A 111,827-nucleotide genomic window follows, 5' to 3' on the forward strand; every position below is an offset into this window, starting at 1 on the left:
CCGGGCGGCCCGATCCAGGCCCTGCTGCCGCCGGCCACGCTGTCCGGCGCGGCCGCCGCGATGGGCGCCGTGCCGGCCCTGGGCCAGCACACCGCCGCCATCCTGGCGGAGCTCGGGCTGGGCGACGGCGAGTCCGCGGGCTGAAGTCTGCATTATCATCCCGGCTTTCCGTATTCATGGTGCGCAAAGCATGGGCTTGCCGCGTGCGCGACCCGGGCGTGGTCCGCTGTCTACCTCCCTCATCGCCTGCCTGTTGCTCGCGCCGCTGCCTTCGGCCCAGGCCCAGACGGCCCGCAAGCCCTCGCCCTACGAGAACCCGCAGCAGCTGCGGATAGAGGGCGCGCCCGCGCCGGCCGCCCCGGCGCCCCGGGCCGGGCCGCCGTCGCTCGCCAGAATCGGCGACCAGGCCGAATTCGCCGGCCTGGCCCGCGTCTACAACCCCGGCACGCCGCTGGAAATCCCCCACGTGCTGTTCGTGATCGACCGCGAACGCGCCAACCGCCTCTACTTCATCGACACGCCGCGCTACGCGCTGCACGAGAATTTCGTGCGCCAGCGCGGCCTGATGCCGGGTATGGACAGGGCGACCCTGATCGCGCAATACAAGGACCCGAAGCGGCGTTTCCTTTTCGGCACGCTGAGCTGGCAGCGCGACCTGCCCGGCTACACCTACGAATTCTGGGAAGGCGACCGGCTCACGCCCGAGCTGCTGGCCCTGGCCGACGCCACGCTGCGCCCGGCCTTCTACGAGGCGCTGCGCTTCAAGACCAATTCCACGCTGCACGAGGACACGGCCCGGCGCGCCGGCCTGGACTACGTCACGCAGGAAACGCTGCTGCGCGAACAGACCTTCCTGCCCTTGAACACCGGCCGCGCGCAGGGCCGGCTGCGCATCGTCGCCTCGGTGGACCGGGCCACGGACCTCTCGCCCACCGACATCGTGGTGCTGGACGAGGTGCCCGTGGCGCTGCCGCCGGTGGCCGGACTGGTCACGCAACGGCCCTCCACCCTGCTCTCGCACGTCAACCTGCTGGCCAAGGGCTGGCGCATCCCCAACGCCTACGTGCGCGACGCCGTCGCGGCGCTGCGCAAGCACGACGGCCAGTGGGTCGAACTGACGGTGGCGGGCAACGGCTACCAGGTCACGCCCATCGAGGCGCCGGCCGCGGTCGAGCGCCCGCGGGCGGCCCGCGCCCTGCCCAGGCCCGACCTGACGGTGCGCGCGCCGCAGCCGCTGGACGCGCTGGCCGCGCGCGACAGCCGTTATTGCGGCGTCAAGGCGGCCAACCTCGGCGCCCTGAAGAAAGACCTGCCGCCCCTGGCCGGCGTGCCCGACGGCTATTGCATTCCCTTTGCCCAGTACGCCGCCTTCATGGCACAGCTGGACGTCCCCGGCCGCGTCGCCGCGCTGGAACGGCGCGCCGATTTCGCCGGCGACGCCCAGGTCCGGCGCAATGAACTGGCCGCGCTGCGGCAATACATCGAGCAGGCCCGGCCCGACGCCGCGCAGGCCGAAGCCTGGCGCAAGCTCTGGCAGACCCGCCTGCAAGGCCGCGGCGTGTTCGTGCGCAGCTCGTCCAATTCCGAAGACCTGCCCGGCTTCAGCGGCGCGGGCCTGTACACCACCGTGCCCAACGTGACGCAGGCCGATGCGCTCACGCGCGCGGTGCTGGCGGTCTGGGCCTCGGTCTACAACTTCGAGGCCTACGAGGCGCGCCGCGCCGCCGGCATCGGCGACGACGCGGTGACGATGGCGGTGCTGGTGCAATTGGCCGCGCCCTCGGACAGCTCGGGCGTGATGATCACGCGCGACCCGTTCGACGCCGGCAGGCGCCACGTGACCTATATCTCCGCCAAGCGCGGGCTGGGCATCAAGGTGGTCGAAGGCAGGCGCCAGGCCGAACAGGTGATGTATTCGAGCTGGTCCAAGGCGGTGCAGGTGCTGACGCGTTCGGCCGAAGACACCAAGCTGGTGGCCGACGCCGCCGGCGGCGTGCGCGAAGTGCCGGTGGCCGGCGACCGCCAGGTGCTGGACGACGCGCTGGTCGCGCGCCTGGCGGCCGTGGGCCGGCGGGTCAAGCAGGCGCTGGGCGGCCGCGCCGACCAGGACATCGAATGGGCCGTGGTGGGCGACGACATCCTGGTCCTGCAGGCGCGGCCGTATATCGACGGCGGCCGCTAGCCGCCGCGCCTTCCCGCTAAATGTGCAGCGCGTGCCCCAGGGCCTTGAGCGCCGCCTCCTGGACCGCTTCGCCCAGGGTGGGATGGGCGTGGATGGTGCCGGCCACGTCTTCCAGCGTCGCGCCCATTTCCAGCGACTGCGAGAACGCCGCCGCCAGTTCGGATACGCCGCGCCCCACGGCCTGCCAGCCCACCACCAGGTGGTTGTCGCGCCGCGCCACCACGCGCACGAAACCGTCGGTGGATTCCAGCGTCATGGCCCGGCCGTTGGCGGCGAACGGGAACGACGCCGACAGGCAGTCCAGCCCCGCGCGCTCGGCCTCGGCCGGCGACAGCCCCGACACCACCACCTCGGGATCGGTGAAGCACACGGCCGGGATCGAGGCCGGCGTGAAGTGGCGGCGCTTGCCCGCGATCACTTCCGCGACCATCTCGCCCTGCGCCATGGCGCGGTGCGCCAGCATCGGCTCGCCGGCGATGTCGCCGATGGCCCAGACGTCGCGCATGGAAGTGCGGCACTGGTCGTCGATGCGCAGCGCATTGCCCTTGCGGTCGAGCTGCAGGCTTTCCAGCCCCCAGCCTTGCGTGCGCGGACGCCGTCCCACCGCGATCAGCACGCGGTCGGCCGGCAGCTGGGTTTCGGCGCCGGCGGCGTCCTGCACCCGCACGGCGTTGCCCGCGCCGTTCAGGCCCAGCACCTTCCGGCCCAGGTGCAGTTCGACGCCCATCTTCGCCAGCGCGGCGGCCACGGGCTTGGTGAGCTCCGCGTCGTAGGTGGGCAGGATGCGGTCCTGCGCCTCGACCACGGCCACTTCCGCGCCCAGCTTGCGGTACACGGTGCCCAGTTCCAGCCCGATATAGCCGCCGCCGACCACCACCAGCTTCTTGGGGATGTCGGCGGGCGACAACGCCTCGGTGGACGAGACCACCATGCCGCCGAACGGCACGGAAGGCAGCGGCGTGGGCTCGGAGCCGGCCGCCAGCAGCAGGTGTTCGCACTGGATGCGCACGCTGCCCGCGGCGGTCTCGACCTGGGCGGTCTTGCCGTCCACCAGGTGCGCCCAGCCCTGCACCACGTCCACGCCGTTTTTCTTCAGGAGCGCGGCCACGCCGCCGGTCAGCCTGCCGACGATGCCGTCCTTCCACGCCACGGTGCGCGCCACGTCGATGGATGGATTGGAGACCGAGATGCCCAGCGCCGAGCCGTCGGCGTAATGGCGCGCTTTTTCGTATTCCTCGGCCGCGTGGATCAGCGCCTTGGACGGAATGCAGCCGATGTTCAGGCAGGTGCCGCCCAGGCGCTCGCCCTCCACCAGGATGGTGGGCACGCCGAGCTGGCCGGCGCGGATCGCGGCCACGTAGCCGCCCGGGCCGCCGCCGATCACGAGCAGGGTTGTCGTCTTGGTTGTCTGGCTCATGCTTACTCCACGAAAAGCATAGCGGGCTGCTCGAGCAGCGCGCGCACGGCCTGGATGAAACGCGCGGCGTCCATGCCGTCGACCACGCGGTGGTCGAAGGACGACGACAGGTTCATCAGCTTGCGCGCCACCACTGCGCCGTTGCGGATGGCCGGGCGTTCGACGATGCGGTTCACGCCCACGATGCCGACCTCGGGATGGTTGATGACCGGCGTGGTCACGATGCCGCCCAGCGGCCCCAGGCTGGTGATGGTGATGGTCGAGCCCAACAGTTCGTCGCGCCCGGCGCTGCCGTCGCGCACGGCCTGCGCCAGCCGCGCGATCTCGGCCGCCATCGACCACAGGTCGCGCGCCTCGGCGTGGCGCATGACCGGCACCATCAGCCCGCCGTCGCTTTGCGTGGCGATGCCGATGTGCACGGCGCCGTAGCGGGTCACCACGCCGGCCTCGTCGTCGTAGCGCGCATTGATCTGCGGGAAGTCGCGCAGCGCCACCACCATGGCGCGCGCCAGTAGCGGCAGCAGCGTGAGCTTGCCGCGCGACTCGCCCCATTTCTGGTTGAGCTGCGCGCGCAGGTCTTCGAGTTCGGTCACGTCGATTTCCTCGACGTAGCTGAAATGCGGAATGCGGCGCTTGGACTCCGCCATCTTCTGCGCGATCTTGCGGCGCAGGCCGATGACCGGCACGTTCTCTTCGTCGTTGCGCTCGGCGTACGCCGCGCCCCCGCGGGCCAGGGTCGCGCCGCCCTGCCCTTGCAGGTACGCGTCCAGGTCTTCGTGCAGGATGCGGCCGGCCGGGCCGCTGCCCGGCACGTAGCGCAGTTCTATGCCGAGATCCCAGGCACGCTTGCGCACCGCGGGCGAAGCCAGGGGCTTCTCGCCGGGCTGGCGCGCGACGGCGGCGCCGGCCTGGCGCGCCGGCCGGGATGCGGCCGGCTGAGCGGCCGGCGGCTTGGGCGCGGCCGGCGCCGTTTCAACCGCCGGTTTGGCCGTTTCGCGGGGCGCCTCGGCGGCAGCCGCCTGCGGCGCCGCGGCGGGCTTGGCCGGCGGCGCTTCCGCGCCTGGCTTGACGTTGCCTTCGCCTTCCACTTCCAGGCGGATCAGTTCGCCGCCCACGGCCATGACCTGGCCGACTTCGCCGCCCAGCGACACCACGCGGCCGACCACCGGAGACGGGATCTCCACCGTGGCCTTGTCGGTCATCACGTCGGCCAGCGGCTGGTCCTCTGCGACGCTGTCGCCGACCTTGACGTGCCAGCCCACCAGTTCGACTTCCGCGATGCCTTCGCCGATGTCGGGCATCTTGATGATATGAATACCCATCGCTCAACCCTCCATCGCGCGCTTGAATGCTTCCCCTACGCGGCGCGGGCCGGGGAAGTAGGCCCATTCCTGGGCGTGCGGATACGGCGTGTCCCAGCCGGTCACGCGCTCGACGGGCGCCTCCAGGTGATGGAAGCAGTGCTCCTGCACCAGCGAAATCAGTTCGGCGCCAAAGCCGCAGGTGCGCGTGGCCTCGTGCACCACCACGCAACGGCCGGTCTTTTTCACCGAATTGACGATGGCGTCCAGGTCCAGCGGCCACAGGCTGCGCAGGTCTATCACTTCGGCGTCGATGCCGGTCTCCTCGGCCGCGGCCACCGACACGTGCACCGTGGTGCCGTAGGTCAGCACCGTCAGTTCGGCGCCCGGGCGCACCACCGCGGCGCTGTCCAGCGGCACGGTGTAGTAGCCGGTGGGCACCACGCTGCCGGGACGCCCGGTCCAGGGCGTGACGGGACGGTCGTGGTGGCCGTCGAACGGGCCGTTGTACAGGCGCTTGGGCTCCAGGAAGATCACCGGATCGTCGTTCTCGATGGCCGCGATCAGCAGGCCCTTGGCGTCGTAGGGATTGGAGGGCATCACGGTGCGCAGGCCGCAGACCTGCGTGAACATGGCCTCGGGGCTCTGGCTGTGCGTCTGGCCGCCGTAGATCCCGCCGCCGCAGGGCATGCGGATGGTCATGGGCGCGATGAACTCGCCCACCGAGCGGTAGCGCAGGCGCGCGGCCTCGGACACGATCTGGTCCGAAGCCGGATAGAAGTAGTCGGCGAACTGGATCTCGCAGACCGGACGCAGGCCGTAGGCGCCCATGCCCACGGCCACGCCGACGATGCCGCCTTCGGAGATCGGCGTGTCGAACACGCGCGAACTGCCGTACTTGGCCTGCAGGCCTTCGGTGCAGCGGAACACGCCGCCGAAATAGCCCACGTCCTGGCCGAACACCACCACGTTGTTGTCGCGCTCCAGCATGACGTCCATGGCCGAGCGCAAAGCCTGGATCATGGTCATCGACGCGGACGCCGGACCGATTTTGTTATCGATTGCCATGGTCAGACTCCGAGCTGCTGGCGCTGCCGGCGCAGGTGCTCCGGCATGTCCTTGTACACGTCTTCGAAAATGCTGGCGGCGCTGGGGACGTGGCCGTCGACCAGCGTGCCGTAGCTTTCGGCTTCCTTCTGGGCGGCCAGGATCTCGGCGTCGAGTTCGGCGCGCACGGCGTCGTGCTCGGCGTCGGACCAGATGCCGCGCAGAATCAGGTGCTTCTTGAAGCGCTCGATCGGATCGCCCAGCGGGAAGTGGCTCCAGTCGTCGCCGGGGCGGTACTTGGAAGGATCGTCGGAAGTCGAGTGCGGACCGGCCCGGTAGGTGACCCATTCGATCAGGGTCGGGCCCAGGTTGCGGCGGGCGCGTTCGGCGGCCCAGCGCGAGGCCGAATACACGGCCAGGAAATCGTTGCCGTCCACCCGCAGCGAAGCGATGCCGCAGCCCACGCCGCGGCCGGCGAAGGTGGCGCCTTCGCCGCCGGCGATCGCCTGGAAGGTGGAAATGGCCCACTGGTTGTTGACCACGTTCAGGATCACCGGCGCGCGGTACACATGGGCGAAGGTCAGCGCGGTGTGGAAGTCGGCCTCGGCCGTGGCGCCGTCGCCGATCCAGCCGGAGGCGATGCGCGTGTCGCCCTTGATGGCCGAGGCCATGCCCCAGCCCACCGCCTGGATGAACTGCGTGGCCAGGTTGCCCGAGATGCTGAAGAAGCCGCGTTCGCGGTCCGAGTACATCACCGGCAGCTGGCGGCCCTTGAGCGGATCGCGCTCGTTGGACATGAGCTGGCACATCATGGTGACCAGCGAGACGTCGCGCGCCAGCAGGATGCTCTGCTGGCGGTACGTCGGAAAGCACATGTCGCCCTGTTCCAGCGCCAGCGCATGCGCCGAGCCTATGGCCTCCTCGCCCAGGCTCTGCATGTAGAACGAGATCTTCTTCTTGCGCTGCGCGGTCAGCATGCGCCCGTCGAAGATGCGCGTCTTCAGCATGGTCCGCATGCCGGCGCGCAGCAGATCGTCGCTGACCTCCGGCGCCCACGGACCGACGGCGCGGCCTTCGTCGTCGATGACCCGTATCAGGCTGTAGGCCAGCCCGCCGGTGTCGACCGCGGCAACGTCAATGGGGGGTTTGGGCACGTCGCCGGCCGGCGACAGGCGTAGATAGGAAAAGTCGGTCTTGCAACCCGGCCGCCCCGTGGGCTCCGGGACGTGCAACTTCAATGGCCCGTACTGGCTCATGTAATGTCTCCACGCTTGATCGTGTCATGCGTTTATTTTTGCCACGGACGCCGCCCAAGGAGGTAGCCTCGGACCGCGTCATCGCCGGCTTGGCCGCGCAGTGATGATCGCAGCCAGCCGGTTAAAGACAATAGCACAGCCGCCCGCGCCATAGACAGACCCGCATGAAGACTGGCGTTGCAGGCCGTTTTTGCCCCGCAACCCAATGGCGGCGGCGGGCGGCGCTCCGCTAGCCGGCGAGCAGGCGCTCCAGCCTTGCGGCCACGCCCAGCAGCCGGGTGTCTTCGTGCCAGCGGCCGCAAAGCTGCAGGCCTATCGGCAAGCCGCCCGGCGAACGGCCGCAAGGCATGGACAGCGCCGGATGGCCCGTGAGGTTCATGGGATAGGTGTACGGATACCAGGCCCCGCGGATGGTGCCGGCCGGCTTGCCGGCGATCTCGACGATGCCGTTGGGGTCCTGCTCCACCGGCAGCGGCGGCGCGGACACCGTGGGCGACACCAGCACGTCGTGCCGCTCGAACACGGCCTGCAGCGCGCCGAAGGCCTGGGTGCGCGCCGCCACCGCTTCCAGCAGCGCGGCCGCGCCATGCCGCCGGCCGCGCTCCACCGTCGCCACCAGGGAGGGGTCGAGGCGGTCGCGGAAGGCCTCCAGCCAGTCGCCCACGCGCGACGCCGTCACCGCCTCCAGGATGACCAGGAAGTGTTTTTCCAGCGACACGAAATCCAGCGACACCGGCTCCACGTGCGCGCCGTCTTCCTGCATCAGGCGCACGGCCGCGTCGGTGGCCGCCAGCACTTCCGGGGCCACCGGATTGCCGCAGGAAGGCAGATAGGCGACCCGCAGGCCGGCCAGCGTGGCGCGCGCCGGGGCGGCTGCCGGCAGGTCGAGCTGGCCATAGGGATCGCGCCGGTCCGCGCCCTGCAGCACGCCGTACAGCAAGGCGGTATCGGCGACGTTGCGCGCCATCGGCCCCACGTAGGAATTCGCGCCAAACAGGTCGGCCGGCTGCAGATTGGGAATGGCGCCCAGCGTGGCCTTCATGCCCACGATGCCGCAGCACGAGGCCGGAATCCGGATCGAGCCGCCGCCGTCGGTGCCCAGCGCCAGCGGCCCCATGCCGGCCGCCACGGCCACCGCCGCGCCGCCGCTGGAAGCGCCGCAGGTGTAGCGCGGGTCGATGGGGTTGAGCGTGCGCCCGAACAGCGGCGCGTCCGTGCTCTGCTTGTGGCCGAACTCCGGCGTGGTGGTCTTGCCGATCAGGATCGCGCCCGCCGCCTTCACGCGCGCCACGGCCACGGCGTCCTCGCGCGGCACGAAGTCCTCGTACAGGGCCGAGCCCATCGTGGTGCGCACGCCGGCGGTCAGGGTCAGGTCCTTGACCGAGTACGGCACGCCGTGCAGCGGCCCCAGCGCGTCGCCGCGGCGCACCGCCGCCTCGGCCGCGCGGGCGGCGGCCAGCGCCGATTCGGCGGTCACGGTGATGAAGGCGTTCAGGTCGGCGCGCGCCGCGATGCAGTCCAGCGCCGCCGTCACGGCCTCCACCGGGGATACCTGCCCGCCGCGGATCGCCGCGGCCAGGGCTACCGCGTCCATGCCAGTCAATTCGTCCATCGCCTTTTCTCCTCTAGGGCCTGTTCACACTAAAAGGATCCACGCACAGGCCCTAGACCATCCAGCGGCCGCCGTCGATCAGCAAGGTCTATCCCGTGATGAAGCGCGCCTCGTCAGAGGCCAGGAAGGCCACGGCCGCCGCCACGTCGTCCGGCTCGCCGACGAAGCCCGCCGGCGTCTGCGCCACGATGCGCGCCAGGATGGCCGGCGACAGGCGCTCGTGCGCGCGCGTGCGCACCGCCCCGGGACACACGGCGTTGACCGTGACGCCGGCGGGCGCCAGTTCGCGCGCCAGCGAGCGCGTGAATCCGACCACGCCCATCTTGGCGGCCGCGTAGTCGGCCAGGCCGGCGTCGCCGGCGAACGCGGCGTCGCTGCTCATGTTCACGATGCGCCCGTAGCCGCGCGCCCGCATGCCCGGGGCGACCAGCCGCGAGGCGCGCATCGCCGTCAGCAGCGACACCTCCAGCACGAAGCGCCAGGTCGCTTCCTCCGATTGCGCGAACGGCCCGGAGCGCTCGCGCGCGCTTTGCCCCACGTTATTGAACAGCACGTCCGGCGGACCCAGCCCGGCCTCGACGCGGGCGAAGAAGTCCTCCATCACCGCGCCCGAGGTGCAGTCGCCCTCGACGGCGAGGCTGGCGCGCCCTTCCCGCCTGGCCTCTTCCACATCGAGATCGAGCACCGCGACCCGCGCGCCCAGCGCCGCGAAACGCCGGACCGCGGCCGCGCCTATGCCCTGCCCGCCGCCGGTCACGACGACCGTCCTGCCTTCGAACTGCGCGCCGGGCATCAATGGAAGCTCCGGCCGCCGTCCACCGCCAGGGTCGCCCCGGTGATGTAGCTTGCGCCGGCTCCGCTGAGAAACAGGATGGCCTCGGCCAGCTCTTCCGGCTGCGCGATGCGCCCCAGCGCGTAGCGCGCCCGGATGGCGGCCAGGCCGGCCTGCGGATCGGGCTGGTCCTCGTAGCTGGAACGGAACAGCGGCGTGTCCACCGCGCCCGGGCAGACGGTGGCGACCCGGATGCCGTAGGCGGCCAGCTCCATCGCCAGCACCTTGCCGAACATATTGACCCCGGCCTTGGCGGCGCAATAGGCGCTGCGCCCGGACAAGGGGCTGAGGCCGGCCGCCGAAGACACGTTGACGATGCTGCCGCCGCCCGCCTGCTTCAGGTAGGGCACGCTGGCGCGGCACACGTGCATGGGGCCGCTGAGGTTCACGGAAAGCACCCGGTTCCAGTCCGCGTCCTGCATGGATTCCAGGTCCGCGCGCAGGTCTATGCCGGCGCAGTTGACCACGCCGTCGATGCCGTCCAGCGCGCCGGCCGCCTCGCGCACGGCCTGCTCGACGGCCGCGCTGTCGGTCACGTCGCAGGCCAGCGCGGCGGCCAGGGGCAGTTCGCGGCCGGCCTCGGCCAGCGCCGCGGCATCGCGGTCCAGGATCGCCACCGCCGCGCCCTGGTCCGCGGCCAGGCGCGCGAACGCCAGCCCGATGCCGCTGGCCCCGCCCGCCACCAGGTAGCGCCGCCGCGCGCTCATGCCGCGCTCCGCAGCCGCGGCCGGATGTCGTCGGTGATCACGTCGCAGCGGTCTATCCAGACCCGCTCGTGCGCCTTGGCGTAGCGGATCATCTCGTCCAGCACGTACAGGCGCGAGGGCTGGCCGATGATCTCGGGATGCATGCCCAGCATCATCATGCGGTCCTCGGCGTACAGCAGGTCGAACTCGCGCTTCCAGGCCTCCAGCACCGCCGAAGGCGACTGCATCGTGCGCCCCGGCAGCACGATCGAATACTGGAAGAACGGCGCATCGTCCAGCACCCAGCGAAACGGCAGCTCCACGATATCCGTGGACTGCCCGCCGATCTCCAGCAGGTAGGGAGAATCGTCGTCAAAGAAGTTCGACGAATAATCGAAACCGTACTCGCGGATCAGGTCCAGCGTGATTTCGCTGAACTCGGCCGCCGGCGAGCGCCAGCCGCGCGGCCGGTAGCCGGCGGTGCGCACCAGCGCGTCCATGCCCCGCTCCATTTCCTCGCGCTCTTCCTGCGGCGTCAGGTTGACGATCCAGCGGTGCGTATGGCTGTGGTGGGCCACCTCGTGGCCCTGGTCGACGATGGCGCGGACCATGTCCGGATGCGCCAGCGCCACCACGCCCGGCACGAAGAACGTGGCGCGGACCTCGTGGCGCGCCAGCAGCGCCAGCACGCGCGGCACGCCGACCTTCCAGCCGTACGCCCCCTGCGACATCAGGATGGGGCGTTTGGCGTAGGCGGCGTCGCGCGCCGTCCACATGGTCTCGGCGTCCACGTCGAACGTCAGGAACAAAGGGAAACCCTTACTCGTCACGGACATTGCCGCTCCTTACACATGCTTGTGAAAACCCGTCCAGCGCTCGGCGAGAACCAGGGCGACGCCCGTCACCAGGATGAGCAGCGCGGAGACCGCCGCCACCGACGGGTCCACGCCCTGCTCCACCGACGTGAAAATCTTGACCGGCAGCGTGTTCTGGCTGGCCGACAGCAGGAATACCGACACCGGCACGTTGTCCAGCGAGGTGATGAAGGCGAACAGGCCGCCGGCCACCAGGCCCGGCTTGAGCAGCGGCAGCGTGACCAGCCGGAACGCCTCCAGGCGCCCCGCGCCGAGCACGCAGGCCGCGTCCTCCAGGGCCTCGTCGGCCGACGCCAGGCTGGCGAGGCTGGCGCGCACCACGTAGGGCGCGGTGATGACCACGTGGGCCAGCCACAGGCCGACGCCGCTGCCGCGCAGACCCACGGCCGCGTAGTACTGCAGCAGCGCCACGCCCAGCACCACCGACGGAAGCACCAGCGGGGCCATGAACAGCGAATTCAGCCAGGCCGCGCCCGGCACCATGCGGCGCTGGATGGCGCAGGCGCCGGCCAGGCCCAGCGCCAGCGACGCGGCGGTCGAGCCGGCCGCCAGCCACAGGCTGGTCCAGGCCGCCTCCAGGTAGTCGGGATCGCTCAGGGCGGCATCGAACCATTTCAAGGTCAGCCCTTTCGGCGGCAGGGTCAGGTAGGCCGTGTCGCTGAAGGCGGCCAGCACCACCACCAGCACCGGCACCTGCAAAAACAGCACGACCAGGAAGGCGACGCCGGTCAGCACCGGCCCGCTGGCGCGGCGTTCGTTCATGATTCGCCTCCCCAGCGCTTGAGCATCCGGCTGGACACGGCTATCACCGCCAGCGTCAGCGCCGTCAGCGTGAACGCCATCGCCGCGCCGGACGGCCAGTCCAGCGTCAGCAGGAAATCGTCGTAGATCATGGTGGCCATGACCTTGTAGGTCGGCCCGCCCAGCATGCGGGGCGTGACCAGGGCGCTGATGGTCAGCACGAACACCATGATGGAGCCGGCCAGGATGCCGTGCGCCGTCAGCGGCAGCGTCACCGACACGAAGGTGCGCAGCCGGCCGGCCTGCAGGGTGTAGGCCGCGTCGCGCAGGTCGCGCGGCACGGCCTGGATCACGGGCACCAGCATCAGCACCATGAAGGGCAGGAAGATATGGGTCATGCCCACCAGCACGCCGGTCAGGTTGAACATCAGCTTGAGCGGACGCTCGATCAGCCCCAGGTCGATCAGCGCGTTGTTCAGCAGGCCGCGGTTCGACAGCAGCGCGATCCAGCCGAACGAGCGCACCACCAGGTTCAGCAGCATGGGAAAGATGACCAGCAGGGTCAGGGCCAGCTTCAGGCGCGGCCGCGCATGCGCGATGACCCAGGCCAGCGGATAGCCCAGCAGCAGGCACAGCGCCGTCACGCCCAGGCCCAGCCCCAGGCTGCGCAGGATGACTTCGCGGTAGAACGGGTCGGTGACCAGCCGGGTGTAGTTGCCCAGCGTGTAGCCCTCGCCGATGCCCGAACCCGGGACGTATTCGCGCAGGCTGAGCGGCAGCATGAACAGCGCGGGCCCGACGAAGGCCAGCAGCAGCACCAGCAGCAAGGGCGACGCGAGCAGCGCGCCCGCCGAACGCCGGCTGATCGCCGCGCCTTCGCGCCGCGCTTGCGGGTATCCGCCCTCCAGGCGGCCGGACAGGTTCATGCCGCGGCCTCCGCGCCGGCGCGGCGCGTGGCGTACACGTGCTGCGGCCGCACGCCCAGCCATACCTCCACGCCGGCCTCCAGGCCGGACTGCGGGCCGTTGGTCGGCGTGTCGGCGATGATTTCGCCGCCGCCGCGCAGCGCCACCACGTACTGGACCCGCGCCCCCACGAACGAGCGCAGCGCGATGGTGCCCGGCAGGCCGGCGCCGGCGGCGTTTTTCAAGGGCTGTATGGAAATGTCCTCCTGGCGCAGCACCACGTCCAGTGCATCGCCGGCCGCCAGGCCCTCGGCGCGTTCCACCGGCAGGCGGTGCCCGCCGGGCAGCTCGGCCTGCGGGCCGCCGCCGTCCATCGCCAGGCGGCCCTGCAACCGGTTGGGCCGGCCGATGAAGCCGGCCACGAAGCCGGTGGCGGGCCGGTGGTAAATGGCCTCGGGGGTGTCGAACTGCTGCACCACGCCGCCGGCCAGCACACAGACCCGGTCGGACATGCTCATGGCCTCGGTCTGGTCGTGCGTGACGAACAGCGTCGTGATGCCGACTTCGCGCTGCAGGCGCTTGAGCTCGATCTGCATCTCGTCGCGCAGCACGGCGTCCAGGTTGGACAGCGGCTCGTCGAATAGCAGGATGCTGGGACGCGGCGCGATCGAGCGCGCCACCGCCACGCGCTGCTGCTGGCCGCCCGAGAGCTGCCGCGGCATGCGCTCGCCCAGGCCCGACAGGCGCACGCTGGCCAGGGCCTGTTCGACGCGGGCGCGCAGGCCGGCTCCGTCGATGCCCTGGCGGCGCAGGCCGAAGGCCACGTTCTCGAACACGGTCATGTGCGGAAACAGCGCGTACGACTGGAACACCAGCCCCACCTGGCGCCGGTTGGGCGGCAGCCGCGTGATGTCGCGGTCGTCGACCAGGATGCGGCCGCTGGTCGGCGCGATCAGGCCCGCCACCATGCGCAGCACGGTGGTCTTGCCGCAGCCCGACGGGCCCAGCAGAGAGACGAACTCGCCGTCCTTGACCGACAGCGATATGCCGGCGGCGGCCGTGTGGCCCTCATAGCGCTTTTCCAGGCGCTCCAGTGTCAATGCAGGCATGATTGAACTCCCGTGTAGCGGCGCTTCAGCGCGCGACCTCGCGCTGCCAGCGGCCGACCCAGGCCGGCATGCCGCGCGCCACCGCCGCCGGATCGGGCAGCCACAGTTGGTCGAAATGCTTGCCCACCGCGACGATACGCGAGGCCTTCTCCGACAACCGCACCTCGGTGTTGACCGGCCCCGCGTACTTTTTCTCGGCAAAGCAGGTCTGCACCTCTTTGGACAGCAGCGCGTCGATGTACTGCGTGGCCAGTTCAGTCTGCTTGCTGCCCTTGGGAATCGCAACCGACGGCAGGATGCCCACCGCGCCCTCTTCGGGATAGACCACGGCCAACGGCAGGCCGCTGTCTATGGCGGAACCGGCGCGGTCCGAATACCAGACCGCCACCGCGATTTCCTTGCGCTCGAAGAGCGACACGATCTGGTCGGCCTGGGTATAGAGCAGCGCCGAGGCCCGCGCCAGCGGCGCGATGGCCGCGAAACCGGGGTCCAGATTGTCCAGCGTGCCGCCGCGCATCCGGTTCAGCGCCAGCAGGAACTGCGAGCCGGCCGTGCCGCTGATGTCGCCTATCGCGAGCTTGCCTTCGTAGGCCGGATCGGCCAGGTCGTTCCAGGACTTGGGCGGCGTCTTGACCTGGGTGGTGTCGTAGACGATGACGGTCGAGCCCGTCATGAAGCTCACGTAGTAAGGGGATTCGCCGTCGAAGGCGGACGGCGCGACCGACTTGGCGTTGGCGAGGCGGGCGCGGTCGATGGGTTCGAGCAGCTTCTCGTTCCTGAGCTGGGTGGCCAGCGAATTGTCCAGGTACACCACGTCGAAGTCCGACTTGCCGCCGGTGGCGCGGACCGCGGCGGCGAACTGCGCCGAGCTGCCCAGCTTGGTGCGCACCCGGGCGCCGGTTTTCTTCTCGAAGGCCTTGATCTGGCATTCGCGCGAGGCGTCCAGGAACGAACCGCCGAAAAGCCCCACCACCAGATCGGCCGCGTGCGTCTGCCCTGCCCAAGCGAACATGCCCACCACGGCGGCGCATGCAAGCGCCTTGGAAATCCTGACGTCCATGAAACCTCCTCGCGGGAAGATGGCCGGGGCCTCGTCGTGACAAAATTGCCAAGCGCAGCCCTCGGTATTTGGTGCTTACGAGGACTTTATCTTTTTGAAAAGATATCATCAATGAGGGTTTTCACGCTGCTTGCAAAGGCTGGCGGGAATGCGTTAAATGCTTCTCCAGACAGGACAGACCCGGCGATCCCGGACGCATCCATGAAGCATCGCGACACCCCTACGCAGACCGCGGCCGACACCGCCGCGCCCTATTCCCATCTCGACCCCGACGACGACCTCATCGGCCGCGGCATTGCCCAATGGCGGCGCGAACGGCCGGACATCGACAGCTCGGGCAAGGAAGTCGTGGGCCGGCTGATCCGGCTGGAAGAAGTGGTGCTGCGCGCCATCAACGCGTCGCAGGAGCCTTACGGCCTGAAGTACATCGAGTACGCCGTGCTGACCACCTTGCGGGTGGACGGCGCGCCCTACTGTCTGGCGCCCTCGCAATTGCAGGCGCGGCTGCTGTGTAGTTCGGGCGGGCTGTCCAATATTCTCAAGCGGCTGGAAGGCCAGGGCCTGGTGCGCCGCGAGGTGGACAAGGCCGACCGCCGCGGCGTGCTGGTCACGCTGACCACCAAGGGCAGGCACCTGGCCGACAAGGCCATGCCTGCGCACGCGCGCGCCGAACAGGAACTGCTGGCCATGTTCACGCCGCAGGAGCGCGAGGTGCTGGCGCGCCTGCTCAGCCGGATGCTGGTGGTCAACGCCCCCGAGCTGGGCCGCGCGCCCGAGGCCGAGGCCCAGTCCTGAGGCTTGCCCGCGGGCATGAAAAAACCGGCCCAGCGGGCCGGTTCGTGGCGGGCTGGCCGATCAGGCCGGGCCGTTCCATTCCGTGACGAACTCGCGGAAATCCGGGCGGTTGGCCGGCGGCACCGCGCAAGCCGGCGTGCCGATGGCCAGGAAACCCAGGAAACGGTAATCCAGCGCGTCCAGGCCCAGCGCGTTCTGCACGTCTTCCACGTAAGTGCCGATGCCGGTGCTCCAGAACGCGGCGTAGCCCAGCATGTGCACGGCGTTCAGCATGTTCATGGTGGCCGCGCCGGTGGCCAGCAGCTGCTCCTGTTCGGGAATCTTGGTGTTGTCGTGCGCGATCTTCTGCGCCACGGCAACGAACAGCGGCACGCCGGCCATCCATTCGCGCACCGACTTTTCCTTTTCGGGCGTCATGCGGGGATCGCCGCTGCGCTTGACGGCGTCGAGCGCCAGGTCGGCCAGCTTGCCGATGGCCTCGCCGCGGATCACCACGAAGCGCCACGGACGCAGCGCGCCGTGGTCGGGCGCCGACATGGCGGCCTGCAGGATCTGTTCGAGTTCCTCGGGTTTGGGCGCCGGGGCGCGCAGAAACTTGAAGGAACGGCGGGAGGTCAGGGCGTGCAGCGGCGTGGCGGTCTGGGTAAGGGTCATGGGTTCCTGCGCAAATAGGAAAGAAACATATTCTCATAGTACGCGATGGGCGCGGCGCGCGCGCCGATCCCCCGCCGCGCGGCAAGGGTATGGCGGGAGGGTTCGGCCCGGATTTCAGCCCAGGTGCGTATGCCGTTCCTGGCGCTCTTCGACCTGCATTTCGCTGAGACCGTGCAGGATGCCGCAGTCCTCCGCGTCGGGCCGGGCCGACAGGCAGCGCTGGCGCAGTTCGGCCAGCTGGGACTTGAGCTGGGTGAGCTCGGCGATGCGCGCGTCCACGTGGGCGATGTGCTCGTCGAACAGCTCATTAATGGGGCCGCAGCCAGTCTGGTGATTGTCCGCCAGCGACAGGATGGCGCGGATCTCGTCCTGCGTCATGTCCAGCGCCCGGCAGTTGCGGATCAGCCGCAGCCGTTCCAGATGGGGCTGGCCGTAGCTGCGGTAGTTGTTCAGGCCCCGTTCCGGGGCCGGCAACAGCCCTTCGCGCTCGTAGTACCTGATGGTTTCGACCGTGGTGCCGGTGGCCGTGGCCAGTTCGCCTATGCGCATGGTTGCCTCCTGGATCATGTCCGTTTCGTAATGAGGGGTTGACCCTATAGTAACTCCAAGGTGTGCAATAGCGTCACCAAGCATATTTCAAGGCAGAAGGCGATGTCTTTACCTATGGTCAAGCAACACGAACATGCACATGGCCACGCGCACGACCATGCGGGCCATGACCATGCCGGACACGATCACTCGCACCACGATCACGCCGGACATGACCACTGCGGTCACGATCACCCGCGCCACGATCATTCGGGGCATGACCACGCCGGGCACGACCATCCGGCGCACGACCATGCCGCCGGCGCCTGCTGCGGCCACGACCACGCGGCGCAGCCCTTCACGCTGTCTGGCGGCGGCGCGGCCACGCTCGTCGCCGGCCCCGGCCAGGCGCTAGCGCGCCTGCGCATCGGGCAGATGGACTGCCCCACCGAGGAAACGCTGATCCGCAAGAAGCTGGGCGGCATGGACGGCGTGCACGCGCTGGATTTCAACCTGATGCAGCGCGTCCTGACGGTGGTGCACGCCGAAGGCGCGCTGGACCGCATCATGGCCGCCATCCGTTCGCTGGACATGACCCCCGAGCCGCTGGCCGCGGACGCGCCGCAGCAAGCCGCGCCCGCGGCCAAGCCGGTCAACTGGTGGCAGATCGGCGGCGCCGGCCTGCTGGCGGCGATGTCCGAGATTTCGCATTTCGCCAGCTGGCCGCTGGCCGTCACCGCCGGCCTGGCCGTGGCCGCCATCATCGCCTGCGGCATCGGCACCTACCGCAAGGGCTGGATCGCCGTGCGCAACGGCAACCTCAACATCAACGCGCTGATGAGCCTGGCCGTGACCGGCGCCGTGCTCATCGGCCAGTGGCCCGAGGCGGCCATGGTGATGTTCCTGTTCAACGTGGCCGAACTGATCGAAGCCCGCTCGCTGGACCGGGCGCGCAACGCCATCCGCGGACTGCTGGACCTGGCGCCGGAAACGGCGACGGTGCGCCAGGCCGACGGCAGCTGGGCCGTGATGCCCGCCGCCGGCCTGCAACCGGGCGACATCGTGCGGGTCCGGCCGGGCGAGCGCATCGCCGCCGACGGCATCATCGTCAGCGGCAGCTCGGCGGTGGACCAGTCGCCCATCACCGGCGAAAGCCTGCCCGTGGAAAAAGCGCAGGACGACCCGGTCTACGCGGCCACCGTCAACGCCTCGGGCTCGTTCGAATACCGCGTCACGGCGGCGGCCGGCAACACCACGCTGGCGCGCATCATCCACGCGGTGGAACAGGCCCAGAGCGCCCGCGCGCCCACCCAGCGCTTCATCGACCGCTTCTCGCGCATCTACACGCCCACCGTGGTGGTGGTGGCGCTGCTGGTGGCCGTGGTGCCGCCCCTGCTGTGGAGCCAGCCCTGGTTCGACGCGATCTACCGCGCGCTGGCGCTGCTCATCATCGCCTGCCCCTGCGCGCTGGTCATCTCCACGCCGGTCAGCATCGTCAGCGGCCTGACCGCGGCGTCGCGGCGCGGCATCCTGGTCAAGGGCGGCGTCTATCTCGAAGAAGGCCGCAACCTCAAATGGCTGGCGCTGGACAAGACCGGCACCCTGACCCACGGCAAGCCGGTGCAGACCGACCTGCTGGACTGGGAACCCGCCGGCGCCGGCCGCCAGCCCGCCGCGCTGGTCGCCGCCAGCCTGGCCGCGCGGTCGGACCACCCGGTCTCGCTGGCCGTGGCCAACGCGGCGCGCGAGGCCGGCAAGACCCTGCTCGACGTCGACGGCTTCACGGCGCTGGCCGGGCGCGGCGTGTCCGGCGTGGTCGACGGCGTGACCTACCAGCTGGGCAACCTGCGCCTGATGCGCGAAGCCGGCGTTTCCAGCGACGCGCTGGAAACCCGCATGGGCGAGCTGGAACGCCAGGGTAAGAGCGTGATCGCGCTGACCGACGGCAGCCGCGTGCTGGCGCTGGCCGCCGTGGCCGACACCGTCAAGCCCACCAGCGCCGCGGCCGTCGCCGACCTGCATGCCCTGGGCGTGCGCACGCTGATGCTGACCGGCGACAACACTCACACGGCCCAGGCCATCGCGCGCCAGGTCGGCATCGACGAGGCGCGCGGCGACCAGCTGCCCGAGGACAAGCTGAGCGCCATCGAAAGCAAGCTGGCCGCCGGCGGTCGCGTCGGCATGGTGGGCGACGGCATCAACGACGCCCCCGCACTGGCCCGCGCCGACATCGGCTTCGCCATGGGCGCGGCCGGCACCGGCACCGCCATCGAGACCGCCGACGTGGCGCTGATGGACGACGACCTGCGCAAGATCGGCACCTTCCTGCGCCTGTCGCGCGCCACGCACAGCGTGCTGGTGCAGAACATCGTGCTGGCGCTGGGCATCAAGGCGGTATTCCTGGCGCTGGCCATGACCGGCAACGCCACGCTGTGGATGGCGGTGTTCGCCGACGTGGGCGCCAGCCTGCTGGTGGTGTTCAACGGGCTGCGGCTGTTGCGGGCGGCGCCTGTCGGAGCGCGGTAGGGAGGCGGTGGGGCGATGCGATCGGCAAACGTAGGATGGGTGCAGCGCGAGATGCTTTGAACAAGAACCCGAGTATCGAGCGCGCGAAACCCATCACTTCGCAACAACGCTAACCCGCCTGCTCTTCCTGCGGCCAGTCGCGCAACACCGGCGCGTCCGGCGCACCCGGTCCGTTCTCGCGCAGATGGTCTTTCTGCAACAACGCCATGCGATAGGCGTCCCGATAGGAGCCGTTGGAGAAGAACTCTTCCTTCAGCAGGCCTTCGATGGTGAAGCCGCAGCGCTCGTAGATATGGACGGCGGCGCGATTGTCCTTGTCGACCACCAGATAGACCTTGTGCAGGTTCAGCACGCGGAAGGCATAGCCCACCGCGATGCGGGTCGCGGCCTTGGCGTAGCCCCGGCCCTGGTACGAGGGCGCGATGATGATCTGGAATTCCGCGCGCCGGTGGATGTAGTCGATTTCCACCAGTTCGACCAGGCCGGCCGGCTGGCCGGTGTCGTGCTCGATGATGAATCGCCGCTCGTTCTGGGCGTGCAGGTGGCGGTCGTACAGTGCGACGAGTTCGTCGTAGGCCTCGTAGGGCTCTTCGAACCAGTAACGCATGATGACGTCGTTATTGTTGATTTTGTGCACAAAGTGCAGATCGCCGCGCTCCAGGGGGCGAATTCGGATATCGGATGTGACCGACATGTTTACCTCCGCAAGTCGATCCATTGTATGCCGCGCGCCCTGCCGTCACGGCAGCGCGAAGGCCGGCAGCCGCAGCGCGATGCGCCGCATGACCTCGTTGGCGGCCGACGACAGCGGGCGTCCCAGGCGCAGCAGCGCCTGGCATTCGGGCGCGCTCAGGATCGGATGCTCGATGGGAATGGCGACCAGCTCGCCGCTGGCCAGTTCATGGTGCACGCCGAGATTGGGCATCAGCGTCACGCCCGCGCCGGTCATGGCGTACTGCTTGAGCACGCGCAGCGAATTGGTGGTCAGGCTGGGCGTCAGGTGCACGCGCTCGGTGAATTCCAGCAGGTCCACCGCCTGGCGCAGCCCGTAGGGCGAAGCCATCAGCGCGAACGGATACGGCAGGATGTCGTTGATGGTGAGCGGCGCCCGCCGCGCGGCCAGCGCGTGGCCGCGCCCGGCGACCAGGCATACCGGGTGCTTGCGGCTGGCGCGGCAGCGCAGCCGCGGGTCCACCGGCGGGTTGTAGGCCAGGCCGATGTGCGCGGCGTCGCTGGCCACCGCCTCGACCACCTCGTTGACCGAGCCCACGTCCACGCTGAGCTTGATGCGCGGATGCTCGATGCAGAACGGGCCGACCACGTGCTCCATCAGGCTGTCGATGAAACCCTCGCTGATCATCAGCTGCACGCTGCCGCTCTGCATGCCGCGCCATTCCTGCAGGCGCGCGTTCAGGTGTTCCTGCTGCGCGCGGCAGCCGCGGTAGTACTCCAGCAGCATGTCGGCGGCCTCGGTGGGCGCCAGCCCGCGCGGGCGCCGCTCGAAAAGCTGCACGCCCAGCTCCTTTTCCAGCAGCTGGATCTGGCGGCTGATGACGGAAGCGGCCGTGTCCAGCTTGTCGGCCGCTCCGCGTATCGAACCGCAGGCCACGACCTCGTGGAAGTACTTCAGGCGGACCTGGTTGATTTCCTGCATATCCCCTTGTTCCCCTGCGCTGGCGATGCGCCGCAATGTCCGGGCTTGTGTTGCCCAATAGGCAACGATAATTCATCTTTCCGGTTATTGTCTGCAACGCGTGATCTTCCAATAATGGCGGCGCCGGTGTTCCGGCGCCATCCCCATCCATCGCGGGCGCAGACCCGCGCGAGGAGACATGCAATGCCAAATCCGACCACGCCGGGCGCGGACCCGCGCCTGGCCCCGCTGTACCGCAAGATCACCTGGCGCCTGCTGCCCTTTCTGCTGCTGTGCTACGTGTTCGCCTACCTGGACCGCATCAACATCGGCTTCGCCAAGCTGCAGATGCAGCAGGACGTGGGCATTTCCGACGCGGTCTACGGCCTGGGCGCGGGGATCTTCTTCCTGGGCTACGTACTGTTCGAGGTGCCCAGCAACCTGCTGCTCACGCGCATCGGCGCGCGCCGCACCATCAGCCGCATCATGGTGCTGTGGGGGCTGACCTCGGCCTCGATGCTGTTCGTGCAGGGCGAATGGAGCTTCTATGTCCTGCGCTTCATGCTGGGCGTGTTCGAAGCCGGCTTCGCGCCCGGCATGATCTTCTACCTGACCTACTGGTACTCGCAGTCGCGCATGGCCGGCGTCATGGCGGTGGTCATGCTGGCCGGCCCCATCGGCGGCATCGTGGGCGGGCCGGTGTCGGCCTGGATCATGACCGCCTTCTCGGGCGCGCACGGCCTGGACGGATGGCAATGGATGTTCCTGCTCGAAGGCCTGCCCTGTGTGGCGCTCGGGGCGGTGGCTTTCTATTTCCTGGACGACCGGCCGGCCGAGGCCCGCTGGCTCAGCGCCGAGGAAAAGGCCCTGCTCGCCGCCGACCTGGACACGCGCGGCGCGCAGCAGAAGCACGCCTTCTCGCAGGTGCTGCGCGACCCCGCCATCTACGGCATGGCGCTGACCTACTTCTGCCTGATCTGCGGCATCTACGCCGTGAGTTTCTGGCTGCCCACCCTGCTGAAGTTGGCGGGCGTGCAGGACACGATGGAGATCGGCCTGTACTCGGCCATTCCGTACGTGGCCGCGGCCGTGTTCATGCTGTGGTTCGCGCGCAGCTCGGACCGCATGCAGGAACGGCGCTGGCACACCCTTGCGCCCGCCCTGATGGCCGGGCTGTCGCTGTGCGTGGCCACCGCCGCGCCGACGCAATTCGCGCTTTCCCTGACCGCGATCACGCTGGCCACCGGCTTCATGTGGGCCGCATACACGGTATTCTGGGCCATCCCGTCGCAGTACCTGAAGGGCCAGGCGGCCGCCGGCGGCATCGCCCTCATCAACAGCATCGGCCTCTTGGGCGGCTTCCTCAGCCCCTCGATCATCGGCTGGTCCAAGCAGGTCACCGGCTCGCTGGCGGGCGGCCTCTACGTCATCTCCGCCCTGCTGGTGGCCGGCGCCCTGCTGCTGCTGGTGAACCGCCCGCCCCGTCCCGCGCCCGCAGGCGCCTGAGCTCCAACCCACAGGAAACCCATCATGCACATACTGGTTGCCGGTTTTCAGCACGAGACCAACACCTTCGCGCCGTCGCTGGCCGGGTACGAGAACTTCGTCCGCGGCGAAGGCTTCCCCGCCATGGTGCGCGGCGAGGACATGCTGGCCCTGCGCGAGGTCAATATCCCCGCCGGCGGCTTCATCAACGCGGTCCTGGCCCAGGGCCATACCGTGCAGACCGTGATCTGGGCGGGCGCCAGCCCCTCGGCCCACGTGACCCGCGACGCCTACGAGCGCATCGCCGGCGAGATCCTGGACGCGGCGCGCGCCGGCGGCTACGACGCGGTCTACCTGGACCTGCACGGCGCCATGGTCGCGCAGCACCTGGACGACGGCGAAGGCGAGCTGCTGGCCCGCATGCGCGCCATCGTCGGGCCGGACGTGCCGGTGATCGCCAGCCTGGACCTGCATGCCAACGTCACCGCGCAGATGCTGCAGGCCGCCGACGGCCTGGCCGCGTTCCGTACCTATCCGCACGTGGACATGGCCGACACCGGCGCGCACGCGGCGCGGCTGCTGCAGGCCCGCAACACCGCCGGCCCCGCCTGGTGCCGCAGCGAGCGCCGCCTGCCCTTCCTGATCCCGATCAACGGCATGTGCACGCTGCTGGAGCCGTCCCGCGGCGTCTACGACCTGCTGGCGCAGCTGGAACAGACGCCGGGCGTGGCCTCGATCTCGTTCGCGCCGGGCTTTCCGGCCGCGGACTTCCCGGAATGCGGCCCGGTGGTGTGGGCCTACGGCACCGACCCCGCCGCGGTCGAGCGCGTGACCGAAATGCTCTACCGGCGCGTGCTGGAGCTGGAGCCCGAATGGTCGCCCGACTTCCTGGAGCCGGCCGAGGCCGTGCGCCGCGCGCAGGCGCTGGCGGCCGGCGCCTCGCGTCCGGTGGTCATCGCCGACACGCAGGACAATCCCGGCGCTGGCGGCGACGCCAACACCACCGGCATGCTGCGCGCGCTGGTCGAGGCCGACGCGCAGAACGCCGCGCTGGGCCTGTTCTACGACCCCGAGGCCGTGCGCCTGGCCACCGAGGCCGGGCTGGGCAACCGGGTCCGGCTGAAGCTGGGCGGACAGTCCGGCGTGGCCGGCGACGCCGCATTCGAAGGGGAATTCACGGTCGAGACCTTGTCGGCCGGCAAGCTGCGCTTCGACGGCCCGATGATGAACGGCATGGACGTGGACCTGGAAGGCGTGGCCGGCCTGCGCATCGGCGGCGTGCGCGTGGTGGTCAGCGCCACCAAGTCGCAGATGCTGGACCGCAACCTGTTCCGCGTCGGCGGCGTGCAGCCCGAGGAAATGGGCATCCTGGTGGTCAAGAGTTCGGTGCACTTCCGCGCCGACTTCCAGCCCATCGCGCACGAGGTGCTGGTGGCCAAGGCCCCCGGCCCCATGCAGGCCGACCCCGCCGACCTGCCCTGGACCCGGTTGCAGCCGGGCATGCGCATCCGGCCGCTGGGCCCCGCCTTCTCGTACTGAAGGCCGGCGCCCGCCGGATTGGCGTACGCGCCCGGCGATGGCAGACTGGCGGCATGAAGAAGATCCTCACGCTCGCCTATCCCCGCCTGTCCGGGCCGGACGCCGAATTCATCGAAGCGTTCCGCCAACAGCACGACGGCCAGCACCGGCTGGCCAAGGCGCACTTCACGATGGCGTTCGGCAGCGCCGGCATCGACGAACATGCCTACCTGAAGCACGTGGAAGAAACCGCCCGCGCGGCGCGACCCATCGCCTTCGCGTGCCGCTACGCCATGCTGGCCGGCGACGCGGCGCAGGCCTATGCCTACCTGGTTCCCGACGAAGGCTACAGCCAGCTGTCGCGCCTGCATGACGCCCTGTACCGCCAACTGCTGGCGCCTACGCTGCGGCTGGACCTTCCCTATGTGCCGCACATCGCGGTCGCTTCATCGAGCAACCGCGCCCTGATGAAATCCCTGTGCGACGACCTGAACCAGGGCGACCTGGAAATCCGCGGCTCGGTCGAACGGCTGACCGTGGCGGCGCTGGAGAACAGCGTGCTGACCGACCTGGTCTCGTATCCGCTGGGCGGCTGAAGCGGCCCGGGCTATTTCAGCCGGGCCTGCGGGCTGACGAAATCCTCCAGCGTCAGGCCTTTTTCCTTCAGGATGGCTTCCAGCAGCGGCTGCAGCTTGCCCAGGCTTTCCTGCACGGTTTCGCGCACCGTGTCGACCACCACCTGGGTGCTGCGCTCGATCTCGATATTGACGAAGTCGCCGGCCTGCTTGTCCTCGAACACCGTCATGCGGCGGGTTTCGGGAATCAGCCAGACCTCGAACCAGCCTTCGACGCGATTGACCTCGGATACCGTCAGGCTGGCGCCGTTGATGGCGATATAGCCCTTGGCGAAAACATACTTGCGGAAATCGGCGGGGATGCTGAAGCGCATCAGGCGGTTGGTGTCCGAGGACTGCACCGTCAGCACCTCGGAGGTGAAGTCCACGTGGCCCGACAGCGGATGGCCGCCGATCTCGGCGCCGTCCTTGGCCGCGCGCTCGACGTTGGCGCGGTCGCCCGTGCGCAGGCCGCCCAGCGTGGTGATGGCCAGGCTTTGCTGCATGACGTCGAAGCGGGCCCGGTTCTCGCCCAGCAGCTCGGTGACCGTCAGGCAGACGCCGTCGGTCGAGACGCTGGCGCCCACCGCCAGGTCCACGCAGAACCCGGGCGGAAAATCGAGCGTAAACGTGCGCAGGCCCTCGCGGTCGAAGATCTCGGCGATCTTCGCGGTGCCTTGGACTATTCCTGTGAACATGTGAATCCTGAAGCGGGCGCGGCGGCCCCTGGCAAAACATCAACGTTAACCGATATTTTGCCAGGGACCGCCGCGGCGGCCCTGCGGATTACAGGCTCAGTGCTTGATGGCGATGGTCTTCAGCGTGGTGAAGCCATACAGGGCCTCGAAGCCCTTTTCGCGGCCGTAGCCGGACTGGCGCGAACCGCCGAACGGCAGCTCCACGCCGCCGCCGGCGCCGTAGTTGTTGATGAACACCTGGCCGGCGCGCAGCTTGCGGGCCAGGCGCAGCTGGCGGCCGCCGTCGCGGGTCCAGACGCCGGCCACCAGGCCGTAGAGCGTACCGTTGGCGATGGCCAGCGCTTCTTCCTCGGTGTCGAACGGCATGGCCGCCAGCACCGGGCCGAACACTTCCTCCTGCGCCAGGCGGCTGTCGGACGGCACGTCGCGGAACAGCACCGGCGGCTGGTAGAAGCCTGCCTCGGGCGAGCCTTCCTTGAGCTTGCCGCGCGCGGCGACCTTCATGCCGGCGGCTTCGGCCTCGCTCACGAAGCCGCGCACGCGATCCTGCTGGCGGGCGTTGATCAGCGGGCCCACGTCGAGGTCGGCCGCGGCCGGGCCGGTGACCGTGGCCGCAAAGGCCTCGGACAGGCGCTTGAGCACGGTTTCGTACACGCCGCGCTGGATCAGCACGCGGCTGCCGGCCGAGCAGGTCTGGCCCGCGTTCTGGATGATGGCGCCCAGCAGCACCGGCAGCGCGGCGTCCAGGTCGGCGTCGTCGAACACGATCTGGGGCGACTTGCCGCCCAGTTCCAGCGTGACCGGCACGTGGTTCTCGGCGGCGGCGTGCGCCACCATCTTGCCGGTCTGCGGCGAGCCGGTGAAGGAAATATGGTCGATGCCCGGATGCGCCGACAGCGCCGCGCCGGCCTCGTGGCCGTAACCCGTGACGATGTTCAGCGCGCCGGCGGGCAGGCCCGCCTCGGCGGCGATCTCCGCCAGCTTCAGCAGCGACAGGCAGGCGTCTTCGGCCGGCTTGACCACGCAGGCGTTGCCGGCGGCCAGCGCCGCGCCCACGCTGCGGCCGAAGATCTGCAGCGGGTAGTTCCAGGGCACGATGTGGCCGGTGACGCCGTGCGGTTCGCGCACCGTCAGCACGGTGAAGCCCGGGTTGTAGGGAATGGTCTCGCCGTGCAGCTTGTCGACCGCGCCGGCATAGAACTCGAAGTACCGGGCCACCGCGGCGGCGTCGGCGCGCGCCTGCTTGATGGGCTTGCCGGTGTCGGCCGATTCCAGCTGCGCCAGTTCTTCCTGGCGATCCAGCAGCGCGAACGCGATGCGCATGAGCAGGCGGCTGCGCGCGGCGGGCGCCATCTGGCCCCACTCGCCTTCGTAAGCCTCGCGCGCCACCTTCACGGCGCGGTCCACGTCGGCTTGGCCCGAGCGCGCAATCGCCTCGAACGGCTTGCCATCGGACGGGTTCAGGACATCTATGGTTTCGCCGGTAGCGGCCGCCACCCATTGGTTGGCGATAAAGTTCTTCTGAGTCACGATGTGCGGAGTAAAGTAGCGGCCGGACGGCCGGTTGCGAAATGGTGAGCGATCGGATCGAGCGATCAGATCCCATTATGAGAGCCGCCAAAAACTTGTCAATTGAATTGACAGCCTTTGTCCCAAGAGTCAGGATATTTTTCCGTCATCTCGGGTTATCCCTAACATTCCAACGGCTTAGCACCGCCTCAAACTTGTTATGGCCACTGACAAACCCGATCCGGCGCGCACCCGCGGCGTGCCGATAAGCAACGTGCGCGACCCGCAGCTGGCCTCGCTGCTGGAAGCCGCCAACCGCCCCCGTCCCGAACTGGACGTGCTGGCCGAAGTGGCGTCCGGCCTGGGCTACGTGCGCGCCGAACGCTTCGCCGAGCGCGTCTACGAAAGCCTGTTCTACGCAATCGCCACCGGCAAGATCGCGCCCGGCAGCAAACTGCCCACCGAACTGGAACTGGCCGCCCTCTTCGAGGTCTCGCGCCCCGTGGTGCGCCAGGCCCTGGACCGGCTGCGCGAAGACCAGCTGGTGGACTCCATCCGGGGCTCGGGCTCCTACGTGCGCGCCAAGCCCGACCTGATGGGCGGCATGCCCGCGGTCGACCCGGCCCGCCGGGTCGGCCACATCCTCGAAGGCCTGGAGCTGCGCATGGTGATCGAGCCCGAATGCGCCTACCTGGCCGCGCTGCGCCGCACTTCCGACGACCTGGGCGAAATGGACCGCATGCTGACCGGCTACGAAGAAGCCGACGCCTCCGGCGCCATCGCCCACCACCACGACTACGGATTCCACCGCGCCATCGCCGCGGCCACCGGCAACCAGCGCTTCGTGCAGGTGCTGAAATCGCTGGAATACGACGTCAGCCACGCGGTCAACGTCATGCGCCACCTGGTCCACAGCGAGCCCTGGAAACGCACCCGCGCCGCCATCGACGAACACCGCCACATCTACCGGCTGATCCAGGAACAGGACGCCGAAGGCGCGCGCAACGTCATGCGCGCCCATATCGAAAAAGCCCGCAGCCGCATGCTCAACAGCGGCCCGGAACACTGAGCAGGAAGCCTCACCCATGTCATCGCAACGCACGCCCCTGAACCTCGACCAGCAACTCGTCATCGTCACCGGCGCCAGCCGCGGCCTGGGAGCCGCCATCGCCCAGGCCTTCCTGCGCGAAGGCGCCAGGGTCGTCATCAACTACCTGAACAGCGCCGACCGCGCCCAGGCCCTGGCCGCCGCAGTCCCCGACCGCGCGCTGGCGCTGCAGGCCGACGTGCGCGACCCGGCCGCCGTCGCCGCCCTGGTCGCCCAGGCCAGCGAACATTTCGGCATGCCCGTCAGCACCGTGGTCAACAACGCCCTGCCCGCCTTCCAGTTCGACGGCGACCTGCGCCCGCATGCCGACACGCTGGACTGGAGCCGCATGAACGCGCAGCTCGAAGGCAGCGTGCGCGCCGCGCTCAACACCACCCAGGCCGTCCTGCCCGCCATGCGCGCCGCCGGCGGCGGACGCATCATCAACGTCGGCACCAACCTGGTCCAGAATCCGGTCGTGCCCTATCACGACTACACCGCCGCCAAGGCGGCGCTGCTGGCCTTCACCCGCACCCTGTCGCACGAACTGGGCGCCGACGGCATCACGGTCAACATGGTTTCGGGCGGCCTGCTGCGCACCACCGACGCCTCGGCCGCCACGCCGGACGCGGTGTTCGACATGATCGCCGCCGGCACGCCGCTGCGCGAAGTCACCACGCCGGCGCAGTTCGCCGACGCGGTGCTGTTCTTCGCCAGCCCGTGGTCGCGCGCCGTCACCGGCCAGAACCTGATCGTCGACGGCGGCCTGGTGAAGGGATAAAACGGAACCGGCCGCGTGAAACCGGCTTGTGGACGCTATGCCTGCAGCCGGCGGGCGCTGATCTCGCCGGCGGCGTAGCGGATGCCCTTGAGCGCGGCGTCCTCGCTAATGAAGGCCGAATCGCCCACGCCGATACGCGTCCATTGATGATGCGGCGCGGTCCGTACCCACGCCTCGAAACCCTGGCGCGCCGCCAGCGGCCGCAGCTCGTATTCGAGGCGATAGCCGTTGAGCCTGATCACACCTGTAGTCATAGCCGACTCCTCCGCCTCTCAGCTCCGGCCCGCGATGCCGCAGGCGCGCATGATGGAAGTTCCCGAAGCAGCCATGGCCCCCTGTGGATCATTCTCCGCCCGCACCACCTCCGTGACGCGTTGACCGTCGACCATCCATCGCCGCGCGATGCTGATCACGTCGGTGAACTCGGGCCGCGGCCCATCCAGCAGCCAGCCGACTATCGGAACACCGGGAGAAACCGTTTCCAAATCAAGGCATTTCATGCCGCTCTCCGTTCAGGGAACCCTAGCAGCGTAGCCATTGATTGAATCTTTAAGTATTAGGAATGCGCAAAAATTTGAACATTTTGTATGTTCATTGCATTTTTGCCGCCCATGACAGCGGGCGGAGGGGGCGACATACCTGCTCACATATCGGGACCGCACCACCCCGCGCAAGCCGGCACGGTATCATCCGACGTGATCCGGGAGCCGCAATTCCCGCCGATGGCCAAAGCGCCGCAACAACAAACGGTCTACGCGAAAAATGAAATTAGCCACCTGGAACGTGAACTCCCTGAACGTCCGCCTGCAGCAGGTGCTCGACTGGCTCGCCGCCAATCCGGTCGACGTGCTGTGCATCCAGGAACTCAAGCTCACGGACGACAAGTTTCCCGAAGCCGCCTTCACCGAAGCCGGCTATCACGCCGTCTGGGCCGGGCAGAAGACCTACAACGGCGTGGCCATTATTTCGCGCGTGCCCGGCACCTCCATGGAGCGCAACATCCCCGGCTACGAAGACCCGCAGCAGCGCGTGCTGGCGCTGACCTTTCCCGGCCCCGAAGGCGACGTGCGGGTGGTCTGCGCCTACTGCCCCAACGGCCAGTCCGTGGGCTCGGACAAATACGCCTACAAGCTGGAATGGTTCGAGGCCATGCGCAAATGGCTGGCCGAGGAAATCAAGCAATACCCCAGGCTGGCGGTGCTGGGCGACTACAACGTGGCGCCCGCCGACGAGGACGTGCACAACCCCGAGAAATGGGAAGGCCAGGTGCTGGTCTCGGAACCCGAGCGCGCCGCCTTCCGCGCCCTGCTCGACCTGGGCCTGAACGATTCCTTCCGCCTGTTCGAGCAACCCGAGAAATCCTTCAGCTGGTGGGACTACCGCCAATTCGCCTTCCGCCGCAACGCCGGCCTGCGGATCGACCACGTCCTGCTGTCGGCCCCGCTGGTCAAGCGCTGCGTCGCCTGCGCCATCGACAAGGAACCGCGCCGCAACGAACAACCCTCCGACCACGCCCCGGTCGTGGCCACTTTGGAATTCGTCTGAACTTGATATCGCCATCCCGCTTGCACGCGGGCTTGGCTTTATGTATAGTTGCGGTCTTGCTTTTGGGGCGGTAGCTCAGCTGGGAGAGCGTCGCGTTCGCAATGCGAAGGTCGGGAGTTCGATCCTCCTCCGCTCCACCAAATTCCAGACGAAAAGCCTTGGACACACGCTAAGTGGTCCAAGGCTTTTTTGTTTGCGCTGTCGGGCCTTGGCGCCTGCGCGCTATGCAAACGGGTTTCGCAAGGAAAGGCGGCTTTCGTAGACCTGGCCGTGGTTCATGTCTTCGGTATAAAGCGTCTGGCATCCGGCTCCGATGGCCGCCGAAGAAGCAGGCCTTCCGCCCGATCGGCTTTGGCGGTATCGGCCGACAGCAAGCACAGCACGACATTGCTGTCCAGAAAGTCCCTGCCCTTAGCCGCGCTCGTTGGCTTCATTTCGGTCGAACCTGAAGTCGGCGGGCAACTTGCCGCGAAAGGCGCGCAGCCGCTCGAGCAGCGCTTCGGCGCCGGGCTTCTTGCGGATCCCGAAGGTCCGGGGCGCGTCCACGGCGATCTCGATTTCGATATCGTCTCCCTCGCGCAACTCCAACGCCTCAACGATGCTGGCGGGGAGACGAACCGCCAGACTCCTTTCTTAGATATACAAAAAATTGTATATCCAGACAGCAGGCCGGCAACATGATCACATAAAAGATCAAGCCGCTCTAACTTCGTTAAGCAGATCAGGGTGCTGATCCAGCAGCTTGAGCAACTTGACCAAAGCCAGCGGCGGTTTGGTCTTACCGTTCTCATAGCGTGAGAAGGCATTAACGCCACCGCCAAAGATTTCAGCAGCCTCACGCTGGTCAAGGTGCAATTTCTTGCGCACACGAGCAATGAAGTTGGGATCAACGATGGAAGCATTCACCTGCTTATTGAATTGCAACATCAATTCGCTGGTGCGTGCCGATTCGTCCATTCCCAAAACCGCCTCGCCGCATACCGGGCAAAAGTCGCCCGTGATCGCTGAAATAACGGTGGTTTCACCCTTGTAGGTATAGGGTAGGTCGCGGGTGTCGTGGATCAGTTCTGCCGCGCCGCAAGCAGGACATTTCATAGTCATAGCTCCTTGAAGGACACGATCAGCACGTCATCAATGACCGTCAGCTTCAGGTACACGTCGCCCGCCTGCGTGCTCGGCCGGTAGACGTCCTGCCATACTTTGTAATCGGCATGGGTGGTCATGCTCTTGTAGAAGTCCGCTGACGTGAGTGCCATCACCACGTCCAGCATTTCTGGGATTCCAAACCCCACTTGCGCCGCACCGCTCACTGCCGAATACGTGGTGCGAACCTTGCCAGCAGCCACCAGAGCTTTAACGACCGGCAGCTTGCAATGTGGGGTTCCTTTCTCCATAGACCAATCCTAACCTAGTAGGTTTATTTTAGCAAGTTGGTTAATGAGCTGAGCAACGGCGTCACCATCGGCGCCCATCCGTCCCAGTAACCGAATCAGGCCAGCAGATCGGCGCGAGCCTATGCGGTCCACTGAGGCCTGGCACGGCGCCTCCGATCGATCAGCGCCTGCGCTCCGCAACATCCCCGAAGAGGTGCACCGCGCCCTCCGTGCTCGCGCGACCACGCATGGCCGCAGCACCGAGGCCGAGGTTCGTAGCATTCTGGAGCAAGCGGCCCGGCCCGAAGGACGCGTAAAGCTCGGTTCTCTGTTGGCGTCAATCGCGCGCGAAGCCGGCGGCTTGAACGATGTCGAGGCGGAGGCCATCAATCGCGTCCGCGACAAGACGCCCGCCGACCCGCTGCGCTTTGAATGATTGTTCTCGATACCAACATGATTTCGGAATTGTGGAAGGCCAGCCCCGCTGCGCAGGTGTTGGCCTGGATGGACGCCCAGGCGATCGAAACGCTCCATCTTTCTGCCATCACGGTCGCTGAACTGCGGTTCGGCCTCCGCGTCATGCCGGATAGCAAACGGCGAACAATATTTCTAGAGCGCCTGGAACACGCGCTGCTGCCGCTTTTCGCCGGCCGCATCGTCCCGTTCGATCTGGACGCATCGCGCGCCTATGCCGAACTTATGGTGCGTGCACGCAAGGCCGGCAAGACTATCGGCTTGTCGGATGGCCGCATCGCCGCGTCGGCGATGGCGTGCAGCCTGATCGTGGCCATGCGCGATGTCGCGCCGTTCGAGACCGCCGGTCTTGCCGCCATCAATCCGTGGAACGAACCTCACAGCCCAGGCCAACCGTAAACGCCGCAGCGCGCCGAGTCCCAGCCCGCTCAAGCCTTGAGCGTATGCAGATCCAGCAGCGTGAACTTCCCTTCCGCCCGCCAGCCGCCTGTATCGATGTAATGCACGTTGCCGAGCTGCGCCGGCTTGCGCAGCGCCATGTGCCCGTGAACCACCGCCCGTATGTTGCGCACGGGCTGGGCGTACCGCATGCGGTAGCGCTCGATGGACCACAGGCAGTCCTCTTCGTCTTCCGGACTGAAACGGTCTTCGTGTATGGCTTGCCAGTCGTCATACGGAAAATCCGCATGAACCAGGCCGACCAGGCCGTCCGGCGTTTCGACTTCGATGGCCAGCGGCAAGGCCTGCAGGCAAGTCGCGATGCGCGCCTGCGTGTCGCGATCGCAGGCGTCCAGCCAGGCGCCGCCATGCGCGAGATGATCGACGTCGGGCAGCGGATGCTTCACCGCCCGCCGCCAGGTCATCAGCTCATGATTGCCGCAGATGGCGTGAAACCAAGGGCGTTCCAGCCAGGCCAGCACCTCGGCGGATTCCGGCCCGCGGTCCACCAGATCTCCGACTGCGAACAACCGGTCGCGCTCGGGCGCGAACCCGATGGCGGCAAGTGCGGATTCGAGCCGGCTGAAATGGCCATGAACGTCGCCCACGGCGAAATCGCGGCCGGCGGTGTTGAGGGAAAAGCGTTGGACTCGGGGATTAACGGGCATTGCAAGATTCGCTGAAGTTGTGCGCGAGCGCAGTCGCGCTTGAACGACGCAGATCAGCGATTGTCGTCGGAGATGTAGTCGACGATCGCCAGCAGATCGGCGCGAGCCAATGCCGTCCACTCAAGCCTTGGCACGGCGCTTCCGATCGATCAGCGCCTGCGCTTCGTCCATTACCTGCCGGTGCGGGACATCTGCCTGAGTGCTTGCCAGCGCCTCACGAACCTTGGCGGTAAACCACGCATCGTGCGCTTCCGAATCGAGCGTCAAGCCGGCCGGCAAACCACCTTCTTTCACCACACGGGTCAACAGGATGCGCACGGCATCCGATACGGACAAGCCGAACTGGGCTAGCTTCTGCGCCGCATCGGCTTTGAGTTTGTCGTCTACGCGCACGTGCAACATGGAAGTCTGGGCGGCCATCGTGGTTTCTCCGGGAAAGCATCGACTCTATTTTGTATCTCAATTGAGATTCACGCAAGAGCGGTCTCCGGGCGCGCGAGCCCCTCCTCCGGGATGCAATGGATGTCAGGGCACACTCAGGCAAGTTAGAGTAATTTTGCTTCGTTCTCAATCCACCCGAAGGGACATTTCATGACCACAAGAGAACTGCATCGCGGCCGCCTGATCGACCACATCGGGATGGTGGTGCGGGACCTGCCCGCCAGCAAGGCTTTTTATTTCGCCGTGTTCGAGGCCTTGCAGATTCCGTTGGGGGGCTCCGACGAGCGCAATTTCTGGGCGGACGAGCTGTACGTTTCGACGGCCGACAGCGAGGAGGTGCAGGGGCCGTTGACTGGGCGCCATCATCTGGCGTTCCAGGCCCGGGACCGGGCCATGGTGGACGCCTTCTATCGCGCCGCCCTGGCCCACGGCGGACGGGACAACGGCGCGCCCGGCGAGCGCGGCTACCATCCGGGCTATTACGCGGCCTTCGTGCTGGACCCGGACGGCAACAACATCGAGGCCGTGTTCCACGGCGTATCCGTGCGCAGCGCGGCTTCGGTGCGCATCGTCCGCTAAACCGGCCAGGGTTTCAGACGACGTCCTGGTCCAGCCGGCGCACGGCGGCGCTCAGGGTCGAGAGGTCGAATTCCTTGCGCCCGCGCAGCAGGCAGCGCATCAGCGCCGTGGCCGCGACCGGCACCAGCGCGGCCAGCAGGAATGACTCCAGCAGGAAGGTCGGCTTGTCGCCCGGCGCCGGGAAGTAGTAGAGGCCGGCGATCAGGCCGCTGACCGTGGCCACGGTGGCCGTGAGGCCGTCGTGCTTGCGGCTGAACAGGCCGTAGAACACCGGGAAGGCGGCCGCCGAGCACAGCAGGTCGGCCAGCAGGAACAGATACAGCACGCTGTAGCCCTGCGAGGCCACCACCATCACCGGGATGGCCATGAGCAGCACCAGCCAGCGCGCCAGGCGTTTCATGGTGAGCGAGCTGGCGTTGGGCATGAGGCGGCGCAGGTCGACCGCGATGATGCTGGACACGGCGCTGATGGCGGTGTCGGCGGTGCTCATGACCAGCGACAGGCCCAGCGGGATCAGCGCGATCACGAACCACGCGGGCGCGTGCGGCATGATGACGCTGAAGAGCGCGATGGAGCTGTCGCCTTGCGGGGCCAGCCCGACGAAGGCCAGCCCGAACAGGCCCATCAGGAAGATGAACGGCGCGACCAGCAGGCCGCCCAGCAGAAAGCCGTTGCGCATGGAGCGGGCGTCGCGCGCGGCGTAGATGCGCTGCCAGTTGCCCTGGTGGAACACGCCGGTCAGCAGGATGGCGACGAAGAACGTCAGCCCGGCCTTCACGCCCATCGGGTCGGTCAGGTCCAGCAGCTGGGGCGCCTTGGCCTGCAGCGCCTCGATGGTGGGCAGCGCCCCGCCCGCGGCCTGCCAGCCGACCACGCACAGCACCACCAGCAGCGGCACGATCACCATCATCTGCACCTGGTCGGTGAAGATGGACGAGCGCAGGCCGCCGTAGCTGGTGTAGAGCAAGGTGGTGCCCATCACGATGGCGGCCGTCGTCCACAGCGGCACGGGCGCCAGCATCGCGACCAGCTTGGCGATGGCGGTGACTTCGGCCGACAGCGCGATGAAGAGGTAGAACAGCATGATGAAGAGCGCCAGCCCGTACATCGGACGGCCGTAGCGGGCCATCAGGAATTCGGTGAGGGTGTGGCCGTGCGGGATCAGTTCGCGCATGCGTCGTCCCAGCGGAATCATCACCAGCCGCGGCGACATCGAGCCCAGCGCATAGCCGACCACCGCGGCCAGTCCGCCCCAGGTCGCCGCCTGCGCGGGCGAAAACAGAATCCATGCGCCCAGCGTCGACGCCATCAGCGTCAGAATGGTGCCGACCGGCCCCTGGCTGTTGCGGGCGACGATGTAGTCTTCCAGCGTGCCGCGCTTGCGCCGGGCGTACAGAATGCTCGCCACGGCGAAGCCGCCCGCAAACAGCAGCAGCCACATCAGGGCGATCGGTTGGGTAAGCATGGGGGTCGTTCCTCTCGCGCCGCTACATAGGGAAAATCCGGGGAGGGGCGCGCGAGTCTTGCGATGTCCTTCCCTTCGCCGGCATTACCCGGATCAGGTTCAAAGGGTTACCGCGGTGGCGCGGAATCTCAGCCCGTCAGGGCTCCCCCAGGAAGTGCCGCAAGATTAGGAGAGCGGCGCGGCGATGTCAACGCGGCGGACTATGTGCTAAGTTCGGCCGCTTGCGGAGCGCGCCCGCTCCTTCCACCGCCTTTCCTGCCTTCCGGTCCGCCGGAAACGACCGCCATGTTGCACCTGAATCTGTTCATTTTTGGTTGCGGCCACCATCGCGCCGCCTGGCGCCACCCCGGCTCCCCGGTCGAACGCCTGGGCGACATCCGCTATTACGAGGAGCTTGCCCGCACCGCCGAGCGCGGCAAGCTCGACGCCGTGTTCTTCGCCGACGGCCAGTCGGTCGACAACATCGGCGACGGGCCGCGCTGGTACCTGGAGCCGCTCACCACCATGGCCGCGCTGGCGCGCGCCACCGAGCGCATCGGCCTGATCAGCACGGTCTCGAGCACCTTCTTCACGCCGTTTCATGCGGCCCGCATGGTGGCCTCGCTGGACCATATCTCGGGCGGGCGCATGGGCTGGAACGTGGTGACCTCGATGTTCGACGCCGAAGCGCGCAACCACGGCTACGAATCCATGCCCGGGCACGACTGGCGCTACGCGCGCGCCGAAGAGTTCGTCGACGTGGCGCTGCGGCTGTTCGAATCCTGGGACGAGGACGCCCTGGCCATCGATCGCGGGGGCTTCTATGGCGTGCCGCAGCGGGTCCACAAGATCGGGCACCACGGCGAGCATTTCCTGGTCGACGGGCCGCTGACGGTGCCGCGCCCGCCGCAGGGCCACCCGGTACTGTTCCAGGCAGGCGCCTCCGACCAGGGCCGCGATCTGGCCGCCAGGCGGGCCGAGGCCATCTACGCCGTGGCCTACGACCTGCCCGCCGCGCAGGCCTATTACCGCGACATCAAGCAACGCGTGCTGGCGGCCGGCCGCAAGGCCTTCGTGCCCATCATGCCGGGCCTGGTCACCTACGTGGGTTCGACCGAGGCCGAGGCCCGGGCCAAGCAGCGCGAACTGGACGAGCTGCTGCCCAGCGACGCCTCGCTGCGCCAGCTGGGCACCTTCGTGCTGCAGGACTGCTCGGCCTGGGAGCTGGACGCGCCGGTGCCGCCGCTGCCCCCGCTGTCCGAATTCACCGGCCCCAAGGGGCGCTATGCGACCATACTGCGCATCATCGAAACCGAACGGCCCACCGTGCGCCAGTTGCTGGGGCGGCTGGCCGCCGGCGGCGGCCACTGCACCATGGTCGGCACGCCCGAACAGATCGCCGACCGGATGGAGCACTGGTGGCGCAACGAAGGGGCCGACGGCTTCAACCTGATGCCGCCCTCCCTGCCCGGCGGCATCGAAGACTTCGTCGAGCACGTGATTCCGGTACTGCAGCGCCGCGGAGTGTTCCGCCGCGATTATGAACACAGCACCTTGCGCGGCCACCTGGGCCTGGAAAAGCCGCGAGGCTGACGCCGGGGCGCGGACGCGCAGCCATAATTTATCAATATGTGTGCAAAGTTCGGACCGAAGTATCTCTTTATGTATCTAGGACTTATTCGGTCAAAACCCACGTATCGGCGCCCGATATTCCTGAACTGTTGTTCATATGCAATAAACCGTAGGTATTTCAATGTGTAGGAAGTAACTAAATCTACACATTTAAGGGGACAGTCAGGGAGGATTAACCCTAATTCGGCCCTATTTAGCACATTCTGAACGATTACGTAATATCCGGTTTCATTGAATCCCGCCGGCTTGCCTAAGGTTAGGGCTGGTCTGTCTTCACCGCATTGGAGGCAGGTGACTCAAGCCATAGAACGGGATGTGATATGAAACTAACAAGAACTTTGCTCGCTGGCGCCATTCTGGCCGGCATGGCAGGCGCCGCACACGCCGAAACCTCGGTCACGCTGTACGGCGTCGTCGACTTGGGCCTGACCTACCAACGCGGCAAAGTCGGCACCACCGACTCCAACCGGGGCCTGTACGGCGGCGACTATCGTTCCCGCATCGGCATGTCCGACGGCATCCAGAACAATGGCTCGCGCTGGGGCCTGCGCGGCGTCGAAGACCTGGGCGACGGCCTGTCGGCGGTCTTCACGCTGGAAAGCGGCTTTACCGCCAACAACGGCAACCGTTCGCAAGGCGGCCGCATGTTCGGCCGTCAGGCCACCATCGGCCTGAGCCACACCGAATGGGGTCTGCTCGAACTGGGCCGCCAGACCAACATCGCGTCCAAGTACTTCCGCGGCATCGATCCGTTCTCGCTGGACTACCTGAACGCCAACATGGGCATGGCGTTCAGCGCAGCCAACACGGTCCGCTACGACAACATGGTCATGTACCAGACCCCGAGCTGGGGCGGCTTCCAGGCTGGCGTGGGCTACTCGTTCTCGACCGATGACGTCGAAGGCCCCACCGGCTTCAAGACCAAGGAAAACAACCGCGCCTGGACCGCTGGCGTGCGCTACGACAACGGCCCGCTGAACGTGGCGCTGACGTATGACGTGCAGTACCGCAAGCCCAACCAGCCGCAGCCGCAGCAGTTCATCATCGGCGGCGCGTACGACTTCGAAGTGGTCAAGCTGGCGCTGGCCTACGGCCGTTCCGAAGACGGCGTCTTCGCCGGCCAGGACTTCGCGCTGATGGGCGGCCGCCAGCAGTCCGGCGGCATCGCCCGCGGCATCGGCTATACCAACGACCGCTTCACCTGGGACGGCCTGCGCATCAACTCGTACATGGTCGGCCTGAGCGCGCCGATCGGCGGCGCCAGCAAGGTGTTCGCGTCGTGGCAACGCGCCGATCCGAACAAGAACCTGTACGCCATGGACGTGTACAGCCTGGGCTACACGTACGACCTGTCCAAGCGGACCGATCTGTACGCCCTGGCCTCCTACGCCGACGGCGCAGCCTTCATCAAGGGCGACAAGATGACCACGGTCGGCGTCGGCATCCGCCATCGCTTCTAAGCAGGTCATGGACAGCCCCAACTGAGCAGAGTCGGGGCGTCTCCTCTTTGGGCCATCCGTTCGTCGGATGGCTTTTTTTATTGCCGCGCGGTCCCCAGTACGGTCTGGCCGGCCTGTGAGACCGGCTTGCGGTGCTCGACGGACTCGCGCAGCCGGGCCGGCCGGGCTTGCCGCAGGGGCTTGTTCGCGCGCGTCGCGATCCAGTCGTACAGCACCACACCGGGATGGCGCAGCAATACCGCCAGCGCAGCGCCGACGACGAGGCCCACGGCCGCGATGATCGTCCAGGCCATCATCCGGCGCTCCCGCCGGCGCGGCATGCGGCCCGGCTAGTTCTCGCCATATGGCCGCAACGTACTGCTATCGTCGGAAAAAAACACCAGATCATCGCTTATCAAGGCTGCCTTGCAAAAACAGGCGCAGCCTGGCCCCGGCAGCCGCGCGTAAACTTTTGAATGTAATGTACTATACATTACAAAAATTGACCCTGACCGTGGACGGCTTGCCGGCCCGCCGCGGCGATTCTCCGGGGAGAGGACACAGTGAGCCCGGTTACCCGCGTCAGCGCGCCCCGCCCGCCGACCAGCAAAGGCGAAGCGCGCCGCGTGCGGCTGCTCGAGGCCGCCAAGCAATCGCTGCTCGAGCACGGTTACTCCCGGACCTCCATCCAGCAGGTGGTGAAACAGGCCGGCGGCTCCGCGGCCACCGCCTATCAACTGTTCGGCAGCAAAGAGGGCTTGCTGGCAGCGGTGCTGCAGCATGAACTGGATGGCGTGCGCGAGGCGGTGTTTCCGCCCGCCCTGCTCCGGCAATCCGTCGCCACGGCGCTGCATGAACTGTCCGTGCGCCTGCTGGCCTACGCCCTGCAGCCCGAATCGGCGGCGCTCTACCGCCTGCTGGTCTCGGAATGCCATCGCCTGCCGCAACTGGCCGAATCGCTGCAGACCGCCGTGGACACGCAGATCCACGCCCCGCTTGAAGCATGCCTGCGCCAGGCCTGCGAGCGCGGCGAACTCTGCATCGACGATCCGCGCCGCGCGGCGGCGATGCTGGGCAATCAGATCAACGGCATCGCCTTCCAGGCCCGTTTGTCCGGCGGCAGGGCCGAGGGCCCCGACGCCGAACACCTGGCCGCCTGCCGCTACGCGGTCGATACGTTGCTGCGCGCCTTCCGGCCATAGCGCCCCGCCCGCGCCAGCATGGCCAGCGGCGCCAGCATGCAGGCCGCGGCCAGCCACAGGTTGGCCCGCAGCCCCAGCACGTCCACGCTGGGCGCGCCCAGCAGCGCGCCGGCGGCGATGCCCAGGTTGAAGACGGCCACGAACAGCGAGGTCGCCGCTTCGACCGCCTCGGGCGCGGCCTGCATCATCCAGGTCTGCAGCGCGACGGAGACGCCGCCGTACGCCAGCCCCCACGCCAGCAGCAACACCGCCGCGGCCGGACGGAACTGCCCCAGGCCGCTGAACAGCAACAGGATGAGCAGCAGCGCGGTTGCGATGGCGCACAGCGTCGCGCCCGCGCGCCGCGCCGCGGCGCTGCCGGCCACGAAATTGCCGGCCACGCCCGCCGCGCCGTAGGCGAAAAGCAGCGGTCCTATCCAGCCCGCTTCGAATCCCGCGTAGGACTGCAACAGCGGCCGCACGAAGGTATAGGCCATGAAGTGCCCGGCGACCAGGCACAGCGTGACCAGCAGCCCCAGCCTGACGCCCGGATCGGCCAGTTGCGACAGCATCCGGCGCGGCCCCGGCGCCGGCCCGGCGGGCAGGCGCGGCAGGCTCAGCGCGTTCAGGCACAGCACGCCGAAACACAGTCCGGCCATGAGGCCGAACGCCGTGCGCCACCCTGCCAGGCCGCCGATGAACGCGCCCAGCGGAACCCCCAGCACCGACGCCACCGCGACGCCGCCGAATATGACGGAGGTGGCCAGCCCTACCGCGGCCGGCGCAACCAGCCTGCCCGCCAGTCCGCCGGCCACCGCCCATATTCCGCCGATACAGATGCCGACGAGCACGCGCGCCGCCAGGAACCAGGCCATGCCGCAGGCCAGCGCGCCAGCGGCGTTGGCCGCGGCCAGCAGCGCCATCAGGCCGCAAAGAATGCGGCGGCGGTCCGCGCCCTTCGCCCCCATCACGATCAGCGGCGCGCATAGCGCCGCGACGATCGCGGGGACGAACAACATGAAACCGCCCATGCCGGTGGACACGCCCAGCTCGGCCGTGATGGGAACGAACAACCCCACGGGGAGCATTTCGCTGGTCACCACGCAGAAGGTCGCCATGCCGACGGCCGCGACGGCCAGCCAGGGCCGGCGCGCCACAGCGTTTCGATGGGGAGGAGTGCCTGAAGTCATAACGGTATGTCCATGAATGCCCTGACCGGGCCGACTCCTCTGCACTCTACTGTTTCCAGCAAACTGATAAAGTAGGCTTGCAGACCAACACTAGGGACGAATCGTGCGCAATTCCGCTGCCCGGCTGGACCACATCGGCGACCTGCTGGCCTTCGTGCGCGTGGCCGATATGCAGAGCTTCACCGCCGCGGCCGAAAAACTGGCGCTGTCGCGCTCGGCCATCGGCAAATGCATCGCCCGCCTGGAGCAAGGCCTGGGCTCGCGGCTGCTCCATCGCAGCACCCGCAGCGTCAGCCTAAGCGACGAGGGCCGCGTGTTCTACGAGCACGCGCAGCGCATCCTGGCCGAAGTGGACAACGCGGCCGACGCGATGGACCGCCGCAAGCGGGCGCCGCGCGGACGCCTGCGCCTGGACCTGCCGGTGTCGCTGGGCCGGCTGCACGTCATGCCGCTGCTGCGCGACTACCTGCGGCTATGGCCCGAAGTGGAGGCCGACGTCAGTTTTTCCGACGACTACACCGACCTGGTGCGCGACGGCGTGGACCTCGCGATCCGCATCGGCGGCGATACCGACAGCCGGCTGGTGCGCCGCGTGCTGGCGCCGCACCGCCTGATCACCTGCGCCGCCCCCGGCTACCTGGACCGGCACGGCGCGCCCGCCACACCGGACAACCTGGCCCGCCATCAGACCCTGGCGTTCACGCACGCCGGGGCGCCGGTGCCCTGGCGCTATGCGGTCCATGGGCAGGAACGCCAGGTGCAGCCCGCGGGACGCCTGCGCCTGGGCAACACCGAAGCCTTGCGCGACGCCGTCCTGGCCGGCGCCGGCATCGCCCAGCTGGGGGCGTTTCTGGTCGGCGAGGACCTGCGCGCCGGACGGCTGGTGGCCGTGCTCGAAGCCCATGCGCCGCCAGGCGCCCCGGTATGCGCGGTGTATCCGCACCGCCGCCACCTGGCGCCCAAGGTCCGCGCGCTGATCGACGCCATGGCGCGCCGCTGGAGCGCCGCTCCGCCCTGGGGCGCCTGAACCCGGCCCGCGCATCCTTTATCATCATCGGCATGGCGCCACGCCATGTCATGCCGCTTTCCCCGGAGTTTTTCTTGAGCGATATCTATCAATTCAGCCGCGGCAGCGCCCCGCTGCTGATCTCCATTCCCCACCTGGGCAGCCAGATTCCCGACGCGCAGCGCGCGCAGATGACGCCGACGGGCCTGCAGTCCGGCGACACCGACTGGCATCTGGACACGCTGTACCGTTTCGCCGAATCGCTGGGCGCCTCGGTCCTGGGCGCGCGCTACTCGCGCTACGTGGTGGACCTGAACCGCCCGCCCAACGACGAAAGCCTGTATCCCGGCCAGACCAAGACCGGCCTGTGCCCGACCCAGACCTTCCGCGGCGACGCCCTCTACCTGGACGACGGCGTCCTGACCGACGCCGAACGCGCGCGCCGCCTGCAAGCCTATTGGCAGCCCTATCACGCCAAGCTGCGCGAAGAGCTCGACCGCATCAAGGCCGAGCACGGCACGGTGCTGCTGTGGGAAGCCCATTCGATCGCCAGCGTGCTGCCGCGCCTGTTCGAAGGCAAGCTGCCCGACCTGAACATCGGCACCGCCGACGGCGCCGCCTGTGCGCCGGACGTGCTGGCCGCGGTCGAAGCGCGCCTGCGCGCCGACAGCGCGCCGTACACCTGGGCCGTCAACGGACGCTTCAAGGGCGGCTACATCACCCGCCACTACGGCAGGCCGGCGGACAACGTCCACGCCATCCAGCTCGAGATGTGCCAGTCCACCTACATGGACGAAACCTATCCCTACGCCTATCGCCCCGAACTGGCCGACAAAGTGATTCCGCTGGTCGAGTCCATGGTGCAGGCCGCGCTGCGCCAGACCGTGGCGCGCAAGGGCTAGGCGGCTCGATCCCGCGCCGGCGCCACCCGTATCTTGAAGTCCAGCATCAGCACCTTGTGGCCCTGCGCGTTGCTGCAATAGCCCTGGTAGCGGCCGGCGACGAACGGCGTGCCGGCCGCCGCTTCGCTGTCCAGCCGCTCCAGCGCCAGCTCGAACGACTCGCCCGGATAGGCCGGGCGCAGGAACTTGCTTTCCACCTTGAGCAGCTGCACCGGGTTGGCGGCGAACTGCGCGGTGAACGCGGCCATGGCCGCGCCCAGCACGTGGATGCCGGCCAGCGGCACCTCGGCAAAGCCGGCCCGCAGCGCCAGTTCGCGCGAGCTGTGCACCGGGTGGCCGCCACCCACCGACTGCAGATAGGCGGCGTGGCGCGCATCGGGCAGCGTGAAGCCGCCATGAAACTGCAAGGGCAACGATAGACCGGTCATGGACGGCTCCTAAATGACGCCGCGCGAGCGCAGCGCGGCCTGCTGCGCCGCCGACAGGCCCAGTTCGCGGCCATAGACCTCTTCGTTGTGCTGGCCGACGCCGGGTCCGGCCCGCCAGATGCGGCCGGGCGTCGCGGAGAACCGCGGCACCACGTTCTGCATGCTCACCTCGCCCAGTTCCTCGTCCTCGATCCGCACCAGCACTTCGCGCGCGATGAAATGCGGATCGGCGGCGATGTCGGCCATGTCGTAGATGGGACTGAAGCTGACCTCGTGGCGCATCAGGATGTCGGACGCCCCGGCCAGCGTATGCGCGCCGAACCAGTCCTCCATGATGCCCTCGATCCCGGCGCGGTTCCGGATGCGCGCGGTGTTGCTGCTGTACAGCGGGTCTTCCAGCAGGTCGGCGCGGCCGATGGCGATGGCCAGCCGCCGGAACACCGTGGGCGCGCTGACCGCCAGCACCACCCACTTGTCGTCGCGGGTCTTGTACACGCTGCTGGGCGCCGAGTATGCATTGAGATTGCCCTGGCGGGTTCGCACCACCCCGAGCTGGTCGTACTCGATGGGCATGAAATCCAGCACGCGCAGCATGGCCTCGGTGGCCGACAGGTCGATCTCCTGCCCCTCGCCGTGCTTTTCCCGGTGCAGCAGCGCGGCCGCGACGGCGTAGGCGCCGAACACGCCCGTCAGCGCATCGGACACCGGAAAACCGGGATACAGGGGCGGTCCGTCCTTCTCGCCGCACAGGTTGACGAAGCCCGACATGGCCTCGAAAATCCGCGCGAAGCCCGGCCGCGAACGGTACGGCCCGGTCTGGCCGAAGCCCGTCACCCGCAGCACGATCAAGTCCGGCCGCAACGCGCGCAGCCGCGCCAGGTCCAGGCCCCAGCGGTCCAGCGTGCCGGGCCGGAAGTTCTCCACCAGCACGTCATATTGCGGCAGCAGCCGCTCCAGGATCTCGATGCCTTCGGGCTGGCGCAGGTCCAGGGTGACGCCGCGCTTGTTGCGGTTGGCCACCTTCGACCACAGCGCCACGCCGTTCTTGTGCGGCGGCAGTTGCCGTATGTGGTCGCCTTCGCCCGGCACCTCGACCTTCAGCACCTCCGCGCCCAGGTCCGCCATCAGCGTGCACGAGAACGGCCCCGCCACCACGGTGGAAATATCCAGCACACGCACACCGCTCAGCGGTCCCGCCCCGCGGGCCGGGCCGGTCTGCGCATCCATAACCTGCTCGACGCTCATGATTTTCCCTCAATCCAGCGACACATTGGCCTTGCGCGCGACCTCGCCCCAGGACCCGATCTCCGCCTTGATGAAGCGCGAGAAATCGCCGGGCGTCCCGCCCACCGGAATCGACCCTTCCGACTGCAGGCGCTGATTGATCTGGGGGTCCCGCAGCGCCTGGTTCACGGCGGCGTTGATCCTGTCGATCACCGGCGCCGGCGTGCCGCGCGGCGCGAACAGGCCGTTCCAGCCCGCGGCCACGAAGCCGTCGACCCCGGCCTCGGCCATGGTCGGCACCCGCGGCAGCGTCTGCGAGCGCTGCGCGCTGGTCACCGCCAGCGGCACCAGCTTGCCCGCCGCGATGTACGGGGCCGTGGTCAGGATCACGTCGAACGCCAGATCCACCTGGCCGCCCAGCAGGTCCGCCATGGCCGGCCCCGCTCCCTTGTAGGGCACGCCCAGCAACGACGAACCGGTGTCGGCCTGGAACTTGCGCAACAGCATGTCGGCCGCCGTGCCGACGCCGGCCGAAGCCACCGAAATCTGCCCCGGCCGCGCCTGCGCCTGCTTGCGCAGCTCGGCCACCGACGAGATCTTCGTCGACGGGTGCGCCACCAGCACATAAGGCTGGTCCACCACGTGCACCACCGGCTCGAAATCGGCCACCGCGTCATACGACAGCTTCTTGTAGATATTCGGCCCGATGCCGTGCGTGGCCACCGTGCCCCACAGCAGCGTATAGCCGTCGTTGCGCGCGCGGGCCACCTGCTGGGTTCCGATGGTGCCGCCGGCGCCCGATTTGTTCTCGACCACCACCGGCCGGCCGATGGCCGCCTCGATGCGCGGCGCGAACAGGCGGGCCATCACGTCGGTGGCCCCGCCCGGCGGGAACGGCACGATGATGGTGATGGGCTGCGCCGGCCAGTCGGCCGCGGCCTGCGCGCCGCCGCAAAGCGCGCCCAGCATCAGTAGCGCGGCCAGGCGCGTGAACAGGTTCCTGGATTGCATGGTCTCCTCCGGTGTTTTTGCCGTTTTTGCTTTGACTGCCAGCCATAGAATACGGACCACGCCATTAACTGATAACTGAAATAAAATCACCTGGTGATAACTTTTGGATAAGCCATGCCCTTAGCTCCGGCCCCGGCAGGCAGCGGCAAACTCCTCAACCGCCTGCGCCTCAAGCAGTTCGAACTGATCAAGGGCGTCTCCGAAGGGCTGTCGTTTCGCCAGCTGGCCGACAGCATGGCGCTGTCCCAGCCCGCCATCAGCAAAATGGCCCGCGAAATGGAAGACACGCTGGGCGCGGCCGTTTTCGAGCGCCGCCGCGACGGGGTTTCCCTGACCGAATTCGGCCGCTCGCTGGTGCACGACGCCCGCCTCATCGTCAACAAGCTGGCGCGCCTCGAATCCGAACTGGCCGAGCTGCAGCGCAGCCCCATCCGCACGCTGCGCGCCGGCGCCCCCTCGTATACCGGCATGTCCCTGCTATCGCGCCCGGTCGCGCGGATCGCGGCCCGCCACCAGCAGGCCCACGTGGAAATCATCGACGGCATCGCCAGCCGCCTGTTCGACATGCTGATGGCCGGCGAACTGGACTTCGTCATCGGCAGCCTGCCCAGCCGCAACCTGAGCGACGAGGAAGCCGCCCTGCTCCACGTCGAAGTGCTGTATCCGGACGAGGTGCGCTTCGTCGCGCACCGCGACATGGGCCTGGCCGGCCGGCCCGTGCCTATCGCGGAGCTATTGCCCCACTCCTGGGTGATGCCGTCCAGGGACTCCCTGGTGCGCAGCGCGCTGCGCGCGGCCCTGCTGAAGAAGAAGCTGCCCGTCCCGCCCGCCACCGTCGAATCCAGCCCGCCCTTCATCGGCGCCGTGGTCGCCGAACAGCCCGGCTTCATCGGCCTGTTGCGATCGGACTCGGCGGCCTATCTGGCGCAGCGCCTGAACCTGGCGCTGCTGGACGTGCGGCCGCGGATTCCCTTGCCGCCGGTGGCCATTTTCCGGCTGCGCGACGCCGATCCGTCGGCGCTGGCGGTGGAGTTGTTCGGGCTGGTCCGGGAGAGCGTGGAGAGCTTGTTCGGGGAGTGAAGCGATCCCGTCCGCGCCTGCCGCCGGGGTGCAAGGCCGCATCCGCTAGGCGGCCCCGCCAGCCTGCCACGCCCCCCTGCTTTTCCCCTCCTCCAGCAAAAACTCCACCAGCGCAGGCAGTGAAGCGTCCATCGGCCGGTTCGGCTGAATCCGCATCACGTACCCCCACGATCCGGCCATGCTCAGCCGCGGCACCAGCGGCACCAGGCGGCCGCTGGCCAGTTCCTCGTCGATCAGCGGCGCGCGTCCCAGCGCGATGCCGACGCCGGCGGCAGCCGCCGCGGCGATCGTGCTCATGCCGCTCAGCACCATGGGCTCCTGCCAGTCGGATTCGCCCAGGCCCAGACGCGGGCGCCAGATGCGCCAGTCGGTTTCGGGACTGTCGACGTGCTTTTCCTCCAGCCAGCGGTGGCGCGTGAACACCCTGGGGTCGTCGCGCTCGGCCGCGGGCACCAGGGCCGGGCTGCACACCGGCACCACGGTTTCGGTCATGAGCGGGATGTCGCCGGGCTCGGGGTTGTGCGGTCCGAGCGCGCGCACGTGCAGGAAGGCCAGGTCGATGTCCTGGCTTTTCCAGGCGGGGTCCTGGCTGGCGTGCAGATAGACCTGGATGTCGATGTCGGGGTGCAGTTCGATGAAACGGCCGATGCGCGGGGCCAGCCACAGCGAGGCCAGCGAAGGGTTGGCGGACACGTTCAGGGTATAGCGCCGCCTGCCGCGCGCGGCCATGCGGACGTTGCGGCACGCGGTCTCCAGCAGGGTCAAGGCCTGTTGCACCGATGCCAGCAGGTCGGCGCCTTCGGCCGTGGTTTCGGCGCGGCGCACCGTGCCGCCGCGGCGCAGCAGCGTGACGCCCAGGTCGGCTTCCAGCGCGCGCAGCTGGTGGCTGACGGCGCTCTTGGTGACGCTGAGTTCGGCGGCGGCGCGGCTGAGGCTGCCCAGGCGCGCCACGGCCTCGAAGGCCCGCAGGGCGGCCAATGGCGGAGTGCGGTTGGGAAGATCGGGCATGGGTTGAGTTTATCTCGACCCTTGATTGAAAAACTATCGCTTTCGCCCGGGCCGGCGATCGGGGACCATGCAGGCTCAGGGAAGGAGAGTGCAATGTACTTCGATTCACGATTGTGGCGGCTGACCGAAGGACTGCGCGCCGGCATGGCGGGCGGCATTCTGCTGGGGCTGCTGGCCCTGGCCGCGGGCATCGCGCGCTATGTGTTCCTGGGCCAGCTGCTGGCCCGGGTGTTCGAGGCCGCGCCGTGGCGGCAATGGGCCGAACCGGCGCTGTACGCGGCCGCCATGGTGCTGCTGCGCGCCGGCCTGGACCACTGGCGCACGGTGCAGGCCAACCGCTGCTCGGCCGAGGTGCAGCAGGCGCTGCGCGGCCGGCTGTACGACCGCATCGTGGCGCTGGGTCCGGCCTGGTTCGCCAACCGGCGCACCGGCGGCGTGATGCTGACCGTGGTCGACGGCGTGGAACAGTTGCAGACTTTCTTCGGCCAATACCTGCCGCAGGTGGCCATTGCGGCCGCGGCGCCCTTCGCCATTTTCGCGGTGATCGCCTTCTGGGACGTGCCGACCGCGCTGGTGTTCCTGGTGGCGGCGCTGTTCGCGCTGTTCGGGCCGATGGCCGTGCACATGCTGGACCGCCGCGCCAGCCTGGCGCGCACCAACGCCCTGAACGAGTTCGGGGAAGACTTCCTGGACGCGGTGCAAGGCCTGCCCACCCTGAAATCGTATGGCCAGGGCAAGGCCTGGGGCCGGCGCCTGGCCACCCGCGCCCGCAGCCTGTCGGACAATACTTTCTGGGTGCTGTCGGTGAGCCTGCTGACGCGCGGCATCAGCGACCTGGGCGTGGCGCTGGGCGCGGCGCTGGCCCTGACGCTGGGCGCCTGGCGCGTGGCCGCCGGCGACATGAGCGTGGAAGCCCTGCTGATCGTGCTGATGGCCGGCACCGAAATTTTCCGGCCGCTGCGCGACCTGCGCTCGGTGCTGCACCGGGGCATGCTGGGCCAATCGGCCGCGGTCAGCATCCACGCCCTGATGGACGCGCGGCCGCTCACGCCGGCGCCCGCCCTGCCCCAGGCCGGCGGCGCGCCGGCGCGGCTGGAACCCACCATCGAATTCGAGGACGTGGCGTTCTCGTACACGCTCGAGCGCCGCGCGCACCAGGGCCTGAGCTTCCGTATCGCGGCCGGCGAACGGGTCGGCGTGGTCGGGCCCAGCGGCGCGGGCAAGTCCACCATCGTGCGCCTGCTGCTGCGCGAATGCGTGCCGCAGGCCGGCCGCATCCGGGTCGGCGGGCGCGACGTGAACGAACTGGACACCCAGGCGCTGCTGTCGCACATCGCGCTGGTCAGCCAGGACATCACGCTGTTCCATGGCAGCATCGACGAAAACCTGCGGCTGGGGCGCCCGGACGCCACGCAGGAACAGGTGCGCGCCGCGGCCCGCGCGGCCAATATCGACGATTTCATCATGGCGCTGCCCGACGGCTACGACACCCGCATCGGCGAACGCGGCCTGCAATTGTCGGGCGGCCAGCGCCAGCGCGTGGCGATCGCGCGCGCGCTGCTGCGCGACGCGCCCATCCTGATCCTGGACGAAGCGCTGTCCTCAGTGGACACCGAGAACGAGGCGCTCATCCAGCAGGCGCTCGACCGGCTGATGGCCGGGCGCACCACGCTGATACTGGCGCACCGCCTGGCCAGCGTCATCGGCGCGGACCGCTGCCTGGTGCTGGACCGGGGCCGCGTGGTCGAGGCCGGCGCCCATGCCGCGCTGATGGCCCAAGGCGGGCTGTATTACCGGCTGATGTGCGAGCAGGCCGAGGCGCACCGGCAGCCGGCCGCGGCGTCCCCTCTGCCCGCCGCCGAACGCGGCGCGCCCGGCGAAACCTCCGGCAAGGAGCCGGACACGACAAGCCCGGCGATGCGCACGCTGGACGCGGACGCCGCGCGCGTGGGCTGGCGCGACACGCTGGGCACGCTGCTGTCGGTGGTGCAGCCCTGGCGCGGCACGCTGATCGCCACCATCCTGCTGGGCGTGGCGCGGGTGGCCGCCTTCATCGGCGTGGGCGTGCTGAGCGCGCTGATCGTCGCCGCCATCCGCGACGGCCGCGAGGTGTCGGGGCTGATCGTCGCGCTGCTGGTCGTCGCGCCGCTGGCCGCGCTGTTCCACTGGCTGGAGTCGTGGCTGGCGCACGCCATGGCCTATCAGCTGCTGGCCGACATGCGGATCAAGCTTTACGACAAGCTGGAACGGCTGGCGCCGGCCTATCTGCTGCAGCGCCGCTCCGGCGACCTGGTCGCGCTGGCGACGCAGGACGTGGAGATGGTGGAGTACTTCTATGCCCACACCATCGCGCCGGCCATCGTGTCGGTGCTGGTGCCGCTGTCGGTGCTGGGATTCCTGGCGGTCTACAGCTGGCCGGTGGCGCTGGCGCTGCTGCCCTTCCTGGCCTATGCGCTGGTGTCGCCGGTGCGCGGACGGCGCAAGGTCGACGCGCTGGGCGACAAGGCGCGCCATGCCTTGGGAGAAATGAGCGCGCACGCCACCGACACCATCCAGGGTCTGGCCGACCTGACCGCGTTCCAGGCCACGGAACGCCGCCGCGCGCAGTTCCTGCAGGTGGCCGACCGCTACCGCATCCGCCGCCTGGAGATCCTGGACGACCTGTCGCGCCAGACCGCCTGGTTCGAGGTCGCGATGGGGCTGGGCGGCCTGGCCGTGGCCGTCGTGGGCGCGCTGCAGGTGGCCGCCGGCGCGCTGTCGGCCGGCATGCTGCCGCTGCTGGTGCTGATCGCGCTGGCCACTTTCCTGCCGGTCTCGGAAATCTCGCAGGTCAGCCGGCAGCTGGCCGACACCATCGCCGCCACCCGCCGCCTGCACGTGGTGGCCAACGAACCCGAACCGGTCACCGACGGCCCGCTGCCCGCGCCGGCGGCGGCCCACGGCCTGTCGCTGGCGTTCGAGCACGTCAGCTTCGCCTACCCGGGCAAGCGCGAGGACACCTTGCGCGACCTGAGCTTCACGGTTCCGGCCGGATCCACGGTGGCCGTGGTGGGCGCCTCGGGCGCGGGCAAGAGCACCGTGGCCAGCCTGCTGCTGCGCTTCTGGGACCCGCGCACGGGCGCGGTCAAGCTGGACGGGGTGGACGTGCGCCGGCTGCGGCTCGACGCCCTGCGCGAACAGGTGGCGCTGGTGACCCAGGACACCTATCTGTTCAACGACACGCTGGAAGGCAATATCCGCCTGGCCCGGCCCGAGGCCAGCCCCGGGGAACTGGCGCGCGCGCTGGAACAGGCGGCCCTGGCCGACTTCGTGCGCAGCCTGCCCGACGGGATCGCCACGCGCGTGGGCGAGCGCGGCATGCAGCTGTCGGGCGGCCAGCGCCAGCGCATCTCCATCGCCCGCGCCTTCCTGAAGAACGCCCCGGTGCTGATCCTGGACGAGGCCACCTCGCACCTGGACACGCTGTCGGAAATGCAGGTGCGCGGCGCGCTGGACGTGCTGATGCGCCACCGGACCACGCTGGTCATCGCGCACCGCCTGTCGACGATCCGCGACGCCGACCTGATCCTGGTGCTGGACCGCGGCACGCTGGCCGAGGCCGGCACGCACGACCAGCTGCTCAGGCGGCAAGGGGTCTATGCGCGCCTGGCCAGCCACCAGGGCGGCTACGCGGTCAGTAGCGCAACGTCTCTACCGACTTAGCGTTGGCGCGGACTTCGGCCTCGGTGAACCAGACCCGCTTGCTGCCGAAGCTGGCGTACAGGTCGAACTGGTCGCGGGTGTGGGGCGAGGCCGTGCCGTCCGGGGCCACGAAACCGCTCTGCCCCGGCGCCACCACGTCCACCGCCCGCACGCCGCGGGCGTCGAACACCGTCATGTTGTTCTCGGTTCCGCGGTTGTGGGTGGCGGGATGGCTCAGCACCGCCTTCTCGTCGGCCTGCGGCACGCCCAGGAAGTTCTTGGGCGCGAACACCATGGGCGGCGCCGGAATCCGCCAGCCGGCCGGGTCGTCGCCATAGGTCTTGCGCAGGGCGGCGAGCGCGTCGTCCAGCGCGGCCAGCGTCACCGCCTGCGGCGGCTGGCCGTTGAAGAAGTCGTAGCGCTGCGGCACCCCGGACGCGCGCCCGGCCAGCGCGTTGTACAGCACCTTGGAGCCCACCGTCAGGTTGAGCGAACCGGTGGCGGGCGCGGCCGGCGTGGGATAGCCGGTGGCGCTGTACCACTTGAAGAAGTCGGCCGGCATCTCGTCGGCCAGCGTACGCTTGAGCATGGCGCGCAGCCACGCGTCCATCACGGCCGGCCCGGCATTGTCGTAATAGCCGGGCTGCCTGTCGCTGGTCGCCATGCCGTCCCACGACGCCAGCGCCGCGACCATCCGCGCCCGGGCGTCGTCGGCCGGCAGCCCCTGCACCGCCTGCTGCAGGAACGGCAGGAAATGGCGGCGATTGACGTCGGCGTAGCTGGTGGTGCGGATCAGGTCCCACATCTGCTGCGCGCTGACCTTGCCGCCGTTGGCCGTCATGGCCCGCAGGCGGGTCTCGATCTCGGCGTAGCGGTCGGCCTGGCCCCACACAATGGCGAACAGATCGGTGGACGGGTAGCCGCGCATGGGCTGGTTGTTCCAGTTGGCGATAAAGCCCTGGCGCGGGTTGTAGACCTGCGGATTGGTCGAGAACGGCAGCATGCCGTCCCAGTCCATCTCGCCGGTGCCGGGCACCGGCAGGCGCGGATCGTGGCCGGCGCGGCGCTTGGGATAGAAGCCCGTGTGCGCGTAGCCGATATTGCCGCGGTCGTCCGCGTAATACCAGTTGATGGTCAGGGCGTGGCGCGCGGCCTGCGCTTTCCATTGCTCCCAGTTGCGCGCCTGGGTCTTGTGGGTCCAGGCCATCAGCGACTGCAGTTCGAAGCCTTCCCAGGCGCGCGCCTTGGCGTAGGCCACGTTGTTCTTCTCGTCGAACTTGGTGACGATGCCGTGCACCGTGCGATACACATCCATCAGCACCGGCTGGCCGTCCTTGACCTGGATGAGCTCGCTGCGCTTTTCCATGGTCTTCCAGGCGCCGTCGTGGAAATAGCGCGTGCGGTCGTCGGGATCGAGCTTTTCGGCGTAGATGTCCACGTCGTCGCCGAAGCCCGCGGTCGAACCCCAGGTCACGTGCGCGTTGTGGCCGAACAGAATGCTGGGATAGGCGAACGGCGTATTGCCCACCACGTCGAAGCCCGCGCCGTGCAGGCCGATGCCATACGTGTAGGCCGGGTTCCACCAGCCGAACTGCGGCCCGTTCAACAGAATGGCGCGGGCGTCCTTGGCGTGTTCGCGTCCCACGATCCACATATTGCTGGTGGTCGGGAAACCGGCGATGCCCGGCTGGCCCGTCTCGGCGAACTGCGCCAGCAGCTGCGCGCGGGCGGCGGCGGGCGGCTCGTCCACCACGCCGCGCGTCTGCGGATCGCGCGCCACGCGCTCCAGCATGGGCGGCGTGCCGTCATAGCGCGGCAAGGCATAGGACAGCCTGGCCGCCGGCCGGGCGGCGTCGGGTTGGTACACGCCGTCTTCCTCGGGCACCGTAGTGGGCGCGCGGCTGTCGTTCATCCAGCGCAGCTGGTTGAAGATCTGCATGGCGCGCTCGTCTCCGTGCTTGTCCTTCAACGCGGTCAGCAGCGCGAGGTTGTCGATCTCGCTATTGGCGTCGGAAAAGCGGTTGGCCATGGTGCCCACGAACACCATCGCCACGTCGTACGCGGTCCAGTCGCCGGGCTGGAAGCCCAGGTCGTTGAACTCCTTGGGCATCAGGCTGCCCGGCTCGGCGCGCACCTTCGCGATCCACGCGTTCATGCCGGCCGCATAGCCGTCCAGGATCTGCCGTTCCGAGGCCGGCAGCGCGGCCAGCTGGCGCTGGATGCGCTCGGGCGAGAAATTGCCGCGGATGGACTTGTCGAAAGCCACCATGGCCGACCCCAGCACCTCGGCCACCCGGCCCTGCGTGCTGCGCCGGGCCATCTCCATCTGGAACAGCCGGTCCTGCGCCACGGCATAGCCGTAGCCATAGAAAATCCCGTACACGGTATTGGCGTACACATGCGGCATGCCATAGCCGTCGCGCCGTATCGTGACCTGCCCGCCGGCGACGCCGGCCGGACGCGCCGGCGCCTCGGCATGCTGGCGGGAATGCTGCTGGACGTCCTGGGCCTGGGCCTGGGCGCCCACGGCCGCGCAGGCCGCCAGGATGGCGGCCGACAACAAGTGCTGCTTCATCAGTTTCTGTCTCCGTATTTGACTGGCCGCGCCACAGTGCGAGTCCCGCGCGCGGATCGCGGCGCCTCTGCCGGGCGCCGTCAGCGGACCATCATACGAACTGCCAATTTATAATTCCAATGCATTTATTTCATAGTATTGATGCGCTTGGATCATGGACTTCCAGAAACTCAAACACCTGCTCGCGGTCGTGGAACACGGCACTTATTCGCGGGCGGCGGATGCGGTAAACCTGTCGCAGCCCGCGCTCAGCCGCAGCATCCAGGCGCTGGAAGCCGAGCTGGGCCTGCCGCTGCTGGACCGCGGCACGCGCCGCGTGCGCCTGACGCCCTACGGCGCCTGCGTGGCCGAACGCGCGCGCCGCATGCGCTTCGAGGAAGCCGAACTGCAGCGCGAACTCAAGACCCTGCACAGCGGCGAATCGGGCACGCTATCCATCGGCCTGAGCCCCGCGCCCGCCTCGCTGCTGCTCTCGCCCTTTCTGACCCACATGGCCGAGCGCCATCCGCAGGTGCGCGTCGGCGTGGAACTGGGCGCCACCGCCGCCTTGCTGGACATGCTGCGCGCCGAGCGCGTCGACGCCATGGTGTGCGACGCCCGCATGCTGTATGACGCGGCCGACCTCGAAACCCGCGCCCTGCCGCCGCTGCGCGCCGGGCTGGTCTGCCGCAAGGGCCATCCCATCCTGGCCCACCGGCGCCCGGGCATCGAACAGGTCCGCCGCTATCCCGTGGCCTCCAGCACGCTGAGCCCCGAAGTCTCGCTGCGCCTGGCCGAAACGCTGGGACCGGGCGGCGCGCCCGAGCAAATGGTCACCCACCGCTGCGAAAACCTGGACGCGCTGGTCGAGCTGACGCTGCATTCCGACACCCTGCTGCTGGGCGTGATCTGCGTCACCCGCCGGCAGCAGGAAGCCGGGCAGCTGGTCGAAGTGCCGATTCCGCCGGACCCGCAGCGCCAGGGCCACTATGCGCTGGCGCGGCTGAAAGGACGCACGCCCTTGACGGCGCAAGACGCCTTGTACGAATTCACGCGCCAGTGCTGGGACGGGTTTGCGTCGTTCAGGGCGTAGCTTCCAGCCCCGCCTGCGTTTCCAGCCAGTCCGCAACGGCGCGCACCGGCGGCGACGGCGGCCGGTCCGCGGGCTTGGCCAGATGATAGGTGTGCCCCGAGATCACCGGCCCGAACGGCTGCACCAGGTGGCCCGCCTCCAGCTCCTCGGCGATCAGCGCCAGGCTGACCAGCGCCACCCCATGCCCGGCGACGGCGGCCTGTATGGCATGGCCTTCATCCGAGAACCGCAGCTCGCTTGCCTGCCGCGGCTCGCGCCGCCGCGCGATCCTGAACCAGCGCTCCCAGGTCGGGTTCTCGGCCTGCGGCCGCTTCCAGTCGAAACGGATCAAGGGCACGCGCGCCAGATCGTCCGGTGATTCCACGCCCAGCCGCGGATTGGCCACGGGCGCAAAGCGGTCGGTGAACAGCGGCCGGGCAACCAGGCCCGGATACGGCCCGCGGCCGTAGCGGATCGCAATGTCCACCGCCGCGGATCTCAGGTCCACCACCTCATCGCTGGCCTGCAACTGCAGGTCGATGCCCGGATGCCGGCTGCGGAAATCGGCCATGCGCGGCACCAGCCACTTCACGGTGAAGGCATTGGTCGCCGAGATGGTCACCTGCATGCGCGTGCGCGCATGCGTCAGGCGCGCCAGCGTCGCCTCGAAGGCATCGAACCCGTCGCGCAGCACCGGATAAAGCTGCACGCCCGCCTCGGTCAAAGACACCCTGCGCACGTGGCGCTCGAACAGCGCCAGCCCGGTCTGCGCCTCCAGCGCGCGGATCTGGTGGCTGACCGCGGTTGGCGTCACCGCCAACTCCTGGGCGGCGGCCTTGAAACTGCCCAGGCGCGCGGCCGCCTCGAATACGCGCAGCCCGGACAGCGGAAGGGATCGGCGTTGCATGATTTGCCCTACAGATGAGTTTTACTCACCTTATAGCTGACAAATGAACCTTTGTCACCGAAGCCTCGCATCCCTAAATTACCGGCATGGGTCGGCCATCCCTGGCTGATTCCCCGATCGACCATGAATAAGGAATTCTCATCATGCTACAACGCGTCGTCACCCAGCCCGACAACTACGAACCCTTCCTGCTGTCGCAGGGCATCCGCTTCGGCGACCTGCTGTTCATCTCCGGCCAGGCCGGCGCCGGCGACGACGGCAAGATCGTCGACGGCGGTTTCCTGGCGCAGGGCGAACAGGCCTTCCACAACCTGCGCCGCGCGCTGGAAGCCGGCGGCTCCAGCCTGAAGGACGTCATCAAGGTCACCATCTTCGTCACCGACATGGGGCACTTCAAGGACGTGGTGGCGCTGCGCCGCCGTCATTTCTCGGCCCCCTACCCGGCCGACACCATCGCCGAGATCAAGGCGCTGTACGACCCCGCCGCCATGATCGAGATCGAGGCCATCGCGGCCGTGCGTGCCCAGGAGGGCCGCTGACATGGGCGCGCACGCCGCACTGTACACGCCGCTGCGGCTGGGCAACGGCCTGCGCCTGGCCAACCGCCTCGCCGTCGCGCCCATGACCCGCGTCAGCGCCACGGCCGACGGCCGCGCCACGCCGCAGATGGCCGACTACTACGAAGCCTACGCCGCCGGCGGCTTCGGTCTGGTGATCACCGAAGGCGTCTATACGGACCAGGCCCACGCGCAGGGCTACCTGTTCCAGCCCGGCCTGGCCGACGACGCCCAGCGCGATGCCTGGCGCCCCGTCGTGGACCGCGTCCATGCGCACGGCGCCCGCATCGTCGCTCAACTCATGCACGCGGGCGCGCTGTCGCAGGGCAATCCCCATCGCGCCACCACCAAAGGTCCCTCGGCCGTGTTGCCGCGCGGGCAGCAGATGACGTTCTACCGCGGAGCAGGCCCGTACCGGCTGCCCGAAGCCATGACGGACCAAGACATCGCGGTCGCGGTCGCAGGCTTCGCACAGGCGGCGCGCAGGGCGCAGCAGGCCGGATTCGACGGCGTCGAGATCCATGGCGCCAACGGCTATCTGCTGGACCAGTTCCTCACCGACTACACCAACCGGCGCGCGGACCGCTACGGCGGCAGCCTGGACAACCGGCTGCGCCTGACGGTGGAAGTCATCCAGGCTGTGCGCCAGGCCACGGAGCCGGGCTTCACCGTAGGCGTGCGCAGCTCGCAGGGCAAGGTCAACGACTTCACCCACAAATGGCCCGGCGCCGAGGCCGACGCCGCGCAGATCTTCCGCACGCTGGGCGCGCAGCCCATCGACTACCTGCACACCACCGAATTCGAGGCCTGGCGCCCGGCCTTCGGCGCGCAGGGCCCGAGTCTCGCGGCGCTGGCGCGGCGGCATGTTCCAGTCCCCGTGCTGGCCAACGGCTCGCTGCACGACCCGATGGCGGCGGCCGGCATGATGGCGCGCGACGAGGCGGACTTCGTTTCGCTGGGGCGCGGCGCGCTCACGCACGCCGACTGGCCCGCGAGGCTGCGCGCCGGCCAGCCGCTCGAGAGCTTCGACCGGGAGCTGTTGGCGCCGATCGCTGACCTTGCCAATGCGGCGCGGCATCGCAAGGGGCGCGGCGGATGAGGTCTTGCGGTTCGCCGCCCGACCTCAGGCTGCCGGCCAGATCAGCATCGGAGCGTCGGTGATCCGGTTAGGCTTCTCCTCCGAGGCGCCGTCACGAGCCTGGGGAAACGGGAAAGAACAGAATCATTGGCTGCGGCATAAACTTCATCGTCTTCTTGCTGAGTTGAGCTATGAAAGTCTTTGATTTGCTGCGGATTCAATACCCTTCACTGGAAGCCCGGAATTGCAAAGTCCATCTTGCGCGCTTCAACCAGTATGAGCAGCCGCTAGACGTGTTCATCGAGGGACGATTCGATGAGTGGCAATCCTGGCAACGCAGCCGTAACTTTCAACGAGAATTCGTGTTGTCTTTCGTCCAAGCCGGGACGACAACTTCGTGGCTGTTCGTCGGACTGTATCGCGTGAAAGACTGCCAGGCAGTAGCAACGCCGCCTGCGCACTTCATCTATGAACTGGAGCGAATCAGCGCCTGTGAAGACCTGGTCGGCAGGCTATATGCTTCCAGCCCCTACACAAAACGCAATTCCTATGTGTATGGGGAAACGCTGGAGGCCGAACTGGTGGTAAGCCAGCTCCTGCCCCGCCGGCTCAGCATTGCGGATTTCCCTGGCTACAAGCGGGTGGATGTGCCCAAGGCTCAGCTCGACATCATCGTAAGAGACAACATACCGACCTGGCGTACTGCCCTGTCCAATGTGAAAGGCATCTACCTGATTTCCGACAGGAAAACGCATCAGCTCTATGTAGGCAAGGCGGACGGTACCGAGGGCATCTGGGGACGCTGGTGCGCCTACGCGCAGAATGGACACGGGGGCAATGTGGCCTTGAAGGAAGAATTCAGGCTTTCTTCTGCGGACCGGCTGGCGGATTTGAGGTTCTCGCTGCTTGAGATAGCGGATATCCATTCAACGAAAGACGAGATTCTGGCTCGTGAAGAGCACTGGAAGTCTGTGTTAATGACTCGGGAATGTGGCTTTAACAGGAATTAATCGGAGTAGTGATGTCGGTGTGATCTGGGAAGCTCATGCGGGCCGTTTGTTCGGGAGTTCGAATTTTGGCTTGATCTCTTGACATTGAGGACGGCTTTCGGCCAATAAGAGCCATTGTCCTGCGCGTAGTTACGTTGACCAAGGGACTATTTATCCATGAGCGAGCGGCCATGTCGCGACGCTTCTTTGCCAACTCGTTGGGCGCCCCCATGATAAGTACCACCATTTAGTGATCGGATTGATCCGCGTACGCGTCCAAAATTCGATCACGCATATTCGGACTGTAAAAGTCCTTTTTGCTGCTCTTTGGATTGTTCGGATCAAGAAGTCTCGAATGCACCAGCCCCTTTTCCAGCATCAAAGGCTTCTTGAGGAGGTGAAATTCTTTGTTGAACTTGATGTCGGGCTTGCGTCGCCTCAACTGAGCCTGCAAATCTGCATATGTCCATGGATACGCCGCCATAAGTTGGTTCTCGTCTAGACGTATTGCCAAGGCTTCGGGATCCCGGGTGACCTGAACATTAGCCGCTGTATCCAAATTGGAGCGGTGCAGTCTTACATCTACGCGCACCGCAACTTGGTATTCACCGTCGGCGCCTGCCTGTGTTGCCGTCGCCTGTAGGCGGTCGATTAGGCGCTTTTCATCCTTCGTGACCACCACGGCCGCCAACTCATCGACACCGTGAAAAAACGCTACGGGCAGCATCAGTGACAGGGAACTGGAGAAATCTCGGTCGAACCACCTCTTGCTCAATAAAACGTAATTGCGAACGCTAGCGCAAGCCAATTCCAACACGTTCCGTTGTAACAGAGCACTCGCGACAATAAAGTGAGTTGCATTGTCACGAACGTCAATTAGGGATTCAAGATTCAATGACGCCGCTTGAGGCACTCGGTCGGCGGGCCCCTCAGACTTTTCCAAGGCAGTAATGCACGCAGTCAACTGCAAGGTCATCGGATTGCCAGTACGGTTTTTCTTCACCGTCATGTGCTTCGTGCTCTTGCCCCCACCCTTCAATTTGCGCGGCTCGCGCACTTGGATAATTTTCGGATCGTTCTTGGCATCCTTCAGTAGCTTGGCCTTCAGCAGCAGTTCCCAAGCATTGACCGCGAGGATGCAAAACGTTTCCTCACGGTATGAAAAGGTGGGGCTGTTGTACACCTCTATAGCAGCAAGCATTGCTGAATGGGACTTTTCTAGAAACTTCTGATGTAGCGCCGTAGCCATTCTCTGGGCCTCTGTTACCTTAACTGTTCAGACTCTCGTTTTACTTCCGCGACCCCGGAGAACCCATCGATGGATAGCTTGCCGCCTGTAGAAATATGTGGCGCTAGCTACTGCCAGACGCCGGCCCCCAGATGCTAGTCGAGACGCGAAGATTAACCTCCTACGCGGTGACTCGGTTGGGCGCCACTAATAGTCCGATGTGCGGATACGTAAGTTCCCCGTTCAGGTGGACACCAGCCGGTAGCCTTCGCGCTCAAGCAGGCGGAACTGGGAACAGTTGTGCCCGAGGTCTGCCGGAAGATGGGTGGGGGCGGAGCGAACTTCTCGTCAAACTACCACCTGAAGCAACACCTGAGGCTTGCGCAACAATCTCTCACCGCCTTTGCTCCGCGTCCACATTCCTCTTGAGCCATCATCTCGTTTGGAATTCGATCTATCATGACTCCATCTTACAAATTTACCGCTCCTTTACTTATCCTTCTCGAGGTAATGGATAGCGGTAGGGATGACAGATCTGAACTCATTGCCTGGTGCCAAAGCAGTTCACAAAATTAATAGAATTCGGGAACCTTGACAACTAAATACACGCACGCGAACCGCAAAAAATATGACAGATTATGGACAATAATACATCTTTCGAAATATTCTTAAAACCACGACTTGAAGCTATTCACAAGATGATGATGGCAGGTTTTTATGGAAGCGGAGAGCTAAGTAGCGCAAGCAAAGGGCATGAGCGAGAGCTATTCGTCAATACATTTTTATCTCAGATATTTCCCCCAAATTATCGCTTTGGAAGCGGGGACATCATTGATGGACACACAAAGAAAAGTGGCCAAGTAGATATTGTCATCGAATACGCAAATTTCATGAGCTTCCCGTATTTGTTCGGCGGTCCGCGACTTTATCTGGCAGAAGGTGTTGCTGCCGCAATAGAAACGAAAAGCAATTTAGGTGGGCAATGGGACGAAGCACTAGCCACGGCTACCAAAATCAAGGAGCTAAAGCGAATTTTCATACCTGATCGCGACAAAGAACTAGCGCTAATGCTGGACAGGTCCGGTGCTTATGCTCGTGCCTTGGGCCACCCAGGTACATCACCTCAGCCAGTCTATGAGACGCAGTCTTATTCCTCCCTCATAGTTAATGAGAAATACCCTCCACAACAGATTCCAGTATTTATAGTAGGCTACAAGGGATGGCAAAATGAAGGAACGCTAGGCGAAAAACTGCGTAGCGCTGACGGAGTTGTCGACGCCATACTTACGCTAGAGCCTTTAATGTATCGTTGCCGTCGCGGCGCAAGTTCACAAGGATTTGCGGCTTTGTTTCAGTTTATTGACGGACTGTTTCACTACGTACAAAAAAACTTTATGCAGGCGCCCATGAACGATATATATTTTATGCCGAGAAATTTATATGAACAATTTTCTAACGTCTAGCTAAATCAATAAAATCTTGAATCCTGTTTTAGTAAAATACGAAACGACCAGCGGCCTTTTAAACGTATTAGAGGTGTCGCTCGTCAGTTCAGCAAAGTCAGATCAGGGTCGGGAGCGGTCTGTCGTCATAGACGGCTCCCCGGCCAGGATTGGTCATCCGGACAACGCCAAGCCATATCCACTCTAGGCAGAGGCACCCAGCGCAGAAACGCACTGGAAGCACCTCTCCCGACGCCTACAGTATTCGGTCAAGCTGCGTTAATCGATCGCTTGCCGGGGCGGCGCATCGGGTATCGTCATAGGCTAACTTCACCTTCATTTAGAAAGCAGCATGTTCAACTTCCTCGTAACAGCAAAAGACGATGCGTGGACTCTTCCTGGCTACGCCTACGAACGTAGCCGATTCCTGGAATACACCAGCAGCGAGATCGCTGACCGATTTCAAGAGCTAAAGGAGCCGCAACTCAGTACTTTGCTGGGCCTACCTTGTCTGTTCGCTTACGAGGGAAAGGACCAACCCATGCGGGTCGGACGGCTGAAGTCAATCAAACTGCGTAACGATGGCCGGACATTGTATTTAGTTCCGGAACTAGATCCCGAAATTCCGCCCATCGCATTCGAACGAATCGAGCCCCATCAATTAGCGTTGGACATTCGCGATTGGGAGCTTACCCGCACTCATTGGGCGATTAAGGACCAGGATCTGTTCGAAGTGCTGACAACAGCAAGGCTGATCCCTGCGGTCGCCGCCCCTCCAAAGCTGGCAAAGTCAGATCTACCTCCACCTATCGTTCCGTCAAACCGTGCTGACAGCGTTGGTACCTTCATCGAGACCGTGCTTGGACTGGATCATGGCGGGAAGGAGGTTTTCTATCGAGGACACTCCAATCGTACAAAATATCGGTTGGAGCCGTCGATCTTCCGAAAAGACGACAACGGGGACTTTCTCAACCTTACTGCGGAAGACCGTATGTATAGGGAACTATTGGTCTCAAACTCGACAGACTTCCAGGGAGATATCTACACACTAGACCGATTGGTGCGGATGCAGCATTACTCTCTGCCGACTCGATTATTAGACATTACGTCTAATCCGTTGATCGCGCTGTACTTTGCCTGCAAGAGTCATATTGATGTAGAGGGTGAGGTCATCGTGTTCTCCATGGATCGGAATCAAATCAGATACTTTGACTCCGATACTGCGAGCTGCATTGCAAATCTGACCCGCCTCCCCCAGCAGAGTAAAGAAGCGATCGACTACAGTGGAAACGCAATCCGGGAGTTCAATAAGCAGCCTGCGGTGAAACGCCTTCTACATTTCATCAAGGAAGAGAAGCCATTCTTTGAGGGGCGTCTCGATCCACGTGACCTTCGCTCTGTTATTTGCGTCAAGGGCAAGCACACTAACAGCCGGATTGCGTTCCAGTCCGGTGCGTTCTTGCTGTATGGTCATGAAGCCACACTGGATGAGGACGGTACTCCGGAGATTTCGGTACGCCGAATCGCCGTTACGGACAAGAGGGCCGTGCTCAAGCAACTTGACCAGCTCAATATCAACGAAAGTACAGTGTTTCCCTACATCGAAAATTCGGCCAAATACATCGCCAACAAGTTCTCTTTCAAAAGTAGCTAACGATTTCGTTCTCTCAGCTACTGTGGCAGTCTGACTGCGCCTTGCTTTAATGCTACGACTGCCTGAGTCACTTCCGGAAATTGACGTAATCGCGTGACCCGAGGTAGGGCGCAAAACGGGCACTTGAACCGGTCAAGCGAGCGGCCGCTACGGGTCGGGAGCAGCCTGTCGTCACAGACGGCTCCCGGCTAGCGGCGGGCCACTAGGCGCGCGAGCGTCAAACTGCATGTCGCGCTGAGGCGCCGTGTAAAGCCGGTCTTTCATATCGTCCGCCGCTTCTGAATCGGTATGCGCCGGTGTGCAACGGACGCACGGTCCTCGTATGTCAGCGTTGGCCGAAAGGTATGTCAGCGAATTTTGACAACCAAGGGAGCAGGAGCCATATACATGCTATCCAAGACTCGAGCCGGGCAGGTCGCGCACATTCGGTGTGAGGAACCGTACCGTATCTACCGGGATGCTGGCGCCGTCGTGACCGGCAAAGGCAAGGCCAATCCGCAGGCCCAGCCGTTCGTCGACTTCCTGACGGCCCCGGAAGGCAGGGCCATTTTCATGAAGTGGGGCTGGAAGACGGACTAAGCCCGTCCTTTGGCGAGGAAGCGGTCCAGCACGTTGCGCGTGACGCCCTGGGTGTAATAGCAGTTGCGCGTCAGGCCCATGACCCATTCGCAGCTGCCCGCGGTGAACACCTCGCCCTGGCCGCGCGTCATCGAGACGATCATGCCTGAGCCGTATTGATGGCGGGCGATCGCCTCTGGCGTGGACTCGCCGCTCAAGGCCTCGGCCTTGCGCGCGAGGCCGCCGTCCTTGAGGTAGTACCGGAAGCCCTCGCCGTCGTGCATTTCTTCGCCATAGAGCGCCGGCGACATGGCCAGTATCTCGGCGCTTTTCGGCGCGCCATCCTCGTGGGTCGGATATGGCAGGCCATGCCGGAAGGTGTATTCCAGGCCATCGACCTCATAGGCGAAGATACCGGCCTGCGCGCCCATGACATCGCCGTAGTGCATGTCCAGCCCTTCGAACGCCCAATGGCGAGGCCGGTACACCGTGAACCCCCGACTGGCTCGCGGCGCGAAACCGCCCCAGGACGAGTACACGCCACGCATGCCGTTGACGCCGAAGGTTGTGGCGCCAGGCCAGTTCACGGCCTGCTCTTCCCAGGCGCCCGTCAGGGTCGCGTGCGCCGGGCCGCCGGCTACCGGGTCTTCGGTCTTGGCTCGGGCCTTGTAGCAGACCTGCGTCCGCCCTTCGTCCTCGAGGCGGATCTGCCACATGAAGTTGCCGGCGAATCGCGCCACGCTGCCGCCCTGCTCCACGAAGCGGTCGATGGACTCGCGCATGCCGCGGGTCCAGTACTCGTCGTGGCCCGCAATGACCACCGTGCTGTAGTCCTGCAGGATCTCGGGGCGGTAGTGCAGATCGGTCTGCGTTGCCATGTCGAAGGCATAGCCTTCGCGCTGCGCCCACACCGCGAAATGCCGTTCGAAGTGCGCCCAGCCCGAGGATGCGTAGTACTGCGCGAAGCCGTTGGTGTAGGCCCACTCCTTGGTGGGATAGCGCGGCGCCTCCCAGGGCTCGCGGGGCACCGGATCGCACAGGCGCGGCGCACCCGGCGGAAGCCATACCAGCCCGCGCGTCCAGGGGCGCTGGTTGCTGAGCACGGGCGAGAACTGATTCCGCTGCGGCCCGTCGATGCCGTCATAGGCATTGGCGCCGCCCCAATCGTTATAGGCCATCCAGGTGGACGTCGACAAAAGGAACAGGAACTTGCCCGGACGCGCGCCTTGCCCCGATTTTGGACGCACGACAAAGAAATGGTGCTGCAGAAAGCGCGAACCATCCGACCGCTCGCAATGCGCGGCCACCCGGTAGAAGCCGCTGGTGGCGTCTGGCGGCAGGCGCCAGCGATGCGCCTCGGGCCAGCCGCAGCCGTTGCGGTAAGCCTGGTCGGGCATGGCCGCGAACTCGCCGGCGATGTTCTGCTGGCTGTGCACGCATTGCGGCGCCGCGCCGTCCAGCCAGACCTCTAGCGTCCAGCGCTGCGCGGTGCTGGAGGCATGGAAGGCGACCTCCTGGCCGGCCTCGTAGGACATGGCGTCGGTGTAGACATAGACCTCCGGCAGCGACGGGTCCTCGCTGGGCGCCTCGTACCAGTGCGACAGGTGCAGCGCCCGGTCGGGATGCATGACGCCCGTGGGGCGCGCGCGCTGGTTCAAGGGGCCGAACTCGGGACGGGCGGGCTGCTGCGGGTCGGACATGACGGACATTCCTCGATCGTTGCGGTCAGGACGCGGGTTGGGCGGCCAGGGTTTCATGGAAGTGGCAGGCCACGAGCCAGCCGGGTTCGACTTCGCGCAGCAGGGGCTTTTCTTCCCGGCAACGCGCGGCCGCATGCGGACAGCGCGGGCTCAGGCTGCATCCGGCAGGCCGGTTCAGCACGCTGAGCAACTCTCCCTTGATCGGCGGCGGACGCACACGGCCCGCCACCGGACGCGGCACGGCCTTGAGCAGGGCCTGCGTGTAGGGATGGCGCGGCGCGGCGTAAAGCGAACGCTTGTTGCCGATCTCCACGATCTCCCCGGCGTACAGCACCGCCACGCGATGGGAAATGGCTTTCACGACGGCCAGGTCGTGGGCGATGAACAGGTAGCTCAGGCCCAGCCGTTGCTGCAGGTCCATCAACAGGTTGACGATCTGGGCCTGCATGGAAACGTCCAGGGACGCCACCGCCTCGTCGCACACCACGAAATCCGGATTGAGCGCGAGCGCCCGGGCGATCACGATGCGCTGGCGCTGCCCGCCGGAGAATTCGTGCGGGAAGCGTCCCGCGAAGGCAGCGGGAAGCCCCACCATGTCGAACAATTCGGCCACCCTCTCCTGGCGCTCCTTGCGCGTGGATTTGCGCGCGATATCCAGCGGCTCGGCGACCGCATCGCCCACCCGCATGCGCGGATTCAACGAGGAATACGGGTCCTGGAACACAAACTGGATGCGTTGCCGCACCGCGGCCAGATTGGCCCGCCCCTGCGGCCCGGCGATGGATTTTCCGAACAGGCGGATATCGCCCTCCGAGGGTTCCAGCAGTCCGATCATCATCCGGCCGATCGTGGATTTGCCGGACCCGGACTCCCCCACGAGGCCGATGGTCTCGCCGTGATGAATGTCGAAGCTCACCTGGTCGACCGCCCGCAGGACGGCGTTCTTGCCGGCGCTCCGGCCCAGTTTGAAATCGCGGCTCAAGCCGCTGACCTGCACGATAGGATTCTGGCTCATGCGGCGATCTCCTCCTTTAGCTGCTCAGCCGCGCGGGGCGGGCAGCGCAGGATGCGTCCCGACGGCAAGGCCTGGATAGGCACCGGCGCAGCCAGACAGGCAGGCTCCGCACGGCCGCAGCGCGGCCCGAAGCGGCAGCCCTGCGGCCAATTCCCCGAGGCCGGAATGCTGCCGGGAATGGCCAGCAGACGCTCATGATCGGCGTCCAGGTCCGGAATGGCGCGCAGCAAACCTTCGGTATAGGGATGCAGAGGTTTTTCGAACATCTGCGCGGCGCCGGCTTCCTCGACGATGTGGCCGGCGTACATCACGATGACGCGCTCGACGAACTCGGCAACCAGACCAAGGTCGTGGGAAATCAGGATGACGGACATGCCGATCTCGGCTTGGAGCTCGCGCAGCAGTTGCATGATCTGGGCCTGGATGGTGACGTCCAGCGCCGTCGTGGGCTCGTCCGCAATCAGCAGTTTGGGGCGGCAGGCGATCGCCATCGCGATCATGACCCGCTGCCGCATGCCGCCGGACAGGCGGTGCGGATACTCGTCCACACGGCGCCGGGCGTCGGGAATGCGCACCATGTCCAGCAGCTCGACAGCACGGCGCCGTGCGGCGGCCTTGTCCATGCCCTGGTGTATGCGCAGCGTTTCGCCAATCTGGTCCGCGATGGTCAGCACCGGGTTGAGCGACGTCATGGGATCCTGGAAGATCATCGCGATGTCGCCGCCGCGCACCTGGCGCAGGCCGCCTTCGGGCATGGCAAGCAGGTCCTTGCCCTCGAAGCGTATCGCCGATCCGGGCATGCGCGAGGTGCGCTTATGGTGCAGCCGCAGGATGGACAGCGCGCAGACGCTCTTGCCGCTGCCCGACTCGCCGACGATGCCCAATGAACGGTTCGCGTCCAGCGAAAAGCTGACATTGCTGACCGCGCGCGTCCAGCCGGCGTCCGTGCGAAAGTCCACGCTGAGGTCATCCACCTCCAACAAGGGCTGGTTCATCATGCGCCCTCCACTTTCAGCCGGGGATCGAGAACGTCGCGCAGCCCGTCGCCCAGCAGGTTGATGGCCAATGCCGACAGGCTGATGGCCAGCCCCGGAAACAGCATGATCCACCAGGCTTCGACGGCGTAATCCCGCCCCTCGGAAATAACGTTGCCCCAGCTCGGCATCGGCGGCGGAGGGCCGATGCCCAGGAAACTGAGCGTGGCCTCGGCCAGGATGGCGTAGGCGAAAATGAAGGTCAGCGAGACCAGCAACGGCGCCAGCGTATTCGGGAATATGTGGCGGCCGATGATGCGCCACGCGCTGGCGCCGCTGATGCGGGCCGCGTCCACATAGTCCAGCCGGCGGATCACCAGCACCGTGGCCCGCACAATGCGCGCGATGCGAGGCACATAGGCGAAGGCCAGTGCAATGATCACGCTATGGATCTGCGGGCCGAGCACCGCATTGATGCCGATGGCCAGCAGAATCGCCGGGAACGCCAGCAGCGCGTCCATGATGCGCATCAAGAACGAATCCAGCCAGCTGAAATAACCGGCGATCATCCCCACCAGCGATCCGCCGATAGCTGCCAGCACCGACACCGCCAGGCCGATCCACAGAGACAGGCGGGCTCCATACAGTACGCGAGTAAAGACGTCCCGGCCGTACATATCCGCGCCGAACGGATGTTGCCACGAGGGCGGATGGAAGCGGTCGGAAATGCGCATCGCCATCGGATCGCCCGACGTAATGAACGGAGCGAACACCGCACCGGCGATGATGACCAGCAGGATGGCGGCGCCGATCCTGAACGAGCGGTGCCGCCACAGGCGTTTGAAGACACGGCGCCGGGCGCTGGATACGGCGGGCGCCGCCTGCGCCTGGCTGTTGATCGCAATATCAGTCATAGCGCACCCGCGGGTCGATGAAGGTATAGAGCACATCGATCAACACGTTGATCAACACGAAGGCGAAGCCCAGCAGCAGCATGGTGCCCTGCACGGTCGGATAGTCGCGGGCCATGATGGCCTGCACCAGCAGCCGGCCGATGCCCGGCAGCGCGAACACCTGCTCCACGACCACCGAGCCGCCGATCAGCAGGCTGACGATGTACCCGCCCACCGTCAACACCTGGACCAGCGTATTGCGGAATGCGTGCTTGGAGACGGTGAAGAACTCCGACACGCCTTTGGCGCGGGCCGTGCGCACGTAGTCCTGGTCCAGGATTTCCAGCATCTCGGAGCGCGTCATACGCGCCAGAAAGCCGATCTGGAACAGCGCCAGCACGGCGGCCGGCTGGATCAGCGCGCCCAGCCATTCGAAGAAGCCGTCTTCCATGGGCACATAGCCGGCGGAGGGCAACCACCCCAGATTGACGCTGAACAGAATGACCGAGAGCGTCGCAATCCAGAAGTTGGGCACCGACACGCCCAGCAAGGCAAAGCCCATGACGGCCGAATCCAGCCAGGAATCGCGCCAATAGGCCGCGGTGATGCCCAACGCAATGCCCACCGGTAAGGTAATGGCGAATGCCACGGCCGCCAGCGACAAGGTGACGGGCATGCGCTCGGCGACGGCGGACAGCACGGGCTGGTTGAGCACCAGGGACTCGCCGAAATTGCCCTGGGCCAGATGCGTCAGCCACAACCAGAGCTGCTCAAGCAAGGGCCTGTCCAGCCCCAGCGTGCGGCGCATGGCCTCGATGGCTTCCGGGCCGGCCTGGTCGCCGGCGATGATGACGGCCGGGTCCCCGGGCAGCAGGTGCATCAGGAAGAAGGTCAGGACGGCCACGATCAGCATGACCGGAACCGCCTGCGCGATACGAGTGGAAACGGTATGGAACATGGTCGCCGCTTCCTACTTGAGCCACACGTTCCAGAAGTGATTCATGTAGTACGGCCTGAACCCGCCCACCTTGCGCGTATTGATGACCTGCACGTTGCCGCGGTCGGCCACCTTGATCATGTATGCCTCATCCAGCACGCGCTGCTCGATGTCCAGCCACGCGGCCTTGCGGCCGGCCAGATCGGCCGTCTTGTAGAAGGTTTCGTAGGCGCCATCGAGCACCTTGTCGTCCTTCACGTGCGGGAAGTTGTAGATCATGGACTGCCACTGCTGCGGGCCCAGGATGGGGTTGGAGCAGAAGCTGGTGGTGGAGACGTTCCAGTTGCCCTTGCCCGTCTGGAGATTGGAGGCGTTGGTGGTCCAGTCGGTGATGTCGATCTTGACATTCATCCCGGCCGCCTTGAGCTGCTCCGAAAGGACCAGGATGGCGTCGCGCATGTAGTCGTAGTTGTTGTTCGTCTGCAGCACGATAGGCGTGTCTTTGTAGCCCGCTTCCTTGAGCAGTTCGCGCGCCTTCTTCGGATCGTTCTGGTTGTAGCGGCCATCGGTGACCTTGCCCCCGTAATACGCGCCTTCCGGATAGACCATGGAGTGGTTCTTCTTGGACGCGCCGATCACTTTCATGATGTCGTCCACGTGCACCGCCTCGCGAATTGCCTGGCGCACCTTGACGTTGTCGGTGGGAGCCTGTTGCGAATGCACGATCAGATATTGCTGGCAGTACGGGTAGACCGTCACTTCCTGCAAGTGCTTCTGGCTCTTCAGCCTGGCGGCCAATTCCGGCGGGATGGTGGAGGTAAAGAGGGCTTCGCCCGTCTGCATCGCCGCGACGCGCGCATTGGCCTCGGGTACGAAGTTGAAACGCACGGCATCGACGTAGGCAGTGCGCTTGCCGGCGAATCCGTCGGGGCCTTGCGCCTGGTCGTCGGGCACATAATCCGCAAAGCGCTGGATCACCAGATGGCTGTCCTTGACCCATTGGCCCAGCTTGAAAACGCCGGTGCCGATGATGTCTATGCCGCGCGCCGGCTTGTCCTTCTGTTCCGAGGGCAGGATCACGAAGGGATAGACCGGCGTCTTCAGGACATCGAGGAACGCCGCATTCGTTTTCTTCAGACGGATGATGAAGGTATCGGCGTCGGGCGCTTCGTAGCTTTCCACATCATCCAGCGCCGCCTTGTTCGGGCTGACACGGGCATAGCGCTCGAAGGTCGCCTTCACGTCCTCGGAGGTCATGACCTTGCCGTTATGGAACTTGACGCCTTTGCGCAGCAGGAAGGTATAGGTCTTGAGGTCGTCGCTGACCTTGACCTCGCGGGCCAGCAAGGGCTTGGTGTTGTAGGAGCCGTCGATGGTCACCAGGCCTTCGTACAGATGGTGGATCACTTCCAGATCCACCATGCTGGCCGCAACCTGGGGATCAAGGGTGCCCGGGCCGGACAGGCTCGCATAGATCAGAGTCCCGCCCTTTTTGGGTGTGTCCTCCGCCGCGCCTGCCGGCGCCATGGCGCTGGCCAACAGGGCGGCGCCCATGACCATGCCGCATCCGATCCGCTGCAATGTGGAATTCGCGAACATCCTGTTCCCCTTTCTATTCGTGGGTTCCGGCCGAGGCTTGCGGCGGACCCGGTTAAAACAGCATGGGCGCGCGGCGGGCGCACCCCCACTCGGCATTACGGGCTGTCGGTATGCGCGGATTCCGGCTTCAGCCCCTTGATCTCGATGCGCTGGCGCGATACGGCGCAAGCGTCCACCGCTTCCCGCGTGAACGGCGCGGGCGCAAGCTCGCAGCGCGCCCACAATGGGTTCTGGTCACTGTAGTGAGGGCTGTCGGGCGCACCCGAGGCGCCATGAAAAACCGACCAGCGGCTCGCATCCCAATTACCCACGTCGAAGACATAACGCGCAACCGGCCCATAGCTGGACGAGGGGCCGCCGGTGGGATAGGCGCCGGTGGCACACACGCAATCGCCATCGCCCGCGACATCGTTGGAGGCGGGCGCAAGCCTTGTCGCTGCCTCCGGGAAGGCGTTTGCAAGCGGATGCGAGAACACCGGACGGTGCAGGCGCCCCCAGGGCTGCACCGCGCCGCCCTCGGCGACGGCGGCCAGCGCTTCCTGAATGACCTGGTCCCAAGTGGCGCCGGCCAGCAGGCTGACGTCTTCGCGGCGCAGCAGTTCGGGCAGCGTCCACCACAATTGATTGACGGGCACCACGCCCGGCGCGGCCATCGTGGCGAAGATGTCCCGGGCGGCGCGGTCCAGGCCCGAGCGCCGCGCGAGGATGCGCGTCATTGCCTGGCGCACCTGGTAGTAGGCCGACGGAGCCAACTCGCCGGCGGCCATGTTGCCGTTCCAGCCTCGCAGCAAGGCCACCAGTTCCGCGCCGGCGCCCTGAGGGGTCGCCTTGCAGATGCGCGCGGCGATGTCGCGAGCGCGCGCGCTATCGGTGTCGCCAAGCAGGCCGACCATGTCGTCCACGCTGGCGGCGGGAAAACCGTCGAGCCGTTCACTGATGCGGCGGGCCCGCGTCGAGGGATGGCAATCGGTGCACAGGTAATCGCCCTCGCCGTCCGGCGCGATGCGGTTGTTGGCCGTCACCAGCTTGCCGGACGCGGGGTCCACCTCGCGCGGCATGCGTTCCCAGGGGATGTAGCCGCGCCATTCGTGTTGCCCCGTCCAACCGGGCACAGGCAGCCAGCCGTTGACGCGGTCGCGCTCCGGCACGATGGCCCGCACGTTCACGCTGATGTGGCCGGACGTGTCGGCCGCCACCACGCTGTGGTCGATCACGCCCCAGGGACGGCACACCTCATTGAACTCACGCACGCCATGGGCGCGCAGCATCGGCAGCAGGCAGTCCAGGGAACGGTCCACGGGGTCCAGCTGCACCGAACGCAGCGCCACCCCGTACCCGCTCGCCTCGGGATCCGCCAGCAGCGGACCGTGACGCGTCCGGATTACGCGGACCTTCAGGGATTCCGCGCCGCGTACGTTCACAATTTCCTCATGGACCTCGGCCCGCGCCCAGCCTGTCTCCGTCTGATAGCGCGCGGGATCGGCGGGATCGAAACGCTCCAGGTACAGGTCGTGGATATCGGCGAAGGCATGCGTCACGCACCACGCGACGTGCTCCGTATGGCAGAAATGCGGAAAGGCCGGCACGCCCGGCACCGAGAAGCCCAGCGCATCGAACTCGCCGCAGCTCAGGTGCAATTGGGCATACATCCCGGGGATCTCGAAGATCCGGTGCGGATCGCCCGCGACCATGGGCTTGCCACTGACGGTGCGCGCGCCCGACACCGCCCAGTTGTTGGACCCGGCAATGGTGCCGTCCGCCGGCGCCAGCGCCAGCAGCGCATCGATGGAAGGAGCCAGCGACTGCAGGCCGGCGATCCAGCGCCGCGTCTGTACGTCATCGACTTGCGGCGAAACGAAACGCTCGTTGCCGCCGTCGTCGTACCGCAACAGGCCGATGGCCTCGGGTCCGATCGTGCGCAGCGCGGCCGCGCGCCACAACTTGAACCAGATGGATCCCATCAGCAGGCCGCGCTGGCGCATCACGGCAACCGATTGCCATGGTTCCCATTGCTGCGGCCGCTCACCCAGCAGCTCGTATTCCACGGGCAGCGGAAACTCATTTATTGCGGCGTTGACGCCCTGTGCATAGCACTCCAACATGCGCCGTGTCTCGGCCGACAGCGCCGCGAAATCCCTGCGCGAGGCCGCCTCCACGCCCAGCCGCCTGGCCAGCGCATCCGCCGCCGCTCCTTCGGACCCGACCCATTCCGCATACCGGCCGACGGCGCGCCGGCGCGCGGCGTCCATCTGCCAGAGCCGGTCCTGCGCGTGGACATAGCCGTTGGCGAAGAACAGCTCATCGACGCCATCGGCCCGGACATGCGGTATGCCCCAGCGATCTCGCAGCACTTCAGGGGACGACGACATCCAGCGTTCCTCCGATCTTTGCCGTGGCGCGGGCCACTGGCTTAACACGATATATAATATATTGTGTTCTTTTAGGTGGTACTCATATCCGTAGTTCTACCTAGGCAGCAGCTCTTCCCTAAAATCTAGGTCCGAGACAATCGCTGTCGACCTTCGCTCAGCCCACTATGGCCACAGAGAAAACTTCCGTCACTCGCTCCAGCCTTACCGGACAGGTCTACCGCACGCTGCGCGACAGATTGATGTCCGGCCGCTTCCAACCCGGCGAACGGCTGAAGATCGCCACGCTGGCCGCCGACCTGGAAGTCAGCGAAACGCCCGTGCGCGAAGCCATCCTGCTGCTGACCAACGACGGCGCCATCGAAATGAAGGCCGGCTACTACTTCCTGACCCGCCGCCTGTCGCTCTCCGAGTACCTGGAGATCCGGCGCCTGCGTCTGCATCTGGAGCCGATGGCCGCCGTCGAGGCGCTGTCGCACATCGATGCCGCATTCATTGCCGATCTCGAGCGCATCCACGCCACGCTGATCCGTGCCGAAGAGCAAAAAGACTATCCGCAAGCGGTGCAATCCAATTACGACTTTCATTTCTCGCTCTATCGCCGGTCCGGCATGCCGCAGCTGACCGAAATCCTGGAACGCCTGTGGATCCAGGCGGGCCCCTTGCTGAACTACCTCTACCCCCATGGCCACCCCACCTACGAGGGTGAGCATCAACACTTGCGCATCATCGAAGCTCTGAAGGCGGGTGACGCCAAAGCGCTCGCCACCGCCGTGGAACAGGACCTGATCGAGGGCGGCGAACAGTTCGTCGCCTACCTCGAATCCATCGACCACGAAGAGCCGGAGCCGGTGAAAAAGTCCTCGACCAAATCGGTCCGCCGCAGCCGGCGCAAGTAGACGATTCCCCGCTGTTTTCCCGCATTCCGATCGGGGCAAACACTGTGTTTGCAAACATCATATATCATGTATCATGTTTATTCCAAGCACTGTCAGCCAGGGATGGGAACGACATATGACCGCGACACAAACGGCAGTAGATCTGAACCAGGGCAGTAATCTCGCACTTGTGGACGCGGCCCTACGGGCCCGGGCCGACAAGGTCATTCCGGGCGGCATGTACGGCCACCTGAACGCCAGGATCCTGCCGGCCGGCTACCCTCAGTTTTTTGCGCGCGCCGACGGTTGCCGCCTCTGGGATGTGGACGGCCGTGAATACCTGGATTTCATGTGCAGCTGGGGCCCCATCATCGCGGGCCACAAGCATCCGGTCATCGACGAGGCCGCCCGCAAGCAGGCCGAGCAAGGCGATTGCATGAACGGCCCCACCGCCCGGCTGGTGGAGCTGTCGGAGCGGCTGGTCGGCATGCTGCCCCACGCGGACTGGGCCATGTTCCAGAAGAACGGTTCGGACGCCACCACCGCCGCCCTGATGATTGCCCGCGCCGGCACCGGCAAGCGCAAGATCCTCCTGGCCAAAGGCGCTTATCACGGCGCCGTGCCGTGGTGCACGCCATCGGTGGCAGGCGTCACCGCCGAAGACCGCGCGCACCTGATTTACTTCAAGTTCAACGACATCGAAAGCCTGGAAGCCGCAGCCCGCGAAGCCGGCGACGATCTGGCTGCCGTCCTGGTGTCGGCCTTCCGCCACGACCTGGGCGTACCGCAGGAATTGCCGCATCCCGATTTTGCCCGGGCGGCACGCGCCCTGTGCGACCGCCAGGGCGCGGCGCTGGTCATCGACGAAGTGCGCGCCGGCATGCGCCTGTCATTGCAAGGAAGCTGGGAACCCCTGGGCGTGCGGCCCGATATCTGCGCCTGGAGCAAGGCAATCGCCAACGGCCACTCCCTGGCCGCGGTGACCGGCAACGACGCCTTTCGCAAAGCGGCGCAGCAGATCTACATCACCGGTTCGTTCTGGATGGGCGGGGTGGCCATGGCCGCCGCCATCGCCACGCTGGACGTCCTGGAAAACAGCGGCGCGATCCAGCACTTCGAGAAGATGGGCCAGCGCTTGCGCGACGGCCTGCAACGCCAGGCGGACAAGCACGGCGTCAAGATCAGTCAGACGGGCCCCGTCCAGCTGCCGCTGGTGCTGTTCGAGGATGACGCCGACTACTCCCGGGGCGCCCGCTTCACGGCCGAAGCGCTGAAACATGGCGTCTACCTGCACCACCGCCACAACATGTTCCTCAGCCTCGCGCATACCGCGCAAGACATCGATCACGCCCTGCAGGTCACCGACCACGCCTTCGCGATGGTCGCTGATGTGGCCGCCCACTGAAGGAAAAACGATGGCAGCACAGACCGCCCTTACACCACTCCCGGTATTCGCCCCGACCCGGGAAGCATCCGAACTGGCGCGGATCGCGCTCGCGCTGCGCAAGCAGGTTGTGCACATGGTGGCGCGCACCGGCCAGGGGTATGTCCAGCAAGGGCTCGGCGCGGCCGACCTGTTCGCCACGCTGTACTTTTCGGAACTGAATCTCAAGCCCGAAGATCCGGCATGGCCGCAGCGCGACCGCTTTATCCTGTCCACCGCGCATAACACCGCCATTTTCTACGCCACGCTGGCCGCGCGGGGCATCCTGGACGCACGGCGCCTGGACACCTATTGCGACGACGGTTCCGAACTGGAGATCAACGCGTCGGAACGCCTTGGCCCCATGATCGAGGCGACCTGCGGCTCGCTGGGCCAGGGCCTGTCCGTCGGCGTGGGCATGGCCGCCGCGCTCAAGCGCTCTGGCAGCAACAGCCGCGTCTATGTGGTGCTGGGCGACGGAGAGCTGCAGGAAGGCCAGGTCTGGGAGGCCGCGCTGGTTGCCGGCAACTGGGGCCTGGACAACCTCTGCCTCATCATCGACGCCAACGCCATGCAGGTCGAAGGCCACATCAATCAGGTCCAGCCCGACGAACCGCTGGCGGACAAATGGCGCGCGTTCCGGTGGCACACGCATGACATCGACGGCAACAGCATTCCCGCCTTGCTGAAAACGCTGCAACTCGCGCGCACCGTTCCCGGACAGCCGCATTGCATCATCGCGCGCACGCTGGTCGGCAAGGGCGCGCCCTCGCTCGAGGGGATACTGGGACACAACCTGAAGCTGCCGCCGCAGGCCGCCGCTCTCGCGCTGCAAGAACTCGATCATCTGGAGATCCAGGCATGAGCCGCTCTCAAGACAACCTGGCCGTCAATGATTTCACCGACCGCTCCGGCGCCCCGGCCGCGCGCCGGATCTATGGCGAGGCGCTGCTGGCCGCGGCCCGCCGCGACCCGCGCATCGTGGCGCTGACCGCGGACCTGAGCGGCCCCACGGAAACCGACATCTTCCGCGACGCCCTGCCCAACCGCTTCTACCAGGCCGGCATCGCCGAAGCCAATATGGTCGGCATGGCAGGCGGGATGGCGCGCTGCGGCTGCATCCCCTTCGTGCATACGTTCAGCGTCTTCGCCACGCGCCGCACCTACGACCAGGTCGCCATGCAGGTGGCCTATCCCGGATTGAACGTCAAGCTGGTCGGTTTCATCCCGGGCGTGGACACCTTGCTCGGCGTGAGCCACCAGGCCATCGACGACGTGGCCCTGATGCGCGCCCTGCCCCGCATGCGCATCCTGGAACCGGCCGCCGGACAGGCCGCCGCCGCAGTGGAAGAGGCGCTGGCCTACGACGGCCCCGTCTATCTGCGCCTGGCGCGAGCCAACGGGGCCACACCCGCCGCGAGCCGCCCGTCGTCCGAGCAGGGACTCGCCAGGCTGCGCGCCGGACGAGACGGCCTGCTCCTGGCCAGCGGCCTGAGCATTCCGATCGCCGAAGCCGCCGCCGCCGAACTCGCTCGTCAGGGCAACGACGTGAGCGTCGTCGCCGTCACGTCGCTCAAGCCGCTGAACCCCGCCATAGCGGCCATGGCGCGCGAAGTGCCCACGGTGATCACGGTGGAAAACCATTCGATCATCGGAGGCCTGGGCTCGGCCGTGGCAGAGTTGCTCATGGAAAACAAAGTCGCGGTCAATTTCGCTCGCGTCGGCGTACGCGACACGTTTACCCATGGCGGCACGACGCCTTACCTGATGGCCGAGTTCGGCATGGACGCTCCGGCCGTCGTGCGCGAATTCCTGCGCGTGGCCGGCACCGCGTAAGGACTGGCGGCCAGGCCCTTGGCCCCTTGGGCCAGGCAGATGTGACACGGATAGCAATCGCTGTATTGCAGCCGATCAATCTGTCTAGCCCAACGGCCGCAATGGGTCGAAAGCCGTCCGCCATCAACGACTGCTTACGACCTATTTGAGACATGGGACGAGCGGCTGTCAGGAATGCCCCAGCTCAATTCAACCAACAAGATCCGTCACTGTGCGCTAACGCCGGCGAATCGCGCTGCATCGCAAATCTACATGAGCCCGACCTAGCCGAGGTTGTCAGCGAGATCTGCCGCCAAATGAACATATTCTGGCTAGGAAGCTGAAAAGGCAGTTACGCCAACTCGTCCGGCCGCGACATCAGAACGTAGATCCGGCCTTGACTCGACCACCGTCATGCTCACGGCCTGCGGCTCTTCGTGGTTCTATCCCTCTAACCCACCTGACCCCATAGCGACACTACCCATAACGCCCCCTACTCCTTGACGGCAACCGTATAGTTCAACGCCAACCTCCCCCCATCCGCATACACCGTCTGCCCCGTCACATAACTGGAATCATCGCAAGCCAGAAACACCGCCACCTTGGCGACTTCGTCCGGCGACCCCAACCGCTGCATCGGAATCCGCGACAACACGGTCTTGCGGGCGTCGGGGTTGCTGGTAATCGTGGCCAGGATCTCGGTGTCGATGCTGCCCGGCCCGATGGCGTTGACCCGTATCCCATGCGGCGCCAGGGACAGCGCCATCGACTTGGTCATCTGCCGCACCGCGCCCTTGCTGGCGCCGTAGGCCAGCTGGTCGGGCATGGCCAGTTCCGCGGTCATCGAGGACAGCGTGACGATGGCGCCGTTGCCGCGTCCGCCCGCGACCATGGCGCGCGCGGCGGCCTGGGCGACCAGGAAGGTGCCGCGCACGTTGACGTTCATGACGGCGTCCAGGTCTTCCAGTGTCAGGTCCAGGAAGTCGGCGGCGCGGATCACGCCGGCGTTGCAGACGCAGACGTCCAGGCCGCCCCAGCGGCGCACGCATTCGTCGGCCAGCGCCTGGGCGTCGGCCGGGTCGGTCACGTCGGCCGTGGCGGCGGCGGCGCGGTCTCCCAAGGAGCGGGCCGCCGCGGTCAGTTCGGCTTGCTTGCGGTCGGCCAGCAGCACGCAGGCGCCCTCGGCGACGAAGCGCCGCGCGATGGCCAGGCCGATGCCGCCGGCCGCGCCGGTGACGAGCGCCACTTTGTCCTGCAATCTCATTTCAGACTCCCACGTAGGCGGCCACCAGGTCGGGCCGTTTGAACAGTTCGGCCGAGCTGCCGCGCCACACGGTCACGCCTTTGTCGAGGATGACGTTGCGGTCGGACAGGCGCAGCAGGGCCGTGGTGTTCTTGTCGACCACAATCATGGACAGGCCTTCGGCTTTCAGTTGCGCCAGCACGCGCCAGATTTCGGCGCGCACCACGGGCGCCAGGCCTTCGGTGGCTTCGTCCAGAACCAGCAGGCTGGGGTTGGTCATGAGCGCGCGGCCCAGGGCCAGCATCTGCTGTTCGCCGCCGGAGAGCTGGGTGCCCAGGTTGGCGCGGCGTTCGCGCAGGCGCGGGAACAGGTCGTAGACGCGCTCCAGCGTCCAGTTGCGGGCGCCGCCGCGCGCGATGGCGGTGGCGATGAGGTTTTCTTCCACGGTCAGAGTCGGGAAGATCTGGCGGCCTTCGGGCACGAGGGACAGGCCCATGCGGCCGATGCGGTACGGCGCCAGCCCGCGCAGCGAGCGGTCGCCGTAGCGGATGCTGCCCTGGCTGGCCGGCAGCAGGCCGAACAGGCATTTGATGACGGTGCTGCGACCCATGCCGTTGCGGCCGATCAGGCCGAGGACTTCGCCCTCGCCCACGTCCAGGTCCACGCCGAAGAGCGCCTGGCAATGGCCGTAGGCCGCCGTCAATCCGCTGATGCTCAACATGGCGGCTCCTTATGCGTCGGCGTCGTCGCCCAGGTAGGCGCGGCGCACGTCGGGATGGTTGCGTATCTGTTCGGCGCTGCCGGTGGCGATGATCTTGCCGTAGACCAGCACGCTGATGCGGTCGGCCAACGCGAAGACGGCGTTCATGTCGTGCTCGACCAGGACGATGGTGTAGCGGCCTTTGAGGCTTTGCAGCAGGGCGATGACGCCGGCGCTTTCGGCCGCGCTCATGCCTGCCATGGGTTCGTCCAGCAGCAGCACCGAGGGCTCGCCGGCCAGGGCCATGGCGATTTCGAGCTGGCGGCGCTGGCCGTAGGCCAGGCTGGCGACCTCGGCCTCGGCCACGTCTTCGAGCCGGCAGGCGCGCAGCGCCTGGGTGGCGGCGTCCACGACGTCGGCGCAGTCGCGCAGCGCGGTCCAGGGCGACAGGCGCCGGCGGCGCTTGCGCAACGCGGCCAGGCAGGCGTTGTCGAGCACGGTGTAGCTGTAGAAGACCGAGGTCACCTGATAGGAGCGCAGCATGCCCTGGGCGACGCGCTCCTGGACAGAAGCGCGCGAGACGTCGGCCGCGCCCAGGCGCACGGCGCCGCCGTCGGGCCGCAGTTCGCCCGACAGGAGGTTGATGAGCGTGGTCTTGCCCGCGCCGTTGGGGCCGATCAGCGCGTGCAGTTCGCCGGGGGCCACGTCCAGCGATACGCCGTCGGTGGCCTTGAGGCCGCCGAAGCGGCGCACCAGGTCGTGGGTGGACAGGCCGGCGGGCGCGGAGGCGGTTTGCATGGTCATGCGGAGGCCTCCTTGGCCAGGGTGTCCGGCGGACGGCGGTCCTGCTGGCCGTCGCCGGCCGGCGGCGCAGCGGCGGGCGCGGCGGGTCCGGCCGGCGGCGCGCGCCGCAGCCAGGCCAGGGAATTGCCGTAGCCGCCCTTGGCGAGCATGGCGATGACGACCACGGCCGGTCCCATCAGCAGCATCCAGTGCTGGGTCAGGCTCTTGAAGGCTTCTTCCATCAGCAGGTAGGCGATGGCGCCGACGATGGGCCCGAGCACGCTGCCCAGGCCGCCGATCACGACCATGACGATGAGCTCGCCCGAGACGGGCCAGGACATGTAGCTGGGCGAGGCGAAGGCGGTCAGGTTGGCCAGCAGCAGGCCGGCGACGCCGGTCAGCACGCCCGAGGCGACGTAGGCCGTCAGGCGCACGCCGAACACGGAGTAGCCCAGCGCGTCCACGCGCCGCGGGTTGGCGTGGGTGGCGCGCAAGATCATGCCGAAGGGCGAGCGGCGCAGGCGCAGCATGCCGATGCTGCAGACCAGCAGCAGCGCCCAGGCCGCCCAGTACACGGGCAGGCTGCCGTCCAGTTCGAACAGGCCGAAGGCGCTGGCCTCGTAGATGTTCAGGCCGTCGTCGCCGCCGTACTCGCGCAGGCTGACGGCCAGGAAATAGAACATCTGGGCGAAGGCCAGCGTGATCATGATGAAGCCGATGCCGGAAGTGCGCAGACAGACCGTGCCGACCACCAGCGCCACCAGCGCGCATACGGCGATGCAGACGGCCAGCTGCAGCCAGCCGTTGCCGAAGCCGTAGTAGCTGAGGATGCCTACCGCGTAACAGCCCAGGCCCAGGAACATGGCGTGGCCGAAGCTGACCAGGCCGGCGAAGCCCAGCACCAGGTTCAGCGCCAGCGCGGCCAGGGCGTAAATCAGGATGCGCGCGCCCAGGGTGACGTAGAACGGTTCTCCCAGCCATTGCGCCGCGAACGGCACGCCGGCCAGGACCAGGAACAGCAGGGGCAGCGCCCAGCGCCGCTTGTCGTTTGCTTGCATGATGTTATGCCCTTGCGCGGCGCCGTCAGCGCCGCGCGGAAAAGACCAGGCCCTGCGGCCGGAATGCCAGCACCACCGCCATCAGCACGTAGATCAGCATGGAGGCCAGCGCCGGGCCGACCGCGTTGGCGACCGAGGCGTCGAAGACCGCGCGCAGCATGTCGGGCAGGAAGGCGCGGCCCAGCGTGTCTATCATGGCGATCAGCAGCGCCGCGACCAGGGTGCCGCGCACCGAGCCGATGCCGCCGACCACGATCACCACCAGCGCCAGGATCAGCACCGGCTCGCCCATGCCGGACTGCACCGACAGGATCGGCCCGGCCAGCGCGCCCGCCACGCCGGCCAGCACGGCGCCCAGCAGGAACAGCAGCGTTTTCTGGAGGTCGACGTTGGCGCCCAGCACGCTGGCCATGGGCGCGTTGCTGGCGCCTGCGCGGATCAGCATGCCGAAGCGCGTACGCTGGATCAGGAACCAGGCCCCCAACGCCACCAGCGCCCCCACCCCGATGATCATCAGCCGATACACCGGGTAGTCGCTGCCGAACAGGCTGACCGCGCCGTCCAGGCTGCTCGGCACGGCCGCGAAATACGGCCGGCTGCCCCAGATGACCGAGGCCAGCTCGTTGAAGAACATCATCAGGCCGAAGGTGGCCAGCACCTGGTACAGGTGATCGTGGCGGTACAGCGGCCGCGCGATCAGGCGTTCGAGCACCACGCCGACGAAGCCGCTGCCGACCACCGCCGCCAGGATGGCGAAGGCGAACGAGCCGCTGGCGTTATAGGCCGTGGCGCCCAGGAACGCCCCGATCATGTAGAGCGAGCCGTGCGCCAGGTTGATGAAGTTCATGATGCCGAAGATCAGGGTCAGCCCCGAGGACAGCAGGAACAGCAGCGCGCCCAGCTGCAGGCCATTGAGCAGTTGGGACAGCAGTAGTGATCCGTTCATGGGCGTTCCGTTATTTCATCGGGCAGTCGGCCACGTAGGCGTCCTGATGGTCGGTGAACACGGTGGCCAACTGCTTGACGTCGACGTTTTCACCGTCTTTCACGACCTGGTAGGCGTACAGGTTCTGCACCGGCATGTTGTTGGTGTTGAAGCGGAACGAGCCGCGCACCGAGGGGAAGCTGGCGCCCGCCGCCTTGACCGCGGCGGCCAGCTTGCGGCTGTCGCCGAGCTTGCCGTCGAGCTGCTTGACCGCCGCGTCCAGCAGATAGGCGGCGTCATAGCCGCCCACGGCGTACTCCGACGGCAGCCGTCCGTACTTGGCCTTGAAGGCTTCGACGAATTTGCGGTTCTGCGGATTGTCCAGCGTGGTCGCCCAGGGCGTGCCGTAGATGGCGCCGGTGGCCTGGTCCTTGAGCGCGGCCAGCGTGTTGGAGTCGATCAGGCTTTCCGAGAAGAACGGCAGTTTCTCCATCAGGCCGGCCTGGCGCAGCTGGCGCACGAAGTTCACGCCCACCCCGCCGGTGTAGAACACGAAGAGCGCGTCCGGCCCGGCCGACTGCATGCGCGAGATCTCGGCGGAATAGTCCAGCTGGCCCAGCTGGGTATAGATTTCGTCGGCCGGCGCGGCGCCGTAGAAGCGCTTGAAGCCGGCCAGCTTGTCCTTGCCGGCCTGGTAGTTGGACGACATCAGGTAGGCGCGCTTGTAGCCCTGGTCCTTGACGTACTTGCCCATGGCCTCGGACATGCTGTCGTTCTGCCAGCCCAGCACGAACAGATTGGGCAGGCACATGCGTCCGGCGATCGGCGCGGGGCCGGCGTTGGTGGATATCGCCACCACGCCGGATTCCTTGATGCGCCGCAGCTCGGCCATGAGCACGTTGGAGAAGCCCAGGCCGACGATCGCGTCGACCTTGTCCTTCTCGATGAATTTCTGCACGATCTGCGCGCCCACGTCGGGCTTGAGCTGGTCGTCTTCGCGGATCACCACCGCCTTCTGGCCGCCCAGGCTGCCGCCCAGCTGCTCGATGCCCAGCATCAGGCCGTCGTACTGGTCCTGGCCCAGCGCCGCCTGCGGCCCGGACAGCACGCCGGTAAAGCCGATGCGGATGTCCGCCATTGCGGCGCTGGCCGCCGTCAGGGCCGCGATGGCGGCCAGCGCGGACAGCCCGCGTGCGTATGCTTGCATGGTATGTCTCCTTTGGAGGATGGGCGGCGGCGCCGTTCTTTGCGGCGCCTGCCGGGGGGGTTCAGAGCTTCACGCAGACATTGCGCAGCTCCGTATAGAACTCCAGCGAATGCACGCCGCCCTCGCGGCCGATGCCCGACTGCTTCGAGCCGCCGAAGGCCGTGCGCAGGTCGCGCAGGAACCAGGAATTGATCCAACAGATGCCCACCTCCAGCGCCCGGCCCATGCGGTGCGCGGTGCCCACGTTGGTGGTCCATACGCTGGCGGCCAGGCCGTAGGGCGTGGCGTTGGCCAGCGCGATCGCCTCTTCCTCGGTGTCGAAAGGCGCGACGTGGCAGCACGGCCCGAAGATCTCCTGCTGGATGACGGCCGAGGTCTCGGGCAGCCCGGTCCAGACGGTGGGCTGCACCCAGGCGCCGGCGGCCAGTTCGCCGGGCATGTCGGGCACGCCGCCGCCGGCCACCACCGTCGCGCCTTCTTCGCGGGCGCGGTTGTAGTAGCCCAGCACCTTGTCGCGGTGGCGTTGCGAAATCAGCGGGCCCAGGTTGACGCCCGGGTCCTTGGGACGGCCCAGCGTGAAGCCGCGCGCACGCTCGCCCAGCGCCGCCACGAAGCGTTCGAAGATCGGACGCTGCACGTAGACGCGCTCGGTGCCCAGGCAGACCTGCCCGGTGTTGTCGAACGCGGCGCGCGCGATGCCGGCGACCGCCTTGTCGAAGTCGGCGTCGGCGAACACGATGCCGGCGTTCTTGCCGCCCAGCTCGAACGACACCGGCCGCACGCCCGCCGCGGCGGCCTGCATGATGGCCTCGCCCGTGCGGGTCTCGCCGGTGAAGGTGATGCCGTCGACCAGCGGATGGCGGGTGAGCTTTTCTCCGGCGGAGCCCGGGCCGCGCCCGTGCACCACGTTGTAGACGCCGGCCGGCACGCCGACCTCGTTCATCACTTCGCCCAGCAGCGTGGCCGTGCCCGGCGTGTCCTCGGAAGGCTTGACCACCACCGTGTTGCCGCAGGCCAGCGCCGGACCGACCTTCCAGGTCATCAGCAGCAGCGGCAGGTTCCACGGACAGATCACGCCGATCACTCCGCGCGGCACGCGCACCCCGTAGTTGAGCGCGTGGCCGTTGTCCGGGGTTTCCAGGTCGAAGGTCTCGTTGGGAACGTTGCGGATCAGGTCGGCGAAGATCTTGAAGTTGGCCGCGCCGCGCGGGATGTCCAGGTGGCTGGCCAACGCATAGGGCTTGCCGGTGTCGGCGATCTCGGCGTCGACGAAGTCGTCGAAGCGACGGTTGATGCCATCGGCCACCGCGTGCAGCAGTTCGACGCGCTGCTGGGTCTTCAACTGGCCCCAGGGGCCGCGCAGCGCGGCCTTGGCCGCCCGCACCGCGGCGTCGATCTCGGCGTCGCCGGCCTCGTGCACGCGCCCGACCAGGCGGTTGTCGACCGGGTCGCGGTTGTCGAAGGTGTTGCCGGTGGCGACCCACTGGCCGTTGATGAAGTTGCGGAAATCGGTCATTGCTTCCTCGGTTGTGACAGGTCGGCCAGCGCCGCTTCGGGGTCGCCGGCGCTCAGGTATTCCCACATGCGTTCGTAGATGCGGCCGGTGCCGACGGCGCGCCGGGCCGCTTCTTCGAGGGCCAGCGTCGGGCCCTCATTGGCCAGGCCGGCCGAACGCAGCTGCAATTCGATGCGGGCCGCGTCTTCCAGATACCAGGTCAGCACGACGGCATGCATGAGGGACTCGGCCGCCACCACCGCGCCGTTGCCGCGCATGGCCACCGCGCGGGCCGCGCCCAGCGTCTCGGCCACGCCGCGCGCCTGCGCGTCGCTGCGCACCAGCTGCGGATCGTCCCAGAGCGGCACGGCCGGGGAAAAATACGAACCCATGCCGTGGCGCGGCTGCGGCGTGACCCGGGCCGTGGACAGCGTCATGACGGTGGGCGGCATGGACCGCACCACCCCGCCCACGTCCGGGCGCAGCCGGTAGATGTGCTGATGGATGCGCACTTCGCCCAGCACTCCCTCGGGCAGCTCGCCATGCACCGGCACCACCGTGCCGGGCTCGCCCCGTTCGATCAGGCCCATGGGCCGGGCCGCGCACACCAGGAAATGGTCGGCGTCGATGCGGGCGCTGCAATGGCCGTAGGCATGGACCAGGTTGGCGCGGGCCAGCGCGCGGGCCGCGACGCGCACCAGCGCCTGCTGGCCGGAATCCGGCGCGGCGCTCACGACTTGAACTCCGGGATATCGGGCTTGGCGCCCCACATGCAGAACGAGGACGGTATCGCGGGGAAGCTACGCGGCCGGTAGGTTTTTTCGTCTTCGGCGCTGATCAGGCGCACGCCGGTGGAGTATTCGTAGATCATGCCGTCGGGACCGTCGAAATACAGGAACATGGCGCCCGAGGTCGGATGCCGGCCGGGGCCGAAGCGGATCGGCACGTTCCACTCGCGCAGCTGATACCAGGCGCGCATGATGTCGTCGATGCTCTCGACCTGGTGGTTGATGTGCTGCACGCCCGGATAGCTGGACGGGAACAGCGCGATCTTGTGGTGCACCTCGTCGATGCGCAGCAGCGGCGCCTCGCCGATGCGGTCGCTGACGCGGGCCGACAGCAGGCCGGTCCAGAAGGCCTCGTCGCGGCGCGCGTCCAGCGTGCGCAGGCCGATGTGCGAAAACCCCGTGATGCCGGCGTCGCGGCCGGGAAAGTAGCGCCGGCCGCTGTGCTGCGGCGCGTGCACCAGTTCGATGCGGTTGCCGGAAGGGTCGATGAAGCTGAGGAAGTCGCGCACGTAGCGCTGCTCGGCCGCTTCGCGGCTGCCGGCCTGCACTGTGTAGCCGCTGCGTTCCAGCACAGCGCCGGCCTGCTCCAGTTCTTCGGCGGTGTCGACCTCGAAGGCCGAGGTATGGTCGCGCGGATCGCCCTCGAAATAGCAGAGCGTGTGGTCGCGCGAATCGGATTTGAAATAGACCGCGCCGTACTCCTTGCGGGCCAGTTCCAGCCCCAGCACGGTGGTCGCATAGCGCACCGCCGCATCGAGGTCGCGCGTGCCCAGCCGGACGTACCGGATGTCGTGTAGCCGTATCACTGCCTGTCTCCTCGCGCCTGTGGCCGGTGTTGCGCGGGTCGCGCGGTCCGGCTCGGGTTGGCGGCGCTATTTTTTTCTACGATAAGCATCAAAAATCTCGGCGTCAATAATTTTTATCGAGATTTTTGCGGGACGCTGTAGTCCCGGGCCCATCCGAGTCCGAGCCGCATTCCCACGCGACTCCCCAGTTGAAAAAAACCGACACCGCGCGCGAGGCCCGTTGATTCGACTACATCACTTCTATAGAATCTTCAATTCGGGACATTGCCCATGTTTGGCATGATCCGTCCTATTTTCACTTCAACACACCTCAGGGAGGCGCAATGATGTACGCACAAACCGCCTTCCCGCGCGTGTCCCCGCGACGCAATTAAGTCGTCGCCCGCGCGGGCCCGTCGCCGGATGCTTATCTGGCGACCGGTCCCCCGTGCCCGCCCCAAACCCGTAAACGCAATGCCTGCGCCGACCGCGCGGGCCGTTCCTTCCTCTTTCCACACAAGGACTCCCGGCGTCCTGGTGACGCCGGGCCATTGCAATGGCTAGAAAAAAACTCGATCTGCGAGGACAGGCCTTCAAGGACGTTCTCGGTTTTACCTTCCGCCACTGGCGCGAGCAGCCCTGGCGCACGGCGCTGATCGTGGCGCTGGCGCTCTTGTCGTCGCTGGCCGACGTGCTGACGCCGCTGTACGCCGGCCGCCTGGTCGACGCGGTGGCCTCCGGCGCCGCCGGCGACGAGCTGGTCTGGAGCGCCGCGGTGACCTCGTTCTGGCTGCTGATCGCGCTGGGCGTGGGCAGCACGCTGCTGCGCCAGGCGGTGTTCCAGAACATCATCACCTTCACGCTGAAGATGATGAACGCCATCGTCTCCAACGCCTTCTACCGCGTGCAGCGCTTTTCCACCGACTGGCATGCCAACAGCTTCGCCGGCTCGACGGTGCGCAAGGTCACGCGCGGCATGTGGGCGGTGGACATCCTCAACGACACGCTGCTGATCGCGCTGCTGCCCTCGGTCGTCATGCTGGTCGGCGCCACCGCGCTGCTGGGCGCGCACTGGCCCATGATGGGTCTGGTGGTGGGCGCCGGCTCGGTGCTGTATATCGCCGTCACGACCACGCTGTCGCTGCGCTACGTGGCGCCGGCCGCGCGCCTGGGCAACGCCTGGGACACGCGCATGGGTGGCGCGCTGGCCGACGCCGTCACCTGCAACGCGGTGGTCAAGGCCTTCGGCGCCGAGACCCGCGAAGAGGTCCGGCTCGGCCGCGTGGTCGACAAATGGCGCAACCGCACGCGCCGCACCTGGGTGCGCGGCACGATCAACGGCGGCGTGCAGGGCGCGATGCTGGTGGCGATGCAGGCCGGCATCCTGGGCATGGCCCTGCTGCTGTGGTCGCGCAACGAGGCCAGCGTGGGCGACATCACCTTCGCGCTGACGATGTTCTTCATGCTGCAGGGCCACCTGCGCGACGTGGGCATGCACATCCGCAACCTGCAGCGCTCGGTCAACGACATGGAAGAACTGGTCGCGCTGGGCCGCCAGCCGCTGGGCGTGGACGACCGTCCCGGCGCGGGCGAGCTGCGCGTGACCGCCGGCGAGATCCGCTTCGAGGACGTGAGCTTCCGCTACGGCGCGCATGACACGGCCCTGTACGACGGGTTCTCGGTGCGCATCGCGCCGGGCGAGCGCGTCGGGCTGGTGGGGCATTCCGGATCGGGCAAGACCACGTTCATCAAGCTGATCCAGCGCCTCTACGACGTCAACGGCGGACGCATCACCATCGACGGGCAGGACATCGCCCAGGCTAAGCAGGCTTCGCTGCGCAGCCAGATCGCGATCGTGCAGCAGGAGCCGGTGCTGTTTCACCGCACCCTGGCGGAGAACATCGCCTATGCGCGCCCCGACGCCACGCAGGCCGAGATCGAGCAGGCCGCGCGCCTGGCCAGCGCCCATGATTTCATCATGGCGCTGCCCAAGGGCTACGCCACGCTGGTCGGCGAGCGGGGCGTGAAGCTGTCGGGCGGAGAACGCCAGCGCGTCGCGATCGCGCGGGCGTTCCTGGCCGACGCGCCCATCCTGATCCTGGACGAGGCCACCTCCAGCCTGGACAGCGAAAGCGAAGTGCTGATCCAGCGGGCGATGGACCGCCTGATGGAGGGCCGCACGACGCTGGTGGTGGCGCACCGCCTGTCGACCGTGCGCGCGCTGGACCGTCTGCTGGTGATGGACCACGGCCGCATCATCGAGGAAGGCAGCCACGAAGCGCTGATCCAGCTCAAGCACGGGCTGTACCGCCGCCTGTTCGAGCGCCAGGCCCTGGAACTGACCAAGGGCTTCAAGCCGGACGAACTGCTGGAAGACGGCGCGGCGCCGCCGCGGGTGCGCGATCCGGAGACGGACACGGAAGCCGGCGAGGACGCCTACGCCTACGCCAAGTAAGGCCCGCGCCGGCGCGCAGCGTCCCGCATCATGCGGGGCGCTGCGCCAGCGTCAGGCGCAGGCCGAAGCCGATCAGCGTCAGCCCGAAAATCCAGCCCTGGATTTTCCGGGCGCGCGGGCTGGCCGACATCCAGCGCCCCACCGCGCCGCCGGCCAGCGCGCACATCACGTCGAACGCCAGCCCCAGGCCGACCACGATCGCGCCCAGCACGGCGAACTGGCGGCCGATCGGCCCGTAGGCCGGCGACACGAACTGCGGCAGCAGCACCGAGCAGAACAGCAGGGCCTTGGGATTGAGCACATTGGTCAGCACGCCGCTCAGCAGCGCCGGCCCCCAGCCGGCGCGGCGCGGCGCCGCCCCGCTCACGGCGTCGTACGACACCGGCCCGGCGCGCAGCAGCCGCATGCCCAGCCACACCAGATATCCGCCGCCCAACGTGCGCGCAATGTCGAACGCCCACGGGTGGGTCTTGAACAGCGCCGCCAGGCCCAGCGCGGCCAGCGTCACGTGGGCCGCCCGCGCGATCGCCAGCCCGGCGGCTACCGCCAGCGCCTGCCCGCGTCCGCGCAGCACCCCGGTTTCCAGCAGCAGGATCATGTCGGGGCCGGGCACCACATAGACGATCAGCAAGGCCCCCAGAAACATCGCCATATCCGCCATCGCCCCGCTCCAATCCGTCCAGAAGAAGGCGATCATTCTAGAAAAAACGGGCTGGCATGTGCTTGCTATTACTGCCACCTGGCCTATCATTATTGGCATATCTCACCAATAACTGATCCACCAACATAAATCCATGCCAAAACGCGAACTGGACGGCTACGACCGCCGCATCCTGGAGGCCCTGCAGCAGAACGGCCGCCTCACCAACGTCGAACTGGCCGAGCAGATCGGGCTGTCGCCCTCGCCCTGCCTGCGCCGGGTGCGCCTGCTGGAAGAAGCCGGCGTGATCCAGGGCTACGAGGCGCGGCTGGCCCCCGACGAGGTCGGGCTGGGCCTGACCGTCTTCGTCGGCATCAAGGTCGAGCGCCACCACGAGCGCGACGCGGCCGAGTTCCGCAAGGAAGTCAGCGCGCTGCCGGAAGTCATCGCCGCGCACCTGGTGTCGGGCGAATCGGATTTCCTGCTGCAGGTGGTGGTGCCGGACCTGCGCGGCTACGAACGTTTCCTGCTCGACACGCTGCTGAAGCTGCCGGGCGTGAAAGACATACGCAGCAATTTCGCGATCCAGACGGTCAAGCCGCAAAGCCCCCTGCCCCTGGACCACCTGGCCAGGTAGGCGCGCCTACGCCGGCATCGCCGCCGCGGCCCGCTCCACCGCCTGCGTACGGCGCTCGAAGCGGGCCTGCGATTGCGCCAGATAGCGCTGCACCACGGCCGCTTCCGAGGTCTCGGGCGTGCCGCCGGGAAACGGCGGCTTGGGGTCGTACTCGATCTGCAGCTGGATCAGCTTGGCCACGTCCTCGCCGCACAGCTGCGCCACCACCAGCAGCGCCATGTCTATGCCCGAGGTCACGCCGCCGGCGGTGAACAGCCGGCCGTCCACGCACAGCCGCTCGCCGCTGGGCGTGGCCCCGAAACGCGCCAGCAGTTCGCGCGCGCGCCAGTGGCTGGAGGCGCGCTTGCCGCGCAGCAGCCCCGCCGCGCCCAACAGCAGCGAACCGGTGCAGATGCCGAACACGTAACCGGCGGCCAGCCCCTGCCTGCGGGTGAAGTCCACCCACTCCGGATCGACGATGGCGTCGTCGGTGCCCGGCCCGCCCGGCGCCACCAGCAGATCGCAGGGCGGCGCCGACGCCAGGGTCTGCGTGGGCACGAACCGCAGCCCGCGGTCGCAGCGCACCGGATCGCGCGTTTTTGCGACAAAATCCACGGTGAAGCCCGGCGCGTTGGCCAGCACTTCGTACGGCCCGGTCATATCCAGCTGGGTCAGCCCCTCGAACAAGAGAAAATTCACATGCATGACGATGCTCCTTCAGAAACGCCGGCTTGCAGCATAGGCGCAGGCGCGCATCGCGGCGCGCCAATTGCGGGCGCGGATGCGCCACGGGAGATCGTGTTCGCGCTGTACGACGGTTTCCAGCCGCTGGACCTGGCCGGGCCCTGGCAGGCCTTCAGCTCGGCCAACGACGAAGCCGCCCGCCCGCTGTACCGGCTGCGCACCGTCGCCGCCGCGCCGCTGGCCGCGACCTGGGACCAGGGCCTGCGCATGCAGGCCGACGGCGTCTATGCGCAGGACGGCGATGCGCCCGTCGACACGATCGTCGTGCCCGGCGGCCCCGGCGCGGACCTCGCCAGCGCCGACGCCGGAATCCAGGCCTGGCTGCGCCGCCGCGAACCGCGCGCGCGGCGCGTCTGCAGCGTGTGCACCGGCGCCTTCGTGCTGGCGGCCACCGGCCTGCTGGACGGGCTGTCCGTCACCACCCACTGGCGCTCGGCCGCGCGCCTGCAGGCGCAGCACCCCGCGCTGCGGGTGCAGGACGACCGCATCTATATCGAAAGCGGCAAGTACTGGACCTCGGCCGGCGTGACCGCGGGCATCGACCTGGCGCTGGCGCTGATCGAGCGCGATTTCGGCGCAGGCCTGTCGCAGCAGGTGGCCCGCCGGCTGGTGGTCTTCATGCGGCGCAACGGCGACCAGCGCCAGTACAGCCAGACGCTGCGCCTGCAGGACCGGATGGCCGCGCCGTTTCGCGAGCTGCTCGAAAAAATGGAAGCGCGCCTCTCGGCGCGCTGGTCGGTGGACGACATGGCCGAGGCCTGCGGCATGTCGCGGCGCAGCTTCCAGCGCAAGTTCGCCGCGCATTTCGGCGTGCCGCCCAGCGAGGCGCTCAAGCGCCTGCGCGAGGAACGCGCCGCCGCGCTGGCCGCGACCGGCAAGCTGCCGCGCAAGGAACTGGCGCGGCAGTTCGCGCTGCGCTCGGCGCCCAAATGAAGCTTCAGCCCGCCAACCCCACCGACACCCCGCCGCACACGTACAGCAGCTGGCCGGTGATGTAGCCGGCGCGCGGGTCCAGCAGCATGGCGACGGCATGCGCCACTTCCTGGGGCTGGCCCACGCGGCCCATCGGGATCGAGGCTTCCAGCGCCACGGTCTGCGGCGCGCCCGGCGGATTCGACTCGTTGAACAGCTCGGTGGCCACCGGACCCGGCGCCACGGTGTTGACCGTGACGCCGTCGGCGGCCAGCTCCAGCGCCCAGGTCCGCGTCATGCCGGCCAGACCGGCCTTGGACGCGCCGTAGGCCGTGCGCCCGGCCTTGCCCAGTCCGGCGCGGCTGCCTATGTTGACCACGCGCCCGTAGCGCGCCGCGCGCATGCCGGGCAACAGCGCCTGCATCAGCAACAGCGGCGCCGTCATGTTCAGCGCGAGCGTGCGCGCCAGCTGCTCCTGGGTCACGTCTTCGAGGCGGGCGACCTGGATCATGCCGGCGTTGTTCACCAGGTTCAGCACCGGGCGTTCAGCCGCCAGTTCGCGCGCGGCGGCGACAGTGGCGGCGGCGTCGCCCAGGTCCACCGAGCGGAAGGTTTCGCCCGGCAGCAGCGCCTCGGGCGCGCCGCGGCTGAAGTTGACGACCTCGTAGCCGTCCTCGACCAGGCGCGCCACGATGGCGCGGCCGATGCCCCGGCTGCCGCCGGTGACCAGTGCGGTGGGCTTGCTCATTGCGCGGTGATTCCCTTGTCCTTGATGAGGCCGCCCCACTTCTTGCGCTCCTCGGTTTCGAAAGCCGCCAGGTCCGCGCCGAAGCGCGTGCCGGGCTTGGCCCCCATGCCGGCGAAGTTCTTGGCGATGGCCGGGCTTTGCAGGCCGCTGCGCGCCGCTTCGATCAGTTGCTTGACCACCGGCTCCGGCGTGCCGCGCGGCGCGTACAGCGCGAACCAGGCCGTGACGTCGAAGCCCGGCAGGCCCGACTCCGCCACGGTCGGCAGTTCCGGTGCCGAAGGATCGCGGGTCGCCGAGGTCACGGCCACGCCGCGCACCAGGCTGCCGTCCTTGATCTGCGCCAGCGAGCCGGGCAGGTTGTCGAACAGCAGGTCGACCTGGCCGCCGGCCACGGCCGGCAGCGAAGCGGAGGTTCCCTTGAACGGCACGTGCAGCATGGTCACGCCCGCCATCGCCTCGAAATACGCCCCGGTCAGGTGCACCGAGGAACCGACGCCGGGCGAGGCGTAGGTCAGCTTCTTGTCCTTGGACTGCTTGGCCGCCTGGATCACGTCGGCCACGGTCTTGTAGGGCGACTTCGCGCTCACCGCGATGACGTTGGGCGTGGTGGACACGAGCGCGATCGGCACCAGGTCGCGTTCGGGATCGAACGGCATGTTGCGGTACAGGAACTGGTTGATGGTCTGCGTGCCGATGGTGCCCAGGCCCAGCGTATAGCCGTCGGCCTTGGCGCGGGCCACGTAGGCCATGCCGATATTGCCGCCCGCGCCGGGCCGGTTCTCGACCAGCACGGTCTGCTTCAGGCCCGGCTCCAGCGCGTGCGCGATGGCGCGGCCGAACAGGTCCGCGCCGCCGCCCGGCGGGTAAGGGACCACGACCGTCACGGGATGGTCGGGATAGCCCGCGGCCTGGGCCGCCGGCAGCGCCAGCACGGTCAGCGCGGCGATCGCGCAGCGGCGCCAGCCGGTGCGCAGAGGCAGGAATTGCGTCATGCTGTGGTCTCCTCTCGAACCCGCTGGTCGCGGGCTTTTTCTGGTACTTTTTTAAAAGTACGTAAATACGTACTATATGCATAAAAGCATAGAAAACCGATGGGAGACAAGTAGATGAAACGCTGGAACCGACGCCCGGAAGGATCGACCTGGGGCGACTTCGGCGCCGACGACGAGCTCGGCCGCCTGAACCTGCTGACCGAAGAAAAAGTGCTGCAGGCGGTGCGCGAGGTGCGCGCCGGCAAGGTGTTCTGCCTGTCCCTGCCGCTGGACTTGCCCGGCGGCAACGTCCTGAACCCGCGGCGCCACGCGCCGCAGCTCAGGCCCACGTTCCGCGAGGGCACGCCCTACCTCAATTTCCAGATGTCGCAGGTGCAGCCGGAAGCGGTGGACGTGCTGTCCGACGACCAGGTCACGCTGTCGATGCAGTACTCGACGCAATGGGACGGCCTGTGCCACGTGGGCGCGATGTTCGACATCCACGGCGACGGCGAGCCGCGCCGCGTCTACTACAACGGCTACGCCGCCGGCGTGGACGTGTTCGGCGGCGCCGACGCCGACGCCTGCTGCCCGCCCGGCGGCTCATACGCGCGCAAGCTCAGCGTCAGCCGCTACGCCGAGAAAGGCATGCAGGGCCGCGGCGTGCTGGTGGACCTGGAGCGCGCCTTCGGCCCCGGCCGCAAGCTGGTCGGCCACGCCGAACTGCAGGCCGCCATGCTGGCCCAGAACGTCTCGGTCGAGAGCGGCGACATGCTGGTGCTGCGCACCGGCTTCGCCGAAGCGGTCGTGGCCATGGACGGCCAGCCCGACGCACATGCGCTGGAGCAGACCGGCGCGGTGCTGGACGGCTCCGACCCGGCGTTGCTGGACTGGATCACGCGATCCGGCATCGCGGCGCTGTGCGCCGACAACTACGCGGTCGAGGCCTATCCGGCCCGCAGCTCGGGGCCGGGCCATTCCATCCTGCCGCTGCACCACCACTGCCTCTTCAAGCTGGGCGTGCCGCTGGCCGAACTCTGGTACCTGAAGGACCTGGCCGACTGGCTGCATGCCGAGGGGCGCAACCGCTTCCTGCTGACGGCCCCGCCCCTGCGCATGCCGGGCGCGGTGGGTTCGCCCGTGACACCCATCGCCACGGTGTGAATCATGGACCTGCCCTACTCGACTTTTTCCGCCCACCTGGACGCGCTGGCCGAGCGCCAGCCCGACAGCCCGCTGCTGATCGACCGCGACACGCCCGTCAGCGCCGCCGCGCTGCGCGCGCGCAGCCGGGCGCTGGCCGCGGGCCTGGCGCGGCTGGGCGTGCGACCCGGCCAGCGCGTGGCGGTGTGGCTGCCGAACTGCTCGGCCTGGGTGGAATCGTTCCTGGCCTGCGCGCACCTGGGCGCGCTGGTGCTGGCGGTCAACACCCGCTTCCGGGCGCTGGAAGTGGCCGACATCCTGGGCCGCGGCCAGGCCGACTGGCTGATCTACTGGCCGGGGTTCAAGGGCATCGACTTCCAGGGCATCCTGGACCAGGTCGCGCCGCAGCACCTGGCACGGCTGGCCGGCGCCGTCGCGCTGGCGCAGCCCGGCGAATCGCCGGCGGTGCACGGCCGGCCCGCGCACCGCTACGCAGACCTGCTGGCCTGCCCCGATCCCGCGCCGGCCGCGCACGGCAACGCCGGCGTGTTGTGCTTCACCACTTCCGGCACCACGTCCAAGCCCAAATTCGTGCTGCACGACCAGGCCACGCTGCTGCGCCACGGCGCGACGGTGGCCGCGGCCTACGGCTACGACGCGCATAGCTGCGTGCTGGCCAGCGCGCCGTTTTGCGGCGCCTTCGGTTTCGCCACGCTGGCCGGCGGACTGGCCCGGGGCGTGCCGGTCGTCTGCGCGCCGGTCTTCGACGCCGCCGAATCGGCCGCCGCCGTGCGCCGCTACGCCGTCACGCACACCTACGCCAACAACGAAGCGCTGGTCGGCATGATGCAGGCCGGCGCGCCGGGCGACTTCGCCTCGGCCCGGCTGTTCGGCTTCGCCAGCTTCACGCCGGCGCTGGATCACATGCTGGACCTCGCGCGCGAGGCCGGCGTCCCGCTTACCGGCCTGTACGGTTCCAGCGAACTGGTGGCGCTGGTGGCCGGCCAGCCGCGCGACCCGGCCGAAGGCGACGTCTCCGCGCGCCACCAGCCGGGCGGCACGCTGATCTATCCCGAGGCCCGGGTGCGCGCCCGCGACCCGGCCAGCGGCGAGATCCTGCCGCACGGCCAGTCCGGCGAACTCGAAATCCTCTCGCCCAGCCTGATGCGAGGCTACCTCGACAACCCCGAGGCCAGCGCCGCCGCCGTCACGGACGACGGCTATTTCAAGACGGGCGACCTGGGCTATACGCTGACGGCGCGCCAGTTCGTGTTCCAGACCCGCATGGGCGATTCGCTGCGGCTGTCCGGCTTCCTGGTCAACCCGGTGGAGATCGAACAGCTCGTCGAGACCCTGCCCGGCGTGCGCGCCTGCCAGGTGGTCGGGGCCAACCGCGCCGGCAAGATCGTGCCCTACGCCTTCGTGCTGCTGCGCGCGGGCGCGCAGGCCGACCCGGCCGGCTGGACCGCGGCCTGCAAGGCGGCCATGGCCGGCTTCAAGGTGCCGGCGGGCTTTACCGTGCTCGACGCCTTCCCTTCGGTGGAAAGCGCCAACTCGGTCAAGATCCAGAAGCACCGGCTGCGCGAAATGGCCGACGCGCTCCTCTCCGCTTCCTCGCCCTGACCATGGCCGCGCGCAAACTTTTCTCGCACAGCCCGCAGCCGCTCTATCTGCAGGCGGCCGCGCTGTTTCGCAGCCATATCCAGAACCGCACCTGGCGGCCCGGCCAGCAGATCCCGCCGCTGGACGCGTTGATGGCCACCTACGGCATTTCGCGCGCCACCATCCGCCAGGCCTTCGGCCTGCTGGAGGAGGACGGCCTGATCCGGCGCTCGCGCGGCTCGGGCACCTTCGTCAACGCCGAACTGCCCGAAGTCCCCACGCTGCTGATACCCAAGACCTGGGCCGAAACCGTCGAGCTGAGCAATCAGTTGGGCACGGTGTCGCTGGTGGAGTCCAGCGCCGACTCGCCGCTGCCCGATTCGCTGGGCATGCCTTGCGAGGCCGGACGCGGCGGCAGCTTCCAGTACCTGCGCCGGGTCCACACCACCGACGCCGGCCCATTCTGCTACAGCGAGGTGTTCCTCGACAGCGGGCTGTTCCGCAAGCACCGCGCCCGCATCCGCAAAAGCACCGTGGCGCCGGTGCTGGACCAGTACTACGGCGCGCGCATCGACGAGGCGCGGCAGGTGCTCAACGTGATCGAGGCCGGCCAGGAATCGGCCGAGTCCCTGCAGATCCCCGTGTCCTCCCCTGTCGCCGAACTGCGGCGCTATGTCTGCATCGATGGCCGCGTGGTGTATTTCGCGCGGCTGGAATTTCCTTTCCGCAAGGTGCGCATGGAATTCGACCTGCTTGGCAGCCGCTGACCGCGCCCTTCCATTTCCCGCAGCATCCGCAACGGAGACCGCCATGAAACGCCCCGGAACACCACGGATTTTCCCGCAGTTGCGCAGCGCCCTCGCCCTGGTTTTCGCCAGCTCCGCCGTCACCGCCGGGGCCGCGACGGCCCCGCCCGGCGCGATTTCCGACGACATCGTCCGCCTGGGGCTGATCCTGGACATGAGCGGCGTGTACGCCGACGTGACCGGCAAGGGCAGCGCCACCGCGGCGCAAATGGCGATCGACGATTTCGGCGGCACGGTGCTGGGCAGGAAGATCGACCTGCTGGTGGTGGACCACCAGAACAAGGCCGACATCGCCGCGGCCAAGGCGCGTCAGTGGTACGACACCGAACAGGTGGACGCCATCATGGACGTGGCCGGCTCGGCGCCCGCGCTGGCGGTGCTGGAAGTCGCGCGCGAAAAGAAGAAGATCGTGGTCTACAGCGGACCGGGCACCGAGCGCATCACCAACGACCTGTGCTCGCCCTACTCCGTGCACTACACCTACGACACCTGGTCGCTGGCCAACACCACGGCGCGCGCCACCGTCGAACAGGGCGGCAAGAGCTGGTACTTCCTGACCGCCGACTATGCCTTCGGCCACACCTTGCAGGCCTCGGCGACCGAAGTGGTGAAGGCCAACGGCGGCACCGTGCTGGGCGCGTCGCGCCACCCGCTGGGCTCCAGCGACTTCGCCTCCTACCTGCTGCAGGCCCAGGCCAGCCGCGCGCAGATCGTGGGCCTGGCCAACGCCGGCGGCGACACCGTCAACGCCATCAAGGCGGCCAGCGAATTCGGCCTGACCAAGGGCGGCCAGAAAATGGCCGGGCTGCTGCTCTACATCAACGACATCCACGCCATCGGCCTGCAGGCCGCTGCCGGCCTGACCCTGACCGAGGCCTTCTACTGGGACATGAACGACCAGACGCGCGCCTGGTCCCAGCGCTACTACGACAAGCTCAGGAAAATGCCCAACATGAGCCAGGCCGGCACGTATTCGTCCGTGATGCACTACCTGAAGGCCGTGCAGGCCGCCGGCACCGACGAAACCGCCGCCGTCATGAAGCAGATGAAGTCCATGCCGATCAACGACTTCTTCGCCGCCAACGGCCGCATCCGCGAAGACGGCCGCATGGTGCACGACATGTACCTGTTCGAGGTCAAGCAGCCGTCGGAATCCAAGCGCCCCTGGGACTACTACAAGCTGGTGGCCACCCTGCCGGGCGACCAGGCCTTCATGCCGCTGTCGAAGTCCAGCTGTCCGCTGGTGAAGCGGTAGGACGGCGTCCTCACCGCCGCAGCGCGGAATCGAGCTCCAGCACCGTCTGGTACAGCACGCGGGCGCCATCCAGCAGCTGCTCGGGCTCGATCCATTCCTCGGGACAATGGCTGCGCCCGTTCAGGCAGGGGATGAAGATCATCCCCATCGGCCCCGTGGGCGCCATGTAGACGGCATCGTGCCCGGCGCCGCTGGGCAGGCGCATCGAGGCATATCCCAACCGCTGCGATGCGGTTTCGACCGCGCTCATCACCAGCGGCGAGCAATCGGTGGGCGCGGCGCGGCTGACCGGCGTCATGGACGCGGTCAGCCTCAGCGCCTTCAGGCCGTCGCCCACCTCGTCCATCAGCGCCTCCGGAAAGCCGTCCAGCACGGCGTCGCTGTCGCTGCGCACCTCCAGCACCATCTCCACCCTGCCCGGCACGGCGTTGGCGGCATTGGGCGTCAAGGTCAGGCGCCCCACGGTGGCGACCACGTAATGGGGCGCGCCATTCAACGCGCTGGCCCGACGGTGGGCGGCGTCGATGAACCGGGCCGCGCCCACCAGGGCGTCGCGGCGGATGTCCATGGGCGTGGTGCCGGCGTGGTCCGGCTGCCCGTCCACGGTGATCAGCACCCGACGGATACCGACGATGTTGGTGACCACGCCGATGGGTATGCGGCGGCTTTCCAGCACCGGGCCCTGTTCGATGTGCAGTTCGACGAACGCCGCGGTGCCGCCCGGACCGCGCAACGGCGCATGCAGCGCCTGCGGGTCCGCGCCGATGCGGCGCAGGCCCTCGGCCAGGCTTTCTCCCTGCGGGTTGCGCGCGGCCAGCATGGCGCTGTCCAGCTTGCCGCTCAACGCGCGGCTGCCGATGCACGAGGGACCGTAGTCGCTGGGCTCCTCGGAAAGAAAATCGATCACCTCGAACGGATGCGCCAGCTCGACGCCATGTTCCCGCATCGCGTGGGCGACTTCGATGCCGGCCAGTACGCCGATGATGCCGTCGAAGCGGCCGCCGCCGGACACCGTATCGCAATGCGAGCCGGTGGATATCGGCTTGCGGCCGGGGTCGCGCCCGGCCCTGCGTCCCGTCAGGTTGCCGCCGGCGTCGAGGCCGACCTGCAGGCCCGCGGCCTCGAATTCCTGGCGCAGCCAGTTTCGCGCTTCGGTGAACAGGGGCGAGAACGCGCGCCGGGTCCAGGGAACGCCGGGTTCGGTGAATCCGGCCAGGGTCTCGACGCGGCGCCACAGACGCTGCGCGTTCAGGGGAGGAAATTCGGCTGACATATTCCCGCCTCCTCAGGCGCTGCGCGGCCGCAGGAAACGGCCATCGCCCTTCTGGTTGACGATGCGCCGGCCATCGTACGCCTGCTGGCCGCGGCACCAGGTGCCGGCCACGCGCACGGTGAATTCCCGGCCCTCGAACGAGCTCCACTGCACCGCCGAGAGACTGGTCGCGGGGTCGTAGGCGTAGCGTTCCGGCTTGAGGATGACGATGTCGGCGTCCTTGCCCACTTCCAGCGTGCCCTTGCGGTCGTCGAGCAGGAAGTGCTGCGCCGGGTTGCGGCTCAACTGCCGCACCACCATGGACGGTGCGATGCCATGCTCTTCGCAGCCGGTCCAGAATGCCGGCAGCAGCGTTTCCAGGCCCGGGCCGCCGGACGAGTTCTTGAAGACGTTGGGATTCTGCTTGCGCTCCAGGCCCCAGCTCACATGGTCCGACGAGACGAAAGTGCATTCGTCGTTGGCGATGTGCGTCCACAGCAGGTCCACCTCGGCCTTGGGCCGGATCGGCGGGTAGTGCTTGGTCTTGGCGCCGAAACGGCGGGTATGTTCCTCATGATTGAGCATCAAGTACTGCACGCAGGTCTCGATGCTGGCGCGATGGCCGCTGCGGCGATACATGTTGCAGATTTCGAACCCGCGCGACGTCGACACGTGCACGGCGTGCGCGCGCGCGCCCGTCTCGGCGCCGATCTCGTAGATCAGCGCCGTGGCGAGGTTTTCGATCAGCGGCGTATGGGCGCGCATGAAGGCGTCCCAGCCCGTGTCGCCGGCGTCGACCAGGCGCGCGATGTTCTTGCGCGTCAGTTCCTGCATCTGGTTGTGCACGCCGCAGGCCAGGCCCGACGGCGCGATCAGGCGGAACGCCTCATACAGGTCGTCCTCTTCGATGCGGGGAAAGCGCCCCGGGGTGGCTTCGAAGGTGGAGAACTTGAACGCGCACACGCCGCCTTCGATGAGTCCCGCCGCGGCCTGCAGGCCGTGCTCGGTATTCAGGGTGCCGAACAGCGCGACGTCCACGTGACAGTCGCGCTGCGCTTCGGCGATCTTGGCGTCCAGCTGCGGACGCGACGCCACCGGTTGCGGGTCGTCGTAAGGCATGTCCACCATGACCGTGACCCCGCCCGCGGCTGCCGCGCGCGAAGCCCATCCCAGCCCTTCCTGGTTCTGCTGGCTGCCCGCGTGCACCTGGCCGTCCACCACCCCGGGCACGATCCACAGCCCCCGCGCGTCCACGCTGTCGCGCGCCGCGGGCGGCTCGCCGACGCCGCGCGCCGCGATTTTCCCGTCCCGAACCGCCAGCCAGGCGTCGGCCGCCACCGCGTCCGGATCGACGATATTGCCGCGCACCACCAAATCGAAATCGCTCATGACTGCATCCATTCCTTGATTGAGTGCAGGAAGTGTAGTGAGCGACCATCCAAAACGTCTTATGCTTATATGTATGTAGCAATTAACATCAGGTTAATCGGATGAAATTGAATCTGCGGCAGATCGAGGTCTTCCGGGCCATCATGCTCAGCGGTTCCATCAGCGGCGCGTCCAAGCTGCTGTTCGTGTCCCAACCGGCCGTCAGCCGGCTGATCGCCTATACCGAGCAGCGCCTGGGCCTGATGCTGTTCCAGCGCATCAAGGGCCGGCTCTACCCCACCCCGGAGGCGCGCCGGCTGTTCGTGGAAGTCACGGCCCTCTACCAGAACGTGCAGCGGGTCAACGAAGTGGCGGACAACCTGGCGGAAAACCGCGAGGGCCAGCTGCGCCTTTCCTGCAGCCCCAGCCTGGGCCAGTCGCTGCTGCCGCGCGCCATCGCGCAGTTCCGCCGCCACTTTCCCGAGGTCCGCATCGTGCTGCAGACGCTGATTCCCGCCGTGATGCAGCAATCCCTGCTGACGCAGCAGGTGGAGCTGGGCGTGGCGTACATGCCCGTGGACCACCCGAGCCTGGCCTGGCAGCCGCTGTACGAAAACAAGATCGTGGCGGTGCTGCCCAAGGGCCATCCCCTCGCCGCGCGCGGCAAGGTGACGGTGCGCGACCTGGTCAACGAGCCCTTGATCGGCTATAGCGCCGACATTCCGTTCGGCATACTGATCAACAAACTGTTCGGCGGCGAAGAGGCGCAGCCCGAGCCGCGCATCGAAGTCCAGCAGGCCCACGTCGCCTGCGCCCTGGTGCAGGCGGGCGCGGGCGTGGCGCTGGTGGACGAAATCACGGTGGCCGGGCCGATCTGGTCAGAAGTGGTCACCGTGCCCATCAGCGGAACGGTGAACGCCCCGGTCAACGTGTTCCACCTGCAGTTGCAGCCGCTGTCGCGGCTGGCGCTGGCATTCATCAACGTGCTGCACAACCTCGACCAGGACGCCTAGCGCCGGCCACTGCACTGGGGATATCCCTTAGGGCGCTAGGTCGTGGGTTGACGCCCCCACTCTGGCGGCCGCCATCGATTAACGTGATGTTATGCATAAGGCATAAAAGGTAATACGACATTATCAAATTTGATTCCTATGATGCCCCCGTCTATCCCGTGTCCAACGCGCGGGAAGGTTTCAACAGCAATCGGGAGGAAGGCATCATGGGAAGAATCTTGACTATGCGCGATGTCGAGGCGGCGGTCCGGGGCGGCTCGGTATTCGCCTGCGGCGGCGGCGGCTGGGCCGAGCACGGCCGTGAACTGGGTTCGATGGCGGTCACCATCGGCCGGCCGGAACTGGTCTCGATGGACGAAGTGCCGGACGACGCCTGGATCGCCACGGCCGCGGCCATCGGCGCCCCGGGCGGACTGACCGACTGGCAGATGCTGGGCATCGATTACGTCAAGGCCGCGCAGCGGCTGCAGGACGCGCTGGGCGAACCCGTGTACGGGCTGATCATCGGCCAGAACGGCATGTCCAGCACCCTCAACGGCTGGCTGCCTTCGGCGGTGCTGGGCACCAAGGTCGTGGACGCCGTGGGCGACATCCGCGCCCACCCCACCGGCGACATGGGCTCGCTGGGCATGGCGGGCAGCCCCGAGCCGATGATCCAGTGCGCCGTCGGCGGCAATCGCGCCAGCAACTCCTATATCGAACTGACCGTCCACGGCGCCACCGGCAAGGTGTCGCCGGTGCTGCGCAAGGCCGCGGACATGGCGGGCGGCTTCATCGCAAGCTGCCGCAACCCGATACGCGCGTCGTATGTGCGCCGGCATGCGGCGCTGGGCGGCATCAGCAAGGCCCTGGCGCTGGGCGAGGCCATACTCGCGGCGCAACCGCGCGGCGGCAGCGCCGTGATCGACGCCATCTGCAAGGCCACTGCCGGCGAAATCATCGGCTCGGGCAAGGTCGTGCGCAACACGCTGCAATACACCGAGGAAGCCTTCGACATCGGCACCGTGGAAATCGGCGAAGGCGCGGGCAAGCGCGTGATCCACGTGATGAACGAACACATGGCGGTGACCGACGCCCACGGCGAACGCATCGCCTGCTATCCGGACGTCATCACCACGCTGGACGCCGACGGCAACCCGGTAAGCGCCGGAAAGCTGCGCCCGGGCCTGGAGGTCAGCATCCTGCACGTCAGCAAGCAACACATCCCCCTGTCTTCCAGCGTCACCGATCCCTCGGTCTATCCGATCGTGGAAAAGGCATTGGGCATGAACTTCACCGACTACGCACTGGCACCCTGAGGAACACCGACGTGAAACGCGAATTCAATATCCCCGGCGGCAATGCGCTGCGCTGCAAAGGATGGCGCCAGGAAGCCTTGCTGCGCCTGCTGGAGAACGTGCTGGCCGTGGGCGAGGACCCCGACAACCTGGTGGTCTATGCCGCGCTGGGCCGGGCCGCGCGCGACTGGCCTTCGCATGACGCCATCGTGCAGGCCTTGCTCGACCTGGAAGAAGACCAGACCCTGATCGTGCAGTCGGGCAAGCCCATCGGCGTGCTGCGCACGCATCCGCAGGCGCCCATCGTCATCATGGCCAACTGCAATATGGTCGGCCAATGGGCGCGGGCCGAGAATTTCTACCAGTGGGAACGGGACAACCTGATCTGCTGGGGCGGGCTGACGGCGGGAGACTGGCAGTACATCGGCTCGCAAGGCGTGATCCAGGGAACCTACGAGATCTTTTCGCGCATCGCCGAGCGCCATTTCGGCAATGACCTGCGCGGCCGCTTCATCCTGACGGCGGGCATGGGCGGCATGGGCGGGGCGCAGCCGCTGGCCGGCCGCATGGCGAACGCCGCCATCCTCACGGTCGAGATCAATCCCGAACGCATCGAAAAACGGATCAAGGCCGGCTTCCTGGAGCGGCGCGCGGACTCGCTGGACGAAGCGCTGGAACTGATCCGCCAGGCGCAGGCCCGCCGCGAGCCCATTTCCGTGGGCCTGCTGGGCAATGCCGCCGACGTCTATCCGGAGATCCTGGCGCGCGGCATCGTGCCGGACATCGTCACGGACCAGACGTCGGCGCATGACCTGGTCTACGGCTACATCCCCGCCGGCTACACGCTGGAGCAGGTGGCGCAATTGCGCCGCACCGACGTTTCCCGCCTGATGGACGCCAGCCGCGAGTCCATCGTGCGCCACGTCACCGCGATGCTGGGCTTCAAGGACCGCGGCGCGGTGGTGTTCGACAACGGCAACCTCATCCGCACCCACGCCAGCCAGGGCGGCGTCGAGCGCGCCTTCGAGATCCCGGTCTTCACGGAAGCCTTCCTGAGGCCGCTGTTCGCGCGCGCCATCGGCCCGTTCCGCTGGATCGCGCTGTCCAACGATCCCGAAGACATCCGCAAGATCGACGATTTCCTGCTGCGGCGTTTTCCGGACAACTTCATCGTGTCCAACTGGATCAGGCTGGCGCGCGAAGAGGTGCCGTTCGAGGGGCTGCCCGCGCGCATCGCCTGGCTGGGCCACGGCGAACGCACCGAACTGGCGCTGGAGGTGAACCGGATGGTTCGCGACGGCGAGCTGAGCGCGCCGGTCGCCTTCACGCGCGACCACCTGGACGCCGGCGCGATGGCCCACCCCAACATCATGACGGAAAACATGCGCGATGGCTCGGACGCCATTGCCGACTGGCCGCTGCTCAACGCGATGATCAACTGTTCGTCCAGCGCCGACCTGGTGGCGATCCATTCGGGCGGCGGCGGATACAGCGGCTACATGACCAGCGCCGGCGTCACCGTCGTGGCCGACGGCTCCAGCGCTGCCGACGAGCGGCTGCGCCTGTCCTTGACCAACGACACGGCCAGCGGCGTGCTGCGCTATGCGGACGCCGGCTACGAAGAGGCCCTGGACGAGGTGAACAAAAAGGGAATCGCCCGCATCGATACCGCCGCGGGCGGCCGTTGATTCCACGGGCATGGCGACTGGCGACATGGAAAACAAAATGCTGCAAGGCTTGCGGGTGCTGGATTTCACGAGGGTGCTAGCCGGGCCCTATTGCACCGCGATGCTCGCCGACCTGGGCGCCGAGGTGATCAAGGTCGAACCGCCGCAAGGCGACGACCAGCGGCACATGGGCCGCATGGTCCAGGGCGAAAGCACCAACTTCATCCTCAACAACCGGGGCAAGAAAAGCGTGCGCCTCGACCTGAAGCATGCCGAGGGCCAGCGCATCGCGCGCGAACTCGCCGCCAGAAGCGACGTGGTCATCGAGAACTTCAAGCCCGGCGTGGCCGACAGGCTGGGCATCGGCTATGCCGAGCTGGCCGGGCGCAAACCCGACCTGGTGTATTGCAGCATCTCCGGGTTCGGCCAGAATGGCCCCAACGCGGGGCGGCCGTCCTACGACGTGGTGGCGCAGGCCATGAGCGGAATGATGAGCCTGACCGGCGAGGCCGACGGCGCGCCGACGCTCATCGGCGAGTCGGTCGGCGACATCTGCGCCGGCATGTTCGCCGCCTGGGGAATCATGGCCGCCCTGTACGACCGCGAACGCAGCGGACGCGGCCGCCATATCGATGTGGCCATGTTCGATGCGCTGCTGGCCATGCAGCCCACCGCGCTGGCCCAGTACCTGTTCGGCGGCGTCCCGCCGGTGCGCGTCGGCAACCGGCATCCGCTGAGCTCGCCCTTCGGCGCCTACGCCGCGCGCGACGGGCACCTGGTCATCGCGGCGGCCAACGACAAGCTGTTCCAGGCGGTGGCGGACACCATAGGCCGGCCCGACCTGCCCGCCGATCCGCGCTTCGGCAGCGACGGCGAGCGCAGCCGCAACGACGCCGAGCTGCGGCCGCTGATCGAGGCGTGGAGCACGACGCAAAGCGTGGAAGAGGCCGTGGCGGCCCTGACGCGAGCCGGCGTACCCGCCGCGCCCATCCAGGACACGGCCCAGGCGATCGACAGCGAACAGGCGCGCGTGCGGCGGCTGGCCACCCGCGCGCTCCACCCCGTGCTGGGCGAGGTGGAACTGGTCGAGCAGCCGGTGCATTTTTCCGGGGTGGCGCGGGGCAGGCTGGATGGCGCGCCGACGCTGGGGCAGCACAGCGCGTCAGTGCTCGCCGAGGTATTGGGAATGGACGCCGCGGCCATCGACGGCCTGCGCGCGGCGGGCGTGATCTGAGGAGAAACGGAATGGAAATGCGGTTCAGCCCGGAAGAAGAGCGATTCCGCTGCGAAGTACGCGATTTCATCGCGCAGAACCTGCCGAGCGATATCCGGCGCAAGGTGGAACTGGGGCTGCGTCTGGAACGCAGCGATTACGTGCGCTGGCAGGACATCCTGGCGGCGCGCGGCTGGTATGCGGTGAACTGGCCCGAGCAGTACGGCGGGCCCGGCTGGAGCCCGGTGCAGAAGTATCTGTTCCAGCAGGAGTATGGCGCGCAGCCCTGTCCGCCGCTGGTGCAGTTCGGCGTCAACATGGTGGGGCCGGTGATCTACACCTATGGCGACGAAGCGCAGAAGGCGCGCTTTCTGCCGCGCATCCTGGCCAACCGCGACTGGTGGTGCCAGGGCTATTCCGAGCCGGGGTCCGGCTCGGACCTGGCTTCGCTGCGCACGACGGCCGTGCGCGACGGCGACGATTACATCGTCAACGGCTCCAAGATCTGGACCACCTGGGCGCAATGGGCCGACTGGATGTTCGCCCTGGTGCGCACCAGCAAGGAAGAACGCCCCCAGCAGGGCATCTCTTTCCTGCTGCTGGACATGCGCTCGCCCGGCATCAGCCTGCGCCCCATCCGCATGCTGGACGGAGACGCCGAAGTCAACGAGGTGTTCTTCGACAACGTGCGGGTTCCGGCTTCCCAGCTGGTCGGCGGAGAAGGCGCCGGCTGGTCCTACGGCAAGTTCCTGCTCGAACACGAGCGCTTCGTGATCTCGGGCGTGGCCCGCTCCAAACGCCTGCTGTCGCGGGTCAAGGGCGTGGCGCAGCGCCTGCCCGACGGCATGGGCGGCTGCCGGCTGGACGACCCTGCCCTGCGCCTGCGCGTGGCGGACCTGGAAACGCAGCTGTGCGCGCTGGAATACACCGAGCTGCGCTTTCTTAGCGCCATGAACGCGGGCCAGAGTCCCGGCAGCGCCGCCTCCATCCTGAAGATACGCGGCACGGAAATCGAACAGTCGATCAGCGAACTGGCCATGGACTGCCTGGGCGCGGACGCGCTGGCCCTGGACGAAGCGCTGCTGGACGGAACGGGCGCCGACGCCGACGCGCTGGGTCCGGATTTCGCGGCGGCCGCCGGGCCGCTCTACCTCAATCTGCGCAAGGTCACGATCTGGGGCGGGTCCAACGAAATCCAGCGCAACATTCTGGCCAAGCACGTGCTGGCGCTGTAGGAGACGACGATGGATTTTTCGTTCAATGAAGTGCAGCGCATGCTGCAGGACAGCACCGAGGCCTACGTGCGCGACTGCGGCGATTTCGAACGGCGCAGGCGCCTGGTCGCCAGCGCCCGCGGCTATGCGCCGGAAGACTGGACGCTGATGGCCGAACTGGGATGGCTGGCGTTGCTGCTGCCGGAAGACCTGGGCGGCATCGGCGGCGGGCCGGTGGAGGCCATGATCGTCATGGAGGCGTTGGGCAAGGCGCTGGCCGGCGAGCCCTACCTGGCGACCGCCGTCCTGGGCGCGGGCTGCCTGCTGCGCCACGGCAGCCCGGCGCAGCGCGAAGCCTGCCTGGGCCCGCTTGCCCGCGGCGACTACAGAATGGCGCTGGCCCACCGCGAGGCCGGCGCGCACGAAAACCGCTACGCCGTCGCCATGAAAGCGCGGCGCGACGGCGACGGCTACGTGCTGCAGGGCGCCAAGCACACGGTGTCGGACGCGCCGGGCGCACAGGCGTTCATGGTGTCGGCGCGCACCGCCGGCCAGCCGGGCGAGCGCGACGGCATCACCCTGTTCCTGGTGCCGGCCGACGCGCCGGGCGTGACGCAGCGCGCCTTCCGCAGGCTGGACGGCGGCAACGCCGCGCACCTGCGCTTCGACGACGTGCGCATCGACCGGGCCGCCGTGCTGGGCCGGCCGGACGAAGGCGCCGCCGTGCTGGACGACCTGTACGCGCACGCGATCGGCGCGCTGTGCGGCGACGCCGTCGGCGCGATGCAGGCCATGCACGACGCAACCCTGGCCTATCTGAAAGTGCGCCAGCAGTTCGGGCGCGCCATCGGCGCCTTCCAGGCGCTGCAGCACCGGCAGGTGGACATGTACACGGCGCTGGAAGAAGCCCGTTCGCTCACCCTGGCGGCCAACATGGCGCTGGCCGAAGGCCTGCCGGAGGCGACGCGGCTGCTTTCCATGGCCAAGGCGCAGGTCGGCAGGTCCGCGCGCATCGTCGGCCAGGGCGCGATCCAGCTCCATGGCGGCATCGGCATGACCGAGGAATTGCAGGTCGGCGCGCATTTCAAGCGGGTGACGGTGATCGAGGCCCGGTTCGGCTCGCGCCAGCACCATCTTTCCGAACTGGCCTCGAGCCGGCCAGCGTAGCAAGCGAAAACCCTCTCCCGCCCGAGGCGGGAGAGCCACAGGCGATACATATAGCGTCATACAGGCGCACACGACCTCGATGGGGAAAAAATGAAAGACATCACGCTCAACCCGGGAGCCGCCGCCATGCCGGACCATGAGTCCGCTCCAGCGGCCGGCATGCACAGCGGACGCAAGGCGGTCATCGCCGCGTCGGCCGGCAATGCGCTCGAATGGTACGACTTCACGGTCTATGCCCTGTTCGCGGTGTACATCGGGCAGAACTTCTTCCAGAACTCCGATCCGGCGGTCCAGCTGATGGCGTCGTTCCTGGCCTTCGGGCTGGGTTTCGTCGTGCGGCCGCTGGGCGCGCTGGTGCTGGGCTCCTACGGCGACCGCGCCGGCCGCAAGGCGGCGCTGACGCTGACCATCATGCTGATGGCCCTGGGAACGCTGCTCATCGCCGCCGCGCCTCCCTATGCGGCGATCGGCGTGGGCGCGCCGCTGCTCATCGTGTGCGGCCGGGTGCTGCAGGGTTTTTCGGCCGGCGGCGAAGTGGGCGGCGCCACCGCCTTCCTGGTCGAACATGCGCCCGAAGGCAAGCGCGGCCAATACGCCTCGTGGCTGCAGGCCAGCATGGGCATCTCCAACCTGCTGGGCGCGCTGGTCGCGACCCTGGTCACCACGCTGCTGACCGAACAGCAGGTGGGCGAATGGGGCTGGCGCGTGCCGTTCATCATCGGCCTGGCGATCGCGCCGGTCGGCCTGTGGATGCGCCGGGCGCTGGACGAAACGCCGCACTTCCGCGAGGAACAGGCGCGCCAGGCCCGCCAGGGCAAGCCCGTCAAAACGCCGCTGCTGTCGGTGATCCGCGACTATCCCAAAGAGCTGCTGACGGGCCTGTGCATCTCCGTGCTGTGGGCCATCGGCCCCTATGCGCTGATCATCTTCATGCCCATCTACGTACAGAAGTCGATGGGCTTTTCCAGTTCGCAAGCCTTCCTGGCCGCCCTGGTGGGCAACCTGTTCCTGATCGGGGGCTGCGTCTTCGCCGGCACGCTGTCGGACCGCTACGGCCGCCGCAACGTGCTGCGCGTGGCCGCCCTCATCATGCTGCTCGCCGTCTATCCGCTCATGATGTGGCTGCGGGACTCGCATACCCAGGGCACGCTCATCGTGGTGCAGTCGCTGTTCTGCCTGATGGTGTCCTTGTATGTGGGCGTGGCGCCGGCGGCGCTGTCCGAGGTCTTTCCCACCGCGGTGCGCTCCTCGGGCATGTCCCTGTCGTACAACACGGCGGTCACCGTCCTGGGCGGCTTCGCCCCCGCCATCCTGACCTGGATCACCTACACCACGGGGATCGCGTTCGCCCCCGCCTTGTATGTAATGGGCGCCAGCGCGGTTGCGCTGGTCGCGTTGACCCTTCTTCCGCAGAGCCGCCATGTTTAACGCCAAAGCACGCAAGACATTGATCGCCGCCGCCTTCGCGCTGGCGAGCCTGGCTTCGGGTTCGCTCGCGGCCGAACCCCCGCCCGCGGCCGAGCTGGTCCTGCTCGGCGTGGCCGGAGGACCGACCTGGTACGGCGAGGACTCGCCCCATGGAATCTCGTCGGCGGTGGTGGTGGACGGCCGGGCCTATATCGTCGATCTGGGTTCGGGCGCCTACCGCCAGCTGCGGCGCGCCGGCGTCAAGCCCGGCGCGGAGCAGGCGCTGTTCTTCACCCACCTGCACACCGACCATGTCATCGACCTGGCCACCCTGTTGATGTACGACCCCAGCGCCCGGCGCCGGGCCAAGGCCTCCATGCAGATCTACGGCCCCGGACGCCGCGGCGTGCTGCCGCCGCTGGCGCCCGGCATGAAGGACGATCCGGTGATCCATGCCGAAAACCCCTCGGCCGGAACCCGCGATCTGGTCGAATCGGTCGTCGCCGGCATGTCGGCCGACCTCAACATACGCGTGCGCAGCGAAGGCGTGCCGGACATCCGCCAGTTCTTCGACGCGCACGATATCGCCGTGCCGGCCGGCGTGGTGCGGGACCCGAACACGGACCCGGCGCCGCCGATGGAACCGTTCCCCGTCTGGCAGGATGAGCGCGTCAAGGTCAGCGCCGTGCTGGTGCCGCACGGGCTGGTGTATCCCAACTTCGCCTATCGTTTCGACACCGCCGCGGGTTCGGTGGTGTTCTCGGGCGACACCGCGGTCAGCGAAAACCTGATCAGGCTGGCGCGCGGCGCCGACGTTCTGGTGCACGAGGCGATCGATCCGGCCTGGGTCGACCACATCGTCGGCGCCAAGCCCTGGAACGCGCGCCAGCAGGCCTTGGCCAAACAGTTGCTGGAAGCGCACACCACCCCCGAGCAGGCCGGCGAAGTGGCCGCCCGTGCGGGCGTCAAGACGCTGGTGCTGTCGCATCTGGTGCCCGGCGACGCGCCCCCCGAACATTGGGAAAAAGCCCGCCAGACCTTCCCGGGCCCGGTCGTGCTGGGCCAGGACCTGCTGCGCCTGCCGCTGCGCGGCCAGGCCCGCCCTTAGCACCGGCAACGCCTCGACCTCCATCGCCGCGGGCCTCTCCGTCGCCCGCGGCGGCGCCACGCCCATTTCCTCTCGCCAGGAGTCCTGATGCCCGACTGCAATCGCCATCCCGTCCCCGCCCTCGCCCCGCCTGCGCGCGCCGCCCTGCCTGCGGCCATGCTGCTGGCGGCCCTGCTTGCGTCCGCGGCGACCGCCGCCCCCGCCTGCGATCCGGTCGCGCTCGACGGCCGCTCGCTCACCTTGGCGCAGGTCGAATCCGTGGCCCGGCGGGGCTGCGGCGTGACCCTGGCCGACGACGCCATGCTGCGGGCCCAGCGTTCGTACGACCTTCTGCTCGCGTATGCCCGGCTGGAACGTCCCGTGTACGGCCTGAACCGCGGCGTCGGACTCAACAAGGACCAGACCATTTTCGAGGGCAGCGAGATTTCGGCCGAGGTCCGCAAGCTGTCGGAACAGTTCAACCGCAACCTGCTGCGCTCGCACAGCGCCGCCTACGGCGCCGAGTCGCCGCAGGACGTCACGCGCGCGGCGATGCTCATCCGGCTCAATACCGCCCTGTTCGGCGGTTCGGGCATGCAGCCGGCGGTGCTGCGCCAGTACGCCGAATTCATCAACCGCGGGATCACTCCCGTCATGTTCGGCGAAGGCTCGGTCGGGGAAGCGGACATCACGATCCTGCCGCAGATCGGACTGGCCATGACGGGCGAAGGCGAAGCCTATTATGGCGGCCGGCGCCTGCCCGCGGCCGAGGCGCTGCGCCAGGCCGGCCTGGAGCCGGTGCGGCCCTTCGGCAAGGACGCGCTGTCCATCGTCAGTTCGAACGCCTATGGCGCCGCCGTCGCATCGCTGGCGGCGCTGGACGCCGCCAGGCTGCTGACGCAGGCCGACACGGTCGCGGCGCTGTCGCTGGAAGGCCTGAACGGCAATCTCGCGCCGATACTGCCGGCCGCGCAGGCCCAGCGCCCCTACGGCGGGCAACTGCGCACGGCGCAGCACATGACGGCCATGCTGCAAGGCAGTTCGCTCTG

The 111,827-nt window shown here is 67.4% G+C and carries 104 protein-coding genes, 1 tRNA gene, 1 pseudogene and 1 riboswitch (2 of these 107 running past the window's edge); of the genes and pseudogenes, 48 read left to right on the forward strand and 58 right to left on the reverse strand.

Annotation, left to right across the window (positions count from 1 at the left end):
* Positions 1-144 carry the 3' portion of a CaiB/BaiF CoA-transferase family protein gene (locus A6B37_RS07310; RefSeq protein WP_111825327.1) on the forward strand. Its footprint begins 1,026 nt before the window's first position, so 144 of the gene's 1,170 nt are visible here — the last part of the coding sequence; the start codon falls outside the window, past its left edge; its stop codon occupies positions 142-144.
* Positions 145-190: 46 nt separating this feature from the next.
* A complete protein-coding gene (locus A6B37_RS07315) occupies positions 191-2,182 on the forward strand; it encodes a PEP/pyruvate-binding domain-containing protein (RefSeq protein WP_111825328.1) in 1,992 nt (663 codons plus the stop codon).
* 16 nt (positions 2,183-2,198) lie between these two features.
* Here the strand turns inward: A6B37_RS07315 and lpdA are convergent, their stop codons facing one another.
* The 12 genes from lpdA to A6B37_RS07375 form a co-directional block, all read right to left on the reverse strand.
* Positions 2,199-3,599, reverse strand: coding sequence for a dihydrolipoyl dehydrogenase (gene lpdA / locus A6B37_RS07320; protein ID WP_111825329.1), 1,401 nt, complete (start codon positions 3,597-3,599; stop codon positions 2,199-2,201).
* Between the two features lie 2 nt (positions 3,600-3,601).
* Entirely contained in the window at positions 3,602-4,921 is a 1,320-nt protein-coding gene (locus tag A6B37_RS07325; RefSeq protein ID WP_111825330.1) for a dihydrolipoamide acetyltransferase family protein, read from the reverse strand.
* Between the two features lie 3 nt (positions 4,922-4,924).
* Positions 4,925-5,968, reverse strand: a complete 1,044-nt coding sequence (locus A6B37_RS07330) for an alpha-ketoacid dehydrogenase subunit beta (protein ID WP_102770831.1) — start codon at positions 5,966-5,968, stop codon at positions 4,925-4,927.
* A gap of 2 nt (positions 5,969-5,970) precedes the next feature.
* Positions 5,971-7,203 (reverse strand): 3-methyl-2-oxobutanoate dehydrogenase (2-methylpropanoyl-transferring) subunit alpha, encoded by a 1,233-nt coding sequence (locus A6B37_RS07335; RefSeq protein ID WP_102770830.1) that lies wholly within the window; start codon positions 7,201-7,203, stop codon positions 5,971-5,973.
* 229 nt (positions 7,204-7,432) lie between these two features.
* Complete coding sequence (locus A6B37_RS07340) at positions 7,433-8,815, reverse strand: amidase family protein (RefSeq protein WP_111825331.1); 1,383 nt, start codon at positions 8,813-8,815, stop codon at positions 7,433-7,435.
* 88 nt (positions 8,816-8,903) lie between these two features.
* The gene (locus tag A6B37_RS07345; protein WP_111825332.1) at positions 8,904-9,608 is read right to left on the reverse strand and encodes an SDR family NAD(P)-dependent oxidoreductase; all 705 of its coding nucleotides are present in this window, start codon (positions 9,606-9,608) and stop codon (positions 8,904-8,906) included.
* On the reverse strand, positions 9,608-10,354 hold the full coding sequence (locus tag A6B37_RS07350; RefSeq protein WP_102770827.1) for an SDR family NAD(P)-dependent oxidoreductase: 747 nt from the start codon (positions 10,352-10,354) through the stop codon (positions 9,608-9,610). The genes A6B37_RS07345 and A6B37_RS07350 overlap by 1 nt, the downstream gene beginning before the upstream one ends.
* A complete protein-coding gene (locus A6B37_RS07355) occupies positions 10,351-11,169 on the reverse strand; it encodes a polysaccharide deacetylase (protein WP_111825333.1) in 819 nt (272 codons plus the stop codon). Before A6B37_RS07355 ends, A6B37_RS07350 begins: the two co-directional genes overlap by 4 nt.
* 9 nt (positions 11,170-11,178) lie before the next feature.
* Entirely contained in the window at positions 11,179-11,970 is a 792-nt protein-coding gene (locus A6B37_RS07360; protein WP_102770825.1) for an ABC transporter permease, read from the reverse strand.
* Positions 11,967-12,875: an ABC transporter permease gene (locus A6B37_RS07365; RefSeq protein WP_102770824.1), complete on the reverse strand. Its 909-nt coding sequence runs from the start codon at positions 12,873-12,875 to the stop codon at positions 11,967-11,969. The genes A6B37_RS07360 and A6B37_RS07365 overlap by 4 nt, the downstream gene beginning before the upstream one ends.
* Entirely contained in the window at positions 12,872-13,963 is a 1,092-nt protein-coding gene (locus A6B37_RS07370) for an ABC transporter ATP-binding protein (protein ID WP_102770823.1), read from the reverse strand. Before A6B37_RS07370 ends, A6B37_RS07365 begins: the two co-directional genes overlap by 4 nt.
* 25 nt (positions 13,964-13,988) lie before the next feature.
* Complete coding sequence (locus tag A6B37_RS07375; RefSeq protein ID WP_111825334.1) at positions 13,989-15,023, reverse strand: ABC transporter substrate-binding protein; 1,035 nt, start codon at positions 15,021-15,023, stop codon at positions 13,989-13,991.
* 201 nt (positions 15,024-15,224) lie between these two features.
* Between A6B37_RS07375 and A6B37_RS07380 the strand changes: the two genes are divergently transcribed.
* Positions 15,225-15,818, forward strand: coding sequence for a MarR family transcriptional regulator (locus tag A6B37_RS07380; RefSeq protein WP_102770821.1), 594 nt, complete (start codon positions 15,225-15,227; stop codon positions 15,816-15,818).
* A gap of 60 nt (positions 15,819-15,878) precedes the next feature.
* On the opposite strand, the gene A6B37_RS07385 is transcribed toward A6B37_RS07380, so the two are convergent.
* Both A6B37_RS07385 and cadR read right to left on the reverse strand, forming a co-directional pair.
* Entirely contained in the window at positions 15,879-16,472 is a 594-nt protein-coding gene (locus tag A6B37_RS07385) for a nitroreductase (RefSeq protein ID WP_111825335.1), read from the reverse strand.
* A 114-nt stretch (positions 16,473-16,586) separates the two neighbouring features.
* A complete protein-coding gene (gene cadR / locus A6B37_RS07390) occupies positions 16,587-17,021 on the reverse strand; it encodes a Cd(II)/Pb(II)-responsive transcriptional regulator (protein ID WP_111825566.1) in 435 nt (144 codons plus the stop codon).
* Between the two features lie 114 nt (positions 17,022-17,135).
* Here cadR and A6B37_RS07395 point away from each other — a divergent pair, with 114 nt between their 5' ends.
* Complete coding sequence (locus A6B37_RS07395) at positions 17,136-19,526, forward strand: heavy metal translocating P-type ATPase (protein ID WP_111825336.1); 2,391 nt, start codon at positions 17,136-17,138, stop codon at positions 19,524-19,526.
* Between the two features lie 109 nt (positions 19,527-19,635).
* On the opposite strand, the gene speG is transcribed toward A6B37_RS07395, so the two are convergent.
* A complete protein-coding gene (speG, locus tag A6B37_RS07400) occupies positions 19,636-20,220 on the reverse strand; it encodes a spermidine N1-acetyltransferase (RefSeq protein ID WP_102770818.1) in 585 nt (194 codons plus the stop codon).
* A 45-nt stretch (positions 20,221-20,265) separates the two neighbouring features.
* Positions 20,266-21,180, reverse strand: a complete 915-nt coding sequence (locus A6B37_RS07405) for a LysR family transcriptional regulator (protein WP_111825337.1) — start codon at positions 21,178-21,180, stop codon at positions 20,266-20,268.
* A gap of 183 nt (positions 21,181-21,363) precedes the next feature.
* Here A6B37_RS07405 and A6B37_RS07410 point away from each other — a divergent pair, with 183 nt between their 5' ends.
* The 3 genes from A6B37_RS07410 to A6B37_RS07420 are packed head-to-tail and all read left to right on the forward strand — an operon-like array spanning position 21,364 to position 24,758.
* Positions 21,364-22,665 (forward strand): MFS transporter, encoded by a 1,302-nt coding sequence (locus A6B37_RS07410; protein ID WP_111825338.1) that lies wholly within the window; start codon positions 21,364-21,366, stop codon positions 22,663-22,665.
* Positions 22,666-22,689: 24 nt separating this feature from the next.
* Positions 22,690-24,183 (forward strand): M81 family metallopeptidase, encoded by a 1,494-nt coding sequence (locus A6B37_RS07415; protein WP_111825339.1) that lies wholly within the window; start codon positions 22,690-22,692, stop codon positions 24,181-24,183.
* A gap of 53 nt (positions 24,184-24,236) precedes the next feature.
* Positions 24,237-24,758, forward strand: a complete 522-nt coding sequence (locus tag A6B37_RS07420; protein WP_111825340.1) for a 2'-5' RNA ligase family protein — start codon at positions 24,237-24,239, stop codon at positions 24,756-24,758.
* 11 nt (positions 24,759-24,769) lie between these two features.
* Here A6B37_RS07420 and A6B37_RS07425 read toward each other — a convergent pair whose 3' ends face one another.
* Together A6B37_RS07425 and A6B37_RS07430 are read right to left on the reverse strand one after the other, a co-directional pair.
* A complete protein-coding gene (locus A6B37_RS07425; protein ID WP_111825341.1) occupies positions 24,770-25,474 on the reverse strand; it encodes a riboflavin synthase subunit alpha in 705 nt (234 codons plus the stop codon).
* 96 nt (positions 25,475-25,570) lie between these two features.
* A complete protein-coding gene (locus A6B37_RS07430; protein WP_111825342.1) occupies positions 25,571-27,004 on the reverse strand; it encodes an aldehyde dehydrogenase family protein in 1,434 nt (477 codons plus the stop codon).
* A gap of 244 nt (positions 27,005-27,248) precedes the next feature.
* Between A6B37_RS07430 and A6B37_RS07435 the strand changes: the two genes are divergently transcribed.
* Together A6B37_RS07435 and A6B37_RS07440 are read left to right on the forward strand one after the other, a co-directional pair.
* Positions 27,249-28,052: a FadR/GntR family transcriptional regulator gene (locus A6B37_RS07435; RefSeq protein ID WP_102771794.1), complete on the forward strand. Its 804-nt coding sequence runs from the start codon at positions 27,249-27,251 to the stop codon at positions 28,050-28,052.
* 16 nt (positions 28,053-28,068) lie between these two features.
* Complete coding sequence (locus A6B37_RS07440; RefSeq protein ID WP_111825343.1) at positions 28,069-28,851, forward strand: 3-oxoacyl-ACP reductase; 783 nt, start codon at positions 28,069-28,071, stop codon at positions 28,849-28,851.
* A gap of 35 nt (positions 28,852-28,886) precedes the next feature.
* Here the strand turns inward: A6B37_RS07440 and A6B37_RS07445 are convergent, their stop codons facing one another.
* Both A6B37_RS07445 and A6B37_RS07450 read right to left on the reverse strand, forming a co-directional pair.
* Positions 28,887-29,105 carry a hypothetical protein gene (locus tag A6B37_RS07445; RefSeq protein WP_146196854.1) on the reverse strand — a complete coding sequence of 73 codons (219 nt, stop codon included), beginning with the start codon at positions 29,103-29,105 and terminating at the stop codon, positions 28,887-28,889.
* Positions 29,106-29,123: 18 nt separating this feature from the next.
* Positions 29,124-29,351, reverse strand: coding sequence for a hypothetical protein (locus A6B37_RS07450; protein ID WP_102770809.1), 228 nt, complete (start codon positions 29,349-29,351; stop codon positions 29,124-29,126).
* A gap of 262 nt (positions 29,352-29,613) precedes the next feature.
* On the opposite strand from A6B37_RS07450, the gene xth reads away from it, so the two are divergent.
* Complete coding sequence (gene xth, locus A6B37_RS07455; RefSeq protein WP_111825344.1) at positions 29,614-30,396, forward strand: exodeoxyribonuclease III; 783 nt, start codon at positions 29,614-29,616, stop codon at positions 30,394-30,396.
* Between the two features lie 64 nt (positions 30,397-30,460).
* Positions 30,461-30,536, forward strand: a tRNA-Ala gene (locus A6B37_RS07460).
* Between the two features lie 82 nt (positions 30,537-30,618).
* On the opposite strand, the pseudogene A6B37_RS26215 reads toward A6B37_RS07460, so the two are convergent.
* From A6B37_RS26215 to A6B37_RS07480, 4 genes and pseudogenes are all read right to left on the reverse strand, one after another.
* Positions 30,619-30,830: pseudogene (locus A6B37_RS26215) on the reverse strand (hypothetical protein).
* Entirely contained in the window at positions 30,808-31,020 is a 213-nt protein-coding gene (locus A6B37_RS07470; protein WP_111825345.1) for an AbrB/MazE/SpoVT family DNA-binding domain-containing protein, read from the reverse strand. The pseudogene A6B37_RS26215 and the gene A6B37_RS07470 overlap by 23 nt, the downstream one beginning before the upstream one ends.
* Positions 31,021-31,089: 69 nt before the next feature.
* Complete coding sequence (locus A6B37_RS07475; protein ID WP_111825346.1) at positions 31,090-31,491, reverse strand: type II toxin-antitoxin system MqsA family antitoxin; 402 nt, start codon at positions 31,489-31,491, stop codon at positions 31,090-31,092.
* 2 nt (positions 31,492-31,493) lie between these two features.
* Positions 31,494-31,790: a type II toxin-antitoxin system MqsR family toxin gene (locus A6B37_RS07480; protein WP_111825347.1), complete on the reverse strand. Its 297-nt coding sequence runs from the start codon at positions 31,788-31,790 to the stop codon at positions 31,494-31,496.
* Positions 31,791-31,911: 121 nt separating this feature from the next.
* Between A6B37_RS07480 and A6B37_RS07485 the strand changes: the two genes are divergently transcribed.
* Positions 31,912-32,205 carry an Arc family DNA-binding protein gene (locus A6B37_RS07485; RefSeq protein ID WP_111825348.1) on the forward strand — a complete coding sequence of 98 codons (294 nt, stop codon included), beginning with the start codon at positions 31,912-31,914 and terminating at the stop codon, positions 32,203-32,205.
* Positions 32,202-32,642 (forward strand): type II toxin-antitoxin system VapC family toxin, encoded by a 441-nt coding sequence (locus A6B37_RS07490; protein ID WP_111825349.1) that lies wholly within the window; start codon positions 32,202-32,204, stop codon positions 32,640-32,642. The genes A6B37_RS07485 and A6B37_RS07490 overlap by 4 nt, the downstream gene beginning before the upstream one ends.
* A gap of 29 nt (positions 32,643-32,671) precedes the next feature.
* On the opposite strand, the gene A6B37_RS07495 is transcribed toward A6B37_RS07490, so the two are convergent.
* Both A6B37_RS07495 and A6B37_RS07505 read right to left on the reverse strand, forming a co-directional pair.
* Entirely contained in the window at positions 32,672-33,349 is a 678-nt protein-coding gene (locus tag A6B37_RS07495) for a metallophosphoesterase (protein WP_111825350.1), read from the reverse strand.
* 120 nt (positions 33,350-33,469) lie between these two features.
* Positions 33,470-33,769, reverse strand: a complete 300-nt coding sequence (locus tag A6B37_RS07505; RefSeq protein WP_111825351.1) for a type II toxin-antitoxin system RelB/DinJ family antitoxin — start codon at positions 33,767-33,769, stop codon at positions 33,470-33,472.
* A gap of 171 nt (positions 33,770-33,940) precedes the next feature.
* Here A6B37_RS07505 and A6B37_RS07510 point away from each other — a divergent pair, with 171 nt between their 5' ends.
* The gene (locus A6B37_RS07510) at positions 33,941-34,369 is read left to right on the forward strand and encodes a VOC family protein (RefSeq protein ID WP_111825352.1); all 429 of its coding nucleotides are present in this window, start codon (positions 33,941-33,943) and stop codon (positions 34,367-34,369) included.
* Between the two features lie 13 nt (positions 34,370-34,382).
* Here A6B37_RS07510 and A6B37_RS07515 read toward each other — a convergent pair whose 3' ends face one another.
* Positions 34,383-35,834 (reverse strand): sodium:solute symporter family protein, encoded by a 1,452-nt coding sequence (locus A6B37_RS07515; RefSeq protein WP_111825353.1) that lies wholly within the window; start codon positions 35,832-35,834, stop codon positions 34,383-34,385.
* Between the two features lie 53 nt (positions 35,835-35,887).
* Positions 35,888-35,993: riboswitch (TPP riboswitch) on the reverse strand.
* Between the two features lie 126 nt (positions 35,994-36,119).
* On the opposite strand from A6B37_RS07515, the gene A6B37_RS07520 reads away from it, so the two are divergent.
* Together A6B37_RS07520 and A6B37_RS07525 are read left to right on the forward strand one after the other, a co-directional pair.
* Positions 36,120-37,406, forward strand: coding sequence for an LLM class flavin-dependent oxidoreductase (locus A6B37_RS07520; protein ID WP_111825354.1), 1,287 nt, complete (start codon positions 36,120-36,122; stop codon positions 37,404-37,406).
* A gap of 359 nt (positions 37,407-37,765) precedes the next feature.
* On the forward strand, positions 37,766-38,905 hold the full coding sequence (locus A6B37_RS07525) for a porin (protein ID WP_102776102.1): 1,140 nt from the start codon (positions 37,766-37,768) through the stop codon (positions 38,903-38,905).
* A gap of 77 nt (positions 38,906-38,982) precedes the next feature.
* On the opposite strand, the gene A6B37_RS07530 is transcribed toward A6B37_RS07525, so the two are convergent.
* Positions 38,983-39,201 (reverse strand): hypothetical protein, encoded by a 219-nt coding sequence (locus tag A6B37_RS07530; protein WP_111825355.1) that lies wholly within the window; start codon positions 39,199-39,201, stop codon positions 38,983-38,985.
* A 246-nt stretch (positions 39,202-39,447) separates the two neighbouring features.
* Here A6B37_RS07530 and A6B37_RS07535 point away from each other — a divergent pair, with 246 nt between their 5' ends.
* Positions 39,448-40,086: a TetR/AcrR family transcriptional regulator gene (locus tag A6B37_RS07535; protein WP_111825356.1), complete on the forward strand. Its 639-nt coding sequence runs from the start codon at positions 39,448-39,450 to the stop codon at positions 40,084-40,086.
* On the opposite strand, the gene A6B37_RS07540 is transcribed toward A6B37_RS07535, so the two are convergent.
* Complete coding sequence (locus tag A6B37_RS07540; protein WP_111825357.1) at positions 40,047-41,255, reverse strand: MFS transporter; 1,209 nt, start codon at positions 41,253-41,255, stop codon at positions 40,047-40,049. The two genes, A6B37_RS07535 and A6B37_RS07540, sit on opposite strands and share 40 nt — an antisense overlap.
* Before the next feature lie 103 nt (positions 41,256-41,358).
* Here A6B37_RS07540 and A6B37_RS07545 point away from each other — a divergent pair, with 103 nt between their 5' ends.
* Positions 41,359-42,282, forward strand: a complete 924-nt coding sequence (locus tag A6B37_RS07545) for a LysR family transcriptional regulator (protein WP_246842393.1) — start codon at positions 41,359-41,361, stop codon at positions 42,280-42,282.
* A gap of 74 nt (positions 42,283-42,356) precedes the next feature.
* On the forward strand, positions 42,357-43,163 hold the full coding sequence (gene hutG, locus A6B37_RS07550; protein ID WP_102776106.1) for an N-formylglutamate deformylase: 807 nt from the start codon (positions 42,357-42,359) through the stop codon (positions 43,161-43,163).
* On the opposite strand, the gene A6B37_RS07555 is transcribed toward hutG, so the two are convergent.
* The 3 genes from A6B37_RS07555 to A6B37_RS07565 are packed head-to-tail and all read right to left on the reverse strand — an operon-like array spanning position 43,160 to position 45,826.
* Positions 43,160-43,591, reverse strand: a complete 432-nt coding sequence (locus A6B37_RS07555; RefSeq protein WP_111825358.1) for a MaoC family dehydratase — start codon at positions 43,589-43,591, stop codon at positions 43,160-43,162. The genes hutG and A6B37_RS07555 overlap by 4 nt on opposite strands.
* Positions 43,592-43,600: 9 nt before the next feature.
* Positions 43,601-44,836: a CoA transferase gene (locus A6B37_RS07560; protein WP_102776108.1), complete on the reverse strand. Its 1,236-nt coding sequence runs from the start codon at positions 44,834-44,836 to the stop codon at positions 43,601-43,603.
* A 9-nt stretch (positions 44,837-44,845) separates the two neighbouring features.
* The gene (locus tag A6B37_RS07565; protein WP_246842394.1) at positions 44,846-45,826 is read right to left on the reverse strand and encodes a tripartite tricarboxylate transporter substrate binding protein; all 981 of its coding nucleotides are present in this window, start codon (positions 45,824-45,826) and stop codon (positions 44,846-44,848) included.
* A 114-nt stretch (positions 45,827-45,940) separates the two neighbouring features.
* On the opposite strand from A6B37_RS07565, the gene A6B37_RS07570 reads away from it, so the two are divergent.
* On the forward strand, positions 45,941-46,906 hold the full coding sequence (locus A6B37_RS07570; RefSeq protein WP_102776109.1) for a LysR family transcriptional regulator: 966 nt from the start codon (positions 45,941-45,943) through the stop codon (positions 46,904-46,906).
* 45 nt (positions 46,907-46,951) lie between these two features.
* Here A6B37_RS07570 and A6B37_RS07575 read toward each other — a convergent pair whose 3' ends face one another.
* A complete protein-coding gene (locus A6B37_RS07575; RefSeq protein WP_102776110.1) occupies positions 46,952-47,914 on the reverse strand; it encodes a LysR substrate-binding domain-containing protein in 963 nt (320 codons plus the stop codon).
* A gap of 93 nt (positions 47,915-48,007) precedes the next feature.
* Between A6B37_RS07575 and cydC the strand changes: the two genes are divergently transcribed.
* Positions 48,008-51,616 carry a thiol reductant ABC exporter subunit CydC gene (cydC, locus tag A6B37_RS07580; RefSeq protein WP_111825359.1) on the forward strand — a complete coding sequence of 1,203 codons (3,609 nt, stop codon included), beginning with the start codon at positions 48,008-48,010 and terminating at the stop codon, positions 51,614-51,616.
* Here the strand turns inward: cydC and A6B37_RS07585 are convergent.
* On the reverse strand, positions 51,588-54,170 hold the full coding sequence (locus tag A6B37_RS07585; RefSeq protein ID WP_111825360.1) for a penicillin G acylase: 2,583 nt from the start codon (positions 54,168-54,170) through the stop codon (positions 51,588-51,590). The genes cydC and A6B37_RS07585 overlap by 29 nt on opposite strands.
* Before the next feature lie 154 nt (positions 54,171-54,324).
* Here A6B37_RS07585 and A6B37_RS07590 point away from each other — a divergent pair, with 154 nt between their 5' ends.
* The gene (locus tag A6B37_RS07590; RefSeq protein ID WP_111825361.1) at positions 54,325-55,242 is read left to right on the forward strand and encodes a LysR family transcriptional regulator; all 918 of its coding nucleotides are present in this window, start codon (positions 54,325-54,327) and stop codon (positions 55,240-55,242) included.
* Here the strand turns inward: A6B37_RS07590 and A6B37_RS07595 are convergent.
* Positions 55,232-56,128 carry a LysR substrate-binding domain-containing protein gene (locus A6B37_RS07595; RefSeq protein ID WP_111825362.1) on the reverse strand — a complete coding sequence of 299 codons (897 nt, stop codon included), beginning with the start codon at positions 56,126-56,128 and terminating at the stop codon, positions 55,232-55,234. The two genes, A6B37_RS07590 and A6B37_RS07595, sit on opposite strands and share 11 nt — an antisense overlap.
* A 143-nt stretch (positions 56,129-56,271) precedes the next feature.
* On the opposite strand from A6B37_RS07595, the gene A6B37_RS07600 reads away from it, so the two are divergent.
* The 3 genes from A6B37_RS07600 (at position 56,272) to A6B37_RS07610 (ending at position 58,773) form a co-directional block, all read left to right on the forward strand.
* Complete coding sequence (locus A6B37_RS07600; RefSeq protein WP_111825363.1) at positions 56,272-56,667, forward strand: RidA family protein; 396 nt, start codon at positions 56,272-56,274, stop codon at positions 56,665-56,667.
* Between the two features lies 1 nt (position 56,668).
* Complete coding sequence (locus tag A6B37_RS07605; protein WP_111825364.1) at positions 56,669-57,784, forward strand: NADH:flavin oxidoreductase; 1,116 nt, start codon at positions 56,669-56,671, stop codon at positions 57,782-57,784.
* A gap of 170 nt (positions 57,785-57,954) precedes the next feature.
* On the forward strand, positions 57,955-58,773 hold the full coding sequence (locus A6B37_RS07610; protein WP_111825365.1) for a GIY-YIG nuclease family protein: 819 nt from the start codon (positions 57,955-57,957) through the stop codon (positions 58,771-58,773).
* A 226-nt stretch (positions 58,774-58,999) separates the two neighbouring features.
* On the opposite strand, the gene A6B37_RS07615 is transcribed toward A6B37_RS07610, so the two are convergent.
* Positions 59,000-60,001, reverse strand: a complete 1,002-nt coding sequence (locus A6B37_RS07615; protein ID WP_111825366.1) for a DUF3644 domain-containing protein — start codon at positions 59,999-60,001, stop codon at positions 59,000-59,002.
* Positions 60,002-60,618: 617 nt separating this feature from the next.
* Between A6B37_RS07615 and A6B37_RS25950 the strand changes: the two genes are divergently transcribed.
* The 3 genes from A6B37_RS25950 (at position 60,619) to A6B37_RS07625 (ending at position 63,655) form a co-directional block, all read left to right on the forward strand.
* Positions 60,619-61,443: a DUF6602 domain-containing protein gene (locus A6B37_RS25950; RefSeq protein WP_146747999.1), complete on the forward strand. Its 825-nt coding sequence runs from the start codon at positions 60,619-60,621 to the stop codon at positions 61,441-61,443.
* A 331-nt stretch (positions 61,444-61,774) separates the two neighbouring features.
* Positions 61,775-63,076 (forward strand): FRG domain-containing protein, encoded by a 1,302-nt coding sequence (locus A6B37_RS07620; protein WP_111825367.1) that lies wholly within the window; start codon positions 61,775-61,777, stop codon positions 63,074-63,076.
* Positions 63,077-63,364: 288 nt separating this feature from the next.
* A complete protein-coding gene (locus A6B37_RS07625; RefSeq protein WP_348639086.1) occupies positions 63,365-63,655 on the forward strand; it encodes a substrate-binding domain-containing protein in 291 nt (96 codons plus the stop codon).
* On the opposite strand, the gene A6B37_RS07630 is transcribed toward A6B37_RS07625, so the two are convergent.
* From A6B37_RS07630 to A6B37_RS07660, 7 genes are all read right to left on the reverse strand, one after another.
* Positions 63,652-65,334 carry a N,N-dimethylformamidase beta subunit family domain-containing protein gene (locus A6B37_RS07630; RefSeq protein ID WP_111825368.1) on the reverse strand — a complete coding sequence of 561 codons (1,683 nt, stop codon included), beginning with the start codon at positions 65,332-65,334 and terminating at the stop codon, positions 63,652-63,654. The genes A6B37_RS07625 and A6B37_RS07630 overlap by 4 nt on opposite strands.
* 25 nt (positions 65,335-65,359) lie before the next feature.
* Positions 65,360-66,349, reverse strand: a complete 990-nt coding sequence (locus tag A6B37_RS07635) for an oligopeptide/dipeptide ABC transporter ATP-binding protein (protein ID WP_102771425.1) — start codon at positions 66,347-66,349, stop codon at positions 65,360-65,362.
* Positions 66,346-67,347, reverse strand: a complete 1,002-nt coding sequence (locus tag A6B37_RS07640) for an ABC transporter ATP-binding protein (protein ID WP_210405779.1) — start codon at positions 67,345-67,347, stop codon at positions 66,346-66,348. The genes A6B37_RS07635 and A6B37_RS07640 overlap by 4 nt, the downstream gene beginning before the upstream one ends.
* A complete protein-coding gene (locus A6B37_RS07645; protein ID WP_102771427.1) occupies positions 67,344-68,237 on the reverse strand; it encodes an ABC transporter permease in 894 nt (297 codons plus the stop codon). The genes A6B37_RS07640 and A6B37_RS07645 overlap by 4 nt, the downstream gene beginning before the upstream one ends.
* Positions 68,230-69,174, reverse strand: a complete 945-nt coding sequence (locus tag A6B37_RS07650) for an ABC transporter permease (protein ID WP_210405780.1) — start codon at positions 69,172-69,174, stop codon at positions 68,230-68,232. Before A6B37_RS07650 ends, A6B37_RS07645 begins: the two co-directional genes overlap by 8 nt.
* A gap of 12 nt (positions 69,175-69,186) precedes the next feature.
* The gene (locus A6B37_RS07655) at positions 69,187-70,752 is read right to left on the reverse strand and encodes an ABC transporter substrate-binding protein (RefSeq protein ID WP_210405781.1); all 1,566 of its coding nucleotides are present in this window, start codon (positions 70,750-70,752) and stop codon (positions 69,187-69,189) included.
* 95 nt (positions 70,753-70,847) lie between these two features.
* Positions 70,848-73,121 (reverse strand): penicillin acylase family protein, encoded by a 2,274-nt coding sequence (locus tag A6B37_RS07660; RefSeq protein ID WP_111825369.1) that lies wholly within the window; start codon positions 73,119-73,121, stop codon positions 70,848-70,850.
* A 167-nt stretch (positions 73,122-73,288) separates the two neighbouring features.
* Between A6B37_RS07660 and A6B37_RS07665 the strand changes: the two genes are divergently transcribed.
* The 4 genes from A6B37_RS07665 (at position 73,289) to A6B37_RS07680 (ending at position 77,258) form a co-directional block, all read left to right on the forward strand.
* Positions 73,289-74,020 carry a GntR family transcriptional regulator gene (locus A6B37_RS07665; RefSeq protein ID WP_102771429.1) on the forward strand — a complete coding sequence of 244 codons (732 nt, stop codon included), beginning with the start codon at positions 73,289-73,291 and terminating at the stop codon, positions 74,018-74,020.
* Between the two features lie 115 nt (positions 74,021-74,135).
* Entirely contained in the window at positions 74,136-75,404 is a 1,269-nt protein-coding gene (locus tag A6B37_RS07670) for an aminotransferase class III-fold pyridoxal phosphate-dependent enzyme (RefSeq protein ID WP_168202127.1), read from the forward strand.
* Between the two features lie 10 nt (positions 75,405-75,414).
* Positions 75,415-76,287 (forward strand): transketolase, encoded by an 873-nt coding sequence (locus A6B37_RS07675; protein WP_168202128.1) that lies wholly within the window; start codon positions 75,415-75,417, stop codon positions 76,285-76,287.
* A complete protein-coding gene (locus A6B37_RS07680) occupies positions 76,284-77,258 on the forward strand; it encodes a transketolase C-terminal domain-containing protein (RefSeq protein ID WP_111825370.1) in 975 nt (324 codons plus the stop codon). Before A6B37_RS07675 ends, A6B37_RS07680 begins: the two co-directional genes overlap by 4 nt.
* Before the next feature lie 472 nt (positions 77,259-77,730).
* Here the strand turns inward: A6B37_RS07680 and A6B37_RS07685 are convergent, their stop codons facing one another.
* The 9 genes from A6B37_RS07685 to A6B37_RS07725 form a co-directional block, all read right to left on the reverse strand.
* Positions 77,731-78,501, reverse strand: a complete 771-nt coding sequence (locus tag A6B37_RS07685) for an SDR family NAD(P)-dependent oxidoreductase (RefSeq protein WP_102771433.1) — start codon at positions 78,499-78,501, stop codon at positions 77,731-77,733.
* A gap of 1 nt (position 78,502) precedes the next feature.
* A complete protein-coding gene (locus A6B37_RS07690) occupies positions 78,503-79,201 on the reverse strand; it encodes an ABC transporter ATP-binding protein (protein WP_111825371.1) in 699 nt (232 codons plus the stop codon).
* A 9-nt stretch (positions 79,202-79,210) separates the two neighbouring features.
* Positions 79,211-79,984 (reverse strand): ABC transporter ATP-binding protein, encoded by a 774-nt coding sequence (locus A6B37_RS07695; RefSeq protein WP_111825372.1) that lies wholly within the window; start codon positions 79,982-79,984, stop codon positions 79,211-79,213.
* A complete protein-coding gene (locus A6B37_RS07700) occupies positions 79,981-81,021 on the reverse strand; it encodes a branched-chain amino acid ABC transporter permease (RefSeq protein ID WP_111825373.1) in 1,041 nt (346 codons plus the stop codon). The genes A6B37_RS07695 and A6B37_RS07700 overlap by 4 nt, the downstream gene beginning before the upstream one ends.
* Before the next feature lie 25 nt (positions 81,022-81,046).
* Positions 81,047-81,967, reverse strand: a complete 921-nt coding sequence (locus A6B37_RS07705; RefSeq protein WP_102771437.1) for a branched-chain amino acid ABC transporter permease — start codon at positions 81,965-81,967, stop codon at positions 81,047-81,049.
* 10 nt (positions 81,968-81,977) lie between these two features.
* A complete protein-coding gene (locus A6B37_RS07710) occupies positions 81,978-83,153 on the reverse strand; it encodes an ABC transporter substrate-binding protein (RefSeq protein WP_111825374.1) in 1,176 nt (391 codons plus the stop codon).
* Between the two features lie 61 nt (positions 83,154-83,214).
* Entirely contained in the window at positions 83,215-84,669 is a 1,455-nt protein-coding gene (locus A6B37_RS07715; protein ID WP_111825375.1) for a 2-hydroxymuconic semialdehyde dehydrogenase, read from the reverse strand.
* A complete protein-coding gene (locus tag A6B37_RS07720) occupies positions 84,666-85,382 on the reverse strand; it encodes a class II aldolase/adducin family protein (RefSeq protein WP_210405782.1) in 717 nt (238 codons plus the stop codon). The genes A6B37_RS07715 and A6B37_RS07720 overlap by 4 nt, the downstream gene beginning before the upstream one ends.
* Complete coding sequence (locus A6B37_RS07725) at positions 85,379-86,242, reverse strand: VOC family protein (protein WP_111825376.1); 864 nt, start codon at positions 86,240-86,242, stop codon at positions 85,379-85,381. The genes A6B37_RS07720 and A6B37_RS07725 overlap by 4 nt, the downstream gene beginning before the upstream one ends.
* Positions 86,243-86,777: 535 nt before the next feature.
* On the opposite strand from A6B37_RS07725, the gene A6B37_RS07730 reads away from it, so the two are divergent.
* Entirely contained in the window at positions 86,778-88,676 is a 1,899-nt protein-coding gene (locus A6B37_RS07730) for an ABC transporter ATP-binding protein (RefSeq protein WP_111825377.1), read from the forward strand.
* Between the two features lie 28 nt (positions 88,677-88,704).
* Here the strand turns inward: A6B37_RS07730 and A6B37_RS07735 are convergent, their stop codons facing one another.
* Entirely contained in the window at positions 88,705-89,328 is a 624-nt protein-coding gene (locus A6B37_RS07735) for a LysE family translocator (protein WP_246842396.1), read from the reverse strand.
* A 142-nt stretch (positions 89,329-89,470) separates the two neighbouring features.
* Here A6B37_RS07735 and A6B37_RS07740 point away from each other — a divergent pair, with 142 nt between their 5' ends.
* Positions 89,471-89,953 (forward strand): Lrp/AsnC family transcriptional regulator, encoded by a 483-nt coding sequence (locus tag A6B37_RS07740; protein WP_102771443.1) that lies wholly within the window; start codon positions 89,471-89,473, stop codon positions 89,951-89,953.
* A 6-nt stretch (positions 89,954-89,959) separates the two neighbouring features.
* Here A6B37_RS07740 and A6B37_RS07745 read toward each other — a convergent pair whose 3' ends face one another.
* Positions 89,960-90,637 (reverse strand): DJ-1/PfpI family protein, encoded by a 678-nt coding sequence (locus tag A6B37_RS07745; protein WP_111825379.1) that lies wholly within the window; start codon positions 90,635-90,637, stop codon positions 89,960-89,962.
* A gap of 90 nt (positions 90,638-90,727) precedes the next feature.
* Between A6B37_RS07745 and A6B37_RS07750 the strand changes: the two genes are divergently transcribed.
* Positions 90,728-91,609, forward strand: coding sequence for a DJ-1/PfpI family protein (locus A6B37_RS07750; protein ID WP_246842433.1), 882 nt, complete (start codon positions 90,728-90,730; stop codon positions 91,607-91,609).
* 4 nt (positions 91,610-91,613) lie between these two features.
* On the opposite strand, the gene A6B37_RS07755 is transcribed toward A6B37_RS07750, so the two are convergent.
* Positions 91,614-92,336 (reverse strand): SDR family oxidoreductase, encoded by a 723-nt coding sequence (locus A6B37_RS07755; protein WP_111825381.1) that lies wholly within the window; start codon positions 92,334-92,336, stop codon positions 91,614-91,616.
* Positions 92,333-93,265, reverse strand: coding sequence for a tripartite tricarboxylate transporter substrate binding protein (locus A6B37_RS07760; RefSeq protein ID WP_210405787.1), 933 nt, complete (start codon positions 93,263-93,265; stop codon positions 92,333-92,335). The genes A6B37_RS07755 and A6B37_RS07760 overlap by 4 nt, the downstream gene beginning before the upstream one ends.
* Positions 93,266-93,442: 177 nt before the next feature.
* Here A6B37_RS07760 and A6B37_RS07765 point away from each other — a divergent pair, with 177 nt between their 5' ends.
* From A6B37_RS07765 to A6B37_RS07780, 4 genes are read left to right on the forward strand one after another with little or no spacing between them, the layout of a single operon-like run.
* A complete protein-coding gene (locus tag A6B37_RS07765; protein ID WP_102771448.1) occupies positions 93,443-94,471 on the forward strand; it encodes a cyclase family protein in 1,029 nt (342 codons plus the stop codon).
* 3 nt (positions 94,472-94,474) lie between these two features.
* A complete protein-coding gene (locus tag A6B37_RS07770) occupies positions 94,475-96,073 on the forward strand; it encodes an AMP-binding protein (RefSeq protein ID WP_111825383.1) in 1,599 nt (532 codons plus the stop codon).
* Between the two features lie 2 nt (positions 96,074-96,075).
* The gene (locus A6B37_RS07775) at positions 96,076-96,819 is read left to right on the forward strand and encodes a GntR family transcriptional regulator (RefSeq protein WP_111825384.1); all 744 of its coding nucleotides are present in this window, start codon (positions 96,076-96,078) and stop codon (positions 96,817-96,819) included.
* A 43-nt stretch (positions 96,820-96,862) separates the two neighbouring features.
* Entirely contained in the window at positions 96,863-98,113 is a 1,251-nt protein-coding gene (locus A6B37_RS07780; RefSeq protein ID WP_111825385.1) for an ABC transporter substrate-binding protein, read from the forward strand.
* Positions 98,114-98,123: 10 nt separating this feature from the next.
* Here the strand turns inward: A6B37_RS07780 and A6B37_RS07785 are convergent, their stop codons facing one another.
* On the reverse strand, positions 98,124-99,386 hold the full coding sequence (locus A6B37_RS07785; RefSeq protein ID WP_111825386.1) for a Zn-dependent hydrolase: 1,263 nt from the start codon (positions 99,384-99,386) through the stop codon (positions 98,124-98,126).
* 12 nt (positions 99,387-99,398) lie between these two features.
* The gene (locus A6B37_RS07790; RefSeq protein ID WP_111825387.1) at positions 99,399-100,754 is read right to left on the reverse strand and encodes an amidohydrolase family protein; all 1,356 of its coding nucleotides are present in this window, start codon (positions 100,752-100,754) and stop codon (positions 99,399-99,401) included.
* Between the two features lie 101 nt (positions 100,755-100,855).
* Here A6B37_RS07790 and A6B37_RS07795 point away from each other — a divergent pair, with 101 nt between their 5' ends.
* The 9 genes from A6B37_RS07795 to A6B37_RS07835 form a co-directional block, all read left to right on the forward strand.
* Entirely contained in the window at positions 100,856-101,746 is an 891-nt protein-coding gene (locus A6B37_RS07795) for a LysR family transcriptional regulator (RefSeq protein ID WP_102771454.1), read from the forward strand.
* Positions 101,747-101,952: 206 nt separating this feature from the next.
* A complete protein-coding gene (locus A6B37_RS07800; RefSeq protein ID WP_111825571.1) occupies positions 101,953-103,044 on the forward strand; it encodes a DUF917 domain-containing protein in 1,092 nt (363 codons plus the stop codon).
* An 11-nt stretch (positions 103,045-103,055) separates the two neighbouring features.
* Positions 103,056-104,711, forward strand: a complete 1,656-nt coding sequence (locus A6B37_RS07805; protein WP_111825388.1) for a urocanate hydratase — start codon at positions 103,056-103,058, stop codon at positions 104,709-104,711.
* Positions 104,712-104,748: 37 nt separating this feature from the next.
* The gene (locus tag A6B37_RS07810) at positions 104,749-105,924 is read left to right on the forward strand and encodes a CoA transferase (RefSeq protein ID WP_102771855.1); all 1,176 of its coding nucleotides are present in this window, start codon (positions 104,749-104,751) and stop codon (positions 105,922-105,924) included.
* Positions 105,925-105,935: 11 nt separating this feature from the next.
* On the forward strand, positions 105,936-107,138 hold the full coding sequence (locus A6B37_RS07815; RefSeq protein ID WP_111825389.1) for an acyl-CoA dehydrogenase family protein: 1,203 nt from the start codon (positions 105,936-105,938) through the stop codon (positions 107,136-107,138).
* A gap of 9 nt (positions 107,139-107,147) precedes the next feature.
* On the forward strand, positions 107,148-108,284 hold the full coding sequence (locus tag A6B37_RS07820) for an acyl-CoA dehydrogenase (protein ID WP_111825390.1): 1,137 nt from the start codon (positions 107,148-107,150) through the stop codon (positions 108,282-108,284).
* A gap of 90 nt (positions 108,285-108,374) precedes the next feature.
* The gene (locus A6B37_RS07825) at positions 108,375-109,712 is read left to right on the forward strand and encodes an MFS transporter (protein WP_102771458.1); all 1,338 of its coding nucleotides are present in this window, start codon (positions 108,375-108,377) and stop codon (positions 109,710-109,712) included.
* Positions 109,705-110,799, forward strand: coding sequence for an MBL fold metallo-hydrolase (locus A6B37_RS07830; protein WP_111825391.1), 1,095 nt, complete (start codon positions 109,705-109,707; stop codon positions 110,797-110,799). The genes A6B37_RS07825 and A6B37_RS07830 overlap by 8 nt, the downstream gene beginning before the upstream one ends.
* Positions 110,800-110,955: 156 nt before the next feature.
* Positions 110,956-111,827: the 5' portion of an aromatic amino acid ammonia-lyase gene (locus A6B37_RS07835; RefSeq protein WP_246842434.1), read on the forward strand. Its footprint extends 790 nt past the window's final position; the window shows 872 of its 1,662 coding nt (coding positions 1-872); the start codon lies at positions 110,956-110,958; its stop codon lies off the right edge, out of view.

The organism is Achromobacter sp. HZ01 (genome assembly GCF_003267925.1).
In the GTDB taxonomy this organism is placed as follows: Bacteria; Pseudomonadota; Gammaproteobacteria; order Burkholderiales; family Burkholderiaceae_B; genus Achromobacter; species Achromobacter pulmonis_A.

Coding starts and splice junctions, on each gene's coding strand:
- A6B37_RS07315 (WP_111825328.1), top strand. CDS start 191: ATGGGCTTGCCGCGTGCGCGACCCGGGCGTGGTCCGCTGTCTACCTCC.
- lpdA (WP_111825329.1), bottom strand. CDS start 3,599: ATGAGCCAGACAACCAAGACGACAACCCTGCTCGTGATCGGCGGCGGC.
- A6B37_RS07325 (WP_111825330.1), bottom strand. CDS start 4,921: ATGGGTATTCATATCATCAAGATGCCCGACATCGGCGAAGGCATCGCG.
- A6B37_RS07330 (WP_102770831.1), bottom strand. CDS start 5,968: ATGGCAATCGATAACAAAATCGGTCCGGCGTCCGCGTCGATGACCATG.
- A6B37_RS07335 (WP_102770830.1), bottom strand. CDS start 7,203: ATGAGCCAGTACGGGCCATTGAAGTTGCACGTCCCGGAGCCCACGGGG.
- A6B37_RS07340 (WP_111825331.1), bottom strand. CDS start 8,815: ATGGACGAATTGACTGGCATGGACGCGGTAGCCCTGGCCGCGGCGATC.
- A6B37_RS07345 (WP_111825332.1), bottom strand. CDS start 9,608: ATGCCCGGCGCGCAGTTCGAAGGCAGGACGGTCGTCGTGACCGGCGGC.
- A6B37_RS07350 (WP_102770827.1), bottom strand. CDS start 10,354: ATGAGCGCGCGGCGGCGCTACCTGGTGGCGGGCGGGGCCAGCGGCATC.
- A6B37_RS07355 (WP_111825333.1), bottom strand. CDS start 11,169: ATGTCCGTGACGAGTAAGGGTTTCCCTTTGTTCCTGACGTTCGACGTG.
- A6B37_RS07360 (WP_102770825.1), bottom strand. CDS start 11,970: ATGAACGAACGCCGCGCCAGCGGGCCGGTGCTGACCGGCGTCGCCTTC.
- A6B37_RS07365 (WP_102770824.1), bottom strand. CDS start 12,875: ATGAACCTGTCCGGCCGCCTGGAGGGCGGATACCCGCAAGCGCGGCGC.
- A6B37_RS07370 (WP_102770823.1), bottom strand. CDS start 13,963: ATGCCTGCATTGACACTGGAGCGCCTGGAAAAGCGCTATGAGGGCCAC.
- A6B37_RS07375 (WP_111825334.1), bottom strand. CDS start 15,023: ATGGACGTCAGGATTTCCAAGGCGCTTGCATGCGCCGCCGTGGTGGGC.
- A6B37_RS07380 (WP_102770821.1), top strand. CDS start 15,225: ATGAAGCATCGCGACACCCCTACGCAGACCGCGGCCGACACCGCCGCG.
- A6B37_RS07385 (WP_111825335.1), bottom strand. CDS start 16,472: ATGACCCTTACCCAGACCGCCACGCCGCTGCACGCCCTGACCTCCCGC.
- cadR (WP_111825566.1), bottom strand. CDS start 17,021: ATGCGCATAGGCGAACTGGCCACGGCCACCGGCACCACGGTCGAAACC.
- A6B37_RS07395 (WP_111825336.1), top strand. CDS start 17,136: ATGGTCAAGCAACACGAACATGCACATGGCCACGCGCACGACCATGCG.
- speG (WP_102770818.1), bottom strand. CDS start 20,220: ATGTCGGTCACATCCGATATCCGAATTCGCCCCCTGGAGCGCGGCGAT.
- A6B37_RS07405 (WP_111825337.1), bottom strand. CDS start 21,180: ATGCAGGAAATCAACCAGGTCCGCCTGAAGTACTTCCACGAGGTCGTG.
- A6B37_RS07410 (WP_111825338.1), top strand. CDS start 21,364: ATGCCAAATCCGACCACGCCGGGCGCGGACCCGCGCCTGGCCCCGCTG.
- A6B37_RS07415 (WP_111825339.1), top strand. CDS start 22,690: ATGCACATACTGGTTGCCGGTTTTCAGCACGAGACCAACACCTTCGCG.
- A6B37_RS07420 (WP_111825340.1), top strand. CDS start 24,237: ATGAAGAAGATCCTCACGCTCGCCTATCCCCGCCTGTCCGGGCCGGAC.
- A6B37_RS07425 (WP_111825341.1), bottom strand. CDS start 25,474: ATGTTCACAGGAATAGTCCAAGGCACCGCGAAGATCGCCGAGATCTTC.
- A6B37_RS07440 (WP_111825343.1), top strand. CDS start 28,069: ATGTCATCGCAACGCACGCCCCTGAACCTCGACCAGCAACTCGTCATC.
- A6B37_RS07445 (WP_146196854.1), bottom strand. CDS start 29,105: ATGACTACAGGTGTGATCAGGCTCAACGGCTATCGCCTCGAATACGAG.
- A6B37_RS07450 (WP_102770809.1), bottom strand. CDS start 29,351: ATGAAATGCCTTGATTTGGAAACGGTTTCTCCCGGTGTTCCGATAGTC.
- xth (WP_111825344.1), top strand. CDS start 29,614: ATGAAATTAGCCACCTGGAACGTGAACTCCCTGAACGTCCGCCTGCAG.
- A6B37_RS07475 (WP_111825346.1), bottom strand. CDS start 31,491: ATGAAATGTCCTGCTTGCGGCGCGGCAGAACTGATCCACGACACCCGC.
- A6B37_RS07480 (WP_111825347.1), bottom strand. CDS start 31,790: ATGGAGAAAGGAACCCCACATTGCAAGCTGCCGGTCGTTAAAGCTCTG.
- A6B37_RS07485 (WP_111825348.1), top strand. CDS start 31,912: ATGCGGTCCACTGAGGCCTGGCACGGCGCCTCCGATCGATCAGCGCCT.
- A6B37_RS07490 (WP_111825349.1), top strand. CDS start 32,202: ATGATTGTTCTCGATACCAACATGATTTCGGAATTGTGGAAGGCCAGC.
- A6B37_RS07495 (WP_111825350.1), bottom strand. CDS start 33,349: ATGCCCGTTAATCCCCGAGTCCAACGCTTTTCCCTCAACACCGCCGGC.
- A6B37_RS07505 (WP_111825351.1), bottom strand. CDS start 33,769: ATGGCCGCCCAGACTTCCATGTTGCACGTGCGCGTAGACGACAAACTC.
- A6B37_RS07510 (WP_111825352.1), top strand. CDS start 33,941: ATGACCACAAGAGAACTGCATCGCGGCCGCCTGATCGACCACATCGGG.
- A6B37_RS07515 (WP_111825353.1), bottom strand. CDS start 35,834: ATGCTTACCCAACCGATCGCCCTGATGTGGCTGCTGCTGTTTGCGGGC.
- A6B37_RS07520 (WP_111825354.1), top strand. CDS start 36,120: ATGTTGCACCTGAATCTGTTCATTTTTGGTTGCGGCCACCATCGCGCC.
- A6B37_RS07525 (WP_102776102.1), top strand. CDS start 37,766: ATGAAACTAACAAGAACTTTGCTCGCTGGCGCCATTCTGGCCGGCATG.
- A6B37_RS07530 (WP_111825355.1), bottom strand. CDS start 39,201: ATGATGGCCTGGACGATCATCGCGGCCGTGGGCCTCGTCGTCGGCGCT.
- A6B37_RS07540 (WP_111825357.1), bottom strand. CDS start 41,255: ATGACTTCAGGCACTCCTCCCCATCGAAACGCTGTGGCGCGCCGGCCC.
- A6B37_RS07555 (WP_111825358.1), bottom strand. CDS start 43,591: ATGACCGGTCTATCGTTGCCCTTGCAGTTTCATGGCGGCTTCACGCTG.
- A6B37_RS07560 (WP_102776108.1), bottom strand. CDS start 44,836: ATGAGCGTCGAGCAGGTTATGGATGCGCAGACCGGCCCGGCCCGCGGG.
- A6B37_RS07565 (WP_246842394.1), bottom strand. CDS start 45,826: ATGCAATCCAGGAACCTGTTCACGCGCCTGGCCGCGCTACTGATGCTG.
- A6B37_RS07570 (WP_102776109.1), top strand. CDS start 45,941: ATGCCCTTAGCTCCGGCCCCGGCAGGCAGCGGCAAACTCCTCAACCGC.
- A6B37_RS07575 (WP_102776110.1), bottom strand. CDS start 47,914: ATGCCCGATCTTCCCAACCGCACTCCGCCATTGGCCGCCCTGCGGGCC.
- cydC (WP_111825359.1), top strand. CDS start 48,008: ATGTACTTCGATTCACGATTGTGGCGGCTGACCGAAGGACTGCGCGCC.
- A6B37_RS07585 (WP_111825360.1), bottom strand. CDS start 54,170: ATGAAGCAGCACTTGTTGTCGGCCGCCATCCTGGCGGCCTGCGCGGCC.
- A6B37_RS07590 (WP_111825361.1), top strand. CDS start 54,325: ATGGACTTCCAGAAACTCAAACACCTGCTCGCGGTCGTGGAACACGGC.
- A6B37_RS07595 (WP_111825362.1), bottom strand. CDS start 56,128: ATGCAACGCCGATCCCTTCCGCTGTCCGGGCTGCGCGTATTCGAGGCG.
- A6B37_RS07600 (WP_111825363.1), top strand. CDS start 56,272: ATGCTACAACGCGTCGTCACCCAGCCCGACAACTACGAACCCTTCCTG.
- A6B37_RS07605 (WP_111825364.1), top strand. CDS start 56,669: ATGGGCGCGCACGCCGCACTGTACACGCCGCTGCGGCTGGGCAACGGC.
- A6B37_RS07610 (WP_111825365.1), top strand. CDS start 57,955: ATGAAAGTCTTTGATTTGCTGCGGATTCAATACCCTTCACTGGAAGCC.
- A6B37_RS07615 (WP_111825366.1), bottom strand. CDS start 60,001: ATGGCTACGGCGCTACATCAGAAGTTTCTAGAAAAGTCCCATTCAGCA.
- A6B37_RS25950 (WP_146747999.1), top strand. CDS start 60,619: ATGGACAATAATACATCTTTCGAAATATTCTTAAAACCACGACTTGAA.
- A6B37_RS07620 (WP_111825367.1), top strand. CDS start 61,775: ATGTTCAACTTCCTCGTAACAGCAAAAGACGATGCGTGGACTCTTCCT.
- A6B37_RS07625 (WP_348639086.1), top strand. CDS start 63,365: ATGCGCCGGTGTGCAACGGACGCACGGTCCTCGTATGTCAGCGTTGGC.
- A6B37_RS07630 (WP_111825368.1), bottom strand. CDS start 65,334: ATGTCCGACCCGCAGCAGCCCGCCCGTCCCGAGTTCGGCCCCTTGAAC.
- A6B37_RS07635 (WP_102771425.1), bottom strand. CDS start 66,349: ATGAGCCAGAATCCTATCGTGCAGGTCAGCGGCTTGAGCCGCGATTTC.
- A6B37_RS07640 (WP_210405779.1), bottom strand. CDS start 67,347: ATGATGAACCAGCCCTTGTTGGAGGTGGATGACCTCAGCGTGGACTTT.
- A6B37_RS07645 (WP_102771427.1), bottom strand. CDS start 68,237: ATGACTGATATTGCGATCAACAGCCAGGCGCAGGCGGCGCCCGCCGTA.
- A6B37_RS07650 (WP_210405780.1), bottom strand. CDS start 69,174: ATGTTCCATACCGTTTCCACTCGTATCGCGCAGGCGGTTCCGGTCATG.
- A6B37_RS07655 (WP_210405781.1), bottom strand. CDS start 70,752: ATGTTCGCGAATTCCACATTGCAGCGGATCGGATGCGGCATGGTCATG.
- A6B37_RS07660 (WP_111825369.1), bottom strand. CDS start 73,121: ATGTCGTCGTCCCCTGAAGTGCTGCGAGATCGCTGGGGCATACCGCAT.
- A6B37_RS07665 (WP_102771429.1), top strand. CDS start 73,289: ATGGCCACAGAGAAAACTTCCGTCACTCGCTCCAGCCTTACCGGACAG.
- A6B37_RS07670 (WP_168202127.1), top strand. CDS start 74,136: ATGACCGCGACACAAACGGCAGTAGATCTGAACCAGGGCAGTAATCTC.
- A6B37_RS07675 (WP_168202128.1), top strand. CDS start 75,415: ATGGCAGCACAGACCGCCCTTACACCACTCCCGGTATTCGCCCCGACC.
- A6B37_RS07680 (WP_111825370.1), top strand. CDS start 76,284: ATGAGCCGCTCTCAAGACAACCTGGCCGTCAATGATTTCACCGACCGC.
- A6B37_RS07685 (WP_102771433.1), bottom strand. CDS start 78,501: ATGAGATTGCAGGACAAAGTGGCGCTCGTCACCGGCGCGGCCGGCGGC.
- A6B37_RS07690 (WP_111825371.1), bottom strand. CDS start 79,201: ATGTTGAGCATCAGCGGATTGACGGCGGCCTACGGCCATTGCCAGGCG.
- A6B37_RS07695 (WP_111825372.1), bottom strand. CDS start 79,984: ATGACCATGCAAACCGCCTCCGCGCCCGCCGGCCTGTCCACCCACGAC.
- A6B37_RS07700 (WP_111825373.1), bottom strand. CDS start 81,021: ATGCAAGCAAACGACAAGCGGCGCTGGGCGCTGCCCCTGCTGTTCCTG.
- A6B37_RS07705 (WP_102771437.1), bottom strand. CDS start 81,967: ATGAACGGATCACTACTGCTGTCCCAACTGCTCAATGGCCTGCAGCTG.
- A6B37_RS07710 (WP_111825374.1), bottom strand. CDS start 83,153: ATGCAAGCATACGCACGCGGGCTGTCCGCGCTGGCCGCCATCGCGGCC.
- A6B37_RS07715 (WP_111825375.1), bottom strand. CDS start 84,669: ATGACCGATTTCCGCAACTTCATCAACGGCCAGTGGGTCGCCACCGGC.
- A6B37_RS07730 (WP_111825377.1), top strand. CDS start 86,778: ATGGCTAGAAAAAAACTCGATCTGCGAGGACAGGCCTTCAAGGACGTT.
- A6B37_RS07735 (WP_246842396.1), bottom strand. CDS start 89,328: ATGGCGATGTTTCTGGGGGCCTTGCTGATCGTCTATGTGGTGCCCGGC.
- A6B37_RS07740 (WP_102771443.1), top strand. CDS start 89,471: ATGCCAAAACGCGAACTGGACGGCTACGACCGCCGCATCCTGGAGGCC.
- A6B37_RS07745 (WP_111825379.1), bottom strand. CDS start 90,637: ATGCATGTGAATTTTCTCTTGTTCGAGGGGCTGACCCAGCTGGATATG.
- A6B37_RS07755 (WP_111825381.1), bottom strand. CDS start 92,336: ATGAGCAAGCCCACCGCACTGGTCACCGGCGGCAGCCGGGGCATCGGC.
- A6B37_RS07765 (WP_102771448.1), top strand. CDS start 93,443: ATGAAACGCTGGAACCGACGCCCGGAAGGATCGACCTGGGGCGACTTC.
- A6B37_RS07770 (WP_111825383.1), top strand. CDS start 94,475: ATGGACCTGCCCTACTCGACTTTTTCCGCCCACCTGGACGCGCTGGCC.
- A6B37_RS07775 (WP_111825384.1), top strand. CDS start 96,076: ATGGCCGCGCGCAAACTTTTCTCGCACAGCCCGCAGCCGCTCTATCTG.
- A6B37_RS07780 (WP_111825385.1), top strand. CDS start 96,863: ATGAAACGCCCCGGAACACCACGGATTTTCCCGCAGTTGCGCAGCGCC.
- A6B37_RS07785 (WP_111825386.1), bottom strand. CDS start 99,386: ATGTCAGCCGAATTTCCTCCCCTGAACGCGCAGCGTCTGTGGCGCCGC.
- A6B37_RS07790 (WP_111825387.1), bottom strand. CDS start 100,754: ATGAGCGATTTCGATTTGGTGGTGCGCGGCAATATCGTCGATCCGGAC.
- A6B37_RS07795 (WP_102771454.1), top strand. CDS start 100,856: ATGAAATTGAATCTGCGGCAGATCGAGGTCTTCCGGGCCATCATGCTC.
- A6B37_RS07800 (WP_111825571.1), top strand. CDS start 101,953: ATGGGAAGAATCTTGACTATGCGCGATGTCGAGGCGGCGGTCCGGGGC.
- A6B37_RS07810 (WP_102771855.1), top strand. CDS start 104,749: ATGCTGCAAGGCTTGCGGGTGCTGGATTTCACGAGGGTGCTAGCCGGG.
- A6B37_RS07815 (WP_111825389.1), top strand. CDS start 105,936: ATGGAAATGCGGTTCAGCCCGGAAGAAGAGCGATTCCGCTGCGAAGTA.
- A6B37_RS07820 (WP_111825390.1), top strand. CDS start 107,148: ATGGATTTTTCGTTCAATGAAGTGCAGCGCATGCTGCAGGACAGCACC.
- A6B37_RS07825 (WP_102771458.1), top strand. CDS start 108,375: ATGAAAGACATCACGCTCAACCCGGGAGCCGCCGCCATGCCGGACCAT.
- A6B37_RS07830 (WP_111825391.1), top strand. CDS start 109,705: ATGTTTAACGCCAAAGCACGCAAGACATTGATCGCCGCCGCCTTCGCG.